Consider the following 114,636-nt stretch of genomic DNA (forward strand, 5'->3'; position numbering starts at 1 on the left):
TTTGCGTAAGGCATCTAATTCGGCTTGAGCCACTAATTCTGGTTTCCTTGATAGAGCGGTCCGCTCATAAAGCATGGAGTCAATTTTATTTCGCAAAGTTCGAACATTCCAACCTTCAATGCGACACATTTCAGCATAAAAATCGCGTTTAATCTCTTCCTTGATTGGAAGCAGAACAACAAAATGACTCCAACTCAATTGTCGTATCAACGATACGATAATCTGCTCATCAGGAAAAACCTCGGCAAACTGAATCATTCGGCGCAAATTCTTATCATTGAAAACCTTACCGTAATCTAACACCAATTGTCGCGACAGCGTCACGACAATTTCTTTTCCATATTCAGCACGCCCTTCTTTCAAAATTTCTGTATGAATGCGGTTGCCTATATGCCAATAAAGCAAGGTCAAGCCAGCATTAACTGTGGTAGCAATAGACTGGCGAGCTTTTTTCAATCATTTCTCGCAAATCTTCAATTAGGCCTTTATTCGATGGCTCTTTAATTTTTCGTCGTGGATCTCTTCGTTTTAAATTCATAAAAAATTTTTCTCTTATTTCTGATTCTTATTAAATTGCTTAGCAACTGTTTCGCTCAAATGGCGTGTCGTCTCCACATCTAAATGGGTGTAGCGCTCAAGCATTTGCAAGGTTTTATGGCCCAAGGCTGTTTTAAGTTGAAGGTTGCTAGCCCCAGAGCGTGCTGCAAGAGTAGCAAAGTGATGGCGAATGCTATGGAAAACAAATCCTTCAATGCCCGCTCGTTTAAGCGCTTCATTCCAAGCTTTGTTAATGTCGATTTTCCCAAAGGCTGTCTTGCTAGCAAAAATAAGTGACTTGGCAGGGTTTCGGTTTTGAAATAACTGCTGTAGCTCCTCAATGACAGCCTCTACAAGAGGGACGCTGCGTGGCGTGCCATTCTTCGTTTCTTTGAGATGAGCGAGCTTGTTGTCAAAATCAATTTGATTCCATGTTAGGCTTAGAATTTCGCCTTGTCTCATGCCAGTTGTAAATGCCAAAAGAACAATGCAATATAAATAGCCATTGCGACTTTGACGACAAGCCGTCATTAAGCGCTGCACTTCTTCTTGAGTTAAGACGCGATCTCTTCCCGGGTTTTCCTTAAGCTTAATGAGATTAAAACAAGGGTTATCATCCATCCAACGAAGCTGTCTACAAGCATAGCTCAAGACTGACGACAAGGTCGCCATGTAGCGATTGACGGTCGCAGAGGAGCGCTTTTCTCCTCTATTAGTCGGCGTCTCTATTAATAATAATCTTTCTTTGCCAAGTCGCTCGGGCGTCAGATGGACAAGAGCGTACTCGCCTAAGCGCTCGCGCCAATAGTTTAAATGGCGAAGGGAATCTTTGGCTGAGCGGTGATGCTCAAGAGCGCCGTTGTTGATGAAGTGATCGACAAGTTCGGAAAAAGTATGCTGATTCTTGTGCTTGCCGAAATTGAATTGTCCTTGCTTAATCTGTCTTTCCACATCGATTGCCCAGTCGTCAGCTTCTTGCTTACGGGCAAAATGATTGCAAACAGTCGGATAGCCTTTAACACGAATGACAGCGCGCCAGTGCGTCGTCCCGTCTTTATTTTTGCGTTTAAATATAGATGCCATGTGCTCAAACCTTTTAGTTGTTCAGGGTTCGAGCGGCTGGATGGTGTGCGTTAAGATTGTTTTTTACTGCACCGTCATTGCACCGCGATGACAAATTTTAACTTGAATACTGTTATTCATTCAAGCTAATTCGTGCTCATAAGTGCTTATAAAAGAGTGGGGCAAGTAGGATTTGAACCTACGACCAGCGGGTTATGAGTCCCTTCTCCTTCCACAAACCAGCATAAGCCAGAATTCATAGCAATAACCAAATCAGCGGTTTGTGACGCCGCTAATTGTGTTGATTTACGCTATTTTATTCCAGTCTTTTCCGGTCTAGTGCGTAAAATCTGCGTAATTAATTTACCCTTTATTATATAAGGCTATTTTTTATCCTTAATAACCATTTACTCTTTTAAATAAAATAATTCCTATTATCAAAGTCATAATCAACTAAATACCTATTTATCTAAAATACAATTAATGTATAAAATACTCCCGTTTACTGTAATTTTACACATGTAAACTAGGAGTTTCTGTATGAGCGGTTTCTTTAATTCTTGGTGGTTTCTTATTCTTATAGCGGTTGGTGTCTGGTTCTTTGGAGGATTTGAAAACGAAGAAGAAAAGGAAAATAAGATTTTAAAGCAAAGAATCCAGCAACTCGAATCAGATGTAGATTATCTTTTACATAAAGTAGAAAAGAAACGTTATTAAATAAGGACATCCAATTATGAACTCTAAAAAATTATTTATATTATTCTTATTAGCCATTGCCCCATCATTTTTATCTGCATCTACCTATTTAGGAAATTACAATACAAATAAATATGACTCGAATTCAATCCATAATCCTTATGGAACTCACGGAAGTAAATATAGCTCAGAAAGTATCAATAACAAATATGGCACATATGGAAGCCGCTATAGCAATTCTTCCGTAAGTAATCCTTATGCTACCGATGCTCCTAAGCTATATGATCAAAATGGCAATTATAGGGGTAAATTGAGCGCAAATAAATACGATCCTGATTCTGTATCAAACCCTTATGGAAGATACGGTAGCAAATACTCTTCAGATAGCATCAATAATCCTTACGGTGCTGGAAATCCCTATTCCTCTGATGTGATCAGCATATATGGCGATTAAAGGGTTAAGATGCAAAAGCTCATTGAGAAATTTAAGAAAATTTTGAATGCATTTTTTTGGTTACTGGGGGGTATTCTTGCCCTCAGGTTGATATGCTATGATTTAGATACTCCTGGTGGTGGTTATCTTCAATTCATATTTATCTCAATTTTCTCACTTCTATTATCTAGTTATAAAGATGCTGCTGAAATCCTACAGACCCCCTTAGCGTCTCTGACAATAGCTAAAATTTTAGCCTTAGTCTGGTATGCCTTGCTGTCTTGGTTCTTATTTAGCATTGCTAGCGGTATATGGTTTTTTATAAGCGAAAAGCTAGAAGAGCAGCAAAACAAGCGTGTCGAAAAAGAAAGAGAGATACAAAGAGAAGAAGCTAAGTACGCTGCTCAAGCTTGTGACGAATGCGCTACTTATGTTTCCGCCATGGAAAATTCTCAAAGCTTAGAGCATCTTAATTCTTTGTTTTACGAAGCAATAGGTAAATGGCCGAGATGGGAGAAGCAACTCTCTAGAGTCTATAAACGCAAGAAAGACAATCTAGAAAACACTCCCGTTTAAATAAATAAATGTAATTATGATAATTCAATAAACAAATCTAATTAATGAAATACTCCCGTTTACGAAAAAGGTTAAAAAGCTGATATGGGATTCATATTTGCAATCGTCCTATTTGTTTTTATAGTAGGTTTAATTGTTTCTAATGCCTCCATTCGCCACATATTTCTATCCGGACTGAAGTTTCTTTTTATTTCTATTCTAGTCATCTCCTTCATCATATTAATAATTTATAAAGTAGAAAATTCTCGAACTAAAAAATCAACATATACATCTACTACATCTACGTCTTCAAACTATGATTACTACAAGGCTCAAAAAGCGAAAAAGCTAGAAGCTGAAAAAGTAAAAAATGAGCTTTTTGCTCTTATTAAGACAATGTTTCATGATGACATATGCTATCAAGCTTGGAATAACCCTACTCCATTAATTGGCGAAATTTATAGGAAGTATCAAGAAGATTTAGAGTGGCAAGACATCTCTCCTATTGAGCTTCTAATTCTTATCGACAATAAATTTGCTGAAATTGGAGGAAATGAGGTTGTTATTTTTCATAAGGAAAGAGTTTGGGTTGGACTTAAAGAAGTTCCCTCCTGGAGTCCAATCGTACCAATCAAAAGAAATGACAGTGTTAGAAAAACCAATACCCTCTTATCACAATACTATTATGGGCCGCAAATTCAAAAAAGTGGATATAAGGTGAGCGGTTATTTGGCTGCTATACAGTTTCCGAGACATGGAACAGAAGAAGCCAGAAAGCGATTAGAATATAGAAGGCAACTTAATGAAGAAGAACAGAAGAAATATAATTCTTTAGCAAGCGCATATAAAAGTTATAAAGCTGAAGGGTTTTATAAAGACTAAAATCAATAAATTAAAAATTAAATCAGGTGATGATTATGTTATTTAAAAACGGTTTTGCTAGTGCCTTAATTTTAATTCCATCATTGTTGATGGCCGCAAAAGGGGAAGTAATTTTAGAGAAAGGCGACTATTATGTAATTGATACTGGAAGAGGTTGTTCTGTTGTAGAATGGTATGGAGGAAACAATCCATCTGAAGGTGATACTATTGTAGGTGATATTGAGTCTTATGGGTTTAAAGATGTTTATAATCTTTCTAGCAGAGATGAAAGTCGCTTTTATGTAGAGGATTATTTATTAAGCGAGGACGACGCTATTGAAAAAGTTTATGAATTAGGTGGTTAGGTTTAAAATACTCCCGTTTAATAAAAAGGATGTATAAATGAAAACAAAAGTATTTTCATTATTGGTTCTGTTTTTTGTATTCTCTTCCAATATTGTATTCAGTGAGCAAGATAGAACAGCTATAAATTCTTATACCGACTCATTAACTTTCTTAGCTAAACAGCGTTTAGCTACAGAGTTTACCTTAGATGCGGCTTTAGCTATTGACTACTGCAAAGAAGCTGACGAATTATTTGTTAAATCTCTTATGGCTTTTTTAGATTCTGAAAAGAGTGAGCAAGATTGCTTATTTGATTTTTATAAAGCACAAGAAAAACTTATAGATGCTAAGCAAATCGTAGAGAAATGGGAAAAGAAAAGCCAAATTTCTAAAATTACAGAAGAAATCAGCATTCTTAAACAAGGGATATCAGACATCACTTATGGATGCGAGGTTTGGACAAAAATTGTTGAGAATATTTGTAAAGGAAACACAGAAGAGGATGATGTAAGTTTCAAAGGTTCTCAAGCTTCAACAAAAGTTCAAGTTGGAAGAGAAAGGCTAATGAAGTTTTCTGTTAATTGGGCTTTTTCTATTTATTGTAGTAAAAGCAAGCCTCGTTCCAATTATATACAACTTACCAAAGCTCAATATGCGTCAATAAAAAGGCACATAAGTAACATTTTTACGAATGAGCTAAAAGCCTTTAAAGAGTCAAAAGATCGCAATGAACTTTCTACTTATGTTTGGTGTGCAAGGATGTTTGATTATGTTGTTACCGAGGAATTAGAAAGGGATATTGAAGAAGAAGATATTGAAAATACACGAGACATAGAAGAACCAGAAAGCAATGAAGTTATTGAACAAGATGGAGAGACTTGGATAATTTCCAAATTTAGGACCAAAAAAGGACATATAGTTTTCATTCGCACTCGCTTCCAAAAATCTGATCAGTCTTACGACAAGCAATCTATTTTTATCCCAGGTAAGTATGAATGCTATCAAGAAAGCCTTAAGCCTAAAATTGTCATACTTCCCGAAGGGGAAAAATTGTTCGCTTTCTCTTATGATGAATATGGAACTTTTCTTTGTATAATTAGTTTAGATGAAAAGAAAGTTCAGCATCAATGCAAATTACTAATATCCAAAGAATAATTGAATAGATTCAAAATTTAATAAGACAGAAACAAAACAAATAAAATACTTTCGTGACATATTAAGGATGTTTATGACAATAAAATGCTCTAATTTTTTATGCCTCTTTTTATCGATCTTTTTATTTTTTCAGTCATTTCCTTTACTAGCTGAAACTTGCCTCTATTCTACTAAGTACGATATTAGTTATAATCCTGATTATCAAGGGTATGTATCTAAAAATATATATGAACAAAAAGGAAAAATACTTTATATCGTTAATACCGTAGAAAGTGGACCGTATGTTGGTGTTCAACTGTTCTGTAATTACAGTGAACAGGGGTATGGTAACATAGCAAAATATCTTCCAGATTCATATATTGAGGCAAATGGAATAAAATATTCTGTTTACGACTATGTTGATTACTTGATATGCCACTGTATTGATGATGAAATTCTAATAGTTTTGTAATTTTAATTTTAGCTAATGGGTCTTCCAGTTTTCAATTCCTCTTTTCTCTTCGGAAATGAGGCTTCTCTTTCTTCTTCTAGCTTATTCACAGCCGTCGAGAAGGCTTCTTCTGCTAGGGAGGCTAGTGTAAGACCAGGCGTCCAATAGACAGCGTTTTTAACTCGCTCTATAACATCTTCAGAAATTTGAACGGTGATGCGCTGTTTTTTGGAAGATTTTTTCTTTTGATAAGTTGATGGTTTTTCTTCATCAAGGATTACTGCAGAACTCTCTTTGCTCTCTGTTTTTTGAAATAATTCATCAATGGAATTTGTCATAACCGTTTGTCCTTTTTCCATATTCGTTTCCTTTTTGGCTACAATATCTTAAATACCTACATTTTCTGTAAATAGGCTAAATAAATTGCTTTGATGAATTTTTCAAATATCAACGTTATGTAAAATTTGATGTTAATAATGATTATTAATAGGCTGCATCTGCAAAGACTGTTTCGCTAACATTTTTTCGATATGAATTAATTTTCTGCTTAATTTTAAAAGTATCTTCTTCTGAAAAATTTTGATTTAAATTGCTAAGAATTTTTTCAAGACTAGAGGGAGAAACAATATCATTTTCTTGCCATTCAGAATTAAATGTTTCTTGAATCTTTCTAGCATCAATATTAGTTTGATTGTCTGGAAAAGCCTTTTTTATTATATCTTCACATATTGCGATAGATTCGTCTATAAGTTCCCAACGTTTTCGTGGTGCCCAAACTCTTTGCCATTCTGAAGCTGATAAATTTAGGCTCGTTCCTCTTCGATTAATGGCATCGGTTGACTTGTTAATTTCTTTTTTAGTCCAACCTGCCCATCTATTTGAGGCTGCTATAATACGCGAATACATCTCTAAAGCATCTACAACTGTTTCACGAATATTGTTTTGGACTTGAATAATTTGCTTTTCCAAATTTTCAATTTCATTTTGTTTGCTTGCAATTTGTTCAAGAGTAGCTTCCATGCCTTTATGAGAAAGAGATAATTTAACTAATTTATCTCGTTGCAAAATTGCAACGCAAAAAAAAATAGTACCAAAAACTCCTACTATTTTCTCTCCTGAATTACTTATTTGAATCAAAAACGCAAATGAATCAAAAAAATATGGAAGAAGCAATGAGCTAATCATTCCTATTAAAAGAAGAATGATACCGAAATAGCAACTACAATCGATTAAATGGTTAGCAAGAAGCTTTATTTTGTTCATAGCATTCCTTCAATTCATCTCAACTGTTAAGGCTTAGAATTAACTGGAATCATTCTAAATAGAGAGAATTCTTATAGCAAGATTGATTATTTTAATCTGGCATTAAATCTTTGGGAGAGCACTGCAGAGCATGTGCTAAGGCTATGATATTTTCTAAGGCGATATTACGTTCGCCTCTTTCTACGCTTCCTACGTAGTTAGGGTGCAGGTTAGCTAATTCCGCTAGCCTTTCTTGAGATATGTCCAATTGATAGCGAAGCTGCCGAACCTTCGCTCCAAAATCCACCCTTATTTTTGTGCGTTTTCTGTTGTGTGCTTCCTTCATCCCTTTGCTCCAAAAGCAAAAGGCTAAAATTCTTAAGCACCAAAAAACCACACACTATGGGTGTTGAAATAAAACCCATAGTGTTTATAATTATCCTGTCGGAAAAATAAAAATAGGTTTATTATGAAAAAGATAATTTTATGTTTATTTTTAATTCTGCTTAGTGCAACTAATTATGCAGAACAAATTTATTTAGAAAATCAACCTATTAGAGAATGGGAAAATAAAAATTATTCTATTAAGTTAAAACAAGTATATTTAGACCCATGCGATACGCTTTGGGCTGGTGGGGAAAAGAGCATCACATTCGCTTATATTATTCAAATTAACTCTCCTTTATCAGAAAGAGAGGGATTAATTTTTTTGGAATTTCTAGACGAAGATGGATTTTCTTTAAATTCTAATATGATAAAAGTATGTACGGGTAATTTTACAGGCACAATAAAAGGAGATTTTGTAGTCCCTTTGAGAGAATTTGAAAAATACAAAAATTTTAAAAGCCTGGAACTTTCTTATACACCCGAAATTAGTTGGAAATAGATTCAATTAAACTTTGGAATAAGATAGGTAGAATTCATTCATAAAGGATATATTTGCTGCCAGTATGTATTCTTCAATTTTACTCTTTATCTTTTGATAAGTTGTATGGTGCATTCGCTTCGGTCTTACCAAATGAAAAAATTCATCTCCTTCCAGCTTTCGAGCAAGCTTTTGAGCCATAGCTAGTAACCGATCTGATTTGCGAGTATTTTGCGAGATATAAGCTAACCGAAGGCAATGGCGACATTGCAAAATTCCTTGGTCATTATAAAGCCTTTTAACTCTTTTCGAACAATTGGGATTAGGACAGATAAACCAATATCGATAATGACCATAATGGCATACTGTCTTGTCGATGCATATTTCGTAAGGCAAAAATAGCTTACCACTTAAGGAAGAAATTTGCATTCGATCATCACAGATATCAATTTTAACGTTTCTCCAATTGTAGCTTCCCCTATTACACTTAAAGCTATTTCGAAAAGATGAAGTATCAAGAAAAGCGAATTGCTCAACGCAATTTTTTGTAATATGCCCTTTTCTTCGCCAATAGTACCACCAAGAGTTTTTCATCTTTAGGCTTCCTTTTTATCGAAATCATTAGGAAAAGTGCCTTTTAAATATAGCTTAATTCCCTCCTCTACCCAATGGCGTAAGTTAATTTTAAAGCAAGCCAAAGCATCTCCTGGACTTTTTCCTTCCGGTGCTGGCCATGCTCTTAAATTAGAATAGGTATTGCGCCAAAAAGCATAGGCTTTTTTGCCTGCCTCGTCATAATCCATGCAGAATAAGAGTAGAGGAGAATTACATAGCTTATAATGAGTATTTAGATCAGGCTTTCGTCCAACTCCGCCCACTGCTAAACAACCACACAAATCGCCCGCAGCTTCCTGGGTCAGCATAGCATCTAATTCTGATTCCATAATGAAAATTGGTTTGTTATAGTCTTCTCCATAAAATGAAGGCGCATTCATGCTGCCTATCACTTCAACGTATTTAGGAAGGGGATCAGCTTGTTTCCAATCCGTTCTTCGAATTTTTAACTTAATTAATTTACCTTCCTGAAAGGTAGGTATTGTAATACCACTTGGCAGCCATAACTTATTTTTGCCTTTAGGTAATCCCCATTCTTCTAATTTTCTTTGAAAATTCTTTGGGTTAAAGCCTATTCTAAACTTTTCTAAAGATTCAGATGTAAATCCTCGCATCATTAGCAAATTAGCAATTTTAGCTGACTCCAAAAGCTGCTTTTGGCACCAATTATTAAAGTTTAATCCCTTTTCTTGCCACTCCGAGGAAGGAAGAGTTGCAATTAAAGGTGCCTTATAAGACTGATACTTTGGCTGTTCACCTTCCCTTAAGATTTGAGGCCGCACTCTAATCAGTTGGCAAGCTTCAAGATAGCTCATTCCTAAGAAATCTCGGCAAAATTGAATCTCATCTCCTCTTTTTCCGCATTGTCTACACCAATATTTTTTTTCTAAATGCCAAATAATAAAACGGTCCTTTCCGCCACAATGAGGACAGGAAGAATGATATTCTTTAGCTGATGCTCGTTTAGGAGTAAGACCGCATTTATTGATTAAATTAAGAATCATAATAATTTATTATTGCTAAAGTTGCTAATTTGCTAAAAACAATGTTTATTCGTCTTACAGTTAACATGTTACGTTTATACATACTTTTACTAAACTTAGCTAATTTTGCTAATAACTGCATATGATTTTAGCAATGATTTAGAAACTATTTAGCATTTATATAATTAATATAAATCGTTTATCCTAAAGACTATAAATACCAATTTAGCAATTTTAGCAGGTTTTTATTTTTTAAGTGAATATGCCTCTTTATAATTTTTTCCAGAAACCTCAACGTTACGGTGTATAATAACCTGGTTGTGCTCCAATAAAATCTTCATTATAGAACGGGCTTTTTTAGCTTCTCGGATTGCATTGGGACCATATTGATAGATAAATGGTAAAGGAACAATCTGGTCTGGATATTTGTCTTCCATCCATTGTAAAGTTTTCTCAGCTAAAAGCACGTCTGGATTTATAGTAGACAATTTTTGCAAATTAATTGATTCATTAAGAAAGTATTTACCAAGAGAAATAGCATGGTTTAAGCAATCTATATGGATTAATGCCGCCTCAATGTTTTCTATTAAAGTAATTACACAAGCTATTCTAAGAACATGCTCTGGAACCTTACTAGCAAAAGGTTTGATAGAGTGATAGATCCCATTAGAGTGCAGTTCTTTTTCTATTTCATTATAAAAATTTATCCAGGCTAGCTTGGCTTCTTGGTCTAATTTTATAACTTTTGGATTTAGCTCATTGGACACTTTGCTATTTTTATCCACCGGAATAGGTTGATCTAAAATGAATTGTATTCTTTCAAAATACTTACAAATATCGGGATTTAGAGAGGGGTTAATTTCCCGATAACTGCGAGATCCTGCTCTGGAAGAAGGATGAGCAATTAGGCACCTAGCAAGCAAACCTTGCGAACTTAAAATCTTGCTAGAATTAACCTGGTCAAATACAACAGGTTGGATCATTAAATGAAGAGAAAATCGACGACCATATAAAAATTTGCTTTCGTTAGTACGTATTCGACTAATCGGCTTGCCATCCCAAAGCCCAGATAATCCACAGCATGTATTTAGCATATTTTCAGAATTCATTCCCCATCCCCCAAACATGCTACCGCCCTCATCAGAAAATAATCCTATGCTAGGCTGGCCTTCATCCAATAGCCTAACTAATCCTTGATAGGTAGGTTCTTCCACTATCATAATTGGTTTTAAGGGTGGTGTAGGTTCTGCTTCTAATGTATTCAACTGAGACTCTCTTTCGGAAGGATTAGCTAAAATTTCTTTTCTTTTTAATGTCCATAAGTCTCGGTTATTTGTAAATTTTTGACATTGTTCTAGATAGGTTTTCATAAGCATTTTTTGCCAATCATAGATAGGCTTTAAAGCCACTTTATCAACAGCACTCTTTCTCTCACCTGAATCGGCAATAGAAATTAAAAAAAGTGATAAAGGAAATTGACGGCCATCAATTTCAACATCGGCATAAGTTTGAGTAGCTAATGCGGCCGCACCTAGTACGCTTAATCCGCAGATAGCATCCGGTGCTTGAATAATTTCATACAAGGCTTTTGCAGCCTTTCCTAGAATCTCACCCAAACTTTCAAATGGAAATGCTTCTTGCTTTATAGAATCTCGCTGCAAAGGAATCGGGCTATGGTTATTTGCTTGGGGAAAGTTACCATCTTGTAGGTTCTGATTCTGCAGCATTTGTTCCAATTGATTTGCCCTTTCTAAAGATTTCTCCTTAATACTCAATTGCGATATTTCGTTTGATTGGGAGCAAAAATCTATTTGCTCAATAGATGTCTGATTTGCTAGACTCATATTTGTACCTTTATTTGAGCCTGCTGGCAGGCAGGCTTATTCTACTTCTTGTTGTCTATTAGTTATCTTATTCATATTAATCATAGCTGGCTGTAGGTTGTTCTTTCTTGTATCCTATTGATACATTTAAAAAATTCCTGTTCATCAATAAGTACCCTCCTACCTACCCGTTTAATAGCTGATTGAAAACCATTAGTTGAAGCATTTAAGATTATGGCTCGAAGGGCACTCTCAGATGGCCAACTAAATTTGGAACAAAAATGTTTTACAGTTGAAAGTTTACTTTCTTCTACTGTCATAAAAGCCTCCATAAATTTGCTTGTTGTCGTTTGATCTCAATTATAAAAAAAAGACATATCTATTCCTGGTGATAATTGAGAATTTCATTTCGGATAGGCTTTTCTCTCGAAAAAAACTTTCTTAATAGCCTAAATTTACTTCAATTCGGATAGGCAAATATTTTTTAGTTCGGATGAACTTAGCAAGGCTATAGACTTGGAACTTTTAGGATGCCAAATAAGTTCTTCTCTGAGCTTTTTACAAGCTTCTCTTATTGGCTTCTTATCCCAACCAAAAGTGCTACTAATCAAATCTACGACATGTTGTGTCTTGATTTTAGGCCGATCTTTAAGTCCATAGCGGGTGAAAAGTTTTCTAATTACTTGAATAGCCTTATTCTGTGTTTCTTCAGAATAAACAGTTCTGCATTGAGGACCAGCCAAACCTGTTACACGAGAATGAAATAGCTTGAGAAAATGAATCAATCTCTCAATAAGCTTTAAGAGACTGCTACAATTCCATCCCTCTTGAGAAAGCGATTGTCTTAATGCAGGATAGTTTTCCTTGAATAAAGCATAGAGGTGGTTTCGGTAAGATTGGTCTAACTCATTTTGAGCATAAACAATTCTGTTTCCATCACCTAAATTTAGACTATTTGAATAAAGAGATTGCCAAAAAATTAATTGGTTTAAAATTTCATAATCATCAACATCCAATCTAATCTCCCATTTGTGCTCACTATCTGAATGAAATAATAACTTCCTGACATTTGTAGGTATTTTATCTACATTAAGAAAACTTAAGTCCAAGCTAAAGTCTGCTAAACTAAGTTCTGCTGAGGATACAACTACAGCTATTCTTTGAATTTTAAGCCATAGAGCATCGTATAAAGGTCTTCCATATTCAAATATTTTTCCCGCAAATAAATCCTGAAGTTCTTTTAACTCTTTTCGTATATCTAATTGGTTTTGAGGTATAATTTGATCAAGTTTGGAGATAACTTCTGCAAACCACTCATATGTTACAATTTTCTGTTTTTCAATTTGCTGATTCCTCTCTTCAATTTTCTTTCGACAAGAAAAATAAAATTCTTTTGAATAAGGATGTTTTTGCAATAGCAGTAGAAAATTGCTTAAATGCGTAGCAAAACCCTCATCATGGATAGATAATTTCATTAAAGCTTGTAGACACTCGGCTTTATCAAAGAATTCCTTTTCCTGTTTTTGTTTCTTATTCATTTTCTTTCTCCTTCAATATGGTGTGGTTATTCTTTTGTAATAGATTAGCAATGTGCTGCTGACTAAAATGAGCATAGCGACGTGTCATTTGAGGTGAACGGTGACCAAGGATTGCCATTAACTCCCCTTGTGTCGCTCCATTCATAGCTAAATAGGAAGCGGCCGTATGTCGAAGGTCATGAAAGCGAAAGCTTGATATGCCAGCTTCTTTTAAAGCGCGTGCAAAGGATTTTCTTATAGAAATAGGTTGATTGGATTGAATAATTTTAAAGCTTTGAAAAATAAAGCTGATAGGTTCAGAACCATAAGTGGGGCATTTCTTTAAAATTGAAATAATTTCTTCGGTTAATGGAATAAATCTCTTTTCTCCATTTTTGGTTTCATGAAGGGTTATCAATCTTTGCTCAAAATCAATATCTTTCCACTTCAAGTTAATAATTTCCCCATAACGCATGGCTGTCATTAAAGCTATAGCCACAATTGAATATAAATAAGGGTTTGAAGAAGCTTTACAAGCCTTTAGAAGGCTATCCTTTTCGTCTAAGCTTAAAAATCGATCTCTTCCACGAGATTCTTTTGGTTTTGTTATTTTCTCTACTGGATTCTCTAAAATCCATTCCCATTCTTTTACAGCGACTGACAAGGCTTTCGAAAAAGCAGCTATATATCGATTAACAGTGGATGGACTTCTTAGTTTGTTTTTAGAGGTTTTTTCTGAGAGAAGCTTATCTCTTACAGTAGCGATGTGAGATGGTGAAAGATTGGCAAGAAGGACATCTCCTAACTCTTCCTTCCATTTAGACAACAAGCCAACCTTTTTCACATAATATTTTGGATGCTTTGGAAGGCATTGAGCAATAAAACGATCTATTAATTCTTTAACCAAATATTTTCTTGATGCAGATTGGTTTTTAAAACGTCCATCACGAATAGCAGCCTCTGTGTCTTGAATCCACTTTTTGGCTTGCGTTCTTGTACGAAAAGATTCTCTTTGCGATGGAAATCCTTTTAGCCTTACCTCTGCATGATAGCTTTTCTCTCCATTCTTTTTTGTTAGTTCGCGAATTGTACCCATAGCAAATCTCCGTTAAAGAAAATATTTTAAAACCAAAGGGATTAAATGAGAACAAGGGATTACAATTCCGCTGCATTTTCTTTCTAACTGGTTGTTTTATAGTGGTATTCCATAACGATTCATCTGGAATTCCGCACTTTTTACGCACTTGAAGAAAAAATTGATTGATTTTGACTATGTAAAAAAATAAATGGGATTTTTGGAGGAAGGGAGAAAGGGGATTTTTAAATAAAAAGCAATTGCTGCCATTTATTCTGCTTGAGTGCGTAAAATTTGCGTAAAAAGAGGATCTTACACAATTTACGAAGCAAGCAAAGAACTGTCTAGAATAGGTTGTGAAAAGAGTGGGGCAAGTAGGATTTGAACCTACGACCAGCGGGTTATGAGTCCGCTGCTCTAACCACTGAGCTATTGCCCCATAAAAATTGGTACCCATTAGGATACCAATCCGTTGAACAAGAATCAAGTCTTTTTAACGCCTGACTTGATTTCCGCTTCGCTCCTCTTCATCCTGGCGCTTAAGCGTGTCCTGATAATAGCTCGCCAAATCTTTCTTCAGCTTGATCAAAGAGGGACGATGAATATACATCATGTGCCCCGCATCATAGTACTGCATGTCTATATGATCGAGCAAAGAGGGATCCAATCCCAAATGATTGAACGTATACTCCGTCGCAAAGAACGGCGTTGCCAAATCATAATACCCGTTTGCCACAAAAACAGTCATATACGGATTCTTGGTCATCACGCCGCGCAACGTATCGGCCACATTCAAATACTGATTGCTAATGCCATAGTCCCAAGGCTGGACGCTGGTCAAGATCTTATAATGGTTATCATTCTTCCACTTGAGCTCCGTATGGACATAATTGTTAAACGTGGCTGTAAAAGCGCCGAAAATAGCATCCGCACTGGGATCATACTCAAAGCGCTCGCCCACAGCATCGGCATCTATGCCCATAAAACGACTGTCAAAGCGGCCGATCGTCCGTTTGCGGTTGCGCAAGAGCTCCTTGGCATAGCGCAAGATGTCAATGCGCAGGTTGCTTTTCTCAATGTAGTCCGAAGAAAGGCCGGTAAAGCGAGCGAGCTTGCGCGTAACGTCTGCGCGCTGCTGGGGAGATAAGAGATCTCCCTTGAAAAGAGCCAGCACGTATTCATTGTTGACAAAGTCGCGCGCGGCCTGCAAGACCTCTGTCAAGCTGGCTTGCTGCAAGTCTTCAGGAAGCTTTTTATGGTACCAAGCAGCTGCCGTATAGCTGGGCAAAAAAAGCAAATAGGACAAATCATTACCAGCAGAAAAATCAATGGACTGGAAGTTAAGAACGGAAGAGACAAGAATCACACCATTGACATACATATAGTACTCATCGTGCAAATAACCGGCCAAGCCTGCCGCACGCGTTGTCCCATAGCTTTCGCCTGCAATAAATTTGGGCGACTCCCAGCGATTGAAGCGGGTGATGTACAGGCGGATAAATTCAGCGACAGACTTAATGTCTTCTTCCACCCCATGAAAGCGCTTCGCTTCTTCGGGAGGAATGGCCCGGCTAAAACCCGTTGAAACGGGATCGATGAAAACCAAATCGGTCTGATCCAAAATGGAAAATTCGTTATCGACCAAGTGATAAGGCGGCAAGGCATCCCCGTTTTCCGTCAAAAATACCCGCCGAGGCCCAAATACGCCTAAATGTAACCAAACCGATGAAGAACCGGGGCCTCCATTAAAGCAAAAGGTAATGGGCCTTTGGCGCATGTCCTCTGTCCCCTCCTTGGTATAGCTGATAAAGAACAGGCTCGCTTTGGACTTGCAATTGTCGTCCCTAAGGATCATATTACCCGCAACAGCTTTATAAGCAATCGGCTGCCCATTAATGGTGACTTCATGCCTTGTCTCGGAAAATTCTTCCTGGTCAATACAGGCTGTTTTATTGGCTTCTTGGTCATTGCCATTTTTTTTCGCTTCTTCTGCGGTTACGCTAAAAGGAAGAAAAACAAGACAACTCCAGAAAAATAGGCGGCATATTTTTTTGAGCATAATCATCCTTATCTATTTCTATAAACTTCGGTATTTGGGGCTATTGTACGGCTTTTTCTTTTTTATGCCATCTCATTTGCCTGCCGTTTCCCTCTTTCAAAAATTCCTATTGACTTAGCTTTTAATCATTTATATATTTTTCAGTTAAAAATGGTCGGCTTATGCTTACTTTAAATCCTATCGCGTTCTCGTCTTTCGTTAACTTTCCCGCTCTCTTTTACAAAGAATTGTCAAAAAGAGAAAAGCTTATTGCCGTCATTAGTGCGGTCGCTGCAGGCATTATTGCCTTATTTTCTTTTTATAAGCTTTATTCTCTATATAAGCATTATGTGCTTTGGCCACAGCGTATCCGAAAGCTGAACGAGGAAGGAATAGCAGAAAAAAGGGTGCGAGAAGCAGCCGGTCGCTACTTTCCCATTAAAGGCGTATTCGATTCTGATCCCTTAGAGCGCTCCCATGATCGTTTGGTTTGCATGTGGAATACCTTTCACAGCCGCTTAACACACAAAGAAGCCTGGAAAGATCCCGTTTTGATTACGCAATTCACTCATTTAATGGAACGCGCCGGCGATGAGATCGACTTAATTTTCCATCAACTGGATGAGCTGACAGAAAATGAGCCTGATAAACCGGCTAAAATGGCAAATATCTTGACTTTTCAAGCCTATGCCAGGACGGACTACAATTTTTGCTATAAGTATTTTCGCTGCAGCGTCACTCAACTCTACCATCTAGCTAGGGGCTATGTCTATTTCAATGGCAATTATTACCAAGGGACCCGCAATATAACTGATGCGGAAAAAGCGCCTTTCTATACGCCAGGAACGCCTCAGAATCGCTGGAGAGAAATTTACAATCGATTTTGTGAAAAGATTGATTTGTACCATATGCGGGGCACGCTGCAAGAGCAAGACGAACGCTTCCTCAACTGGGCCAACCCTGATTTGAGAATGGAAGATCCTTTTTCTCCCTTTCCGGATACGACACCTACTTGAGTATTCCGGTTAAAAGGCCTCCATTTTAGCCTGCAGATCGGTTAGGGAGATTCCAGTGAGGCAGAGGCGCTTATGACGGCTTGTTTCGCCTTGGATGAGTTCGACATGCGACTTGCCGATTCCAAGAAAGCCGGCAAACATGCGGATGAGCTCGGCGTTCGCCTCTCCCTTGTCCGGAACGGCAGCGAGGCGTATTTTCAACTCCTCGCCCTCCCATCCGACAATTTCTGAACGGGACGCTTTCGGAATGACTTTGACTTTTAAAATGATTCCCCGATTTGTCTGTTGAAACATTTTATCTCATCCGCTATGAAGGAATTAGATCTAAAAATAATACTCGCTTATGTCAGATAGAACCATTTTATTTATTTCTTCGCTTGTCATTGCGTTAGCGGCCGTCGCTAGCCTGATCCGCTTTTTTTGGAACATTCCGGTTGTTGTGGGCTGCTTGACTTTTCCCGGATGGACGGGCGCAATTGCCTTTTTGCTATTGGGACTCTTGTCCTCTTGGTCCTTTAGAGCTCTCTATTCTCTTTCTCCTTCATCACTCCCTCGAGATCTTTGAAGGACACAAGCACAGCGCCTGCCCGTTGCATGAGCTGCAAAGCCTGCTGGCTATCCTGTGGCTGAAGATTGACCCCACGGCAAGCGTCGGCGATCACATAAGGATTAAATCCCAGCTTGAGCGCATCCAGCACGGAATACTTGACACAGTAATCGGTCGCCAGGCCAGCGAAGTATAAATCCTTGATGCTTTGCTCCCTTAGATAAGTTTCCAATCCGGTGGATTTGAGGTGGCCATTATCAAAGAACGTGCTGTAGCTGTCTATTGAAGGGTCCGTGCCCTTATAAATGACCTTATTGATACAGGTAGTGTCCCAGCCAGGTGCAAACTCGGCTCCGCGCGTCCCCTGCACGCAATGCGTGGGCCACAAGATCTGATCGATTCCGGCCAGCTTCACATGCTCTCCCGTCCGCTTGCCGTGATTGGCGGCAAAGCTCCCATGATCGGACGGGTGCCAGTCTTTGGTCGCAATAATCAAATCAAACGGATAATGAACGAGCGCATTGATCAAGGGAATGATTTCATTGCCTTGCTTGACAGCCAAGTTGCCGCCAGGCAGAAAATCGTTTTGCACATCGACAATAAGAAGGGCTTTTTTCATAATGCTTCAAGGGGTTGGGGATGGAATGGGCGTGACTTCCCTTACTTGTTTAATCAAATGAATTTTTAAGTCATAAAGCGTTTTTTCCATGCCGACAAAATAGAGATGCGGATTGATAAAGCGCTTGATTCCCATGGGAAAACAGCTGAGCTCTTTTTTAGTCCGTTCCCGAATTTCCTTTAAAGTCGGCAGTTGATAAACCCGCTCCCCATTGCGAAAGATGGGCTCAAGCAAATCCTTGCTTTGCAGCCCTTTTCTAATCAATCGCTCTTTGGTGGGGTCAAGCGGATCGACAACGCGGCAGTCTCCCTTTATAGGAGTTTCGATATTGTAGATGACGTCAGCAACGTTTTCCTGGCTGGTATAAAAGCGCTTGACCTGCAAGATGCCGGGATTGGATACCTTCGTCATTTGCTCGGAGAGCTTCAGCTTATATTTCCATTCTTCTCCGGGATTGCGGATCGCAGACAATTTGTAGACGCCGTCCAAAGCCGGCTGATCTTTAGCCGTGATCAAATTCGTCCCTACTCCCCAGACATTGATCTGGGCTCCCTGGCGCTTCAGTTCGCTGATCAGCAATTCATCCAATTCATTGCTGGCCACAATGACAGCATCTGGAAAACCGGCCTGATTGAGAAGCTCGCGGCTTTTGATGCTGAGATCGGTCAAGTCGCCTGAATCCAAGCGAATGCCAAGCATTTTTTTGCCTTGCGCCTTCAGCCACTTCCCTACTTCAATGGCTTTTTTTACTCCAGCCAAGCTATCATAAGTATCGACCAAAAAGATACAATTGTTGGGCAAGGCTTCGGCATAGGCTTTAAAGGATTCCATTTCATCATCAAATACCATCACCCAGCTATGTGCATGCGTTCCCTTAACGGGAATGCCAAACAGCTTTCCGGCCAAGACATTGGACGTCGACTCGCAGCCACCAATATAAGCCGCCCGGCTAGCTGTCAAGGCCCCGTCAATCCCCTGCGCCCGCCTCACGCCAAATTCCATCACGGGCTCTCCCTTAGCCGCCAAGCAAATGCGGGCGGCTTTAGTCGCAATCAGGGTCGGAAAATTGATTAAGTTCAGAATCGGGCTTTCGAGAATCTGGCACTCAATCAACGGACCTTGCACGCGCACAAGCGGCTCATAAGGAAAAACAGCCGTTCCTTCGGGAACGGCATCAATACTGCCTGAAAATTTTAAGCACGACAGATAGTCCAAGAAATCTTCATGAAAATAAGGCTGTCCGTCCGGGCCTGAGACTTTGGCCAGATAATCCAAATCAGACGAATCGAAGTGAAAATTTTCCAAAAAATCGATCAGGCACTCCAGCCCGGCTGCAATCGTAAATCCGCCTTGAAAAGGCGTTTTACGGAAAAAAAGGTGAAAGACGGCCTCTTTCTTGTCCAAGCCTTGCTTCCAATAGCCATAAGACATGGTCAATTGATAAAGATCGGTCAATAGGGCGAGCGACTGATTATAAATATGCGGAATACGAGTTTGGGACATAAAGCTAGGTAAGTAAGGATTGAGAGGATTGCTTTAAAAGATAATTTTTACGCTGTTGAAGCTCTTCCAATTGCTTCTGCAAATGCTCAATTTCTTCTTCCTTTTGCTTAATTTTTTGAATTTCGCGGCTATAGGCTTCCCAGTCTGCAATCATCAACCCTTGCCCTTCGACCTCTTCTTGCATTTCTTGCAAATGGGCATCATGCAGGCGCTTCTTCAAACTCGCAATTTGTTCTTCAATGGAAGCCAATTCCATTTTAACCGGCTTTCCTTGGATTTCTTCACCTATCAGGCCATTTCCCAAGAGCGGAGCGGCGCAAGCGATGAGCATGTATATTTTTCGTTGCATAGAAAGTCTCCATTAATATCGTGCAAAGAATACTGAATTTAGAATTCGAAGTGAAGCAGTATAAAAGGCTGCCTTTCTTCTTTTTCATTTGTTTTCTTTAAAATGACTTTTTTTCCCTAAAAAAATTTCCTGTCTTTATAATCGGTTCAACTATTCGAGGATTATTATGCATCGACCTTCTTTGTATCTTCTCTTATTTATGGTCTGTTTATTTGGAGGGAATCCCTTCTTGACCGGAAATGAAACCCTTGTCTTGCGTGACAATTTGCAGCGAGCCGAGCCGGGCGATTACCTTGTCATTTCTTCGAATAAGACCGATACGCTGATGCATATCTACGCCAAACAAGACAACGTCATCACAATAGAAGAAATTGCCGTACCGGACGGGGAAAAACCAAATAAACTGTCTTGGAAAGACTGGGTGACGCAAAATGCTCCCGGAAATACTTCTTGGGTCATGTACGACATCGACCTCCGCACGGGGCAAATGATCAGCTATTACTCTTTCACCAAAAGAGGCTGGTATGAGATACCAGATGCCGACAACTTCTTGTCCAAGCTGCTCAATTTGCGCTTAACAAAAATTCCCTTGAAAGCCAGAAAAAAAGTCGGCCCCAAGCCTACTTCAGGGCCTGACTTCCGCCCGCTTTGGCAACCGCGCATGATCGTGGACGGAAAGACTCTTAAAGACGTCCAATTTGACGGCTGGACGACCAAATGGCCGCGGGACAGCAGCGATCTGTCCGGCAAAACCATCGAGGTTTATTTGCCCCAGGAAAGCCAGCGCTATCCCTCTTATTTCCCCTATTGGCTGCAAATTAACGGAGCGGTCGGCAAAGCCAAGATACGCGTCATCGATTCAGGCAACCATCTGCACTCTCCCAAGCCTCCTTTGTCTGAACTAAGCTCCTATTCATTCACTCCTTCAGATTAAATTAGGAATGGCAACAGCCTTATCTTCGAACCAACAGGAAGTTATTAACAATTTTTTAGCTTCCTTCTTTCCTTCTATTTTTAGAAGACAAGTCAGCTCCTCAAAATAAGGAAATCGACAAATCATTTATAATTAAAAACTTACGTTTACAACAAATCCACTTTAACCACCCTAAATTTTTCTTAAGAGCGTTTTTATTTCTCCAAACAACTTTTTATCAACAAGTTCTGCACAAACATTCCACAAAAAACGTGGTTAATTATTAGCCTTTTATCTATAAACGCGTACAAAAGGTGTAAAAAAAGAAATAATCCACTGCATACAATTTCAATGCTTTACCCATAAGCTATTTATTATAAATTAGATAAGTATTAAATGAGGAGGTTCTTTGAGAAGCTTTAGTAAAAAAAACCATGCTTCAAAGAAGGGGATATGAAGACTTATTCTATTCCAAAATTTTAGAATTAAATCCAGGCATCCCAGTCTTTTTTAACGTCATATAGATTATTTTGATCCCGCACGCGCAAAGCCGCATCGCGGACCGTGCGATCAATATGAGGCGTAGATAGAATCTTATGAGCCAAGTCAGGAGCCGGATAATAGGGAGAATAAGCTGCTGTGGCATCAAAGAATAACGCATTTACTCCCCATTCTTGATCGCGAACATATATCTTCTTAGCGTCTGCCTGATTATTGACCTCTGCAATCGCATCAAAGGTACTTGCAACTGTTTGATTGACTTTATCTGTGACAGCTCCATTCAAATTTCTTATCCACTTAAACAAACGGCCAAATACATTCCATTTGGAAATAGCCAATAAACGCCCTTTTGAATCTACATCAAAGTTAGCATGAGAATGACTATTCCATAATACATTGGCATTGTGATCTCTTATCTCTACACGCATCATTTTTCTCGATTTTAATTTATAATCACAATTAACAACTTAAAAAAATATACGCAATTACATGCTTACTTTTTAAAATTTAAAATCATTAAATCAGTAAAATTTATTTTGCTTAAAAGATATCAAATAAGGATATCAATTAAAAGTCATTTTAAAGTGAAAGCGAAGGAAAGGTTTAAAGATTTTTTTTCAGGAAAGAAGGATATTGTCATTTCTGCTCGAATGCGCTATTCTCATCTCTTTTCAATCAAAAATTAACCGCCACTTTTTTTATGCCAAACGACTCAACTAGCCTCTATTCCCTGCATAAGTCCCGTCAAATTATGAAGTCCAGCTATAAATGGTATCGCAAGAAAGCGCAGGACCTCCCGTCCGATCAGCGTTTTTTTTTAGAATCCCGCCTTGAGGCGCTCGATCAGGCATTGTTGAAGGACGACCGCAGCGAGTCTGATCGTTTGGCGCGCGAGCTGGAGGCGTTTTGCCAAGCTAATTTTAGAAAGAGTTTTTTGGAATATCTATGGGAAATCGGCCTAGCCATTATTGTCGCCTTATTGATTGCAACCGTTGTACGCCAGATGTGGTTCGAGCTTTATGAAATCCCAACCGGATCGATGAGGCCGACTTTCGAAGAACAAGATCACCTAACCGTGACAAAAACGGCTTTTGGCATTAATGTACCTTTGCAGACCGCTCATTTTTATTTTGATCCCAATCTCGTCCAACGAACAAGCGTCATTATCTGGTCAGGCGACGGCATTCCGCATTTGGACTCCGATTCGACTTTTATGGGCATTTTTCCCTATACTAAGCGTTACATCAAGAGCTGTATGGGTAAGCCAGGCGATGTCCTGTATTTTTATGGCGGGAAAATTTACGCCATTGACAAAGACGGCAACGACCTAACGGAGCTGCGCGACAGCCCCTATTTGAGCAAGCTCGAGCATATTCCCTTTACTCATTTCGAAGGACGACGCTCGTATGTGCAAGATCCGCAATCGAAATGGATTACACAGGCCGTTTTCAATCAATTCAACAAGTCGATTGGACGTTTGCGCTTTATGCCAGCTGCCTTGAAGGGAGAGATTTTTAATGGGGAAGAATGGATCAAGGATAAGCCGATGGCCCAGCGCTATCCGCACTCGACCATTCAAACGTACAGCGATTTTTGGGGCATGCGCAATATTGCCATTGCCCGCCTACTGACGAAAAAGCAAGTTGAGGCCCTTACGCCTTTCAAAACGGATGAAATGGAAGATGGGCTTTTATATTTGGAACTCCGCCATACTCCCAGCTTAAGCTTTCCCCAGCCGGTCATTTCGGAACAGTTTGGCCCCAGTATTATGGGCTATACGACAGTGATTCCTCTGCAGGAAAAGCATTTAAAAGCGCTCATGTCCCATCTTTATACATGCCGTTTCGTCGTTCAAAATGGGCAGGCCAGCCCTTATCGCGCAGGCTCTCAAAGAGGCCCGTCATCGACCAGTCCCCGCTTTCCAGGCGTGCCTGACGGTACCTATGAATTTTACTATGGCAAGGGCGTTAAAGTCGGCTGGGGCGGCATTACTACGGAGCTTCCTTCCGATCATCCGCTTTACAATCAAGCCCCAAGCCATATTCAAAAGCTATTCAATATAGGCATTGAAATGAGCACGCAAGTGGAGCCTAGCGCCCGAAACCAAATTTTCTATCCCAACCGTTATGCGTATTTCCGAGATGGGGCACTCTACGTAATGGGCGGCGCCATTATGGAAAAGGAAGATCCGCTTTTGCAAAGCTTTCACAAGCGCGAGCATCAAAGAGAGGAATCTTCCACCGAGCAAGCTCCTTATGTCGCTTTCAAGGATTATGGGCCTCCACTGGCATCAGATGGGAAAATAGACAAAGACTTTATTCGCACTTTTGGCTTTAAGATTCCTGAAGGCCAGTATTTGGCCCTTGGTGACAATCATGCCATGAGCCAAGACAGCCGCTCGTTTGGGCCCATCCCTCAGGCAAATCTGCAAGGCGCTCCTTCGCTGATTATTTGGCCTCCCGGCGATCGTTGGGGAATTCCCAACCAGAAGCCTTATCCCGTATTTACGCTTCCTCGTCTGATCATTTGGAGCATTGCGGCTTTGATCGGGCTTACGTGGTGGCTATTGTACCGCCGCAACAAGCGTCAGCCTATCTTTCACAAAGTAGCCTAATGGCTGCTTTGTGAAGTCCATGCCGGCTTTAAAGGAATTCAATAAAGAAGAGCGGTTAAAAAGAGAAGGCAGAGAAGAAAAAGCAAATTCAGGCCAAGCCTGGCGATTTTTTCTCTGCAATCTAACAATATAAAATTCACTAAAAGAATTTAAAGACTCTGCTTCTCTATGGAAGCTATTCTAAATTACTCAAGAGAGGCTATCCTTCACTCTTTTGGCTAGAGACTAGTCGTCCATGCCATTAATAGAGACAACATCTGCGGGACGTTTATAGCATTTTAGGCCATTCATCAGGCCCGGCGTAGACAAAAGCTCTAAAGTCACCATCAAATTTTGATATGTTTCTTCGGATAGCAAGATGGCTGTCCCCTCTTCGGAAGAGATGCGGAAATGGCTATTTTCTTCTTGAACAAGAGTAATAAGGTTAGTTAAATTCTGTGCCGCCTCTTCAGCCGTAAATGTTTTCATGTGTCCTCTTTAGTTAGCAGATGATAAGTCAAAGCTAGGGTGTTCAAATGGCTAATTGCCTAGCACATATGGATTTGAACACTTCCTAGTATTTAGGCTCGACTAATGGCAATAATGGTGGGCTCTCCGTTTAAATCCCACTCCGTTCCTTCGCATGGGCCAAACTGCACTTCAACAGCCAATACCTCATGACAGATATAGTCTTGAAAGTGGCGAAAGCAAGAGACCACGCGGTCTGTTGTCTGCATGTGGAGCTTAATTCTGTCCGTTACTGCTAAATCCGCTTCGCGGCGCATTGTATTGACTTTATTTACAATTTCCCTTGCCAATCCCTCCTGAAGCAATTGCTCATCCAGGTTGGTCTCCAAGGCTATTGTAATTAACCCCTCATTTGCAGCAATGATCCCCTCATGCACAACCCGTTCGACTTGGACGTCTTCTGAAGTCAGCATCACGGGCTTTCCTTCCAGGTGGACAACAACAGTATGATCGTTTAAAAGCAATTCTAGCTCTTTCTGATCGAATGATTCGATGGCCGTTTGAGCTAAACGCATCAATTTCCCCACCTTTTTGCCTAAAACGCGGAAGTTGGGCTTGGCTTTTAGGCTGACAAACTCCCCTTCATTCTCGCTAAAAAGGATCTTCTTTACGTTGAGCTCTTCTGCAATTAAATGCTGTTGATCTTTCAAGAAGGAAAGGACCCGCGGATCAGACGAAACCAAATAAGCAGAGGCCAGTGGCTGGCGTACTTTAAGCTTGTGCTCTTTGCGCAGCGCATGCCCTAAGCTGACCGTCACTTGGACAGCCGCCATCTCATCTTCCAGCCTCTTATGGCGCAAGTGCTCCTCATAGACCGGAAAGTCGCATAAGTGGACAGACTCCGGCATATCGGGAGAGCGCATGCTTTGGTAGATCGCCTCGCTGATAAAAGGCACGTAGGGAGCTGCTATTTTGGTCAATTCGATCAAAACATGATAAAGCGTCTCAAAAGCTTGTGCCCGGTCCGGCGTATCTTTTTCTTCCCAAAAACGGCGTCTGGAACGGCGGATATACCAATTTGTCAATTGATCGACAAACGCCACAAACGGCTCGACGGCTTGGGACAGGTCATAATTGTCCATTCCTTGCTCGACTTCGTGGACCAGCTTGTTCAATAGGGAAATAATCCATTGGTCGATAGCTTGCTCAGGTTTTAATTTGGCACCTGAAGGCTTCCATTTATAGATACGGGCATAGGTTGTAAAGAAGGAATAGGCATTCCATAGAGGCAAAAGGATTTGGCGCAAGACCAATTCCACTCCGCTCTTGGCGAAAGACAGATCATCTGCTTTAACAGCGGGGCTATGCAACATATATAAGCGGATTGCATCAGCACCATATTGATGAATAACCTCAATCGGGTCCGGATAGTTTTTCAAGCGCTTGGACATTTTGGCCCCGTTTTCCGCTAAAACCAGGCCATTCACGATGACGTTCTTAAAGGCCGGCTGGTCAAATAAAGCCGCTGCCAAGACCGTCAACGTATAGAACCATCCTCTTGTCTGATCCAGTCCTTCCGCTATAAAGTCTGCCGGGAAGTTCTCATCAAAAAGCTCTCTATTCTCAAAAGGATAATGATTTTGCGCATAAGGCATTGAGCCCGACTCAAACCAGCAGTCGAAAACCTCAGGAATGCGGCGGAAAACCTTGCCATTCTTTTCAAAAGTCAGGTTGTCTATGAAATGGCGGTGCAAATCTTGAATCTTTGTCTGGGTCAGCTCTTCCAATTCTGCAATGCTTCCCAGCACCATGATTTCTCCGTCATCGGCGCGCCAAAGAGGAATGGGCGTTCCCCAATAGCGGTTGCGGCTGATCGCCCAATCGCGCGCACCTTCCAACCATTTGCCAAAGCGCCCGTATTGAATATGTTCGGGAGTCCAGTGGATTTTATCATTAGCCGCTAAAAGCCGGTCCTTCAATTTTTCGACCGCGACAAACCACGTGCGGATTGTCTTGTAGATCAAAGGCGTATCGGAGCGCGGGCAGAAAGGATAGCGGTGATGGCATGTGCCTTGATGGAAAACTTTCCCCTCTTGCTTGAGGCGTCGCATAATGTCCTTGTCGGCATCTTTGACAAATAGGCCGCGATATTCGACGATTTCATCTGTAAATTGTCCGTTATTGTCAACAGGGCACACCGGCTCGATTCCCGACCGCTGACAGACATAGAAGTCTATTTCGCCAAATGCCGGGGCTGCCTGCACGATTCCCGTTCCTTCTTCAACCGAGATCGAATCTTCCAATAAAATGCGGAAATCACCCTCATTGGCTTTTTCAATAAAATAATCAAAGACAGGAATATAGCGCTTGCCTTCGAGCTCAAGCCCGGGAAAAGTACGCAGGATCGCATACTCGGCTGCATCTTTATAATAGGCGGAAAGCCGCTCGGATGCTAGGATATAATGCCTTTTCGACGCATGGTCCAGGATTTCCACATATTCGATCATGGGACCTACCATCAAGGCCAAATTCGACACAAGCGTCCAGGGAGTCGTCGTCCATGCCAGGAAATAGGTATTTGCATCATCCCTTGATTGAAAAGCGACAGTCAGAGAGGGATCATCCACGTCCTTATAATTTTCCGAAGCCTCAAAGTTAGAAAGAGGAGTTCCTAATTTGGCTGAAAAAGGCATGACCTTTAAACCTTCGTAGACTAAGCCTTTTTCATAAAGCTGCTTGAATACCCACCAAACGGACTCCATAAAGGGCACATCCATGGTCCGATAGGTATGCTTGAAGTCTACCCAGCGCCCCATGCGATTGACAGTCGATTTCCATTCTTCGGTATAACGCAGCACAATATTACGGCATTCTTCGTTAAAGCGGGCAATGCCGAATTTTTCAATCGAGGCCGCTCCTGATAAATTAAACGTCTTTTCAATCTCATTTTCAATTGGAAGTCCATGGCAGTCCCATCCAAAACGGCGGGGAGCATAGAATCCCTTCATTGTCTTATACCGCAAGACGACATCCTTAATTGTTCCGGCTAGAATATGTCCATAGTGCGGAAGGCCTGTCGCAAAAGGAGGCCCGTCATAAAAAGTAAATAAAGGGCAGTGTTTGCGGTTGGCCACCGATTTTTCAAATAATGCGCCCTCTTGCCAAAACTTTAAGATTCTTTTTTCTCTTTCGTCAAAAGACTCTTGCGGAACTTCATGAAACATATCAATCTCTTTATATTTAACCTTGCTCAGAGGATTTTCTTTTAAGCCTAACCCGTCTAGCCATTCAACCAGGCAAGGAGGTAAAATTATCTTTCCTCTTATTCTCAATTAATTATGTAAAAGAACAAGGAGAAGAATCTCTCATTACTTTCATTCTATGTAGGTATTTTTTTCCTAACGCGACATAGTTTACTTCTTTTGAGGCTTTATACACAAGCGAACTCAAAAATTGAGTGGATTATATCCATGCGAACTTAAAAATTGAAGTTTTGGTTGCCTTTATTTTTTTAGTTCTTGCCCTATCGATTCTTTTAATCCGGCTTTTTATTAAAGGCTTTTTTGCCTTTTCATAATAATTATTTCCACATTTTTCACTATTCATTTAGTTAAAGGCACTTAATTAATCCAATTTTGAATCCCATTTCGGTTAAAGAAGATATTTGTTCTTAGAAGGCCTATTAAAACTCATCATCTAAATTTGAGGTGTTTTCTCCCTATGAAGCTCGAATTTAGATTAGCAAGCCTTTTCTCATCTATGCCAGGCACATTTGAGTTTTAATCCAGACTTTCAAATCCTTCATTCTTTCAAATAGACATTTACAGATTTATTATTAAGCTTTAGCATAGTTAAACAATTGAGAATTTATGACTCATACCTCTATCAATGAGAGAAGAACTTAGCTAGCAGATTGAACGTGAGCCTAGACGGTTAAAGGTGCAGATTGTAATCGATTGATTAGCTTCTTGCCTGAAAATAACGATTGATCGCTAAGGTTTATATGAATCTATTTCGTGGGCAAAAACTCTTATTGGGAATAGGAGTATGATAACATATAGTTGATTTATGCTTCAAATTAATGCATGTCTAAGAAAAGCGCCTTATCAGGCTTCTAGTACAAGAGCGTCTATTTGTCCTTGTTGGCAAGGAAGGCGTATTGCTGTGCAATTATATAATCCAGATGGTGAGATCGAAACGGTTAGCGCCTACTCGTTTAATCCCTACAAACAGACGATTTGGCAATGGGTCTTTATATGGTTGAAAGAGCTTTTTTTCGGCAGAATGACCGTGTTGGTGAAAGTAGAGAATGAGCCAGATCTTCTTTACATGCGTGTAAATGAGATCAGCCGTGTCCTGCGACAGCCGTCTGACAAACTGCGGCAGCAAGGCAATAAAACCGACCTGACCGCTTATCTCATTCAACAGCAGAAGAATACTATCTTTAATAAATTAGAAGGAATTGCTAGGCACCAAGGTTTTTCAATAAGCGAAGAAGAAAGAGAAAAATTAAAGGCTGTTGCAGAGCATATTCCTTATGAGAATCTGGACAAGATTTTAGCATTTGAGGATTTTGATCAGGCTCGCTTGCTGGGAACATTTATTCAAATCGGCGATTATTTTCTTCACCCCTCTGCATCCATCAATAAACGACCAAATTTTGGTTATTCCTTTGTTATTAAGGGAGAGAATATTTTCATCTCTAAAGTTGACCATGCCGTTCGGAAAACAATCAATCTTTTCAATCTTAGCTTAGAAGAGCAAACCTTATCCAAAGAAGACCTGCAGCAGCATTTGGAGGAGCAGACAAATTCTCAAGCAAGCTCTACAATTGCCAATTATCCCATCCTAAATTTGGTCCAAAGCATTACCAATCCCTATTATTTGGAAAAAGAAGCTGTCTTTGAGCAGCTCAATCAGCTTGCTCAAGCCTGTCATTTGCAGCTAATGGAAAAAAAATATTTCAATGCTCTTACCCGCCGCGTCCATCCTGACAACTTGATGACCTTGCTCAACCAGCTGAAGAGCAGAGAAGAAAAACAAGTCCTTTTAAATACTTTTAGCGCAATTGGCCAGCAGCTTTATCACGATCCCTGGGTTTTTTCTCTCTTAAATCTTGCCTATATCAAAAAGAAGAAAGATCAGAATGGGAAGGCTCTCTCCCATACGTTTGCTATTAATAAAAACGAAGTGATTGTCGTCCAAAATAAGTTAGCGGAAGGCGGTTCCAAAACCGTCTCGTCCGCTATTCTACTCAATACGCTCCAGCCTATGGTTCGCATTAAATTTAAGAATAAAGATGTAGGCAATGAAAAACTTCGACAAGAAAATGAGCTTCTTCATACGCTCCGCAAAACAAACAATCCCTATCTTGTCGTCCCCTATCATTGCTGCATTATCAACCGCGTGATAACTGAGCAGCTTTGCAAAGAGCGCATGATTGTTTTTCAGAATAGATATGGAACAGGAAAGGATCTTTTCGAGGCTTCCGCAGGACATATTTTAAACGCCTTAAAAGAAATTGCGCTAGGGCTTAGCTGGCTGCATCAAGACGGCTATATTCATGGAGACATAAAACCCGAAAACCTTTTAATTGAAGGCGATATCAACGGCCAAGAGTTTGTACAAGGAAAATTATCCGATTTTGGCATGACGGTCAAAAAGGGAGAGCCGCTAATTGGAGGATCGCCTTTTCATTTTCCCGCAAAGGTTTTACAAGCCATATCTAATTCGCCTGCGAGATGTTTGGCAGAGGAAGACATGGATTGGTTTGCCTTTGGCATCACGACTTTGCAAATCCTATGCTGTGATCAGTTAGCCCTTCCTGCCAGCTTTGGCATGCAGACCCCTGCAGAAAATCAAGAGATTTTGACCGATATCGATACGCTTCTTCAGCAACAGCATGAGCCTGGATCGCAGGAATTGGCCATCAAGCAGGGCTTATTGCAAATTGTCAAACAGATTTTCGCTACCCAAACGTCCCTCTCTCAGCTTAAAATCGGTCAACAATTGCAGACCCTTCAAAACCAACATTTTCCCACTCAAGCTGCCTAAAAAGAAATCAAATTGGATTTCAATTTAAAATAAATGTCTTTTGACATATAATAGAGCTATAAATAATGGGGGTGTTACGGTTTCGACTAGGAAATGAAAAATTGATTGCATGCGGAGGATATCGGTTGGCCTCCTTAAAAAACCGGTAAACTATTAAATGCCGACAAAATTGTCGCACTCGATTTCAGCCCAGAGGCTGAACTCCGAGCTGCTGCTTAAGACCTAACAGTCTGAGTAGCACGATAGCCTGAAATTGGACCAGGGGTTTCAGAATCTATCGTCATCCACTTGGTGTGGAATTAGCCCCGCCGCTTCTAGGAGCTAATGCCGAGATTAAACGAAGCAAACTAATCTTATTGGCGCGTTCTGCATAGAGATTAGCCAATTTTCAGAACGATAAGCATGTAGTGGTCAATTCGTAATTTGCCAAGGACGAGAGTTCAATTCTCTCCACCTCCAATCAAACAAAAGGCTTCAGTTTAACGACTGAAGCCTTTTGTTTTTAGTGACATACAATACAAAATTCATACCGAAAAATTCGACTGCGTAAAGCTCAATTACGCAGTATTTACGCACTAGACCAAACGAAACTGCAGTAAAAGAATTGGAGACACAGTTGGCATGGAATCAATAAATCCAGTTTATCTGGATAACAGGGTCGTAAGGAAGTTAATAGAAAATCCTGAAATCCGCATCGAACTTTTCGATGATTTTTGCAGGCATATTGGACGACGTTATCAACCTGTCCATTCTTATTACTTATTTTTCGAATATATTGGATTTCATAAAACAAAATTAGAAATACCTAAAGATCTACAGGCACCCACGCTACCTTTTCTACAAAAGCTCAAAAAAGAAAATTTATCCAAAGACGAATTAGCTACTATAGATCAAGAACTTATCAAAGCCCACTCTAGCATTAAAGAACACGTTAACGCCAAACTTTACACGTTGATTACTCACTTTAAACATCTCATTAAGGTGAGAGAAGTTCGTTTAAAAATAATTAAAAAGAAGTTTAAAGCAGAGCAAGATGGCATCGAGCTTCATGAAATTCTGTTTGCGGATATAATAAATCTTTTCAGGAAAAGTTTGTCACAATTTGTAGAAAGAGCTTCTGAATATCTAGCATGGGATATTTTTTGTACATTAACCCCTCCCAGCGTATCTACACCACGCCTAAGGCAAAGACAACTAGCTCATTGGTTTAAAATACATCAAGACGGTATTACATTACCTTTTGGAAAGTTGGTAGATGATCATGCCGGATATTATAATATGAAATTTGATTCCAATTACAAGTCCTATGAAGACATGGTGGATTCTGAGGCATTGACCTATCTTGTCACTGGTCTTAAGGATGCCGATTGCCAGATCTTAGCAATAAAATATGTAACTTTTGACGCTTCAAGTGAGATCGGTGAAAGGATTCAACTTGGGCTAGGGACACTCCAAAATATTGAACAAACTTTGAATGTTTGTATACCGAAACAAACAGGCAAAGCCTATTTGCTGGATGAAATCACCCACAAAATTGTGAATATCCACGAATCTACTGAGAGAAAAAACATCATCTGTTTATAATGTACTGTGACACTTGTGATTTCCGTGATTCCCTGAGAAGGAGGCATCACAATTCAATGCATTGTCACATAGATGGAAGCATTGGTAAAGAGATGGTCTATTTAACCGCTAAGCGATATCAAATAAATTTCTCATGCGTTGGAAATCAATAGTATTCTCAGAGAATTTAATAAAATATTGTAATTGCCAGGCTTGCGTTTTCTTAGCTTGAGAATTATCAGCTCTATCCCAAGGGGGATAAATACGCATAGCTCTTTTGCCTTCCTTTCCATTGCAAGATACAATTCCTTTTTCGCAGAGCACAGTTTTTGGAAAAACAAATTGGCCAAAATGGTTTTCGGCACGCACGCTGACTACAAGAGAGTCAAAAGAATCAGTAAATTCATAGGGCAAAATTGGTCCTTCACCTAGACGTTTCCAAAAAGTGACAAATTGTCCAACTTTTGTTGGGGTGATCTTTCCTACGCGAAATTTGACAGAACGATTCTTTATGATAAATTCAGAAGCTCCGTAATCTTCACTCTCATCCTCTATCTTCAGATTCTGAAGGATAAGCCCAGATGGCTTATAGATAAGGTTTTCAGCTAATAGCAAATCTGGATGAACCCTCTTTGAAAGGACATTCTCCTTTAATTCAATGACCACGATGTTTTTCCTTTCGTTTTTCTTGTTTGAGGGAAAATTGCTCTTCTTTGTGAGCTTGTTTCTCAGCGCTGCTTATGCTTTTTTTCTCTTTCTTTTTCTTCTCAATCTCTTCTCGCATGTAGTCTTTTGCTAAAGTTGATGGCTTTGATGTTTCCCTCATTTTTTCCATTTCTCGACGGACTTCCCGCTGCACTCTTTTTGGATTCATCCGCTGAATTTGAATAGTGATTTCTTTAGCTTCTCCAAATTTTAGCTCTACATAGTGCTTTAGAACAAATTCATGAACTTCAGAATCAGAAGGTTCTGTACCAAAAATATGACGTGCAATTGTATATCCTTCTTTATCTGTACGCTCAAAAGTTCCCACGCAAAAGCGTTTTTCAAAGAAAATCGTTGCTTTAACTATAGCCATCTCTTTGCCTCATACTCTCGCCGTAGATTACCCATCCACAGCTACACTTTCTGGGTAATCCTATCTAAATTTCACAAAAACAACTATATTTTTGTGAATTTTATACATTTTCTATTGCGATTTTCACAAAAACATGATACTTTTTGTGAAAAGTGAGTAGGAACAATATGCGCGAAAGTATGGAAAGCAAAATAAAAAATAGGATTATCGAACACGGCAGCGGTTGGTGTTTTACCCCTATGCATTTTGCAGATTTAGGTAGCGATGCTTCTATTAGAAAAGCTCTCTCCCAACTTCAAAAACAAAGCTTTATTAGAAGGCTTGCGCAGGGTTTGTATGATTATCCCAAAAAGCACGATCTCCTGGGTATTATTCCTCCAGATGTCAACGAAGTAGCCAGAGCAATTGCGGAAAAAGATAGTGTACTAATCCAACCTGCAGGCGCTCATGCGGCAAATTTAGTAGGCTTTTCCACGCAAGTTCCAGGCCGAGTTATATTTCTTACCGAAGGGGCATCTAAGAAGGTGAAAGTTGGCAATCAAGAAATCATTTTCAAAAAAACCACAAGAAAAAACATGCTCTCTGCTGGAACTAAAGAAGGTCTCATAATACAGGCTTTAAAAAATCTGGGAAAAGATCATATCGACAAAAAAATGCATATGCAAATTGCAAAATTGCTCAAAGATTCGACTGAAGAAGAAATTAGAAAAAACATGAAGTTCGCTCCCGCCTGGATCAGAGTTCTTGTTTTTGAAGTGATAGGAATAAAACCATGAACGAGATTCATCTTTTACCTCAAAATGAACGAGAACTTTTTTTCAGAGCTGCCGTTGATATCAAGAGCATGCCTTTTGAAATTATTGAAAAAGACTATTGGGTCGTATGGGTTTTGAAAAGGCTGTTTTCGCTAGAAAAGATGAAGCCCTATCTCACCTTTAAAGGGGGCACCTCTCTTTCAAAAGTATATGGCTTGATTGATCGTTTTTCAGAAGATATTGATCTTTCAATCGAAAGAGAATTTTTTGGCTTTGGTGAACCTCATAATCTTGAAAATGCCTCTTCCAAGAAAAAACAAAACGCTATCATTGATAATCTTTCAAAAGCTTGCTCCAATTATGTACAAACTGAAATGTTAGCCAGCCTTAAAGAAACTTTTTCTGCAGAGCTCAAAACAACCGATGGGTGGCAAATTTTTTCTGACCCAGAAGATCCTGATGCCCAATCATTGTTATTTGAATATCCAAGTAACACCTCAAAAACAGGATATATTCGCCCTCTTGTAAAAATTGAAATTGGAGCAAGGTCTGAACACTGGCCTGTCAGCGAACACAAAATAGAGAGCTATGTTAAAGAAGTATTAAAAGAAAAAATTCATGAACCTGATACAGTTATTCGCGTACTGAATGCTGAACGAACTTTTTGGGAAAAAGCAACTATTCTTCATCAATACGCACACCTGCCTGAAGATAAAAAGCTTCCACCACGCATCTCTAGACATTTTTATGATTTTTTTCGATTAATAAACTCTTCAATAAAGAAAAAAGCCCTTGAAGAGGTAGCCTTACTTGAAAGAGTGGCCAATCATAAAAGTATTTATTTTGCCTCAGGCTGGGCAAGCTATGCCACCGCCAGAAAAGGAAGCTTAAAGCTCGTTCCCCCACCTCATGTTTTAAAGGAAGTTCAAAAAGATTACAGTCTAATGAAATCAATGTTTTTTAGAGAGATTCCTGCCTGGGAATTGATTTTAAAAACCGTTAGTGAATTTGAAAACGAGTTTAACAAAGAATAGCTTGTATAGGAAAACTAATGAAATTCCAAACACCTTTGCCATTAAAACCAGGCGATAAAGTCGCTATCGTATCTCCGTCTTCTGGAATGCCTTTTCTTTTTCCATGGGTATACAAACAAGGATTAAATCGAATTAAGAAAATTTTTAAGCTCATACCTGTAGAATTTCCTACTGCCTGCCAAAGTCCAGAATATCTCTCTTAAAATCCTGAAGCTCGCGCAAAAGACATTAACGAAGCTTTTTCAGACCCCTCTATTAAAGGCATCATTGCGACAATAGGTGGAATCGACCAAATCAGGATACTTCCTTACTTAGACAAAGAGCTTATTTCACGTAATCCCAAAATTTTTATGGGTTACAGCGACTGCACCAATCTATATCTGTTTTTATGGAATTTAGGAATTGTTTCTTATTACGGGGATGCCGTGATGACCCAATTTGCAATGGGCGGTGGGATGCAAGATTATACACTCTCCACCTCCAATCAAACAAAAGGCTTCAGTTTAACGACTAAAGCCTTTTGTTTTTAGTGATATACAACATCTGTTTCTATAAAAGACAAAACGATGTCCAATTAGTTTTTTTACTGTTGTCTAGCTGCTTTTCTTCACAATCTCCGATTTGAGCATCATCTGACCAAACCCTGGAACCTTCGCTTCAATGTTATGGCCGTTAACCTCATCCACCAAGCGAATATTTTTCACTTTTACTCCTACTTTTAAATCTGATGAGGATCCTTTAACCTTAATATCTTTGATAATGGTCACAGTATCGCCATCCTGAAGGGTATTCCCATATGCATCCTTCACAACGGACTGTTCCGTTTCGCTTTTCTTCTCAGTATAAACAGTCCACTCATTTCCACATTCTGGACAAACATAGTAGGCACCATTTTCATAAGTATATTCAGAACCACATTTTGTACATTTAGGTAAATCTGTCATTAATAAACTCCGCTTATTTATGCAAACCTCTATCATAAATCATAAAATGAACTGTCGTCCAATCAAAAGTTCTGAATGCGTCTCTCCACCTCCAATCAATTCGGGCTTCACTCTTAAAGTGAAGCCTTTTTACTTCCCGTTTCCTTCACCTTAAAATTCAACGAACGCTTCAAATACATAAAATCCAATTACGCCTGGCTATTCCTCTCTTACTTCCATAAAGAAAATTTTCTTGTCAGCTCCGACACTTTATCCCAACTGCCAAATAAAACAACGCCATAATAGATTAAAGCGGCTTCTTCTGTTTGCTTGGTTCGTTCGATTTGCTCTAAATAACTGCCTATAGTCATGGTATCGGTAAAATCAGCAAAACGTATTCCAGCCTGTAAAGCAGCCTCGCGGAGCGCTCTTATTTTATTCGAATTCGCTTTCAAAATCATGAAGGGCATCTCAGAGATATTTGGATGACTCCCTCCATCCGCATCCATATAATCGGTCAGGCGTAAAAGCTCTTTACCTATATCGGCCCCAAAACCGATACACATGTGAGCCAAGGCATTCATAATTACACCCGGCTCAATCTTTTCGTTCATAACCGCTACCAATTTATTTTCGAACATAACTTTTCTCTAAAATTTAATTAGATAACTGTAATGGCTTCCTTACTCATCAAGGAGTGATAAGAAGGCTGTTTTTGCTCAGTCATTAGACCAAGAAATATCCCAAATTCCAAAAACTCGCGGAAGATTAAGGTCTTCTGTATTCGGCTCCATTTTTTTAGCAATGGCGCAAAGACCCATCATAAAATTTTTCTGGGCTTCAGAAAAAGAAGAATCAAGATTTTCGCCGCGCGCAAAAGCCACCACTTTATTAAATAGCTGAGAATAATTAAATAAAGCCGCCGGATCCTCAAATTGAAACGCTCCCCGCTCCCCAGTCTCATAAGCCAAAGAGGTCATAGGAGAGGCAAAATTGACCAACTGGTTAGAAGCGCTAATATTCACCACCCCCTCTTCCGATTCAATTGTATTAAAGCGAATGATGTTGATTGCCGAGATCACTATATCGGTCTTACTTTTAATTGGAGCTAAAAGAATCAAGCTCCAATCTTCACACTCTAGCCTAATGGGACCATTCGATTCTAGAGGAGAATATACAATGGCAAAGATAGACCCATTAATATCGACTAGCTGTAATCGGCGATCTTCAGTGCTCGTCGGAAAACCAATTTTCAGCTTACTATTATTAAGCGGCAGGTCGTTATTTGGATCTTTCATTGTCTCCTCACAAAATTTTATGTATTTATGGGTAAGGATTTTATATTAAAATTTACTTTTAATACAAGAATTAGGAAGCAGACTTTTCTTTGAATTAGATGGGAAGTCTTTAAATATTGGAAATGTTAGAAGGAGTAAGGGCATTTATCCGAAGAGACATTCCAAACGCCTCTTCAGCGCCAATAGATCAAGATATGTTCTTTAAGAGAGCCTTAAAATCGCAGATGGCCAAGACTCGCATTTTTTTAAATAGGGGTTGTTATGGGGTTTAATACATCTCTAAGAAAAGCCTATAGCCCACATAGCGGTCATCATAAGAATCCCCATACACACCCGGATCAAGGGTTTCATCAAGCCTAAAACCGGCGCGTATATATAAACAATGGGCTGCCCAATTGATTTTACGTGTGATTAGCTTTAACTCTTTGGCTCCAGGAAAGATTTCATTAATATAGTCATTTTTAACAACTGCAGCAAAAAGAGTGGTTGCGACTCTTTGGTTGTGAAAACATGCCTCTAACGAACATTGGCTAAGGTAAATATCCCCTTTTTCAGAAAGGGGGCTATGAGATAGCCAGCCGATCAGATTTCCTTCCACGTCGGATAGATAGATCATCCGCTTCAATCCCTGTAAGCATTCGGCGTACTCTTCATCAAACGTGTGGCTCAGCCATGTTTCTAAAGACAGCCCTTCTTTTAAACGCAGCCACTCTTCAATCGTCTGCATTGAGCCGCTTTGTCGATGATACTCTTGATAAGTTGCTGAAAAAGCGTCCTGGAAAATTCGTTTGGCAAGATCCGCTGTTCGTTGCATTTCCTCTGTATCTGGGCGATAGACAAGACAAAGGCCGATAGGCGTTTCAATTTCTAAATAAAGGACCTGTGAGGAAACATCCCAACTAGACTTTATTTCCGCTTGTAGCGGCATGGCCATTAGTAAAGGAAGCAAAAGTAAGAAAAAAAGGCATTTGATCTTCATTAGGGACGCTCGAGTTTTCGATTTTACCGTTTGCAATTTTAAACCGTTCATTTTAACAGACCTTCTAAATTTTCCCAATTAAAAGTCCTGTCCTGTCCGCTTACCTCCCATGCGTTTTCCTTTATCTTTTCTTGGCAGAAGTTGACGTATAGGTGTATTAAAACCCATAAGGAACGAGAGAGAGAGGGACAATCTGAGTAAATATGGCTCTCTTACTCGAACTTTCTAAAGGAAAAGAACGCGAATCGAGGTCATTAGCGGTTTTAACCCCCTTTTAGAGGAATGGATAAGCCATTTTATTTCCTACCACGCCCTTACGCTCTCTCTGTTTTTTGCTGGCTTTATCGCCTTGAGAGAAGCCGGTTCCTCTTTACTTTGATGCGAAACAAGACGCTCAAACAAATGCGCCAATAAAAGCTCCCGCTGCTCATTGCCCTGAAAAAGGCTGGGAAGGATTTTTTCTAAATGGACATCGCTGGCATCCAAGAATAAGGGATCGTACTCGAAATGGACTCCGCTTAAAATCGCTGTTCCTTGTCCTATTCGGCATTGAATAATGGCAGGAAGGGTTTCTTCAAGGTCATAAAAAGCAAGGATTGAAACGTCTTTGTAAGCAGGAGCTTCAACAAAATAACAACCGCCATTATAAAAAATAGTGAAACGCTCCCCTTTTGGAAAAGCCTCTTCCACGGCCCACGTTACTTGGGCTGCCCGCGCTCCACTTTCTGAAAGGTAATCGTAGGGAGCAAGGACTGGACCTTTTGCACTGCCGGGAAAGAAAGCCAGTTCTCTGTCTCCTTGGACCTCAAGAGGCGTATCTTTGGCAAAATCTACAAATGCGCTTGCATAGTATCCGCCTGCACAAATTCCAAGGAAAGATCCGCCTTTTTCGACGTAATCTTTAATTTTCTGATTACCCGTCCCATTTAAAGCCTGCGTATAGGGAATGTCGGCCCCCCCAGGAATAATAAACAAAGCCGCCTTCTCTTCCCATTGATCCGAGATCACTTGCAGCGGGCTGATCTTTTCCACAGCGTAAGAACCCGAAAATTTTCTTCTGGCTGCCAGCTCTATTTGTTTAAGGCTGGCTTGCGACACTCCCGGGCCGTTGTAAATAAAGATGGTCTTTTGAGAAGAGACGTCCTTATCGCACTGTGAATAAAGAGCCAAGGAATGAAAGCAAAAATAAAAGAGAGAAAGGAGCTTATATTTTATTTTAAATAATTTATCTGACATTAATCATCTCCTTAATGGCCTGATGCATTTGTGTTTCTGGATGCCCTAAACGGCAAAATAGTCTGCAAGCGTAATGGCATTAGCTGCGCGTTTAACGCGATTAACAGAGCGGTTGGTCATGAAATTCATCCATTTTCCAGGCAAAATGCGCATGAACTGGTCATGCAACCAAACGACCCATTTGTTCTTGTTTTCTCCTGTCATATTCTTAGCAAATACTTGCCCTAATCGTTGGTTTTCTTCGACAAAGCGGCGCATGCGCTTTTCATATTGGCTGAATGCAGTCTCGTAATTGCCGGACGCTGCAGCAAGCTCTCCCGCCAGCACAAAAGCTCCGACCAAAGCTAGGCTAGTCCCCTGCCCTGATGCAGGCGAAGCACAATAGCCTGCGTCTCCAACTAAAGCAACGCGCCCCTTCGACCATTTATCCATTTTAATCTGAGTGACCGAATCGAAATAGAAATCGGGCGCATGCGCCATTGCTTCTAGCAACCTAGGCACTTCCCAGTCAAGCCCTGCATAGGCATCGGCAAGCAATCGCTGCTGTTGTTTAATATCTCGCGGATTAAAGTGCAAATGTTTCGAAACAAAAAGAAAAGCCGCCTTTGCATCGCTCTCGCCCCTCGCGCTATACAGGTTAACAAGCTTGTGATTGTCGGCATATTCGATTTCCCAGCGATCGAGATTTAAAAAATTGGGAACCGTAAAAATGGAAATGTACAGGCCGAGCTCTTGCATGAAATGCGGGTCTGCTCCAAACGTCAATTTTCGAACGGACGAGTGCAAGCCATCTGCTCCGATGACCAAATCAAAGATGCGATCAGGGCCTTTTTCGAACCGGCCAATGCCCTGTTCAAATTGCACTAATACGCCTTCTGATTCTTGTGCCATTGCCTTGATTGAATTGCCAAATACATATTCTATTTCTCCCGCTTGGGCCTTGAGCAGCCGGCAAAGATCGCCGCGCATAATCTCTAAATCCGCGCTTACGCGCAAACCAAAGGTGTCGCCGCTCATTTCTGCGACGGAATTGCCAAATCGGTCCACGATAGTGGCACCTTGGATATCCGTCCGCGCTTCCGAAATGGCAGCATAAAGATCCATGCGCTTGACCACCTCTAGAGCTGCTCCCCGAATATCGACCTTATAGCCGCCCGTGCGTAAAACCGGCGCCCGTTCAAGAACAGTGGGTGAAAATCCATAATGGCGCAGCCAATAGGCCAATGCCAGTCCTGCCACGCCTGCACCGGAAATTAAAATTTTTTTATTTCTCATCATTCAACTCGACCACTACTTCATTTATTAACCCAAGTTTGGACAACTCTTATTCAATCAATCTTATCCTAAAAGAACGGGCTTCGATCCCTATTGAAAAAAGACGGGGAAGTTTTTTTAATGAAAGGTTTTAAACTCTCTGGCTTTCAGGGAAATATTTCGTCAAATTGTTCAGCTTTAAAAAGACTTAAAAATAAGAAGTTACTTATTATTAAGCAATTAAAAGTTAATTTATTAAAATTAATTAAAAGAAAGAAGGAAGAAGGAAGAAGGAAAAAAATTGGCTGCAAAATGGATTTTATACAGCTAAGAAGATTCCTTAAACCTTATGAGAATAGTTTTAAAGGAACCTTCTTAGAGAGAATAATTAGACTAGCTTTAAAGAACTTCGGCAGCTAAAGCAGCCAATTCCGATCGTTCCGTTTTATCCAAGAAAATATGCCCATAAATTTTATGGTTGATGAATTTTCCTACTGTAAAGGTCAGTCCGTTTGAGTCCTTGTCGAGATAAGGATTATCGATTTGAGTCGGATCGCCGGCCAAGACTACTTTTGTCCCCTCGCCTGCCCTCGAAATAATGGTTTTTACTTCATGGGGAGTCAAGTTTTGGGCCTCATCGATGATTATATACATTTTAGGCAGCGAACGGCCGCGAATGTAAGTGACAGCTTCCATTTCAATTTTTTTGCTATCCATGACCCATTTCAATGTTTCGCTGGACTCTCCGCCGGTTGAAGCGCACAGGAATTCCAAGTTATCATAGATCGGCTGCATCCAATGAAAGAGCTTTTCCTCTTTGGTGCCCGGCAGATAGCCGATATCCCTTCCCAATGGAACAATTGGACGGCTGACCAGAATGCGCGAATAATTGCCTTCATCAAAAACTTTTCTCAGTCCGCATGCCAGAGCCAAGAGTGTTTTTCCCGTTCCCGCCGGTCCCATCAAAGTGACGAGTTTGATGTCATCCCGCAGCAGCAAATCCATCGCGCAGCGCTGCTCGACATTGCGTGGCTTGATCCCCCAAATATTAGTGGTTTTCAAAAGCGCTTCCACATTTTGATGGCTCGCATCGTACTTCCCAATCGCCGATGAATTTTCCGGCGAGGTCATGATGAAATATTCGTTGGGGTGGCTAGCGATATTTTCTAGCTTTATTTTGCCATCTTTATAAAAGAGATCGATCTCGGACTTGGGAAGCTCCAGCTTATGAATGCCTTTGTAAACAGCTTCATAGGAGTACTTGAGGTTTTCATAGTCCTCGGCTTCAATGCCAAGCGCTTCTGCCTTGATGCGGGCAGCGAAATCTTTTGAAACAAAGACAACTTTTTCTCCGGATTCTTGCAATAAATAAGCCGCTAAAACAATTCGGTTATCATTAACCGTCAATGTCAAGTTATACTTGCTCTCTCTGGCAAACTCCAATTGAATGCGGACAGTTGCCCCATTTTCTAACTTTACGCCGGAGTGCAAGTTTCCTTTCCCTACTTTTTTGAGCGAATCGAGCAGGCGAATGGTCTCTCGTGCGTTTTTCCCCAATTCATTAGGGAGACGCTTCATCTTATCCAACTCTTCCAAAACAGCAACAGGAATGACGACATGATTGCGTGAAAATTTCATAATCGATGCAGGGTCATGCAGCAACACATTGGTATCAATAACAAAAGTCTTATGCGACACGTCTTTCTCCTTCAATAACTTAAAAATGAGCATCATATGCAGCCTTTGGATCCCTGACAAGCAAAAAATTTATCCTCCTTTAATAGATTGAAATTAGGAACTTTACACATAGATTTTTTTTTAGCTTTTCCTCTCCTATCCCTGATGCTGCTTACTTTTGCCTTTTCTTGATCGAATTAAGCACTCTCAAACCCTGACTGCTAAATCAGTTGCCAAATAAAGGCTAAAGGCGTATAATAAGCTCGTATTAAATAGATGATGGTTTAAATAAAAAGATTTGGTGAAAGATCTATTATCTTTTATAATTCCATTCTGAGGAAATAGAGAAGCTAGATTGAGAAAAATCTAGTTAAAGGAGTGTCGTTATGCAAATAAAAATTAATGAAAAAATCCTCAGCATTCCGCCTTACATCTCGACGAGTTGGTCACGCATTGCTGCGCTTCATATGAAGGGTGGCATTTTAGCTATTACTTTAATAGACGGGGATACAATTAATATCCCGAAGCTATCAGATGAAACAATTGAGCAGATTTTTTCTTATCATGCAACTTACCTTGAGAAAGAGCAATTAGCATCTCAGGCAGGCTCTGCTTATACTTTAAAAGAAGAAAATTTAAAGGGAATGGTAGAACAATTTGGCGAGCCTTCATTTAAATTGGCATTTGGATCGCTTGATGGTTTGAATACAGCCATGCAGCATAATCCTGCGCAAGCCAATGCGCCGGACCTGCCTCCTGAAATTTTGCAAAAAATTGAAGCGATCTCAAAGGTCATTGCGCCTAGCGATGAGGCGTTGTTGCCCAAAGCGGAACCTTTTTGCAATTGCTTTCACTGTCAAGTGGCACGCGTGCTAAATCCCCCTCCAATTACAGCAACAGTTGAAGAACATCATGAAGAGGTCTCTGATTCGGACCTGCAATTTCAGCAATGGACGATTACGCAGACAGGGGATAAATTGTTCTCTGTGACCAATCGCTTAGATACCCATGAAAAATATAGCGTTTACTTGGGACATCCGGTCGGATGCACATGCGGGAAGCAAGGCTGCGAGCACATTTTAGCGGTGCTGAAAAGCTAAGGATCAAGCCCTTCTCTTTATTTGTTAAAAGCTAAGAACAAATGGCAAGGATTCTTGGCTTTTAACATTTTTTTATCTCTTTAATCCATTTTCCTCTTCGTTTCTTTAGCCTACGTTGATTTTCTATTAGTCAAAAAAGAACTTTTTAGTTAATCAATCTATTTCAATGATAGTCTCTTAATACTTTGCTTAAATGTCTTAAAACTTTAGAATCTCTTTTCAATATCGCTTTTAACCTGTTTATTCAAGAGGATCAAGATTATGAGAAACATTCCCCCCTCTTTGCTAACTATGTTATCGTTGCTGCTTCCTTGCTCTGCATTTTCTCTACCTAATGAAAACAAGGAAGAGACGACAACTGATCAACAACAAGCGGCTCCTGCGGATAAGCCCAAAGCAAAAGAAGCGTCTTCTAAAAAAACCGCGCTCTCTAAGTTCGAGCCCTTTACAGGCAAAATCACCAAAAACAAAGTCCGCATGCGCCTTCAGCCAGGATATGATGGGCAAGTCTTGCGCGAGTTTACTCGCAATGACCTGGTTATTGTTTTGGGGGAGACCGATGACTTTTATGCCATTCAGCCTCCGGCTGATATGCGGGCCTATGTATTCAGAACATATGTATTGGATAATGTTGTTGAAGGATCTCGCGTAAATGTCCGTTTAAAGCCCGATCTGGACGCTCCTGTAGTTGCTCAGTTAAATTCAGGAGACCGAGTAGAAGGCACTGTTAATCCGTCCAATAATAAATGGATGGAAATCAAATTGCCTGAAGCAACCCGTTTTTATATTGCCAAGGAATACATCGAGAAGGCAGGCGATGCGGGCATGATGGCCCGTCAAGAGAAGCGCCGCGAAGAGGTCTATCATTTGTTGAACACGACCGAGGCGATGAGTAAAAATGAAATGCAAAAGCCCTTCGATCAAATCAACATCGACGCCGTTAAGGCCAATTACCAACATATTATTTTAGACTATACGGATTTTCCAGAAGCCGGCGAAAAAGCCAAAGACTCGCTTGCCGCTTTGCAAGATGCCTATACAGCTAAAAAAGTCGCTTATTTAGAAGCGCAAGCCAAAAATTCATCGATCGTCCTGGAAGCGAAAACTAAACAACTGAATGACGAACTGCAAGCGCATAAGAATAAGCTCGCCACTTTAGAGCAGCGTCTGGAAAAAGAAAGGCAAATAGCAGCCACAGCCATTGCTGTCCCAGCGCCTGCCGCCATGGCTGCAGCAGCTCCTGTGCGTAAACCCACTCAGCTTCCCATCAATATGTCCATCTGGCTACCAATTGAGGAAAATTTGTTTGCCAATTGGACGCAGCAAACGCATAATTCCAATCCCAATGCTTTCTATGAAGAGCAACGTCAAAATTCATTTGTGCTCAGAGGAATCATCGATCCTTATAACCGTCCTGTTAAGAACAAACCGGGCGATTACATGCTGATCAATTCTGCCAGCAAGTTGCCTATTGCTTTTCTTTATAGTACGCAAGTCAATTTACAGGATTTTATTGGACATGAAGTGACGATCCGCGTGGCTCCTCGTTCCAATAATAATTATGCTTTTCCTGCTTATTTTGTCTTATCAATCGAGTAGGCAATGGAACTGCGTGAATGGGCCCAGTCTATTTTAGCTGCCGATACCTTGGCCGGCAAACTGGCTTGTCCTGCCGTTTTAACGGATGATGAGCCAGGTCCGGCCCTTATTTGGGAAGAGCCTGTCCGTCCGCCTGGCATGGCTTTCACCCGGCGGACTAGAGAAGAAAAACTTCCTCCCTTTCAAGAACATGGCGATCCCGATAAGCGGGCAATTTGCCTACACCGTTTTGCCGGCCATGAACTATTAGCCGTCGAGATCATGGCCTTTACCTTGCTAGCCTTTCCTGATGCTCCAAAAAGGTTTCGCAAGGGGTTGGCCAATACGTTGAAGGAAGAGCAAGGACATGTCCGCTTATATATGGAGCGCATGAGCCAGCTAGGCATTCAATTTGGCGATCTTCCCCTTTACCGCCATTTTTGGAAGCATACCCCGCATATTCACTCGCCACTCCACTACATCAGCATGATGAGCTTGACCTTTGAGATGGCCAATTTGGATTTCGCTCCCATGTATGGAAAATCCTTCCTGCATTTTGGCGATCAAAATTCTGCTGAGCTGATGGCGACTATTTTAAAAGATGAAATTGCGCATGTCAGCTTTGGCTGGCACTGGCTTCGCAAGCTAAAAGAGAAAGAAGCCAGCGAATGGGATTCTTGGGAAAAAACACTGGCTTCTACGCTTTTAACGCCTAAAAGAGCGAAAGGATTCTGTCTACATGAAGAACCACGCTATCAGGCAGGCATTCCCTCCGACTGGATTGAAAAACTCAAGTCTTATAAATGATTGGAAGAGATGGGAGACACCGCTTCTTCCTTTTCTTCATTTTTTATTTTCTCCTCTTTCTGTTCAGTGATATCTTGTAGTTCGAATTCTATTCCCCCTACACGAGCAGCAATCAAATTGTAAACCCAGCAACCGACCACATATCCGATATAGAGGACAATCCAATAAATGAAGGGCATGAGGACGAGAACGATGAGCCCAGCCAGCAACTCTCCTTGGAATAAATGAGAAACAGCCCAAGGGATAACAAAGAAAACAGTGAAAACAGCGGCATACATGACGGCAAGCACTTTACTTGTCTGATGCACAGAAAGGTGAACGATCTGTTTTTTCATGAAATTCCTCCTTATAGATAGGAGATCGATTCAAATATGCTTAAAGTGTGCCAAGTCAGGTATTTTTTGACTCATAGATGAAAAGAAGGGACTCGCCCTGGCAAAGATTTCTCTTCAATTCCAGAAAAAGGAATAGAAACAAGCCGATATTTGTCCAGGCCAGCCTATCGCAGGCTGGCCATGGCTAGAGAATTAAACCTCTTGAAGAGCGTCTTGATAGGCTTTTTGGAAAAGGTTCTGTGAACTGAACAATTGATTGCCTGTTCCGATATTGACGGTTAATTGGCTCATCAATTTGCCCTGATGAAGGCTTCCACCCAAGCTACCTATGGCATTATAAAGATGCTGAATACGCGCTTTAGATTCCTCGGAAAAGGACTGCTCGGAAGTGTAGTCACTATTTAAAAGCTTTTTGATCAAATAATCCTTTTCTTCGCTACTTAAAGCCCTCAATTCGCGCTGAGCTTCTTCCAGCTTTTGCCTGCGCTCATTGTAAGAACGTAAATCATTGCTACCAAATGTATTGGGACATGTCAAGTCTGATTCAAGCTCTTTTAACTGCGCATAATGGGCAATCGGCAGATAGACTTCCGGATAAAATCCCTCTAAAGCCTCTTTTCCAGCTTGCTCATTTTCTCCTAAGCAGCTAACAAGTTCAGGAGTTTGATAAATTTCTTTTACCCCATTCTTTACAAACGTTTGAAGCTGATTGCGATATTCATCGTCGCTGGCCTGATTAGTACTGATAACAAATTCAGTATTCGCAGTAGCCACCGGATCAGCTGGACGCAGCATCTGCTGATGAGTAAAGAAATCGGTAACCATACGACTGATTTGCTGACGATAGTCCGCTTCGGCGAGCCTTGAAAAAGTGAAGGAGCGGATCAATTCTCCATATTCCGGATGAGCATTCAAAAAGCTCTGGAGGACTGACGATTCGACCAAATACTGACGGTGATGATTAAAGTCGCGATCAATGCCCGTGATAATTTCTCTCAAGGTAGAAGGAATTTGCTGAGCCAACAAATAGCCCGTGCGCAATAAAGAAGGAGGAAGTGGATTCTCCTCTCCATTTAGCCCTCTATTGACGGGATTTCTTCCGGCCATCTGATCAAAAATATAACCTCCAACCAGTTGTGTAGAAAGCCCGCATAACAAATAGTTGGCTTGGTTAAGAATGGCCGTATGCGTATGATATTCGGGAAAACGCAATTTCCCCAAAAATATTAATTGAAGAAGCAAATTGCCCAAGCTATTGAACGTATAAGCAATTGATTTAAGCGTATATCTTTGCAAAGTCTCTGATCGGGCGCCGGTCAATAAATGCAGCCCAATTCCTATTGTTGCGGCGCTCAATCCAACTGCAGTTTCCGCAAGGGCTATCGGCATATTTAAACAATAGCCTGCCACAGCCACTGCTTTAGAAATTCCTCTCAACGCTGATCCATGCCATTGAGTGGGCGAAGCATTTTGATGAAGCTGAATAGCAATGTAACGAAATCCCGAAAAGACATATGTGCTGACAGGAGTCAAATGCGTATAATCAGGCTGCTGAGCAAGCTGATTAAAAAAATTTGTTGGCTGCATGCAATTCTCCTTATAGAAGAGATTATTGAAAATTAAAACAACAAAATAAAATTAAACAAAAAATATTAATTGATTATTAATTAATTGTAAAACTTTAGGAGATGTTCTCATTAGATTTAATCATTTAACACTCAATATTTAAGAGACTGCCCTAACACCTATAGGAACCTATAGTTAAGATTATTTTTCCCGATTAAGGGAGTTCTATTGGGCCATGCCGCCTATTGCATGTGAATTGAAAAGGCAGGATTTCTTTTTCCTCTTCGCTCCGGCATTCGCCGCCTCGTCAAGGAATACAGTCAATCGGCTAGCTTCCATTGAATTTCACGACTAGACGAGTTCTTATTTCTTTAAAATGGCTTAGAAGATAAACTTTATTTTTTATTTTTCATTATTATTATGCCTTTCTCACGTATTCATTGTTTATCTCTATATGGCTTAGAGGCCATTCCCGTCGAAGTGGAAGTCGATATTTCAAAAGCCGAAAAGCTGACGCTCGTGATTGTGGGATTGCCCGATACGGCAGTCCGGGAATCCAAAGACCGTGTGCTGACCGCCATTAAAAATTCCGGCTTTGAGCTTGGCGCTCTTCACTGCACGGTCAATCTAGCACCAGGAGATTTGAAGAAAGAAGGTGCTTTGTACGATCTTCCGATTGCCATCGGCTTATTGGGATCTTTAGGGCTTCTACAGGATCAAGGGCGCTATAATGATTATTTGATAGTCGGAGAGATGGGCCTTAGCGGCCAACTTCGCCCCATTACAGGCGCCTTAGCGATTGCTCTTTTAGCCCGGGAATTAGGTAAAAAGGGCTTATTGCTACCGGCTAACAATGCTCCCGAGGCAGCTATTGTAGACAACCTTCAAGTAATTGGCGTCCAAAGTCTTAAAGAAGCTGTTCACGTTTTACAAAATCCCTCTTCTATTAAGCCTTTTTCTAAGCAAGCGATCGATGCGCTCCAACTGAATCCGCCTTCCATAGATTTTTGCGATATTAAAGGCCAGGCTCATGTCAAGAGAGCCCTTGAAATCGCCGCCGCGGGCGCGCATAATGCCGTCCTATCGGGCCCTCCCGGTTGCGGAAAGACCCTGATGGCCAAAGCCATGGTGGGCATTATGCCTGCTTTGACTTGGGAAGAGGCCTTAGAGGTCACCCGCATCCACTCCATTGCCGGCCTGTTGGAGGATGGGCGTACGCTGATCACTCAGCGCCCCTTTCGATCCCCTCACCATACCATCAGCTATGCCGGATTAATTGGAGGGGGTACCAATCCCAAGCCAGGAGAGGTTTCGCTTGCGCACCAGGGCATTTTATTTTTAGACGAACTCCCCGAATTTTCCCGCTCTGTCTTGGAAGTTCTAAGGCAGCCCTTGGAAGACAGGAAAGTCACGATCAGCCGAGCCGGCGGAAAGTTTACCTTTCCCACTCAATTTATGTGCATTGCAGCCATGAATCCGTGTCCTTGCGGCTATCTGGGCCATCCCGAAAAAGTGTGTAAAGATACGGCTGCTCAAATTGACCGCTATCTGGCCAAAATCTCCGGACCTCTTTGGGACCGTTTGGATATGCATATCGCAGTCCCTCCTTTGCGCTATCAAGATTTTTTTAAACAGCCTGAAGAAGAGCCTTCGGCTCTCATTCGCGAACGCGTGCTTGCCGCCAGAGAAAGACAAGCCAAGCGCTTGGGGAAAAATCGGACGAATGCCCAGTTGACCGTTCAGGAAATCAAGCGACATTGTTCGCTCGATCAAAATGGGTTAACTATTTTGCAGACAGCTATAGAAAGGATGAGCCTATCAGCAAGAGCCTGCGATAGGCTGCTGCGCATTGCACGCACAATTGCCGACTTATCAGGCGCCTCCGACATTCACAGCGAGCATTTGCTGGAAGCCATCGGCTTTCGCAGCCCTGCGGGAATGAAGCTATAGTAGCCTCTAAGAAGTTATAAGAGTTGCATTATATTTGGAAAAATCCGCCCATTTGCATAGCATTTCCAAGCCCATTAAAGCAGAAAAAGCAATTAGGCCGATCTGCCCGATCAAATTCCATCGATAGAGCAGGACAAGCGTAGCCACATTGACGGTTAGATTGGTTATGGCATAAATTCTCGCGCTCTTTTTTCCTCCATCGCCTACGAAAGCATTAGCGATGTTAAAAAAAATGGGATCGGCCAATTCGCGTATAGAAAAAGCCGATGCGGCTAAGCCGATAGGGACTTTAAATAGCACGCCATATAAACACCCCCCGACAAAACCTACTATAGGACGAAAGGGAAGCTCCCACAATGAGGGGCCGGAAAAAGAGGTCATAACAAATAGCCTTTAAGATTCAAACAATTAATAAACTATCTTAAACAAGAAATAAAAGAAGATGATAAAATTTCGAGTTAATGTCAATTAAAATACAAAAATGATATTTTAATAAAATTATTGAGAAGGAAGGTCTTGTTTAATCATCCGCGTTGTCGTATCGATGGTTTCTAAAAAAGGAATTTCGGCTTCATAAGAGGCGCCCATGTCTTTAAATTTGCGGGCGGTTGTCAAAACTCGATTTTCGAATGATCCGACTGCTTTATTATAGGCCTCGACTGCGCGATCCAGCCCTTTGCGGATGTCATCAAAATGCTCGACTAAGATGCGGACGCGATCATGCAAAGTTCTTCCGAGTTCGCTAATTTTTTGCGCATTCTCTGCAAGAAGTTCTTGTCGCCATCCATAGGCAACAGCCCGTAGAAGGGCGATCAAAGTCGTCGGAGTCGCTAAAATGACTTTTTGTTCTACTCCCCATTCAATCAATTCGGGATCTTGCTCTAGGGCTGCACTAAAAAATGTTTCGCCAGGAAGGAATAATACGACAAATTCCGGGGCGGCCTGAAATTGATCCCAATAAGCTTTTGTGGACAATTGTGTAATATGGCTGCGGATCTGGCGCGCATGATCTTTGAGCTTGGTTATCTTTTCCTTATCTTCCGTGCATTCTAAAGCCTCTAAATACGCTTGTAAAGGCGCTTTAGAGTCGACGACAATTTGCTTGGAATTAGGCAGTTTGATGACCAAATCGGGGCGGAACCGACGTTCTTCGAGGGTGACGGATTCTTGCTGGACGAAATCGCAATGCTCAACCATGCCAGCCATTTCCACTACGCGCTTGAGTTGAATCTCTCCCCAGCGACCGCGGACGTAGGGAGCGCGTAGGGCTTTGACCAAGTTGGATGTTTCGGATTGGAGCTGCGTCTGCGTTTTGGCCAGATGTTGAACTTGTTCGCTTAGGCTTGTGTAAGCGATCAACCGGGCTTTCTCCAGCTCAGACATTTTTTGATCGACTGTTTGCAAGCAGGTTTGGATAGGCTTAATTAAATCGTCTATTGCTTTTTGGCGCAGCTGAAGGTCGCATTTGGCTCCTTCTTGCAGATTACTGAATTTAGCGGTAGCCAACTCCAAAAAAGACTGCATATTACTTTGCAAAGCATCGATCGAAAGCGCTTTAAAAGAATCCGTTAATTTCTCTTGGGCTTGCTGCAAAAATGACAATTTGTCTTGTTCGCGCTGGACTTGTTCTCGTAAACAGACTTCCTTCTCAGCAAGCTGGCTCTTAAGCTGCGTGTTTTCTTCGATTAATTTATCGCACGCTTCCCTTGCCGTCTTTAAATTTTCTTCCGTTTCTTTTAAGCGAGTGTTTTTTTCTTCTGCGACCGCCCGCTTTTCACATTCGCGCATCCATTCGGCCTGAATAGCCATTTTTTCCGCTTCAGCCGCTTGCTTTTCTTTTTGAAGGCGGCGGCTATGGAACGCCAGGAGCAGCGAGCCTACTCCCATTCCCGCGAGTACCATTGATGATAAGCATAACCAGATCGCATCCATAGAAGGCCATTTTATTCATTTTTGGACGGTATCATGAGGGAATGCCCTCAATTATGAAAAGAAAAAAATGTCATGCCATTCATTTGCATAAATTCAAGCCGGTCATTAAACTAGATACATATTGTTAAATCCATTGGTATTTATGTCTGATTATCAAGTTATTGCACGCAAATTTCGTCCGCAAAATTTCCAAGAAGTCATTGGACAAGAAGCGATCGTAACAACCCTGAAAAATGCCATTAAGTTTAATCGGCTTGCCCAAGCCTATCTTTTCTGCGGATCGCGCGGAACGGGAAAGACGACCTTGGCGCGCATTTTCGCCAAAGCGCTCAATTGCCAGCAACTGACGGCAGATTTTGAACCCTGCAATCAATGCTCTTCTTGTCGGGAAATTACGGCCTGCTCGTCATTGGACGTATTGGAAATCGACGGGGCATCCCATCGCGGAATTGAAGATATCAGACAGATCAATGAGACCGTCGGCTATGCCGCCGCTTCGGGCCATTATAAAATTTATATTATCGACGAAGTGCACATGCTCACCAAAGAGGCTTTCAACGCCCTACTGAAAACACTGGAAGAGCCGCCGCCTAAGGTCAAATTTTTCTTTGCCACTACTGAGCCGCATAAAGTGTTGCCGACCATTTTGTCCAGATGCCAGCGCTTTAATTTAAACCGCATTCCCCTTCACCAAATTGTCACTAAGCTGCGCTTGATTGCCCATCGACTGGGAGTCGAAGCAGAAGAAGAGGCTCTGCAGCTGCTTGCCCAACGCGCCGAAGGAGGGCTGCGCGATGCAGAATCCTTATTCGATCAAATTTTGGCTTTTGAAGAAGGCAAAGTGACAGTAGATTCGGTCAATTCCATTTTAGGCCTAATGCCGCGCCAAGCCTACTTTGAACTGGACCAAGCCGGCAAAGACGGCCATTTCGCCAAAGCTTTTGAAATTGCGCATTGCATTTTCTCGGAAGGCAAAGACCTCATGCATTTTGTGGATGGATTGATCGAGCACTTCCGCCATATTCTTCTCATCAAGCTTTCCGGTAAAGACTCTTCTCTTCTTACCCTATCCCAAAGAGAAAGAGAGCAATACGAGGCATCTGCCCAGCTTTATTCGCAAGAGCAATGCTTGGATATGATAGATTTTCTGCTTGAATCGCAAAATCAAATCCGCTTCTCTTCTTCCGGAAAAATTGCCTTAGAGGCCATTTTACTCCACATCATGCGCAGCCATTTCCGCTTGCCCATCGAAGTTCTCGTCCGCCGTTTAAGCGAGCTGGAGCAAGCCATTAACGAACAAGCCGACCCCTCTTCTCCTGCCCCAGCCCCCTCCGCTTCTTTTCAGCCGGCCTCTAAGCCGCCTGTTCAGGCCATACCGCCAACACCGGCTCCAATAGCAGCTGCCAGGCCGGCCAATCCGCCTATACCCTCCCCTCTTCCAAAAGAGCCGTTGCCTGAGACCAAAGCAGAGAATCCATCCCCCTCTATTCCACCAAAAGCCCCTCCCCCTGTCGCTTCTGCGAAAGCTCAACCGGCTCCTGCTCCAATTGTCAAGGTCCCCTCTCTACCCCCGCCTCCTGCTCCTTCTTTATTTGACTTTGTCAGCGAAGATCCTACGCCCACTCCGGCCGATTTAGGCTTTGCGCCTCCAAAAGCACCAACACCTAAGCCGCCCGCGGCAAAAGCGGCTGCGCCAGCTTCCGTTAACCAACCAGCTATTTCAAATGAGGAAAAGGATAAGAAGCGCCCCTCCCATCAATACGATACGCTCTTTCATTTTGCAGCGGTCGAACTCGAAGGCAAGTTACAGCGAAACGTATAAAAATCTTTAAAAGGAAGGGGGAATATCGGCAGGCTTCTTTGGCATTCCAAACTTAGGTTGATACTCATAGGACTTGCCTTGATACTCCTGTGCCTTTTTCAGATGGCCTTTAAAAATAGCGACATAGTTCGCCTGCAAAGCTTTTAGCTCCTGAATTTTTTGCATCAAAGAAATATACGTCTGATCCGCTTGAGCTTTAAAATAGAGTTCTTGCACTTTTATCAGCTCTTCTTCTAATACCACCAAGTTCTGTTCAATCAGATTTAAAGCAGAAACCTTTTTAGAAATTAATTTGATATTCACAGGATAAAAGGTATAAAAAGGGATTGCATGATAGGCATCCATTTTTACAAACGAAGTGACAATCCCCTCCATTTGGCCTAATGCTTCATTTGAATCATAGCTTTGCAGCTGTTTGCTATAATACTGAATTTGCTGTGTATAGACGTTTGTGAAAGAATTTATCCCTACATTCATAATTTTCTCGAGTAATCTAAAGGAATGATGTAGTAAAAATAATTTTAATTAAATAATCAAGAATAGGATGCCAAATTGACGTTGAAGAGGGAAATAGGAAGGAAAAACGAGAGCCCTATGCTGGCTACTTATTAAAAAAGCTTTTATCTTCCCCTATTAACAAGAGCTTCATATTCTTCTGCATTTTGTAGATAAATAGCGTAATTGTGCGCATGCTGGCCATATTTCGTTATGACTTGCTGAACTTTCACCACTAAATTAAGATAATTTATCTGTCCTTCTATTGTGCGATAAAAAAGATCTTGAAGTGTTCTCACATGTCCTTCTAATGCATTTATATTTTTCCCCACCTCTTTTAATGCCTGCATTTTTGCTCTCATTAAAGCGGCATCTGCAAAATAGGGCTTAAATAAAGGCAATGACATATTTGAAATAATTTGACGCGATGTTTCGATCATAACAACCGGCCCGAGATTGCCCACCTGATCAAAGACTTCCAATTTTTTCAAGTAAGCATTCACATAATCAGTGGTTGTCGTTATCTGTGAATTCATTAAGCTTGAATTAAAGCTCATATTCTTCCTTTCATTAAACGATCTATAAATTAATTTATTTTAATTAAAACAATAAAACCAAAATAAAAAAATAAGACAAATTTATTTATCTAGCAAATTTATTAATTCTATTTTTAACCAATGTTTGATAATTCAGCGCATCTGCCAAATACGCATCATAATTAGCCTCATGTTCGAGGTATTTCTGCCTGATTTGTTGGATTTTCTCTTCTAAATGAAGATAAGTTTGCTCGGAGCCTGTTTGATCAAATAGCGTCTTAAGATTTTTTAGATTGCCCTGTAATCTAGTTATATTCTTTCCTAAGGCTTTCAGTTCCTGTTTTTTCTTTGCGATTAATGCCGAATCGGTAAAATAGGGCTTCAATAGAGGAATTGTCATAAAAGATCCATCACCATTCCAAATCGTTTGATTGGAGATGGCAACCAAGGCAACTGGTCCTAATTTTTCCACTTGATCAAATAGGTCTAATTTTTGGGAATATAAATATACATGCCCATTCATCGTACTAGTATATAAATAGATTTCCTGATTTAAATTTGTATTCAAACTCACACACTTCCTTATTAACTAAAAATTAAATTTATTACACATTCATAAACTTAACACTCATTAATAAACAAATGAATTTAATGCAGTTATTTTTATTTAGCAAATTTATTATCGTTTAACTGACATATTTTTAAAGATCAAAAGGAGAAAATCAACAAGCAAAAAATCCTATAAAAATAGTTCTTAGAGGGCGTAGTAGACCGCTAATAATCTAGATGAGAATGAATTCGCTGAATTCTCTTATAAGCTTGACAGCCAGTCAGCTTTGTCCGCATAATAGTTTTAGCTATCTCGCGAGCCGTTTATCCTATTCAAATTTCAAACGACTGGATTTGAACATCGATTTAAATCCAATCGCTTGGAATTTAAATATAGACTAGACAAATAAGGAGAATTCATGGGATCTGGTTATTCGAAAAAAAAGAAAGAAGCAAAGCTCATTCAGCAGCAAATCAATCTCGTCCAAACACAATTGGAGAAAATTGAAGTGACAGGCGCTGCAGGAAGCGGGTTGGTGACAATTACGTTGACGGGCGATGGCGAAATGAAGCAGGTTAAAATTAAACCCGAATGCGTGGACGTGGAAGATTTGGAAGGATTAGAAATATTAATAAGGGCTGCCCACGCAGATGCGCACAAAAAGCTGCGAGAGCAAACTCCTCCCCTGCCAGGCCTGCCCGGACTCTTTGCTTAAAAAAGTCTGTCAAACACGCCTTTTTGATTATTTAATGGAGTTGCAATCTGCTTAATCAGCCTATGACCGAAGAGCCCAAAATGCGGAAAACAACTCCCATTAAATAATCCTCCTTTAAACACCCCTTTTATGGCCAAATTTGACCGGGCATTTTTCTATTTCATAGCAGTTCCGCTGATAAATCTATTTGCTATTCTAGCGCTCAAAAAGTTAATGTAATAAGTATCCTTTATTATTCATCAAATAAGATTAGCCTTAAATTAAAAGAATTGTTCTTTATTAAATTAATTTAAATTGCTCATTGTCTATAGTCAAGATTATGATAGGCTTTTCTATATCCTAAGGACATAAATATGAATAATGGAGTGAACGCTCCCCCTTCTGTTGCGGCTACTTATGAAAATATCAGTAGGAGATCTGAAAGCGAACTGCAGGAATTTGATGAAATGCCACAGCCCACCAAATTGGTCTTGGACACGATGAAAACGTGCGTTATAGACATGCCTTCCGGGAGAAAAGAGGAGCAGGTGCCTCATTATAGCTTTTATCCTAGCAGCTCCAAGACGGTGGTGGAGAAAATTAATAACCTGGACGTGCTTAAGGAGAGCTTGGCTTTATTAACCTGAGTTTGGAGTTTTTTTCCCTAGAAGGAATACTCGCAATAGGCCATTAGCAGTTTTAAGAAGTCCTCTAACAGACATTATAGAATAGGTCATGCGGAACATTCTTTTGATATTCTTGGACAATCAGTTCCAAGACCTCTTGCGATGTTTTTAATTCCAAGGCTTTCTCTGCCAGATGGACCGCCTCTACAATGCTTGTGCTGCGAATGGCATTTTTGATTAACGGCAAGTAGCGCGGCGCCACTGAAAGTTCTTGCACGCCCAAGCCAAGCAGAAGAGGGATAAAGCGTGGATCGGAGGCAATTTCTCCGCAAACAGAAACCGGAATCCTTGCCTTGTTGGCCTCTGTCGTAATCAACTTGATCAGCCGCACGATGCTGGGGTCCGTCGGCTCATAATATTCGCTAAGTAGCTGATCGCTGCGATCAATGGCCAAAGAATATTGGACAAGATCGTTTGTTCCAATCGATAGAAAATCGCATTCTTTGGCAAAGTGATCGGCAATAAGGGCTGCAGAGGGAACTTCGACCATGCATCCAATACGGACCGGATGAAAAAGCTGCAGCTCTTCCCGCACTTCTTGCAGCATTCTTTTTATTTCCCTAAGCTCCGATAACGTCGCGACCATGGGAAACAAAATGCTGACATTTCCATATATGCTAGCTCGCAGGATTGCGCGGAGCTGAGACTTAAAAAGGGCTTGTTCTTGCAATAAAAACCGCGTAGCCCGGCATCCGCCAAAGAGATTTTTCCCTGAAAAAGAATAATGCAGCGAGGATTTATCTCCGCCTAAATCAAAAGTGCGGATGACGACAGGCATTCCCTTCATTTTTTTGACAATATGGGAATAGACCTTGAATTGGTCTTCTTCAGATGGAACTTCATTTTTTAGCAAAAAGATGTATTCAGACCGGAAAAGCCCAATCCCCTGGCCGCCCAATTCCTGGACAATATCGAGCTCTTGCGTCATTTCCAGGTTTGCCAATAAACGCACTGAATACCCATCGAATGTTTGCGAAGGCCATTTTGTCACTTTCTCAAAGTCTTTAAATTGACCGTGCATTTTTCTTTTAAGCTGCTCGTACTGGCGAATGGTCCCTTCCGTCGGATTGAGCGTAATGGTTCCCGTGCGGCCATCAACAATGATGATATTGTCGACATTTTGCTTAATGCTATCTAAATTGACGTTGGTAATATAAGGAACACCTTTAGCTTTTGCGACAATGGCTGCATGCGAAGTGGATCCGCCACTAGATGTAATAAATGCCCCAATAGAGAAGATTTTTGCGCTGGCCACATCGGAAGCGGTCAGCTCTTGCGCGCAAACAATGGAATTGGGAGGAATATCTTGCAAGGACAAGTTGCCGCTTTCATGCAGGTAGCTAAAAATACGCCTAGAGACATCCTGAAGGTCCTTAAACCGTTCGGCAAAGAATGGATCGTCTAAAGACTGGAATCTTTCCTGATATTTTAGGAGGGCTTGTTGAAAGATAAATTCGACATTTTTATTGGACTGCCGAATATTATTTTCTATTTCCTTTGTCAACAAAGGATCTTGAAGCATCTCTAACTGAGCTTCTAAAATGAGGATGCCTTCCAAAACCGCTTCGGATTCCAGCTGCTTTTGCAGGCGTTTGAGATCTTGCTTGCTTCGAGATAAAGCCATTCTATACCGCTCGATCTCCCGTTCGGTATGGGAGGGAGGAATGGGCATTTCCGCTATGACAAGTTCATCCCTTTTGAAGAAATAAGGCCGGCCAATTGCAATTCCGCGGCAGATGGGATATCCCTTGAGGACAATTTCTTCCATTTCAATTTGCATTGCTACTCTCCAAATTGGTTTTGGAAGGCCTCAAGGAGCTTTTCCATCGTCGCATTCGCATCTTCCCCGTCAACAACTATTGTAATCTTGGAATTTCTCCTAGCCGCCAACATTAAAATGCTCAGAATGCTTTTTGCATTCACCGTTTCCTGTCTATGCGTAAAATAGACATCGCTCTTACAATTCTGAAGCAGCTTCACAATTGTTGTAGCCGGCCTTGTATGGAGCCCCATTCGATTTCTGACTTGGACTTTACAAATGAGCTTTACCATCAAATTCCTTCGTTTATTTTTAAATTTTATCCAAAAGCCGTCTTTCTTTTAACTTTAGATGTCGTCAATTCCAAGACTTTGGCACTGAATTCTTGCGCGGAATTATAGCCCATATCTTTCAAGCGATGATTAAGAGCAATCGTTTCAAGCAGTAAAACGACATCCCTACCCGGTTTGACAGGCAAGACCAAATAAGGGAGCTTAACATCCAAAATGGTTGTACACTTTTCTTCCAATCCGATGCGATCATAAAAATGATCGTCCTGCCAAACCTCCAAGCGCACAACAATGTCGATGCTTTTTTGGTTGCGGACGCAAACAGCCCCATACAAGTTCGCGACATTGATTATTCCAATCCCTCGAATTTCCATATGGTGACGCGTAAGAGCAGCCCCTGAGCCCTCAAGATAAGCACCTTCTTTTTTCTTTACTTTTACAATATCATCGGAAATTAAGCGGTGGCCCCTTTCAATCAACCCTAAGGCTGCTTCGCTTTTTCCCACGGCAGAATCACCTTGGATGAGTACGCCTACTCCAAATACTTCCACCAGCGTTCCATGACAACTGACACTGGGAGCAAATTCTTCTGTCAACAAGAGGGTAAGCTTGCTAAGGAGATTCATAGTAGAAAAATTGGTCCGAAAGAGCGGAACGCTTAGCTTTTCGCAAATGGCGCGCAGCTCTTTGGGAGGACGATAGCCCCGTGCAATGATAGCGGCAGGCGTCCGATTGGTTAAAATAGCTTGCAGCCGTTCAATGCGCACCTGCGGATCTAAATCGCGCAAGTATTCAATTTCGACTTTTCCAAAAATGAGAATGCGCTTATCTGCATGATTTTTTAAATAACCGGAAAGGCTCAAGCCCGGCCTTTGAACTTCGGGAACTTTAATCCGCCTATTCATACCAGCTTTCCCAGCGGTTAATTCTAAGCTGAGGCGCTTGGCATGGCGTTCATATAAGTCTTTGACGAGGTACATGATTTATTTGATCGATTAGTCGATTTTTTCCAGGTAAAACATTAGCCAATCTGTAAAATTTTCAAAAGCCATCGTTTCTACGCAATCCGCTGTTTGCATACAATCGGAAATTGTCTTCGTTTCTCCCGAATAATAGACATTTCCCATTTCCTGGCCAGGATACCACTCTCCCCAAAAGCATTGAAAAAACGACATTCCAAATGAACAATAAAAGGGGATGAGCGATTTGGGATTAACAGTCCCTCCTTTAGAGGTCGTAATCGGATAATCTTTTTCTAATACCTTTTGAAAATTCATATAGCTCTCTTCCATCTCGGCCGATTTTGTAATGCCCGTATCGGTCAGCTTCGCAAACCCATTATGAATTTGAAGAAAGGCTAAATAATCAGGTGGAAGAATATAGTCTGGAAAAACTTTTTGCAAGGCAATAATTTCTTGCTCGGTCGCCGGCGCATTGCCATGAAAAAATCCGCTATTATCAGCTAAGCTATAAACTAAGCTGACTTCAAAGGGATCTTCATATTTAGGTTGGAAAAGAAAGATTCCAATATCATCTAAAGAAGAAAAAAATTTATTTAAAAATTCGTTTAAATTTGGATGATAAGGAAGTTTCGCCAACCAAAACTCGCGCGTAAATTCAATGCGGTCTTGAAGCGGCAATTGGGCCAGTTCATACCATCCCCGACAAAGCTTAGGAGCAAGCGCTAAAGCTTCTTCCCAATCAATCATGGGATCCTCTTGCAGCATAATCACTTTATGAAAATGAGCATGGGGGGCTTCCTCAGAATAAGAACTATAATATTCTAGGGCATGTTGGTCCATATTAACTGATATCCTTTGATTGACCAGGAAGTGATAAGATAGAATTTTTTCAACCTGTCCACTTCAATTTGAATCAGTTGACAACCCTTCCTGTTTTATAATAATTATTATCAAATCGGCGATTTTCCTTCAGACAAAAAAAAGCTCTCCTTACTATTTATAATTTTTAAAATCCAGCGCGTATGTTTATTTTCACCTTAATTATTCATTTTTGGCGCTGCCATCCGGCTTTATTATATGGAATATCTTTGCTGCTAGGAATTTACAGCAGCCTTTACAGCCTTCCTCATTCTCTTCTTCCGCTAATGGCCTTATGGCTTCCCTTCTTGGTCGCAGTCTATCGGCAAGGCATGTCTTATTTAAAGCCCTTGCTCCTCAGCTTGGCTGTTTTTTTCTCTTCTTGGGCCTATATGTCCGTCCACTATCAATTTCCAGAACTGCCAGAGGAAGGCGTAGGGGGCTTAGCGCATATTTCCATTGATTCCCTGACCCGTCACACCTCTCCCTTTGGAACCAGGTGGATTTATGCTTGCCATTTGCAGCATTTCTTTGCCGATTCCCCTATTTCCCAGCCCCTGGTTGCCAAACAAGTCAAGTGTCTAATCGCTTTACCGCAAAAAGAAGAGATTGAACGTCCGCCGGCCGACCGCGACTATGTTTTAAGAGGAAAGCTGCTTCAGACCGAACAGGGGTCTTATTTCTTAAAAATGCCTCTTTCCTCTTCTTGGCTTGGCGTAGAAGGTTCAGCAAGCTGGGCTGAACGGCGTTACCATTGGAAATCAAAAGCCAAAGAATGGATCCAACATCAGTTTGCCGATGCGATAGCTGGAAAATTTTTAGCTGCCTTAGCGACAGGAGAGCTGGATGAACAATGGATACGCCGGGAATTCGGTCGCTTTGGACTACAGCATATCTTAGCCATTTCCGGCTTTCACTTCGCCATTTTGGCAGGCCTTTTCAGCTTTTTGATCCAATGGATTCTTCCTAGGCGGATAAGCGCCTTTGTGCTGCTGATCGGCATGGCCGCTTATTGTTTATTTTTGGGCATCAACGCTTCGGTTCTGCGCGCTTGGATCATGAGCTCACTAGCCATTGCCGGCTATTTGATAGAAAAGCAAGGAAATGCCCTTAATGCATTGGGAATTGCCTTGATGGCCGTCCTGTTCATCGATCCCCTCTTAAGCCAGACCATCGGTTTTCAATTCAGCTTTTTGACAACCGCCGCCATTTTGCTCGCTTATCATCCCGCCCACATCCTTTTACAAGAGATCATACGCAAAAGGCCGCTAAGCGAAGCAATAGAAATGAATGGATGGAATCAGCATGCCTATTGCCTACTGGCTTTTTTCAGGCAAGGACTCGCGCTTACCTTTGCGGTGAATCTTTTCGCCCTGCCACTCACTCTCTATTATTTTCATCAATTCCCTTTGATGGGACTTTTTTACAATTTATTCTTTCCTTTGCTGATTACCGGATCGTTAAGCTTGTTATTAGCGGGCCTCTTATTTTCCTGGCTCCCGTTTGTAGGAAATGGGCTGCAAGCGTTAAATAATGCGTATACAAAGACGATTTTGCAATTGACGTATCATTTGCCTCAAGAGATGGACAGCTATTTGATCATGGAAACTTTTCCAACCGCATGGCTGGCATTCTATTTAAGTGTGATGGGATTAGCTTGCATTGCCTGGAAAAGCTACCAGGAAAACGAAGAGGAGAAAAAGGATTTTGCCTTTATTTAAAGCAGGCCGAATTCCGGCCCGCTTTTTTTAAAAAAGGGATTAGAAACCGATTGCAGGCCCGCCTGTGCTTTCAATCCATTCAAGCATCTTCTTGGCCCGCTCTTCCGCAGCTGAGGATTGTCCTTCATAACCCAGCCATTTCTTCCATAAAGCCGGCTTAGCATGAAGCGCCTGTACGCCTTGAGTCGCTAAATAGTAATGGTTGCCCTCTTTATCAGTCAGAAGATAAAGCGCTCCGACAAGTTCTTCTGGCACTTTTCCTTGCAGTTGGACATCTTGCAAAGATTGACCGAATTCAGCCTGGGCTGTTTTATAAATGCCAACTTGATTGGCTTTATCGCTGCTGCTTTCAGCCCCGGAAACAAATTTTTCAAATTCTTCTTTTGAATAGGCAGGAACAACTAAGCAGCCATGCTTCATCATGACGCGGACGGTCTCTTCTCTCTTATCCAAGGTATATTGGCGGGCAGGCTCGAACGCTTCGCTTGAAAGCCCTTTTGTTTCGCCGGATTTACGCAAAGGCGTGCAAGGAAGAGGCGTTAGAAAAACCGCTTTTGCCGCTTTAAGCTCGCCGGATTGCAATTGCTTTGCGATCACTTCTTCAATGGCCCCTTGAACGGAAACGCAAACAGCGCGGCAATTGGTATCCGTTCCTTCCATCTCAGCCAGTCCTTTTTTTTCCATCGCATCAATAAAGTCATGCATATTTGCAAAATACTCGGACGCAACCGTCTTGAGCCTTTCGTCTGCATTGATTTCTAAATGAAGGCCCTTGCTGAAATTGGCAACAAAGGCTTGCTGATTAAAAAAATCTGCAGAAGAAGAATCAATTTTTGCTGGATTAGCCAGAGGACCTGACGTAATATTGGTCAGAAACATACACAATCCTGGTTTAAATAATGGATAATGAAAATCTTGTAAGGGAGACGCATAAGGGACAGCTGTAGATAAGGCCAGGTAGGCAAATAAAGGAAGCATAAAAGTTTTCAATTAAATACTTTAGAAATGCTTTCAGCATAAGGTTTGATTCCTTTTTGGTAAAGGCTTCTCTTTGAAATCAAGCAATGGCAGTCCTTTATTTATCGGAAAAATCAAGTCCTTTTCCGATAAAAAAGGACATTTGAGAATAAAAAATGACTTTCTTTTATTTTCAGTTGACGAAAAAGGCCTATTTAGTCTAAAAATGACGTATCTTATCCGATGGCGATCGTAGCTCAGTTGGTTAGAGCGTTGGATTGTGGATCCAAATGTCGCGGGTTCGAGCCCCGTCGATCGCCCATTTCTCTCTTGCGTTTCTCTTTTATTCCTTGTTTAAAAAGCCCTGACATGGCACTCTGGTGCTCTACTTGAACTTCACTCATCTTGGACAGCTATGACGACATGGGAAGCCATTCTTTTAGGGATCATTCAAGGCCTTACCGAATTTTTGCCAATCAGTTCCTCCGGCCATCTGGAGCTAGGCCAGTACTTTTTGGGATTTCAAGACTTGCAAAACTATATTTTCTTTAACTTAGTTTGCCATCTGGGAACGCTTGTTGCGATTGTTTACATGTTCTTTCCTCAATTGAAGCAAAGCCTGACCCAGCAAACGCGCTTTTTGCAAATCTTTTTAGGGACCCTTCCCCTCTTTCCCCTTGTTCTGATCCTAAAACCGCTAAAAGCTGTGTTTGATCAGCCGCAATATCTCGGCATTTGCTTTCTGCTTTCTTCCGCCTTGTTATTTGCCTCCAGTTTTTCTTTACGCTTAACATTGAGCAGCGATTTTTCCAAGCGCCGCTGGTCTGATCCGCTGGCGATCGGACTTTTTCAGGCCGTCGCCGTTCTTCCCGGTGTATCGAGAAGCGGGGCAACGATCTCGGCCGCTAGATTATTGGGTTGGACAAAAGAGGAAGCTATTCAATTTTCTTTTTTATTAGCCATCCCGGCAATTCTGGGAGGGACTGTTTTAGAGCTCTGGCAGATCTGGAAAGCCCCGGCCTCGGATGCGGCTATCAGCTTCGGACAGTTCTTTGCCGGCTTTAGCACGTCATTCATTGTCGGCTGCGCGGCTTTATGGCTGCTGCAACGCATGATGGCGCAAGACAAATTGATTTATTTTGCCTGGTATTGCCTGGGCCTGGGCCTTTTCACTAGTTTTTATTTTAATGTGTTAAATTAATATATGGCGCGAAAAACTAAAGTTGCAAAAAAAGATACAAAAGAGACTCGCCAGCCCATTCCCTGGACGACTACAGAAACGCGTGGGTTCCTTATCCTTTCCTTCGCCGTTATTCTGCTTCTAAGCCTAATGAGCTTTGCCATTGCTCCCGACTCTAAAAATTTGCTTGGACTCATGGGGCACACCCTGGGATGGGCCTTCCATGCTTTTTTTGGCCTATCCAGCTATTTGATCGTGCTTTATATCGGTTGGATCGGATGGCGCTTGCTGTTCAGCAAACCCCTGCATTTTTTATGGCTTAAAAATATTTATGTCGGCGTCTGCATTCTTTCTACCTGCATGCTCCTCAGCGTGATCGAAAGCGACTCTCCCAGCATCGCACAGGCATTAGGCGACACGTTCTATCCGGGCCTTTGGCTAAAAAAGCAGCGCTACCATCTAGGCGGAGCCTTTTTCTTTTACCTCTATCATGATCTGCCGGCTTTCAACTTCAATCATATCTTCAATACTGTGGGCGTCGCCTTAATTTTTTCAAGCACGTTGATTGCTAGCCTGCTGTTTCTATTCAAAATTCGCCTTCTCCACGTCTGCCAATGCTTAATTGAGTTTGTGAAGAAGGAGATAGCCGCCAAGCGCGCCCGTGCGGCCGAAGCGGCTGCACTGCGCGAGGCTGCCGCCAAAGAAGAGAAGAAGGAAAATAAAGAAGACAAAAAGACGGCTAAAGAGGAGGATAAGAAGGCCGCTTCTTCCTCGACCGCTGCTTCCGAGGAGCCGGATAGTGATTTTTTGCGCTTTGTCAAATTGCGCATCCCTACGACTACCCTTCAAGAAGGAGCCTCGAAAGCAGGCCCGCTCTCCCCTGTTCCCCCTGATCTTTTGGCCATTCAGCCGGAGAAAAACCTAAAAGTCCGCCCTTCCGTCTCCCGCAAAGAGCAGTTTGATGACATTGTCGATCCTGACTTATTCGAAGAAACGCTCCCTCCACAGCGCCCCAAGAAACGCGATCCTCTTTTGGAGGCCATTGAGGAACCAGAAGGACGTGAAGCATTCAAAAAAGCGGATCCCTCAAAGGACAACAGTCCGGATGGCAAAGCACGCCGTAGAGAGGCAGCTTTGGCAGCCCAAAGCGTTTATAATGGAGACTTTACCAATTATAACCTCCCCGCTCCTAATCTCTTGAGCAATCCCAAGAAAGTCGACCAGTCTACTCTAAAGAGGGATTTAAAGCGCCAGGCCGAAGTATTGGAGGAAACCCTTCTTAGCTTTGGCATCGAAGCGAAAGTCGGTCAGATCAACTGCGGGCCGACGATTACTTCTTTTGAAGTGCATCCAGCGATCGGCGTCAAAGTGCAAAAAATCAAGACGCTTGACAATGACATTGCCTTAAACATGGAAGCCAAGTCCATCCGGATTATTGCCCCTATTCCCGGAAAGGCTGCGGTGGGAATTGAAGTCCCCAATCCTCAACCTCAAGAAGTTGGCTTTAAAGATATGCTGATGGCCTATCAACAAGGCTCTCAGAAATTCCATATCCCTATTCTTTTGGGCAAAGCGGTTAATGGCGATTACGTCATGAGCGATTTGGCCAAGATGCCCCATTGCATCATTGCAGGGGCAACAGGTTCAGGTAAATCCGTCTGCATCAATACAATTGTGATGTCGATTGTCCTGAATGCTAAGCCCGATCAAATTAAAATGATCATGGTCGACCCCAAGAAGGTGGAATTGACTCCTTATACCCGCCTTCCCCACATGCTGGCTCCCGTCATTACAGAGCCTCAAGGGGCAGCTGCAGCGCTCAGCTGGTTGGTCAAAGAAATGGAGAGCCGTTATGAAATTCTCAAGCTGGTCGGGGTGCGCAATATTGACACTTTCAATAAGCGTACGGTGAATGCTGAATTTGAAGCAACTTTGGGAAAGGAGATCCCTTCCAGCATGCCTTACATCGTAGGCATTATTGACGAGCTGGCGGACCTGATGATGGTGGCCAGCCAAGATATCGAAACACCGATCGCCCGCATTGCGCAAATGGCGCGCGCTGTCGGCATCCACCTGATCTTGGCAACACAAAGACCCTCTAGAGAAGTCATTACGGGATTGATTAAGGCGAATTTCCCGACACGCATTTCATTTAAAGTTGCCAGCCGTGTGAACAGTCAAATTGTTTTGGATGAAACCGGAGCGGAGTCTTTGCTGGGCAATGGCGACATGTTGTTCCTGCCTCCCGGCTCTTCACATTTAGTGCGCGCACAGGGAGCCTTTGTCCGCGATGAAGACATTCAGGCAGTGGTCGATCACATCTGCCAGCAGTCCCCTCCCAATTATGTCATTCAATCATTCGATAACTTTAATGGCCTTGACGGACTGCCTGGCTTGGGAGATGAAGAAATTGAATTGGACAGCCTGTACGATCAAGCGAAAGATATTGTCTTGAGCACGGGAAATGCGTCGACAACGTTTCTTCAGCGCAAACTCAAAATTGGCTATGCGCGGGCAGCCAGCCTGATGGATCAGCTTGAAATGCAAGGAATTGTCGGACCAGCCGAAGGAAGCAAGCCACGCAAAGTATTTGCAGGCAAAGCCAACAGTGCAGCCGAGAACGATCTGTCTGACGAAGAGGCCTTATTGGAATAGGCGGAAAGAGCCTTTGATAAATTTTCTCTATTCAGGCTTTAAATGTTGGTTATCGGATCAATCAGTCAATTAAAGATTTGCTCAGCAGCTCCGCTGCTGGCATATGAACCCGGAGGGAATATGCAACCGGAGAAGCGAATGCAAGAACAAGCCGGGCGCCTTAAATTCATGGGATGGATTTTTATTGGATTGGCGCTTTTTTGCAGCACATGTGCTTATTTCATTCCCACCAATGAAGCCATTTTTTTGTTGTCTTCCAGAAATAAAGAAGGCGTCTACGTTCTTTCAGGGTTCTTTTTTTTCCTGGGACTCTATTGCTTGGGAGCTATTTGGAGAAGGCGGCACTTTTTTTAAAATAGAAGGATGGTGGTTGAAATCGATCCACCCTTCCACTTCTTCTTCACGCAAGCGGCTGAGTTCAAATTGAATGAGACCGTGGCTTGCATTGAGATTCTGAATGAATTCTTGGTTAAGGAACTGGAATCGCTGCAACTGGTCATGAAAATGATGATGAGTAGCGGCATCCATGAGATTGGGGTAGTTTTCTTGAATCAACGTATCTACTTTTTCCAGTTCCTTTAAAAGGTCTTGCTGATGGGCCTGCAAAGGAGCGAGTTCCTCCTCTGAAATCACCTGTCTTGAAACATCTCTTAATTTAGTCGCCGTCTGAATAAGCTCTTCGAAGAGCTGTTTCATTTGATTAATGTACTGCGCGAGACGTTCCATGCTTGGTTGATCCTTTTTCTGCAGGTCAATAAAAAATTTTTATTTATCAAATTCATTCTGAGAAATATTGAGTTTCTGGTCAATCTTTTGCTGATTTCCCTTTATGCGAAAGGAAAAAGGCAAGCATGGCTTTTCTTTAGATAAACTTTTACGCTTTCTCCGGAAAAGTCGAATGGATGCGCTGCATAATCGAATGAATGGCCAAGAGACGGAAATCCTCTCCTTTGTTTAATCTTTTATGCGTTTTCTCCCATTTACTCGAGTAGGCAAAATACGTCTGCTTCAAAGCGTTCAAGGGATAATCCTTTACGCTATTTTCAAAATGCGGAAAGCTTAGCCAAACACGTCCTTTTCCCACTTTTACCTCAACGGCCGCTATTGACTTCTCCTGCGCCAGTCCTTGATAACTTGCCAAGACTTCATAAGGATAAACAGGATTTTTATCGGGCTCAAAATATCCGCCGCCAGCTAAGACCACATAACCGGTGTTCTTCTCATTTTCCAAATCTTTCATTTGAACTTTGACTGCTTCAACAATTGGATGAGAAAAAGGCGAATCGATTAATGGCCCGATTCCTTTGCCAGAAAAAAAATTAAAGCCTCTTTCATGGTTTGCGCAATAGGTGCTCGATGTATACTCGCTTCTTTGACACAAGCAATAAGCTCCTGCACAAGCAGCGAATACCTTGCCTCCATTTTCGACAAACTGGCGGGTTTTTTCCACAATGCCTGATGTGTTTACCCATGTCCAATCACTGCATTTGCCCCCCGGCAGCACAAATAAAGAATTAGAGGCGTTCCATTGATCGGGAACAACGCCTGCATTATCAATCAAATTTAATGCGCTAGCGGGAAAATGCACCTGCAGAAGCTTTTCCAAGTTCTCTACTCCCGTTCGATCCACTCCTTGATAGGATTCTCCCTCTCCTTTAAAAAGATAAATGGAAGAAAGCCCTAAGTTCATATCCGAAACCATTATTAAGCACCCCTATTAAATATATTTCTTATTTTTTTAAGACAGTAAACACATAATTCGAGACAATAAGCACATAATAAAGCGGCTATCATTTTGAGACAGCCCCCTAACCAAAAAGGCTGTACCCCTTTGGCAAAGGCTTGATCAAAACCAACGAAGTACCCAAGCCAGGTAGCTCCTAAAATTAAAATACAGGCAAAACCTGCCGTTAAACTTATTATTTTCCACCCTATCTTGGATGGTTTCTTATAGGCTAAAAGAGATCCCGACACGTAAGCGGCGCAGACGAATCCCAATAAATATCCTCCGCTAGCATGTAGATACCACACCGCATCAGCCTTTCCTCCCGATAAGACGGGAAATCCCAAAGTAGCAAGCATAAGATAAAGCAAGACAGAACAGACCGCCTGTTTCAAGGGCTGCAGCAGGATAAGGAGGAAGATGGCGAATACTTGCAAGGTAACGGGAATAGGCGTGTGGGGAAGCTCAATAGAAAGGGGTGAAATTGCCGCTAAAAATAAGGATCCAGCCAAAATTGAAAGGCCGGCTTTAATATAGCCCCTCCCTTTAGCTTGCGCGTGCTTTAGCGTAAGGGAAGCATTTATTAAATCTTTCATAGTTAATTATTCTATTCATTTAGTTGATTATTAGATCGATAAATATAGGAGTTTTAATTTAAAATGACAAGTCTAGTTTAAAAAGTTAATTCAATCAAATTGACAAATTTTTATTTTACAAAGCAATCGTCCGGACTATTGTCTTCTTTTAAAATGACAAATGAGCGAATTTTAAGTTATGGAAAAAGCATAATTTTTGAGTTTACATGGGCATAAAATAGCCAATATGATAAAACCTAAGCTCTTTATTATATTAATTGCCGGCAGATGAACCGATCAGCTCCTCTAATGGCGATTCGGCTTTTGTAAGGCCCATTTAGAAATATTTCATCGCTTAAAATAGGCTAAGACACATGAAAGGCTTTTGCCCCTTAGCATCGGGCTCTAAAGGAAATTGCATTTATTTGGGGACAGCTCAGACCAAAGTCTTAATTGATGCTGGCATCAGCGCTAAGGCCATTCAAGCGCGCTTGGCTGAAATTAATGTGGATTTGACGGAAATAGATGCGATTTTAATTACCCATGAACACACAGATCATATTCAAGGACTTAAAATACTGGCCTATAAAATGGGCATTCCTCTATTTGCCAACCATGAGACAGCAAAGGGAATTGTCGATGCCTTTCATGACTGTCCTAAATTTAAAATTTTTTCAACAGGCGAGCCTTTTGAATTTGGCGACCTGGAGATTCATCCTTTCAGCATTCAGCATGACACGCTTGATCCGGTTGCCTTTACGATTCGCACGAGTGATTTGAAGCTGGGATTTTGCACAGACTTGGGATTTGCCACTTCGCTTGTGCAAGCGCATTTGAGAGAGTGCGATTACCTTTATGTAGAGGCCAATCACCAGCCTTCAATGGTTTATGCCTCGCCGCGCCCTATGGTTTATAAGCAGCGCGTGCTGAGTCGCAGCGGCCACTTATCCAATGAAGCGTGCGGCAATCTGCTCGCGCAAGTGTACCATCCCAAGCTCAAGCACGTCCATTTAGCCCATTTGTCTAGCGAATGCAATAGTCCTGAGACAGCTTTAACGGTCATTGGAAATATTTTAAAGGAGCATGGCATCCAATTAGACATGTGCGTGGCACCGCAAGAAAAAATCAGCAAGGCCATTTATTTCTAAAGTCGGACGTGTCGTCCATTGGACTTAGGCATTTCTTGCTAAGAATTGAATGACACGCTTAGAAAACACTCCATTCGCTTCTTCAAGCTTTAACATATACTCTAACAGGGAACCCGGCAAAGAATCACATTGCCTTCTCATTAAAGCACCCCTAGCGCTTTGGTAAAAAGCCCCCCTCCTCCACTCTTTGCATAAAGCCTTTCTTGAGGAGTCTTGCAAGTGGACATCATTATAAAGACCTTCTGCCCATACAACTTGCAATCTGTACTTGCTCTCTTTTAAGGAAAACGAGCTGCTTAATTTTTAACAACCTGAATTTGGAGTTTTTTTGTCTTTTGGACTGACGGGAAAGCTCTTGCCATTTGTTCCTTTCCGCAGCTTTGACGCAGTCGAAAGAGCAAAAAAACTCCAAACTTAAGGTAATATAAAATTAAAACTTACAACAAACTTAAGAGGAGAATAAAAATGAAAATAAAAAACAAAAGGCCTTTTTTTCTGAAATAAATAGGCCTTTTGCTAGGAAAGAAAGATTTTATAAAGGCAGCGAAGCCTTGATTTAATGAGAAAAAAAATCCTTGATTTTATCTAAAAATCCCTTGCGCTTGGGCAGATTGTTCGGTCCTTCCAAATTGCTGAACTCTTGCAGAAGCTCTTTTTGCTTGTCGCTTAAACGCGTCGGCGTCTCAACAAAGATGCGGACAAGCAAGTCGCCTTTGCCATGACCATGAACATTGGGGAAGCCTTCGCCTTTTACGCGGAAAATTTTCCCATTTTGAGTTCCTTCGGGAATCGTAATGCGACAGGTGTGGCCCATGGGTGAAGGGACCTCTTTTTTGCAGCCAAGCGCAGCTTCCGCAAAGCTAATAGGCAAATCAATGATGACGTCATTGCCTTCGCGTTCAAAAATCTCATGAGGCTCGACGTTGATAAAAACGTATAAATCTCCTGGAGGTCCTCCGCCTTGGCCCGCATCACCGTAACCGCTCATTTTCAAGCGCATGCCGCTGTCAACGCCCGCAGGGATATGCACTTTAATGTGCTGCTTCTCTTTGACGACGCCTTCTCCATGACAGTTCTTACAAGGATCTGTGACAATTTTCCCCTCTCCCTGACATTTGGGGCAGGTCATTGTCATGCTGAAAAAGCCGCGCTGTTCAAACACTTGGCCTCGTCCACCGCATTGATTGCATGTTTTGACGCCTTGGGCCGAATTTGCCCCCTTGCCATTACATGTGGTGCAGGTTACATAGTTGGAAATGACCAATTCCTTATCCACGCCTTTGGCCGCTTCTTCAAACGATATCGTAATATTGACGCGTTTGCTCGCTCCTTGACGCGCTCCTCTTCCGCCTTCTCGTCCGCTAAACTCGCCTCCGCCTCCTCCACCGAAGAAGTCGAAAATGCTCTCGCCTCCTCCGCCCATGCCGAAAGCTCCCATAAATGTGCGCAAAGCCTCATCCATGGAGGAGTATCCTTGGAATCCAGGTCCACCCGCTCCTTGCAGCCCTTCTTTACCGTAACGATCATAGGCTTGTCTTTTCTTTTCATCGCTCAAGACTTCATAAGCTTCTGAAATTTCTTTGAATCGCTGTTCCGCTTTTGCATCGCCAGGATTTTTATCGGGATGATATTGGACGGCTTTTTTCCGATAAGCTTTCTTGATTTCCTCTGCAGTTGCATTACGAGAAACTTCTAAAATGTCGTAATAGTCAGCCATAACGATCAACTACTTTATCGTGAGAATTAAAATTATTTGAACTTCCGCTACAGTTTAGCATAGAAGTAATTTTTAAGACAAGAATTTAGCACTTTAAACAACTAAGCGCTAAAAAGAAAAGTATTTTTGGTCTCCTTATTAACTCATCAAATGAGCTTAATAAAGAACAAGGGGGGAGGATAAATGTCCTTTCCCCTTAAAGACGTAGATGAACAAACTAACGCTGCTTCTTATATTTCAAAGCTGCTTTAGATTTAGCGCGTTTTTTAATTGAAGGTTTAGAATAAAAACGATGTGCTTTTACAGATTTCATGACTCCTTCTTTATCAAGACGCTTTTTTAAAGCACGGAGTGCTTTATCAATAGAATCGCCTATGCGAACTTTTACAAGTGACATTGAAATGAATCCTAATTTCTAAATGTTAAATTGTATTGATTAACAACTCATTAGAGCATATTTAATCAAGCAATATTTCTTGTCTTATACAGATAGGAATAATGCTACCTGAAAGAGGGGATATTAATCAAATAAAAAGAACACTTCTACTATTCTTAAATCCCAAAATAGATGGATAACTGCATAAATTTGCCAATTGGCTTGAAGTTATTTGCCGACAACGCAAGCACGCGCGCTTTATTCCTCTGAGAAGTGGCATAAGCCGTCGTCTAATGACCTAGATTCGCTTTCTTCCTCATCGGAAAAAAAAAGAACACGTTATGATGGGATTTAATACACCCTCTAAGAGACTGCCGTAAACATTAAGACTTATCCGCTTGCCGTTTCTTCTCGCGTTCGGCCTCTGTCTCTCTTAGATAAAGCAGATCGATCGGCTGTCCGGGCTCTTTCCATAGTCCCCTCTGATAAGCAGCTTCCACGCTGAAAGCCAGCGCCTCGACAGAAGGGGGTCTTTCTTCCCACTGCCAGGGGTTATTTGGATAAAGAGCGTCCAGCTTGGCTTTAAGCGTTTGATAAGATGGGCTGACCAAATGTGAGACTTCGTCCGTTAGAATATTTTTGATATCTTCTAGTGGGGAGAGTATGGGTTCGCTGAGGTAGCGAACGCCTTCATCCGATCGATAGCCCTTTCGCACATAGGCCCCGCCAATTTTAGCATCAATAATGGCAGCAAAGGCGATATTATTCTCTGTGGGGACAAATCCGTCCAAGCTACATACGCCGATTAGAGGAAGATTCCAACTGAAGGACAAGGCTTGAGCAACAGATACTCCCATACGGATTCCCGTATAAGATCCCGGTCCGATTCCGACTCCAATACAAGTCAGCTCCGTAGGAGAGACATCCAAATCTTCCATAGCGGCAGCCAGTTCGGGCATCAGAAACTTAGATTGCGCAGACCCAAAAGGAAGCTCTTGGGCAAAGACCACTTCCAATTGATTTAAGCAAGCAATCACGCCTCTTTCCGTGCTTGTTTCTATGAGTAAGATATACATAAACTAATATAGCTCTATTTTACTGGGGACAATAATTTTTTCTAACGTACGGACAAAGAAATTATCGGTCATTCCGGCGATGTAATCGATCACCATTTGAACCGAACTTGTCTGCGATAAATATTTTTCATTTCGCTTATGCAAGTAATTTTTCCATAAATAACTTTGTTCTTTGCCAGCTTCCAAATCTTCTAACAGCCATTCAAATAAAATCCGATAGCTATGCTTAATTTTTGAAGATTCTACTTTAAGCTTTGGGTGAACATAGATTTGCTTAAAGTTGAAGCGCCGTAGCGTTCGCAAAGCCTCATACGATTTCTCTGAAATGGCAATATAGTCTTTATTATAGCTATGTTGGATAATATCCGCGGCCAATACTCCGAGGATCTCGCGGTTGGTTGTCCCTAAAAACGTTTGCGGAATATCTTCCCGTTTGAGAATGCCTAAGTTAATGGCATCTTCAATATCGCGCCCAATATAGCTCATCGTGTCGCATAATTTGACCAAACAGCCTTCTAACGTGCCGGGCATAATATTATTGTCCGGATGGCTTTTCTTTTGCTTTTTTTCTCTAAAGTGATCGTCCCACGTCTTGCCAAAGGAAGGGGCTAAAACAGGTCCGCCCATTCCTCCGTCATGACAGAGGAATCCGTCATAGACTGCCAGCCCTAAATTAAGCGGTTCGATTTCGGTAAATAACCGACAGGATTGCAGAGGATGGCAAAAAGGGCCATTATCGTGTTCAATAGATAAGGCCGATAAATACCCCTCTCCTTCATGTCCAAAGGGAGCATGCCCGACATCGTGTCCCAAAGAGATAGCTTCCACCAAATCCAAATTTAGCCGCAGAATTTCCGCGATCCCGCGCGCAAAGCTGCTTACGAGCTGAACATGCAAGCTGCGATGAGTAATATGGTCATTTTCTACTAAATAGACGACTTGCGTTTTATCAACATAGCGAGAATAAGCCTTTGAGTGAAGAATGCGGTCTACGTCTCTTTTATAAGGCATGCGGTGATCGTCTTCTGCTCCTTCAAAGCGCGTGTGATTTTTTGAAAAAGCTGCCTGAGGAAAAAGCAAATCCTGCTCTTTTTGTTCGGCAACTTGACGATAATAAGCCAAGGTATCGATTGCTTGATGCTTGGATGCATCAATTTGAGCTTGAGACATAATAAATTCCTTTTTTCCTAATTAAAGCCTTTAAAGAGCACACTCGCATTAAATAGACCGATTATAAAAAGACGTAAGAAAGTTTCTTAAAACTGCTACTGCCCTATTCGATTTCTTTTCATCCTGTCCCAATAGGTTTATTATGAGTTTTAATGCCCCTCTAAAGAGAAAGCCCTTTCCCTTGCTTACCAAAATCAGGCTAATAAAAAGAGTATAACAATTAATCGCTAATTTTTCTATTTTCTTATTATGCCTAAAGAAAAGACTGAATTTTGAGAGCCTCTTTGGAGAATATTTATAAAAGAGTCCTAAAAGAACTCGACGCGAATCTAGGTCATTAACCCCCATCACCACTCTATTTGAGATTATTTTCTTTAGAAGGGAGAGGATCTAAAGGCTTAGCCATTTCAGGCATTTAAGAACTCTCTCAAGAAAAGAATTGAACTTCGCTTCATAAAACACTTCGATTGAATAATTTCCCTTAAATGGGTAAACTAATTGCACTGGCAAAATTCTCCAAAAGTTGCAACAGAAGATACTCTATCCATTGGACAGCTAAAAAGGAGAATAGTAAGAGCGCTGGATAACTTTCTCTTTTAGCAGTCAATCCATGAACATTTCCGCCTCTTATGCGATTGCCTTAACACTCATTAACATCAATTATTAGGATGCTCAATGTTGAATCAAGAACATGATGATAGCTCTTTAGAAATGGAACTTGAAAATGCCGTGATGAACTCTCTTGAAGAGAGTCAACACGCCAAAAAGATCACGCAGCTTCCAGAGCAAATTCATATTTTCCCCCTGATTCGCCGTCCTTTTTTTCCTGGCATGGCAGCTCCACTTTTGATTGAGCCAGGGCCTTTTTATGAAGTATTAAAGGTAGTTGCTAAATCCGAGGCGAAATGTGTAGGTCTCTTGCTGACCCGCTCTGAGAACATGGACATTTACAAGGTAGGATTTTCAGATCTTTATGAGGTCGGTGTATTAGCTAGAGTGTTGCGCATTATTCCTATGGAACAAGGCGGAGCTCAAGTCATTTTAAATATGGAAAGGCGCCTCAAAGTGATCGAGCCGGTGGCCGACTCCAAGACTTTAAAGGCGAAGGTCGCTTATTATGAAGACGATCCTTCCTTAACGACCGAGTTGAAAGCTTATGCGATCAGCATTATCTCAACGATTAAAGAACTGCTCAAGCTCAATCCTTTATTTAAAGAAGAACTTCAAATCTTTTTAGGCCATTCGGACTTTACCGAACCTGGCAAGTTAGCCGATTTCGCGGTGGCCTTAACGACTGCGTCTAGAGAAGAGCTGCAAGATGTGCTGGAAACTTTTGACATTCAGCGACGGATTGACAAGGCCCTCATTCTTCTAAAAAAAGAATTAGACATTAGCATCTTACAGAACAACATCAATCAAAAAATTGAAGCGACCATCAATAAGAGCCAAAAAGACTTCTTTTTAAGAGAGCAGCTAAAGACTATTAAAAAGGAATTAGGCATTGAGCGTGACGACAAATCTTTAGACCGCGAAAAATTCGAAGCCCGCATTAAAGAGCGCGTCATTCCACCTGATGTCTTAAAAGTCATCAATGAAGAGCTGGAGAAATTAAGCGTACTAGAAATGCAATCTGCTGAATATAGCGTCTCCCGAGGCTATTTAGATTGGCTGACTATTATTCCTTGGGGAATTTATAGCCAGGAGCATCATGATTTGGAAGAGGCCGAGAAGACTTTAGCCGAAGACCATTATGGACTTGAGGACATCAAACAGCGCATTTTAGAATTCATCGGCGTTGGCAAATTGGCAAAGGGAGTACGGGGAAGCATCATTTGCTTAGTCGGTCCGCCAGGAGTGGGCAAGACAAGCATTGGAAAGAGCATTGCGCGAGCGTTGAATCGCAAGTTCTATCGCTTTTCTGTAGGAGGCATGCGCGATGAAGCGGAAATTAAAGGGCACCGCCGCACTTATATCGGAGCGATGCCCGGAAAAATGATTCAAGCCTTGAAGTATTGCCAGACAATGAATCCTGTCATTATGCTAGATGAAGTGGACAAGATGGGCAGAAGCTTCCATGGAGATCCCGCTTCGGCTTTGCTGGAGGTTTTGGATCCCGAACAAAATGCGGAATTCTTAGACCATTATTTAGATGTCCGTTGCAACCTATCCGATGTCTTGTTCATTGTGACAGCCAATGTCTTGGATACGATTCCCGAACCGCTCAAAGACCGTATGGATATCCTGCGCCTATCGGGGTATATCATTCAAGAAAAGATTGAGATCGCCAAAAAATATTTGATCCCCCGCAACCGTAAAGAAATGGGCTTAAAAGCAGCGGAAGTATCTTTTACAACTGAAGCCCTAAGGACAATGATCAATGGCTACGCACGTGAATCCGGTGTAAGGAATCTTGAAAATTTGATCAAAAAGATTTTACGCAAAATTGCCGTCAGAATTGTTCGCGAGCAGCAAGAGTTTGAAAAAACGCAGGCCAAGAAAAAGCGAGGGGCCAAGAGCAAGACTCCATTGAAGCTGCCTCCGGTCAAACACTCCATTACGCCGCTGAACTTAAAAGACTATCTTGGCAAACCTGTCTTCACAAGCGATCGCTTCTATGAAAGAACGCCTGTGGGCGTCTGCATGGGCCTTGCCTGGACAGCCATGGGAGGGGCGACACTTTACATCGAATCGATTAAAGTAGCAGCCGAAAAAACAGGAATGAAGCTGACGGGCCAAGCAGGCGAAGTCATGAAAGAATCCGCCGAAATCGCTTGGAGCTATCTGCATAGCGCCATTCACAAATATGCCCCCGGCTATACTTTCTTTGAAAAGTCCCAGGTACACATTCATATTCCAGAAGGAGCCACTCCCAAAGATGGCCCTTCAGCCGGTATTACAATGGTGACTTCCTTGTTATCGCTCTTATTGGATACCCCCGTGTTGGACAATTTAGGCATGACAGGAGAATTGACTTTGACGGGACGTATTTTGCCTATTGGTGGAGTAAAGGAGAAAATGGTGGCTGCGCGCCGCTCGGGCTTAAAAGTACTCATTTTCCCCAAAGACAATCTGCGCGATTATGAGGAATTGCCCGAGTACATTCGAAAAGGGCTCGTGATGCACTTTGTCGAGCATTATGATGAAGTCTTTAAAATCGCATTCCCAACAAAAATGCAAGTAAAACTCTAATTCAAAGCGTTAAAGTAAAGAGAAGGTCTGTGCTTTCTCTTTGCTTTCGTTTAAAGATAAGGCCTTATTTTGCTATAACTATAAAGGATGAAGAAAGACGCCTATTTGACCCATCCCATTAAATTGGCATGCTGAATTGGCTTTTCCCTAGGCTTGCTCGGTCAGTTAAAAACTCAGATTCAATGCTCAGGTTAACAGCCTGGATTCCAAATTATTGTCTTTCTAGAGGAAAAGAACTTGAATTTAGGCCATCGGCAATTTCAAAATAGCCTTTAAAGATTCCTTAAATTTATTATTCATGCCACAATACAGAATAAAAAGAGAAATGAACGATGCCCACTGAAGCTTCCCTTATTCCTTGGTCTATTGCCTGCAAAGAAAAAGTCATTGTGCCGGAGCAACTAGCCGACTTCATTCACGGCTTGCGCCGACAAGGCAAGCGGCTGGTCACTTTGAATGGCTCGTTTGATTTGCTCCATGCCGGTCATTTGCAAATCATTTTTGAAGCTTCGCAACTGGGAGATGTATTAATTGTCGCCCTTAATACCGATCAATCTATTAAGCAATATAAAAGCCCTAAACGCCCGCTTATTCCCCTGGAGTACCGCATGCAAATGATGGCTGCACTAGGTTTTGTAGATTATGTGACTTGGTTTGATGAAACAGATCCGTGCCGCCTCTTGTCTATCATTAAACCCGACATTCACGTCAATGGATCAGAATATGGGGAAAATTGCATTGAAGCAGACACTGTCAAGGCCGGTGGGGGAAGAATTCACATTGTTCCTCTTATACCCGGCCTATCCACCTCTTCTATTATCCGAAAAATACAAGAGGAGTCTTCCGCATGCGCTTGATTGGAACGCTAAACGATGAACAAAAAGGATTGGCCTTTTCTTCTTTTCTCAATCAAAAAGGCATTTCCCATCAATTGGAGCTGCATCCCAATACCGATTGGGGAAGCCATGAATATGGCACTAGCCAATGCAGAATATGGATTCGGGATGAAGATCAAGTAGAAGAAGCTTTAAAATGGTATGAGCTTTTTTTGGAAAATCCTCAAGATCCAGCTTTTCAACACACCATTTCCCAGCCTTTAGCTCCATTTTTTATCCCTGCTGCCGCTTCCCAAACCGCCAATTTTGAAAAGGCACCGCCGGCTTCCCCGCCTATTCCTCAAACAGCCGGAACAGAAACAAGATGGGAGAAACAGTCCATGGGATGGATAACAAGGGGCTTTTTAATTCTTTGCTGCTTGCTTTTTTTAGCCACCCAGCTCATCAAGCCTTCCTTTCGCATGCCATCCGATATGCCTGCTTTGACCCTTTTTGCCTCCCCGGTTGAGAAAACCTTAATGTATGATTATCCTCATTTCTATGAATTGATCGACCGATTTATTCAGCTGTATGGCTTTGAAGGATTGGAAAACCCGCAAGAGGTTCCCAAAGAAGGACGTTTGCTTTTGAACAAAATCAAAGAAACTCCATTTTGGCAAGGTTTTTACAATATTGCTCTTACAAAAGGCTTTTCTTCCCTCTTGCCTGAGTTCTTGCAAGCTCCTTTATTTGAAAAAATCCATCAGGGGCAAATATGGCGCGTATTCACGCCTGTTCTTTTGCATGGCGATATCTTTCACTTGCTTTTCAACATGTTATGGCTGATTGTGCTAGGTAAGCAGATCGAGCAGCGCCTCCGGCCCTTTTCTTATTTATGTTTTATTCTCATTTTAGGCATTTTTTCGAATACAGCCCAATATTTAATGGGTGGAGCAAATTTTATCGGCTTTTCAGGCATTTTATGTGGAATGTTGACCTTTATTTGGATGAGGCAGCGATATGCTCCTTGGGAAGGGTATCAACTTGACCGCTTAACCATTCTCTTTATGCTGATCTTCATTGTTGGAATGGCTTTTATTCAATTGCTCTCCTTCTTCTTGGAAAAGTCTTTGCAATTAGCAATCGCTCCCAATATCGCCAATATGGCGCATCTAACAGGAGCAGCCATCGGAATAGTGTTTGGAAGGCTAAACGTCTTTAGTTGGAGGCATTCTTAGTATGTCCGTAAGGGATTTGACAATTTTAGGCTGTTCAAGTCAACAGCCGACGCGCTTTCGCAACCATGGGGCCTATTTATTGCGCTGGAATGACGAGGGCCTGCTATTTGACCCTGGCGAAGGCACGCAGCGCCAATTTATTTATGCCAATGTTGCCCCTACAGTCGTCAATCGCATTTTTATTTCTCATTTCCATGGAGACCACTGCTTGGGGCTGGGATCCATCCTCATGCGATTGAATCTGGATAAAGTCACCCATCCCATTCACTGCTATTATCCTGCTAGCGGAAAAAAATATTTTGATCGCTTGCGCTACGGCACTATCTATCATGAAAGAATCAATGTCGTCGAGCATCCTGTTTCACAAGCCGGCCTAGTCGAAGATGACGGCCATTTCCGTATTGAGGCTGCCTTCTTAGAGCATGGAGTGGAAAATATCGGCTGGAGAGTGACGGAACCCGACACGCGAAAATTCGACATCGATAAGCTTAATCAGCATAAGGTCAGAGGCCCTCTTGTCAAGGAATTGCAAGAAAAAGGCCGCCTTATCATTGATGGAAAAGAAGTCACCCTTGACGAGGTCAGCTGGATCAGAAAAGGAGACAGCTTCGCCATTGTCATCGACACGCTTCCTTGCCAAAGCGCCATTGACATTGCCCACGGAGCCAACATTCTGCTTTGCGAAAGCACTTATTTGGAAGAGCATAAAGATTTAGCCATGATGCATCATCATATGACGGCTAAACAGGCCGCTACGATTGCCAAGCAAGCGCAGGCCAAGCAGCTCATTTTGACGCATTTTTCGGCCCGCTATCAAAACTTGAAATTGTTTGAAACCGAAGCCAGGTCTATTTTTCCCAATACTTTTATTGCAGACGATCTCATTACCTTTCCTTTTCCCAAAGTGAATGTTAAACCTTGAGGTGCCTTGTGTTTATTGCCGCTTGCTACCGCTTTTTAGAGCACTTGAAAGTCATTAAAAATGCATCCGAGCATACAGTCCGCAACTATGCCATCGATTTAAATTGCTTTAAATCTTATTTAGAAAAGGAGTGGCTTGCTCATGCCAAGCCTGATCAATTGCCTGAAAAAATCGCTTTTAATGACGCTTACGATAAGCGGTCGGTATTATTTGACAACCAATTGGCCTTAAATAAAATAGATAGGAAAACCATTCGCGGCTTTCTAGCCTGGCTGAGCTTAAATAAGCAAAATAAGCGGACAGTAGCCAGAAGGCTCTCTTCCCTTCGCAGTTTTTTCAAGTATGTCCAATCACAAAAAATGATCGACAATAATCCTACAGATGAACTGGACAGCCCTAAATTAGATAAAAAACTCCCTACCTCCTTATCTTACGAGCAAGTCAGCCACCTCTTTGATCAACCGGACACCTCTACTTATTTGGGATTCCGCGATAGAACGATCATGGAGCTTTTTTACAGCTCTGGCTTGCGCGTCAGTGAGCTTGTCGCCCTTAACCGCCAAGACTTTGATTACGAGAATTTGACTATTAAATTAAAGGGAAAAGGGAAAAAAGAACGCATTGTCCCCATTACGAAAAATGCCGCCGAGTGGATTAAGGCTTATTTAGAGCATCCGGAACGCCATAGAGACTCTGAAATTCATTACGCGCAAATCGATCCAAAAGCCATTTTCCTCAATAAGCTGGGAACGCGATTGACTACACGCTCGGTTGATCGCAAGTTTGACCTCTACTTAACCCGCAGCGGCCTAGCTGGCAAAGTCACGCCACATACGATCCGCCATACCATAGCCACCCATTGGCTAGAAAACGGCATGGACTTAAAAACCATTCAAATTCTCCTTGGCCATAGTTCTTTAGCCACCACAACTATTTACACGCAAGTTTCTACAAAGCTAAAGAAAAAAGTCTATGATGAAGCCCATCCTCGAGCTTAAGCAAAATTTTAACCTCCTTAAAATTTCGCTTAAGTCTAGAGACCATCGTCGATTCATAGATCACGTTCTTGTCTCCTAGGGAAAAATACTCCTGACTATAGACAATGCGCAATTCGACGGCAGGCTATCTCCTGCTTATTTCGGCAACTTTTCTTATTTATTTATTATTAATTTAAAATTTATCATTTTTTAATAAACCCTCTCTACAACTCCTCATTTTAAACAAAACAGAGAGAGAAAACTTGGCGATAAAAAGTTGCATTTAAATTAAAGTCAACTTATCCTTCACCTCCTTATTCAATAAATTAATAAACAATTAAAAGAATTATCATGACAGATATTTATAATCTTCAGTTGAAAACCATTTCGTATGGACTTGATAATGGAAATAATCTCGTTTATGAAGAGGAAAGCGGCAGCTTTTTCACGGTTGGATTACCTACTAATAGTGGAATTTATCAAAATGATCCAACCCTTATTCGCGAGAAAATAAAAAGATTTATCACAACCAATAAAAATTTTTTACAGCCGGAACTTTTAGCACAAGTAAAAGTTAAGTTAGATAATAAAATTCAAAAAATTGAATCTAAATCAATCAGTCTTCTCGATTTTATCAAGTATATTTTTAATTTTCTTAATTTTTCACGTCTTCCAGAAGATCAATTAAATAATAGAGCTTTTTTACGCGATCTCAAATGCTTGGTTGAAGAAGCGATCGAACATTTACGCGTCATGCATACGGGAAGAACGCCTGTTCCAGTTTCTAATCCTTCCCTTTCCTCTCCATTATTAGGACAGGATGACCAAGCGGGACAGTTGCCAATTACTCCAATTCCTTCTTTTGTCCCTCCTCCTCCTGTATTAAATTCAACAACTCCTACGCTCCCCTTGAATCCTCCTCCTATTCTACCGCCTCTCAATCCCCTTATTCCCAAGCCTCCTTTGACCTCCCCAGTAAATCAGTCTGGCTCAACAAACCAGTCAGAAATGCCGACAAGCGTTCCGCCACCGCCGCCTCATAAATTTGGCATTCCTCTTCCTCCCTCCCTCACTCCAACTGATCATGCCCTTAAATTTCCAAATGAACCGGAGCCTTTGAAGTTTGGATTAACCGATTATACTAAAAAACCCATAGAAGAAATTGAACAGCAGATCTTAGCGATTGATGCGTATATTGAACAAATGGGAAAAGCCATCGCGCCCTTTGAAAAACAGGTCAATCTAGCAGAAGAACTTAAAAGAGGATTAGAAGAAGATTTAATTCCAGATTTTCTAAGCAAAGAAAAAGAGGTTAAACGATTAAAGCAAAACTTAGCTCTTTTGCAGCAAGCAGATGAGACCTCCCCTATTCTTCTTTATTATCTTGAAAATGATAGTAAAGCATTAGCCATTCCTTATTTTGCAGACGCGCGCTATGATGACATACAAAAAAGAGCGGTTGAGCTTCAACAAGAAATGGAATTAAGAAAACAAGAATTAAATGAGTTAATTTCGAAACTTGAGGGAAGGCTGGATTTAGATCCTGCCCAGCAAGAATTGCTTACAAAATATACCCAAGAGAAAGAAAAGCTTGAGAATACAGCCGCCTTTAGATTAGACCTAGATAACTTAAAAGTTTCCAAGGCCATTCCGAATCTCCAAGCGCAGATTTTCCTATCTGAGAAAGAGAGTGAAGAGTGGAAGATTAAAGTCGAGCAGCATCAGAGAAAATTAGACGCAGTTAGTAAAGGGAAAATTCAGGGCATTGAATTCTCTCAAATCCAACCCATGCTTGTTCGCAGAAAAAAATTAATTGATGATTGGGCAAGGGTAAGGAAGTCGCGTAGGCAGTTCATAGACAATAAGAACAAAGGCAAATCTGTTCTTCCGCCCAAGCCTAAGGCCGAAAATGTCAGCCATCCGATTAATCAAGAATATCCTGAGCTAGACCTGCTCAATGACTTGAAAAAGAATGGAATGTTATATTCTCAGTTCCAACGCAAACCAGAGCTTACCCATCCTAGGCTTCATCCAAAAGATCCTATTGCACAAACTAAATAATCAGGTTGAATCCTGATTGATATTGATCACGAACCGACAGGTGAGCTTCTGCCCAAATCAGTAGCGATAGATCAAGCGGATTGAGAAGAAGATTTTTCAATCCGCCTGATAATTAGCCATTCGAAGGCAGTTTCTTAGAGGGTGCATGAAAACTTTTAAATCAAAAAGGATATTAAAATGCGTATAGTAGGATTTAATCCCCAGATTAGCGTTGAAACTTTTCAAACCTTTGTGCAATCCCAGGCATGTGAAGAAGAAGTTAAACAGGTGGCTTTTGCAGCTTTGGCTAAAAATAAATTAGAAGACTTGACGAAAGGCCTTAGCTTGGAATTGACAACCAAGATACAAAACTATGCAAATGAGCGCGCCCAGCACATCACGGCATGCATACGCCAGCTAAACCAGCTAGGAGATTGTAGGGATGATCTTTTGTCTCTTTCCGCAGATTACAGAGAATCTAAAAAGGCACTGGAAAAAGCTCAAGAGGCGTTCTTCGCATTCCATACTTTAGACAGCCATGCTACCGAACAAATTGAGAAAGATCTTGAATCAAAAAATGAAAAAATAGCGGCTAAAATTAAGAAATTCGAAAAAGCCTACAATAATTGCGTTGCGCAAAGCCCAATTGCCTCTGTTATACAGGCATCCGACGAACTGGATAGCCTCCTAAAACAAGACTCAAGCGATTTCCAAGCTGAAGGCTTAAATGAAGAGGAGCAAAAAATTATAAGCGCTCGAGAAAAAGCAAAGGAACAAGCCATTGCTCATCTTAACCTAACACTGACTGCTTTTTTTGTGGAAGGCTTACCCTTTTCCAACTTAAAAGATATAAATACATATTTTAATTCTACCCAACGCTTTTTAGAGATCTTTAACGAACAAGTTCTCATTGCAGAAAAAAAAGCCAAGGAACTCCTTCTTAAGAAGGAGGTTGAAAAGCAAGATAAAACCGAGGCTAACAGAAGCATTCTTTTAGAAAAATTAGGATCGTATCACTCTTTTTATGAACGTCTTCTTCTTGACGATCGTTACCAAGGCTATTGCCTTAAAAAGAAAGAGGCTTATAGTCAATTGACTCAACTGAGCGGTTTTTGTCTCTTATCTGAACTCATCCAACATCCCAAAACAACAACCGAAACGAAAAACAAGCTCTATCGTACAATCCAAGTGATCAACAATTAACATTTATTAGAAAGGTATGTTAAGACCGCTAATGATTCGAATTCTTTTCTCCTAGAGAGAAAATAATCTCAACTATAGGTCATTAGCGGCTTTAAAATAGCTTCTTAGAGCTTAATCAGTTACAGATATCGTAAGGATATAAATTTTTATGGCAAATTCCTCTTGCACGTTGGATTTTGCAAGAGATGAATGGATATACGGAGAAGTCAAAGCTGAAAATTCCTCTCTTAAGAAAGAGAGAGACGAGCTTAAAGCTGTGATTGAGCAGTTAGCGGATTGCAGATCTTAAATCCTCAACTAAAGCAACATTCAAACAATCGTTTCACCCCTTCCTCATCAGACCAAAAGTCAACTATTCCTGCAGCGCCAAATGACAAATCATTTGGCGGAAAAAGCATTAACGCTTGTGATTGCCAGGAAGCTTTGTTTTGGAAGCCGTTCAGCATATAGCAAATCCTCGAGAATAGCCATGCCAAGTTGCACAGAAACTCTTCAAGGCAAAAACACCTATTTTAAATTTTCTACGACATCTTGCAAGCCTATCGCTTAGAAAATCCACCTCCCCTATTTGTGGCTAGATAACTGGTTTAGAGTGACAATACCTATGATTGATTAATTTAGGATGAGCGAAAATCTCTAAAAGCATTAGCTTTTATTTGTTATATAAAATATAATTATATTGATAAAATTTTACAGTAATAAAATCTATGAAAATAAAATTCATAACAAATACTCTTCCTAATAATTATTCAATCCCTATTCCTATGTCTGGTTTAGAGGAAACTAAAACAAAGAATGGAAGAACATATGCATTATTAGGGCGATCAGAAAAGACCTATCTTTTTGGTCAAAGAGCTTGGCATGGAATTCGTGCCTTGGCTAAAACAGTGTTGACTTTAGGTATAGGATTGCTATTTGAGACAACTCAATCAGATTGGAAAGTTTTCTGGACAGGTAAAAAAGTTGCCATTATCTACAAGAGAATTTTCTTACCTTTTATCTCTCCCTTATCTACACAAGCTCCTCTGAATCCAACCGATCAAGTGTTAAAAAAAGGAGGGATTCAAAATGGGGGAAATAGTTGTTATATGTCCGGAGCTCTGCAATGGTTTAATGCCATTTTTTCCCCTGATATTTTCCAATTTAAAGAAATAAAAAGAAAAGACACTGAGAGTGAGGAAGTATTTGAGTTAAAAAAACAAGCTATCCCACTGGCTTTAAATATTTTAGAAAAGATTAATCAGGGATTGACTATTAGCGGAGAGGAAGTTAATTCTTTGCGAAGAGTTTTAATAAAAAAAATCAATTTACAAACTGGCAGTCAACTAAATCAAAAAGCAGCAGGTTATCCTCGTTTGATATATGGCTATTTATGTGATATTTTCGATATCCCTCCTTTTTACTATGAAAGGAAAAGAGGAAGTAGAACGCTGAAGATAACAGAAAATTTAATTCCAATTAATGCCAGAGCGGATTCAAAAAATGAAAATCACGGACCTATCTTTCCTCTAGAGCATCTGGGCAATGATCACTATCGAGATACACGAGATATAAAAAGGATTGGCTCTGAAGAAAGACCCGAAAAACTTATTTACGAACTATTCAGAGAAGAAAATTTTATTGATAAAGAAGTTAGATTGCCATTGACTATCGAGCTAACAGACAATCCCAATCCCTCCCTTATAGAATCGCCTTATCACCTTCAAGGGTGTTTATTAAATACTGGCCATGTCTATGTTTATCTTAAAGAAAAGACAGAGCAGGGTTGGCAATGGGTTAAATATGATGATGAGAAAGTGAGTTATAATATCCCTGAAGAACAAGTGTTGAAAGAAGCAAGCCTATATAGCGAATCATTGATTTATTCTAAAAGTTAGCGCACTTAGAGAGCGTATTAACCCCCTCATAATCGATAGTTGAGACTATTTTCTTCCTAGGGAAAAGAATTCGAATCTAAGTCATTACTTGGTTTTCATCCACTCTTTCGGAGCCTGTCCATGGTCGAACTATTTAATAACAATAAAAAAACTAATGATAAAAATGATTTCTTGTGATAAAATTTGTTTTCTAATTACGAGTTAATTTATATGTTTTTTTATAAGCTTAATTTGGTTGCTTCTGTCTCTCCTCTTTTATCTTTCATGATGCCCATGTGTGGGCAAATCTAATCTTTCCTCCCTCTTTTTTTTATTTTTAGCTTAGTTAACAAATTCACTCATTATTACAGCCTTAATTGATGGAATAGGTTTTATGAAAGATTGTCTTATAGAGATTAAATCCCTCTCGAAATTTTTTGGTTCCTCTCAGCGTGCGCCCGCTTTAAAACATATCAATCTTAGCATTCCGCGCGGATGCATTTATGGCATTATCGGCATGAGCGGGGCCGGCAAATCCACTTTGCTGCGCTGTTTGACAGGATTGGAAACTCCATCGGAGGGATCGATTTGGCTAGAAGGAGAAAATCTGACGCAAAAAAGTGGGACTGAACTATGTCAAATCCGACAGCGCATGGGGATGGTTTTCCAGCATTTTCAACTTTTCTCCTCGCGGACGGTTGGGGAAAACATTGCTTATCCTTTAGAGATCCAAGGCATGCCAATGGCCCAACAGCAAAAGCGCGTGGATGAACTATTAGGCTTAATTGGATTGGAGTCTAAGAAGCACATGTATCCCAGTCAGCTGAGCGGTGGAGAGAAGCAACGGGTGGGAATTGCCCGCGCATTGGCCAATCATCCCCGGCTGCTTTTATGCGATGAGCCCACATCGGCTCTTGATCCCAAGACTACCCGCTCTATTCTGCAATTTTTGGCAAATCTGAATCAGGAATTGGGATTGACCATCGTCATTATTACACATCAATTGGAGACTGTTAAGCAGATCTGCCAGCGAGTAGCCGTTCTTTCTCAAGGAGAAATCGTCGAAGAAGGCGAAGTACAGGAAGTCTTTACCCGCCCCAAGCATCCCCTTACTCGAAATCTGCTGCACTTAGGCATCGATCAAATTCCAGAGGATTTATTGGCTCGACGCGATGCCACAAAGCAGCTCGTCCGTTTAGGATTTGAAGGTCATCAAGCAAAAGAACCTGTCCTCTCTCACATGATCAAGAGATATGCCATTGAGGCCAATATTCTTTCCGGAGGGCTGGACTACTTGCAAAATACCATTGTCGGCAATCTCTTCGTCGAACTCTCCGGCTCGGCAGAGGCCATTGAAGACGCCTTAGCCTTCCTTCGCAATCAACATGTCATTTGTGAGGTGATTCCATGAACGTCGATCAATTAACGCTCGCTTTAAATTTGATTCCACTTGAGCTTTGGAATACCCTCTACATGGTGTTTTGCGCGTCTGTTCTAGCAACGCTTTTTGGCCTGCCGCTTGGCATTATCTTGACCATAACGGACAAGGGGCATTTAAAAGAGAACCGCTGGCTTCACGAAGGACTGGGAACCATTGTCAATGTGGGCCGCTCATTTCCCTTTGCCATCCTGATGGTCGCTTTAATTCCTTTCACACGTTGGATTATTGGAACTAGCCTAGGTACAACGGCATCCGTTATTCCCCTCTCAATTGCCGCTATTCCCTTTTTAGCCAGGTTAGTCGAAGCGTCTCTAAAAGAGGTGGACAAGGGCATGATTGAGGCTGCCGTCGTCATGGGATCTACCCCTTGGCAGATCATTACAAAAGTGCTTCTGCCCGAAGCCTTGCCGTCTTTGCTTCTAGGATTGACTACAACAGTGATCAATTTAATCGGCTATAGCGCCATGGCGGGTACGATGGGGGGCGGAGGCCTTGGCAAGATTGCGATCCAATATGGATACCAACGCTTTAATACATTCCTAATGGTCGTAACAGTTATTTTGCTGATTTTGATCGTACAAGCCATTCAAGGCGCGGGCCATTTTATTGTAAAAAAAATAAATATCAAACGAGGAAAAGGTCTGAGCAAATGAAGATAAAATTTCATACTGTCATTGTTCTTATTTTAGGCTCGCTCGGCTTATTGACAAGCTGCAGTTCGTCTCAAGCTCCCACTTTGAAGGTCGCTGCGACCTCTGTTCCCCATACAGAAATTTTAGAGATTGTGGAACCCGATTTAAAAAAGCAGCAAATTCAGTTGGAAATCGTGACGGTTGAAGATTTCAATACGCCTAACCGGGCGCTTCAAGATAAAGAAGTCGACGCCAACTTTTTTCAGCACCAGCCTTTTTTAGACGCCCAAAAAACGGATTTCGGCTATCAATTAGAAAGCCTGGCAGCCATACACTTAGAACCAATGGGGTTATATTCTAAAAAGATTAAAAGCTTAAATGAATTGAAAAACGGCGCGACAATCGCCATTCCAAGCGATCCGACGAATCAGGCTCGCGCCTTGGCCTTATGCCAGCAAACCGGCTTAATTCGTCTTAAGCGGCAGGATGCCAAAGCAACCGTTTTAGATATTGCAGAAAATCCCAAGCAAATTAAGTTTATTGAAATCGACTCCCCGCTCCTTAGCCGTGCTTTGGAAGACGTGGATGCAGCGGCCATTTCCACGAACTTTGCCTTGCAAGCCGGACTCTCCCCTCAAAAGGATATCTTAGCCATCGAAGATGCTCAGTCTCTATTTGTCAATGTGCTGGTCATCCGCAGCGGAGACGAACAACGCGCCGACTTACAAGCGCTAAAAGCCGCTTTGACATCCGATAAAGTGAAGGACTTTATCAACAGCCGTTACGAGGGAGCCATCCTTCCCGCTTTTTAACGGCACTGGATAAAGAATTAAGCCAAACATGCGATCCCCTTGAACCATTCTATGGCTCAAGGGGTCTTAAAACGGCCACGAAAGGGGAAGCGGCGAATGAATTGCGTTATGTTTTCTTTAATCCTGCTGGACAAATGTGAAAGCCAGGCCTGAAGGGAGCGTCATGATTACTTTGCCTTGCTTATTTTCAATGTGAACGGAAATAACCGATTTTCCTTGAAAATAAGCAAACAAGTCTTTTTCTTCGGCCAAAGAATCGGGAATGACCAAGTCATAGGAACTGCTGCCTATTCCAAAAAAATTCTTCAATGTCTTTTTGGTATAAAGATCCAAGGAGTATGGTTTTCCCTGAATAGTCAACTGCAACTTGGCATGTAAAGAGCGTTGGCCAAATGAGCTTAACTTGGCTGAGATTTCCTCGGGTTCTTCTTTGGAAAAAGAAGAAGGGAAATCAAGCGCCACCGCTTCATAATCATGTACAGTGGTCTCAAAGGGACTTTCCGTGTGCCTTGTTAAAGGAAACGCCTCTTCAAGCGAATAGGGCTCTCCTTCTTCAGGTTTAAAATGCCACTCTTCTTCATCAATATTTTTGAAATAGCATCCCCTTTGTCCTTGACGAACCCCGTATAGGCGCAATTGACGAGCTAGATTGCCCTCTCCTGTCTGCAAAATGGAGATGCGCTTGGTGATAAAGTCACCGGTTTGCAAAGCAAGCGGATGCTCTTGCCATGAAGGAAACGGAAGCGCCCACGCTTTTTCATCTGGAGGATGATCGGAATAGGTATACTGATGCGTACGCTCAAAAAGCGGATTCCACCCGATGATATCCAAATCAACTAGGTAGGTGATAACTTTCGCCACTTCTTCCTTAGCCTGTTTTTTCTTTTGATAGCCGATTACCATTAAAGTCGAGGCGCTGGCATCTATCTCTTCCGCCTCAAAAGTGGAGTCTGCAGTTTCCGGCAAAGGGATGCTCATTTTGGCCATTTGGGGAGACCAAGGATCATGCTTAAAAATATCCCGTTTATTTCGATCCAGGGCAAATAAAGTCGTTGTTCCTCCCTCGATCTGATGAGAGCGGTTTAAGCGGTCTTGTATGGTATTTTGATAGAGGCCACGGTGCGAAATGGACCACGCAATCGTATCAGATGGAATGCGGAGACGCTTACCCGTCAATAAATTAACAAAGAAATAGAGGCGAAAATAGGGTAAGGAAAACCAATTTTCTTTCCAATTATAGTGTTCTGCTTTATCGACTGCGATATAGGCATCCGGCTCTAAATCGATCAATTCCTGCTCGATTTTTTGTCGAAGAGCGGAAGGAATTTCAAGGAGGCGGAATTCACGTAAAACTTTTTTGTAATGCACATCCCCATTTTGGTCGATGGCAACGAGATTGGCTCCATCACTGTCAATTTCTTGCGGAATTAAATTTGGATAACCATCAAAGAAGATAGGCTTCCATTTCCCCTGGCAATCCTGGCGGAAGCGATACCAAATGATGCCGTCTTCAAGCGCAAAGTCATAGACATGATTAAATGTGCGCGTTTTGGTCTTTTCATCAATGCACGCGGACGAAGGCTGTTGGGCGCAGGCGGCTTGTTTAAAAAATTGATCTGCTAAGTCTAAGCGTTTGGACTCATCAATCGCCCATTTCAAAGGGATCAGCCCTGCAACAGAGCAAGACAGTCCCGCGATCTGCAAGACCTTTAAAGCCGAAACGGCGATCTTTTCGACTCCTTGCCGGTCGGCCTTTAGCCATTTTACATATCTAGTGAGCCACGCTTCCTTTTTCGGATTCACAATCAATTTAGTCGGCCTAAGCTTATCGAAAGACTCAATAGCAAGAGAATCAGAGGATTGCAAATCTAAATAGCTTGTCATCTTCCCTCCTTGCAGGACGCTTGAAAACGTTTGAATACACCCTCTAAGAGGGGGTATTCAAAATCGTTATTGCATTAATTGGCATCCTATCAATCCCTTTATTTTTTCCCAAATTTTATATATGGAGTTATTTTCTAAAGAAAAGGGACTTTTGCTTGTTTTCAGTCGTTAATTTTGTTATTTTATTAGCACTGATTCTGTTAAATTTAGCTTATTATCTTTAAACCCTAAGCTTTTATTGGCTCATTATGATCACTCTTTCTAAAATATCTAAAAGTTTTGGCAGCCGCGTTCTTTTCGATGATGTCACGATTACCTTTAATGCCGGCAACCGCTATGGTTTGACAGGACCCAATGGTGCAGGGAAAACGACTCTGCTTAAGATCATTATGGGAATGGAAGAACCGACTTCGGGAACGGTGACCTTGCCCGACCGCGTCGGCATTTTACGCCAAAATATTGAGGCTTTTAGAAATGAAAAAGTCGTCGACGTCGTCATTATGGGAAATAAGCGCTTATGGGATGCGTTAAAAGAGCGCGATGCCCTTTATGAAGTGGAAATGTCCGATGATGTCGGCATGCGCTTAGGGGAATTAGAAGGAATCATTGCAGAAGAAGACGGCTATTCGGCCGATTCAAATGCAGAAGTGCTGCTGTCTGGAATGGGCATTACGCAAGAGTATTTCCAAGAACAAATGCACGCCATCCCAACAGACATGCAGTTCCGCGTTCTTCTCTGCCAAGCTCTTTTTGGCGAGCCTCAGGCGCTGCTTCTCGATGAGCCGACCAACCACTTGGATCTCGAATCAATCGGCTGGCTTGAGACTTTCCTGCATAACTACAAAGGAACGCTCGTTGTCATCAGCCACGACCGCCACTTCTTGAATGCTGTTACGACGCATATTGCCGATATCGACTATGAAACCATTATTATTTATCCCGGCAATTACGATGATATGGTCGTCGCTAAAACATCCGTCCGCGAACGCGCCGAAGCAGATGCAAAATCTAAAGAAAAGAAAATTTCCCAACTGCGTGAATTTGTTGCCCGCTTTGGGGCCGGTACGCGCGCCAGCCAAGTCCAGTCACGCTTAAGGGAGATCGATCGCCTGCAGCCGCAAGAACTTAAAAAATCCAATATCCAACGCCCTTATATCCGTTTTATCCCCAGCGAAAAAGCTCCTGGCAAAATTCTTCTTAAGGTAGAAGAAGTCAGCAAAGGGTATGATGGCTTAGAAGTCATTAAACATTTTTCAATGGAGTTAGATCGGGGAGATAAGATCGGCGTAATCGGGAACAATGGACGGGGAAAAACGACTCTATTAAAAATGCTCGCTCAAGTTTTGGCTCCCGATGCAGGTCAAGTTGAAATCGGCCATCAGGTTCTCATCAGTTATTTTCCGCAAAACCACTCGGATATCGTCGATAAGTCAGGCGATAAAACCGCTTTCGATTGGCTGAAAGAGCGCCGTCCCGGCATTTATGATCAAGATATTCGCAGTGTAATGGGCAAAATGCTTTTCGGCGGCGATGACGCCTTCAAACCTGTCGCTACGCTTTCGGGTGGGGAAACAGCGCGTTTGATTTTAGCCGGTATTTTACTGTCCGAGCACAATTTAATTATTTTGGACGAGCCTAATAACCACTTAGACCTTGAAGCCGTTTCTGCGCTAGGATGGGGTTTATCAGAATATAAGGGAACCGTGGTTGTCGCCAGCCATGACCGCGATTTAATTTCGACAGTCGCCAACAAGATTATTGCCTTTGAGGCCGATGGCATCCATCTATTCGAAGGAAATTTAGACGAGTATTTGGTTCACAAAAACGAAGCAAAAAAATAGCGGCATGTATGATTTCACGAAAAGGAAATTTCTAGCTTTATCGTCTGAAAGCCAACATAAGAAATGCGCAGAGCTTTTGCGCCGCTTGTATGAGAAGGGCTGCGGGGCGGATTTAGAGGAATGGGCCGTTTACAAAGAGCTGCTTCATTGGACGGGACAGCCCGCTCTCCCCTCTTTCAGCCCGCAGGCCATTGCCGATCGCTATCACTGGCACAATAAGTGCGCCGGCATCAGCAAAAAAGAGCATCATCTTTTGCCGAGCATACGAACCGGTGACCGCTCCCATTCTCCTGAACCTTGGCCGATTGCTGTCTATTTAGACCGCTTGCGCTCTGCACATAATGTCGGCAGCATTTTACGCACGGTAGAAGCATTGGGACTGGGCACGGTTTATTTCTCACCGGATACCCCTTTCGTTGATCATAAGCAAGTGCAAGACGCTTCCATGGGTGCCTATCAATGGGTATCTTGCCAGCGCGACGCCGACCTGTCGATGCCGCAGCGCCCTTTGATTGCCCTTGAAACAAGCGAGGAAGCCATCGCGCTGTATGACTTTATTTTTCCCTCTTCTTTTACCTTGATTGTCGGTAATGAGGAGTATGGATGCTCGGAAGAATCGCTGCGCCAAGCGGATTATTTAGTAGAAATTCCCCTTAGAGGAAGAAAGAACTCCCTGAATGTCGCCAATGCATTCGCCATGGCCGGCGGAGAAATTCAAAGGCAAAGAAGATTAACTGTTGCGGAGGAGAATAAATGACAAAAAAAACGAAAGCAAAACAGCAAAAGCCAGCAAACAAAAAACTTTCCCCTGCCGTCACCCATTTTCCTTCTCCTATCCGCAAGCCTACAATTGCTTTATCAAATGAAGAGAAGATTGAAATCATCGCCAGCCGCTTCAAAGATATTTTAGAAGTGTTGGGATTAGACTTAGAAGACGAATCGATTGCGCGCACGCCCTATCGGGTCGCCAAAATGTATATTGAGGAAGTTTTCTCCGGATTAGACGAAAAGAATTTCCCTTCGATCAGCTTCTTTCAGGATGAATTCCATCACGAACATGCAGCGAATATTGTTTTTGTCAAAGTCGGCTTTACTAGTTTTTGCGAACATCATTTTGTCCCCATGGAAGGTTATGCCTATGTCTCCTATGTCCCCGGCAATAAGCTCATTGGTCTATCCAAAATTCCGCGGATTGTCCGCTTTTTCGCCAAGCGCCCCCAATTACAGGAGCGTTTGACCGCTCAGATTGCCGATTCGCTCTCTCTATTATTGGACACAGATGATGTAGCCGTCTCCATCACAGCCCGCCATCACTGCGTGCTGGCCCGCGGCATTCAAGATGAATCCAGCCATACAATTACCAATGTCTTAAGAGGACAATTCAACACCAATCCGGACTTAAGGCGCGAATTTTTTGAAGGGATCAATCGGCGAGATCTTTCTTGATATAGGCGGATCTCTTCCTACCGTACTTTTAATCAAATTTTACGCAAATCCGACCTTCTTCGGCATATAGACGCCCCGCCAAGGAACATGCCAGTTCGCTTCCTTCTTCCTTCCAGAAAAGAGAAGTGAAGGAAAGGCTTTGCTCTTGATCTAACAAATCCCGCAAGGCGATTGCCCGCCCATCGATTTGAAACAAGGCATCTTCTTTCAATTTAAATATCCGCTCGCCCGATTTGTGCTCAAAAAGGAATGGAATGGCATCAAAATTGAGCTTCCACTGCTGATCTTGGCTAGTTGTACAAGATGTTTCCCCTAAAGCGATTTTCAGGTAATCAAAATGATACATTTTTTGATAGCTCCCTCCCCCGCTTGTACGCTGCTTGGGCAAACTGACTGATACTGCAATTCCTTCTTGCTGATGAAAAGCTTGTCTGACTTCTTCAAATTCCCTTTTCTCTTTTTCAAGCTTTTCGTGGATGCCGGATCGAATATCCTCCCATTCTTCCTCTTCATGCAAGCGGGATAAACGCGCGTAGACTTCTAAGGAAGAAAGCGGCAATGCCTGCGCTAATAAATCTTGAAGGGAAGCTTTCCCTTGCTGGACAGCCATTTTCCAATCCTGGACATGGCAAAAGTCAAGGGCCATTCCCAAAACAGCTCCAACAAAATAATGCCTTCCCTTAATAGCATCCTGCGAAATGGCTGTCAGTCCTGTTGTCTTTCCCTCACGCATGCGAAGCACATACTCTTCAGCTTGAAAAGAAGGAAGAAAAGGAAAGACTTGAAAGGCTTTGAGGCTGACATAGTCGGCCAATCCTTCCATGTGCTGCTGATGAGATTCCCAGGCTCTGGAAGCTGGCGCTAGCAAAGCTTGCCTGGTCGCATTGACAGCTAAATAATCTTTCAGCGCCTCCTCTTTCCTACTCGGCTCCATTTCCATTAAGAACCGGACAAGTACGCGATGCTCAATTTCCATTAGAACCAAATTATCTTCATTGCGATGATCTTGATACGCTTCTTTTATTCCTTTGATGTCGGCAAAATATTGAAATTGGTGAAGATGAAAGCGTTCATGAATAAACGTTAAAAGCGATAGGTCCGCTCTTTTTCCCTCATCTTCCATTTTAAAAACAAACGCGCGCTGCCCTTCAATGGAAAAAGCCGGATGCAGCATTAAATGAGATAAAGATGAAGGATAATGAGAACAGAATAAGACCGGATAACGCTGAATGACCTGTAAAGACCACAGCTCGCGTGCCCCCTTAAATTGAAACGCATACACATGATCATTTTTAAAATGCACAATCGTGGGCAAATGGCTCAACTGAAAACCTGGCCAGACACGCTCTCTTTCCGATGTATGAAAGGCCCGAAAAGTTAGCGCCAATATTTCTACTTGCTTTTTTTCTGTTAAGGCAACCGACACAGAGGCGGTTTGCTCTGACAAGCCTAACAACTGAAAATTAAATAAAATTAAAAAAGTAGTAATTAAATAATAAAATAAATTCATGAAATAAAAAACTAAAAACAGATTTTAATAATAGATTTTTATTATCTGATAAAACAAGAAAAAACTCCACAAATTTTATAAAAATTAAAATTTAATATCCGATCTAGCTTAAACATTAAACTGAAAATCAAAAAAGATTAAAAATTTATATCTCTTAAGTCAAACTTCAATTAACATGAAATGATTCATTGACAGTTTCATGCTTAATAATATTTTTAATAGGTGAATGACATGTATCTTAGCTCGCTTTCCACGTCTTGTTCTGCTTTTCCTCTCTATTTTCCGACAATTCAACAGGGCATAAAAAGGGTTTGGCGTGACATAGGAGAGATTATTCAACGTATTTTTGAATGCCTCTCTCAAGCGTTTAAAAAAATAACTAGTCAGATGAGTGCGTATTGGCGATGGACCGTTTCTTCATTCGCTTCGCCCCCTCAATTGGATTTATCAAGGCCTAGAGCTATTGTTCCCCCTTCTCCTTATCGGTCATTTCTCACTCCTCTGACTAAACCGATTGATACTTTGCGGGCAGAGGCTAGAAGACAAGTCGATCAAGACTATGCTTGTCGGTATGTAGAATTTACTCCTCAAGTTGCACAAGCAGTCATTGACTTGCTAGATGAAGCGATTTTAGATCCTTTTTTCCGCCAAAATCCGGCGCTTTATATGCAAAGATGGAAAGATAGAAGAGGCTGGACAGAAGAATTCCGCTTAGTAGAGGATTCTGCTTTTGAAATTTTGACAAGGTTGACTAGAGAACCTTAAGAGAGGACGCTAGCTCGAAAAATCATTTATCTAGACGGGAACGCCTTGCATCAGCAAGGCTGTGTAGAAAAAAAGTCTGGGAAGACGTTAAGCCGGATTCTGTCAACTAACAATTTGTTAGCGAGTAATCATTCATCTAGGGATGCCGTCGCCGACATCCTCAAGCAACTCTTAAGAGCTCTGCGGAGAACAGAATATGCTCTAATCGGTCTTGCTTCGGATAGGGTTTGCCACCGTTTGGGTTTCCCCAAATCAGGCGAAGCTCCTAAAGCTTGCATTTCACCCTGTCTATCAAGCAGGCGCTCAATAGCGGATTATTTTCTGTTGCACTTTCCGTAGCCTTGCGGCCCCCAGTCTTTCACTGGTATCCTCTCCTACGAAGTCCAGACTTTCCTCTCTCCTTCGAATGAAGGACAGCGATTACTTGTCTTCCCAGACAAACTCAAAACTTTGATTCTTTATTATACCTGAAATCCCGTCTCTTGGTCAAAGCAATTGAACCGACAGTCCAGGCGACAGACAAGAGGGCATAATAAAAATGGCACTTGGCAATAGATCTTGGTAATCGTGCCAAAGTGCCATTTTAACATATTTTAGGCAGGCTGGACAAAAGCCCAAGCCATCTATTAGATTGCCTTAGTTGAGCGGCGGCGACGCTGCTTGGTTGCCACAACTGTATCTTCTAAAGCCTTGCTTTCTTGCCAATAGTGGATGCGCGAACAATGTTCACAAAAGACGAGACGCTCGCCTTTGCGCACCAAATTCTCGTGTTGGGCGGTCAGCATAATATGGCAACCGCTGCAGCAACGGTTTTCTAGAGGAACGACAACGCGGTCTTTTTTATTGCGCAAGAGTCTCTCATAAACTTTGAACACTTCCGGATCAGCTTGTTCGACAAGCTCATCTCTTTGCGCTTTAAGGACACGGCCTTCTTCATTAATTTGATGAATGCTGTCGTGAATTTCAGTTTCTAGTACCTTTGAACTATCAATTGTAGAGAGCAAGCTCTCATTAAGACTCTTAAGGACATCTTCTTCTGCTGCTAGCTTGTCATAAAAGTCGCTTAAACGCTGCTCTTTTGCCAAGCGCTCGCGGTCTGCGGAAGAAAGCTCATGTGTAATGGCATTGTATTCCTCTACCTTTTTGATCGCATTTTGCTGCGATTCGAGCTTCTTAATCTTGGCTAAAATTTCATTATGTTCGCCTTCTACTAAGCGAATATTTTTTTTCATCTCTAGAATTTCAGCTTCCTTATCCGCTATGCGATCGCGAAGAGACGTTTTATTGGCATTCAATTGATCCAATTCTTTCTGCCTTTGTCTTTTTAAAAGCATCAATTGAATCATTTTCATATCTAACTCTTGGATCTCTAAAATCACTTTAAGAGCATTCAGCATAGTTTTTCCTTAAGGTAAAGGGTGAGGATTTCTCATCTCTTATGTTTAATTTATTCCTTCGCATAAATAAGGCCGTTCTTAACTAAGCAAAGGGATAGATTAACAATGTTAAAAGATGACAAAGCTATTTCATCATAACGATTTAGAAAAAAAAAAGAAAGCCGTGAATTACGTCTTTTTAAGTAGCATAAATAAAATACCCTTTTAAGAGATAATATTCAATCAAAATATTGTTAGAAACAGGCTGCTCTATAAATTTTTTTTGATCGTTTTCCCTTATTGAAAATAGCTTTTGAAGCCCGTCCCCTATAAAAATTTTATTGACATAGATTTCAACAGCTGTCAATAAAAATAACTAGTCATTCATCTCTCTCTATCTTTAACTTGTCAACCATGAGGTATGTTATGTTAACCAAGAAAGAATCCCCCAAAAATGAAAAACCAACAAAAAACTCCAAGACTGCTCCAGCATTGGAGTCCAATGAGCAATATGCTCCGGCTAAAGCCCCCACTCAACAGCCTGCTAAAGTTTATTCTTCCAGCAAAAACACAGATTCATTAGATCATTACCCTCCCGCTTTTGACAGAAAGACTCAGCAAAAAACCCGCTTAACGATCAAATACGATGTGGGCTATAACAATCAACTTTATATTAGAGGAAAAGGCGCCAATTTAAATTGGGAAAAAGGCCAGCCCCTGAAGAATGTCAAAGCAGATGAATGGACATGGGAAACCGATCAGCATTTTTCTCAATGCGAATTTAAAATTCTCATCAATGACCGCACATATGAACAAGGCGACAATCACTTAATTAACTGCGGCGCTTCCATGACCTATACTCCTCATTTCTAATTTAATGGTTCAGGGAATCGAAAGATTCCCTTTTATTAAATACTTTTTACCTTTCCGACAATTTTCTAGGCTAAAAGGCTACCTTTCCCTACACTCTTTACTTAAACAGTTAACCGCCTTATTTAAATTTACGCGCTTTGAATACCTGTAAGAAATCAAAGTAATAGAAACATCTTATGACAACAATTTCAACACTTTCTATCGTCCAGCATTCCTCTATGTGCTCTTGTCTTGCTGCCTCGCAAGTAGGAGAAAATGCGCCATCTCTCATCGACCGCATCTACAGCTTATTTGACACTTGTGCCGGCTATTATAAACAAGCCGTGCAGCACGCCAGTCAATATTTATTTAGAAAAGGCTGGGTGATTTCTCATTATATGGTGGCGTCGCTTTTTGGAGAGCCCGGCGCGTCTATCTCGTCCGCTGTCAGACGCTTATTCGGCTGGAAATCGTCCTGGGAAGAAAAAGGATTTTATGATGCGGGCGATGCAAAGAGCTTAGACAAGCTATCCGCCGCTTTAGAAAACGACGCACAAGAAAACGATGCCGGTTATTGCCCCCCTGTTCCCGTTTTGTTATTCCATGGCGTTCATTCCTCCCCTGACATCTGGGCCCCTTGGCTTTCCGAATTGCAAGAAGCGGAGAAAAGAAAAGACATCGGTCATGTCATTACCCTTCAACTGCCCAATGAAATGCAAGCGCGCATGGAGGTCGTACGCCGCGTCCTTGCAGATATCGCGAACCGCTACCAGGCAGCTTTTCCCTCCATGCAACCGCAAGTGGATTTGATCGGCCACTCAAAAGGAGGGTATGCTGCGCATTTAGCCGCTTTTGCATCGGATGAAATCTATGTCAATGGCATCGAGCGCCGCTGGCATCGAATAGACGAGCACAATCCGCTTGTGCGCAAAGTCATTTCTATTGCCGCACCGACATGGCTTTGCTGCGAAGGACAAGTGGAAACGGAGAATCGAGATATTTATCCTTTAAGAGGCTTTACGCCAGATCAGTTGGAGACCATCCATCATTGCCATGACAACATCGTTGACTTTGTTGCCATAGAAGACGCCATTTCCGTGACAGATTCCCCTCTTCCACCCGCTCAAGTCTATCGCATCAAACATGGGCATTTGGGAATTATCTGCCCGGTAGTCTGCCAATTGGCCCTCTCTATTTTGAAGGGAGCCTAAGAATTTGCCTTCAAATTCATAATAATTTATATTTTAGATTATGAGTTTTAGACCAGCCTCTAAAGACGATCCTTTATAATATTTGGCAGCTTTTCCCTGGGATTTTTTTAGACCTAACAGACGAGGCACCCTTCTCTTTATCCTTTAAATCAATGCTTTTTCTCATTTCTACTAATAATCTATGCTGAAATCTTAAGGATTCTGTGCCACAAATAAAAATAGGTTGCGCTTCTAAAGGTTCACGAAGATCTTGGAGATCATCTTCTTTTATTAGCAGCGAGGTATGAAATCCCATAATCTCATTTTGTAAAGCCTCAATTTTCGCAATAAGAATGGATTCTTGATACAACGCTATATAAAGCTGCTTACCGGCTAGCGGGCTCTTTTCCTCGCATTCCTCGGGAAAATCTCTTTTTGCCAGGACATGATATGGGCTTGTATAGTCATTCGAATCCAGCAATTGCTTTGTCGCCTTGTCCACTCTCTCTAAAACGGCTAAGTCTTTGCCCTCACAATGGGGAGCCATGCTTTCAATAAAAATTTCCGGCGGAAGATCTCTAAAGAAATGAAAACTCGTATCCATAAAACCTTTAAAAACTTTTAATTTTAAAAAAACAGTAAACAAAATAACAAAATTAAAATTATTAAAAAATAATTATTTAATTTTTATATTAATCATTAAATAATATTTACGATCGACTAACAGTGAATTTTTACTTGTATAACTTGCATAAAACACGCGTGTCAGCCACAATTATCCTTCGCCGCGAGTAAGGAGGTTTTATTATGTCTCGTTTAAGAAAATATCTATCAGCTCATTCCCCCGATCAACAGCATACAGCAGCCATTGCCTATTTAGCCGCTCTTGACCATATCGAGACCGTTAATCCCTCTGTGACTGCCAGCATTATCCAAGAGCTCAAGGATGAGCGCTCGCATCTAAAATTGATTGCGTCGGAAAACTTTTCTTCCTTGGCCGTTCAGCTTGCCATGGGCAATTTGCTGACGGATAAATATGCGGAAGGCTATGCCCACCACCGCTTTTATGCCGGCTGCGACAATGTCGATAAGTTGGAAGAAGAGGCGCAAAACGAGTTGATCCGCTTATACCGCTGCGACCATGCCTATGTTCAGCCGCATTCGGGAGCGGACGCCAATTTAGTTGCCCTTTGGGCCATTCTGCTCTATAAGATTCAAAATCCGGAAATGGAAAAATTGGGCAAAAAGACCTTGGATGAATTGACGGCGGAAGAATATGAAAACATCCGCCAACTTATGGTCAATCAAAAGTTGATGGGCATGTCGCTCAATTCGGGCGGCCACTTGACGCATGGTTACCGCCATAATATTTCTTCCAAAATGCTTCGCTCCGTCCTTTACGATGTCGATCCTCAAACGGAGCTATTGGACTATGGCGTCTTAGCTCGGCAAGTCCAGCAAGAAAAACCCACGATTTTGATGGCAGGCTATTCGGCTCATCCCCGCCGCCTCAACTTCGCCAAAATGCGCGAAATCGCCGACAGCGTCGGAGCTGTTCTAATGGTAGATATGGCCCACTTTGCCGGTTTGGTCGCCGGCCAAGTCTTTACCGGCGAATTTGATCCTATTCCTTATGCCCACGTGGTGACTTCGACGACCCATAAGACCTTGCGCGGCCCGCGCGGCGGCTTTGTCTTGTGCCAAAAAGAATTCAGCGAAGTGGTCAATAAAGGCTGCCCAGTCGTATTAGGAGGCCCCTTGCCGCATGTCATCGCCGCTAAGGCCGTCGCCTTCAAAGAAGCCAATATGCCCGCCTTTAAATCCTATGCACAAAAAATTGTAGAGAATGCCCAATATTTAGCCGGTTGTTTTTTAAAGAAAGGGGCCCGCCTCGTGACGGGAGGAACGGAAAACCACTTGATGATCGTCGATGTCTCAAAGTTCGGCTTAACAGGAAGACAAGCCGAATCGCTGCTGCGCGAGGCAAAAATCACCGTCAATCGCAATGCGATCCCTTTCGACAGCCAAGGGCCTTGGTACACATCGGGCATTCGCCTAGGGACGCCGGCCTTGACAACGCTTGGGATGGGTAAAGAAGAGATGGAAGAAATCGCGGACATTATCTTTTCCGTGCTTTCCCATGCCAAACCCGCACTGGTCCAAAAAACGGGACAGCCTAGCAAAGCCAACGCAATTGCCGAACCGCAAGTGTTAGAAAGCGCCCGCAGCCGAGTCGCTCATCTGTTAGCGCGTTTTCCTCTCTATCCGGAAATCGAAATTTAAGGCTTGAAAAAGGAAAATAAAAGGCATAAAATGAGCCCAATATGCCGAAGTGAATTCAAAAATTGATTTTTCAATAGCGCCCAAGTCCTCGTTGTCCAAAAGTCAATTTTTGAATTCACTTCGGTATATAAATAATTAGATAGAGTTTTAACGGGAGACTCCCATGGCAAAGAATGACAAAGATAGAAAAGAATCTATTCCTTCAAAAGTAGCAGATAGAATTGAGCACAGCCTTCTAGAAGCCCGCCGCATTTTTATCTCAGATGCAGTCGATAGCGATTCAGCAAGCGATATCATTCGCAAGCTATGGTATTTAGAATTGACAGATCCTGGAAAGCCTATTCTATTTGTCATCAATAGTCCAGGCGGAGCTGTCGATTCTGGCTTTGCCATTTGGGATCAAGTGAAAATGATCTCGTCGCCCGTCACTACATTAGTGACCGGGCTCGCCGCTTCAATGGGATCCATTCTCAGCTTATGCGCTGCTCCAGGCCGCCGCTTTGCGACGCCTCATTCGCGCATCATGATTCACCAGCCCCTTTTGTCAGGGGTTATTAAAGGCCAAGCGACAGATCTAGAGATCCAAGCCAAGGAAATGCTGAAAACGCGCAATGGGCTCATTGAAATTTATGTGCAAGCGACCGGCAAAGATTTTGCCACCATCGAAAAGGCGATCGATCGCGATACATGGATGACGGCTGAAGAAGCCTTGGAGTTCGGCCTATTAGACCGCGTCGTCAATTCTTTCCAAGATCTCGAAGCTTAAACGCTTTATGCGATGGGCATTTGCCAAATACACGGGATGCGGCAACGATTTCATCTTATTTGATAATCGCCAAGGCCGCTTCCCTTTATCCACTCCCGGTTTGATCCAACGCCTATGCCATCGGCAGTGGGGAATTGGAGCGGACGGTGTGATTTTGCTGGAATCTTCTTCCCTTGCGCATGCCCGCATGCGCATTTTCAATGCAGATGGAAGCGAAGCCGAAATGTGCGGCAATGGAGTCCGCTGCCTAGTTCACTGGATGGGGTCTTTGGGCTTTTCCTCCCCCTCTTATACAATAGAAACCATGCTGCGCACCTTGAAGGCCTGGCGCATGGGAGACCAAGTCCGCATTGAAATGGGTTCTCCTTCGCGTTTGCAATGGCATGTTCCTTTGCGTTTTGAATCCGCCTGCCTATTCGTTCATCACTTGGATACAGGCGTGCCACATGCCGTGCTCTTTGTAGAAGATGTCGATGCCGTCGAATTAAACCGTTTAGGCCCCTTTATCCGCCACCACTCTCTTTGGCATCCGCATGGAGCAAATGTCTCCATTGGACAGCAGATTGATCACACTTTATTTAAAGTCCGCACATTCGAGCGGGGTGTAGAAGGAGAGACACTGGCTTGCGGGACAGGGGCGACTGCTGTTGCGCTGGCTGCCGCCTATTTGCATCATTTAGTGGGACCGCTGAGTATGCAGACGCGCTCTGGCGACTGCTTGCAGATTAGCTTTAAGTTAGCGGGCCAACGCTTTAAGGATGTGACCATGACCGGACCGGCTATCTGCACGTTTGAGGGAGAGATTGATTTGCCTGAAAATGATGAACAAACGGCATGCTTTTCGGTTGCCTCTAACTCTATCGATTCGATACAATTATAGCTCGCTTTGCCGGTGAGATGAATATTCACCGCTGTTTTTAAAATATTTTCTGTTAAGGTAAGGTTGTTATTTTCATTTATGAAAGGCAGACAACTTTCTCAACCCTATTAAGGACAAAACATCAACATGTGTGCAAGCAAAAATAAACAAGAAGCCCAGAATCCCCTTATTCTTCGTTGCCATCGCTTGATGGAAGCATTTGCCAAGTCCGATGATGAAAGGGATTTTTATATTGACCGCCTAGAAGGCTTTTTAATCTATGTTGATTTAGATAAACCTGAGGCTGAATTGCAAGCTCTTGAAGAAGAGCTTACGCAAAATGCCGATCGCTATTGCCTTATTCCCAAGCTCTCTTTTTACGAGACAAAGAAAATTATGGAAGGCTTTGTCAATGAAAAGGTCTACGATATAGATACAAAAGAAAAGTTGCTGGATATCATTCAATCAAAAGAAGCGCGGGAGAACTTTTTAGAATTTATCTATGACCATCATGCCGAGCAGGAAAAATGGCAGCAATACTATCAAGAACGTTCGCGCATACGCATTATTGAATGGCTGCGTCTGAATCACTTTCATTTTGTTTTTGAAGAGGATTTGGATTTTCCTCGTCAATTAACAGAAAAGCTTAAGCATGCTTTATTCCAGCCGAAGGTTGGCAAAGATATCATGACTGCCCGCAAAGCGTTATTTGCTAAAGCGAAGACGTATTATTCCAATGAGGCTTTGAATCCTCGCCCCAAGCGCGGCCGCCCGCCCAAGCAAGCTGCCAAGCCCGACATTGAGCCTCAAGTGACGATCGATATTTATACGACTGTTCCCCCTCCTGTTCGACCCTTTCTCTTTACTCCTGAGCTCAGCTCTTCCTCTTCTTTCTCTATTTTCTCCTCTAAGTTTGATTCGGAAGAGGATTTGTTATCAAACCGACGCCAGCATATCAACGATGCAGATGCCTCTTTGAGCCAAAAATTGGCTTCTTTGCGCTCGCTTTCAAACCGATGGGTAGAAAAATCCCCTCCTCCTTCTACAGAAAAAAATCCTTATGCCATAGATAGCAGCTTTGATGACGACGAAGATGATGAGGATGATGAGGATGAAGAGTTCAGAGAAAAGCCCAAATCAAAACAGAAGGCCTCTTCGAAGACGACCCGCGCTTCAAAAGCTAAAGCGCCGGCTAAAAAGACTTCGGCGAGTAAGACTGCTAAGCCTGAAAAGCCGAAAGCTAAGCGCATCATGCCAAAGGAGAGCAAAAAAAATTCTTCCTCAAGCACTAAACCTTTGAAAAAACTTTTACCAAAGAAAAAATAATTATCTGTTGGTAGAAAAAATCCTTTCTTCATATAGCGCAGATAAATCTGCGCTATATGGCTCAATTCAAGCACAGAATAAACTGCCGCTTGCCAATTAATATTTCAGTGGAGACAGACATGTTTAATAAGGCGCAAATCCCTACTAATCAAAATCGCTTTTCTTTTTATTTCAGTTCGTTGCTCTTGTTTAATCTTATCTTCTCCCCTTTTTCACTATTTGCTTTTGCCAAACAAGCTTCCATCCAACAAATCGCAACCATTGGCGCACCAACCACCGGTCCTGCGTTAACTGGCATGGTAGGAGCGTCAAAACAAAAACGCTGCAAGCTCCCCTCCCGTTCATCCAAGATAGCGGGCCTGATAGAAACAAAAAAACCTTCCGTGCAGCCCGGAGTCCCCTCCTCGTTTCAGCATGGAACGGCTTCTTTGACTTTCAATTTTACGCATTCCGACAACCATCGTTCCGTAAAAGGGCTTGTTTTCACTCCCGTTATCGTTAAACCAGACGGCACAACGGTCCAAGGAATATCGATGGGACCTGGCGACTCTCCCCAAGCGCTGATTATTCCAGCCCCTGCCCAAATCGGCATTTACAGTCTCTTTCTCCTCGCCGATTCTATCCCAGACCAAAATAGCGGTCATGCAATTGTCGAGGCCTCAGCGAGCACCCATCCTGATAATCAAACAGCGTATACTCTGCTTCCTTTTTCCTCCTCTATTGCTGCAGGAGACCAATTTAGCGCGGATTATGTGTATTCTCCTAATTTAGCGCCTTGATAATCTGATAGACAGGCTAGCCGTTGTCTGATCAATGCCTAGCCTTTAATCCGAGGCATTCCCCCTTCTAAAGATCAATTAGGCCAGTGCAGTTGCCTCATGGGAGGCAGAAGCTGGCGGATTCAGCCACGAAACTAAGCGCCGCGGCATAGCAGCACAGGCTCCAAGCGCATTGCCAACACATCCTGCCATATACTCTCCGATATTAGTTGTCCCTAACACATAGATTGCCGCCAAATTAAGGATCGAAATACCTATACAAAGCCGTCTAAGGGACGTTGGACCAGAGCGAATGTAGATAGAAATAATATTATGGAAACCATGACCGAGAATGGAAAACGAAACAGTTTTATATTTATCGCTTAAGTAGCCATACGCCAATCCGCTTGTATAGCAAAAAGCCATTTGTATAAGCTTATAAGTTACATTAGAGCGAAGATTGATCAAGTGAGTGAACGTAAAAATAACGGCTGACAAGCGTACACGGACAGTGCGCTGTATACGCAATTCATCCTCGGTCGGCTCCCTTCGTACAACAAATTTATGCCAGCCTGTTTGGCACAATGCAATTCCCCCTTGTATAACCCCTCTAAAGAAAATTTCTTCAAAAATTGGCCCTGAGACAGCAAGGAACAAGCTCAACCTAAGATCAACCCCATTATCCTTATTGAACAGACGTTTGACCATCATATCTAAGAATGCGACGCTTGCCACAATCTTGACTGCTTCCGCAACAATCCGGTAGATCTGCCGGCTAAGGGGATGACTGATCACCGGATAAACATAACGAGCTGTAAAAGATAATTGTTCCGCTTGCGGCATCGATTGGGGATTCACATTCACAATTATTACCCTAAGGTTAACTAAAACAAAAAAAACAGGATAAATACTAACGAACAAAAAACTTGATTTCAATAAATTAAAATTTAAAAATTAAATCCAAGCAAAATTTAATATTTAATAAATTGAGCCTATCCGTCTCTTTAGAGCTTGCCTTCAAATTTCTTTCACTTAGTGTATATTAAAACTCAAAGAAGCAACCTTAGGAATCTTTTAGGTGTAGTCTGCAAGTTATCCAATCTCTTAAGAAAAGCTTGATCCACAAACAAGCTTTCTATACTTTACTGATCAATTTTATACATAAGTGTACGCAACACCAACTCTGCTTATGTATAAACCGAAGCCTATAAATGTCTCTTTATAACAAAACGTTAAAGATAAGCAGGTGGATATGCGATTAAAGGATCAAATACGAATTGCTCTTTCTGCGCTTTTTATAGCCATGGCCCTTCCCCTTCACACATTGCTCGCGGACGACGAAGATTTAATAACTACGGTAGGAAGGCAAAGAATTGATAAAATCATTGAACCCTATCTCATTCCAAAAGACAGTCTCTTAGCTGAATACTTAAAAGCACTTTTTAACAATCCTAGCATGCTTAATTCGGTTGAGCATCTTAAAAAGGCAGGCTTTACGGTCAAAAATGGAAACCATAAAAATGGGCGCCATAGATTAATGGTTGCCTCCCATCCTCTGCTGCCTTATCTCATGTTCAAAAAATTCCCAAACGGACAACCACAAAAGCAACAGCTCGATAATTTTCTCAAACGCATTCACGGAGCTGAAATCTTGCGCCGGGCTATTGCCAAACATAATTGCAAGCATCTTGTTGTTCCACAAAAATGGCTCTATAAGCTCCCTCAGGCATTTGCCGACTCTAATGGCCCTTCTTACCTGTTAGTTGTCGAAAATATGGATATCTATGACGACTGGAAAGATCCGAACGGGGTTGCAAGAAGCTTATATTACAATATGGACATTGAGACGTTAACGGAGTTCTGCATCGTCTTGCATGAAGTAGGAGGATGCGATGCCTATCCAAGGAATCAGCCCTTCACTCGCTCTGGCAAGATTGCTTTTGTAGATACAGAGCATGTAGGCCATATGAAAGGCCACTTCCTTAAACACATTGTTCCCGAGCTCAATCCCGATCTACAAGCTTACGCAATTGCCTTGTGGAATAAGCTCGAACAGGAAAAACATGGAAGGTATGAGCTTTCGCTTCTTGCGCATTAATGCTTATTAACGTGAGTTTGGAGTTTTTTTGCCCTTTCGACTGCGTCAAAGCCGCGGAGATGAAAAAAAATAGCAAAAGCCTTCACATCAGTCCAAAGGGCACAAAAATTCCAAACTCACGTTATTAGACGTTTATTTTTTATTTTGGTCATTGACAAAATTTAAACTAAAGAATAGAATGGATGCTACTTAAAAAGTTTAATCTTGCCCTACTTATGAAAAATCATTTTTTCTCTTTACAGTCTAAAAAATCTTCTGTTTTAGCTGTTTACTTTTCCCTTATTTTCCTTCTTATTGGCGTGTAAGCCAATTTTCCTTATTTTCTTTAGCTTTAAATTTTCCTTTATATTTTGATAGATTAAAAATTATGTGTAATTCAACTTTAGATCCCATGCCCCGTCCGGATTCTCCGCTGTCGGCATCTTTTTCATCCCCTTCTTGGCGTTCTTCCTCTTCACTCGTCGTAGTGTTTTTCTCTTTCATTCTTCTTTTTATTCTCCTCGTTATTCTCCTTATTTGCCTTTAATTGACTTTAAAAGGCCGGCATCCAATTTTTGTTGATTGGCGCTAGAATTGCGCGTTTTGATGCCATTCGATTTTTCTTTCAATTCATTTCCTTACCTAATTGAGGATATGGGTTGAAAACAATATCGAATCGGTCGATATTGTGATTAAAATAATTAATACAGGATAAAACTATGTCTATACCATCTGTTGGATCTTCCTCGGGAAGCCCTACGCCGCCTGCACCGCAGCAGCCGGCCAAACAATCTTTTTTTCATTTTTTCGTCCAAAAGTGGGCAGAAAGTCCTTACCAAAATATTTTAACGGGACTATTGGCCGGCACGGGTGAGGTCATTGCCGATCATCCTTTAGCCATGATAAAGAATGACATGATCCAGGGAACGTTTAGTTGGAAAAAATTAAGCTTTAAGACTCTCTATGCAGGCGCGGGAGCAAATATCATGGGGATGGGAACGAATACAGCTGTCGCCATGTATGCCTTGGGATATTTTCGCAATTTTTTCTCTAAAGAAGACGGCCAGTCAACCGCTTGGGAAAACTTATGCGCGTCTATCGGTGCTGGAGCGGTGGCTTCTCCCACCACAAATTTCTTCGAGCTCATGATCATCAGGTATAATAACAAAGTCAAGCAGCACACCCATCTCTTAGAGAAGTATAAAGGCAACAAGCGAATAATGGAGCGCCTGCAACGTTTTAAGCCCTCTTACTCAAGCACATTCATCGAATTGTGGAAAAGCTATCACTGTAAAATGTTCACGATTGGCCTTCCCTATATGGTCTTACGTGAAATCGGATTTACAGCAGCTTATGGGGCTGGAGGACGCTATATGAAAGACAGGCTTAAAGAAGCCGGTGTATCCAAAGATTGGGCTGCGACTATTGGCGGAGGCATCTTGGCAGGCTTTAGCGGTGCCGTTATCACCCAGCCTTTCGATAATTGGACGACGAGGCGCAAAGTGGGAATGCCGTTGACTTTCTCTGAAGCCTTTCAAGGACTTACAGCGCGAAGTGCACGTGTTGCCTCTGCCATCACAATTTTTTGCCTGTTTGATCAATGGGCTGAAGAATTAAGCAAGAAGGTCTCGTCCACTAATAAAGAGACTGAATAAACACCAGGGCAAGCTTGCTTGCCCTGCTCTTCCTAAAAATTTATTCATTGCAATTATTAAGAGGTTTTTATGCAAACTAACCAACAGACTCAGCAAGGCCTCTCCTTTTGGCCTTTGCTTCAAAAGCTGCACAAAGGAACATTCGTGGATTTAACGCATGCCTTTGATCCGCATATCCCCCATTTTGAGACGGCCGTTCCAATGGAAGTAGAAGATGTCTCTACGCATAAAGACAAAGGCATTTGGGTGCAGCGCTTTCACTTTGAAGGGCAATGGGGAACGCACGTGGATGCTCCCGCCCATTTTTGCGAGGGCCTGCGTACAGTTGCACAAATTCCTCTACAAGAGATGATTCTGCCTTTGGTCGTTGTCGACATCCATGATAAAGTGGCCGGAAATCCAGACTATATCTTGCTCGTCGATGATTTGCTTACGTGGGAAAATCAATACGGTAGAATTCCAAAAGGCGCTTTTGTCGCTTTGCGCACGGACTGGAGCAAGCATTGGCCTGATGATGCAGCCATGCATAACCGCGATGAAAAAGGCGTATCGCGTACGCCGGGATGGGGCTTGGATGCCCTGGCCTATTTGTACGAAGATTGCGAAGTAACGGCAACGGGGCATGAGACCATCGATCCGGATCCGGGCTTTCGCGCCAAGGAGACCAATTGGGCTTGCGAACGCTATATCTTAAATCTCAATCACTACCAGATCGAGCTTTTGACTAATTTAGACCGCTGCCCTCCAACGGGAGCGATCGTCATCTGCACATTCCCGAAACCGTCCCGTGCTTCCGGATTTCCCGCGCGCGTCATTGCCATCTGCCCTTAAAAGTTTCAATGAATACAGGCAACGCGGATAGGCCACGTCCCTAAATTCATAATTTAGGGACACCCTTTAAGATTTTTTTAAAATTCATAATAGCCACTCCACATACTGCTGAAAATAATGGGCGACCATTTTCGCGTTTTCAATCCATGGAAAATGCCCAGCTTCATTAACCTCCACCACCCAAATGGAGGGAAGCTGAAAGCGGGCGCTTTCTTTGAAGAGATAAGAAGGCATGACAAAGTCTTTCTCTGCGCAGATAACCAGGGTCTTTAGGGAATGAGGAACCCACTTCGCTTCATAAGCTTTAAAAAAAGCCTCTCCTGCTTGGTAAGCCCGATGATTGAGAGGAACATCCTCAATCATGTTAAGCCCTGTTTTCCACGCTTGATGCGTAAACCAATAGGGAATGGCGTCCTTACAATGCATTTTCATTGTCTCTTCACTTGGATTGGCTATATAGCGTCGATAGCTGTCTGCCATATCAGGCAATCCATTTTCTAATCCGCTTTTCCAAGACGCTTCAAGATGGCAGCCGGGAGATGTGTTCAGCAAAATCAATCCCTTTAAATGCTTTTCCAGTTCCGGAAGGGACAGAATAAGCATGCCTCCAAAGGAATGCCCCACTAAGATCACGTTTTCTAGACACTTGACTGCTTCCAGAAGCGCTTCTCCCCATTTTTCAACAAGCGAGCCCCCCATGTCGCGCCGATTAGAACCGCTGCCCGGTAAATCCATATGCCAAATACTCCCCGGAACATTGAGCGCATATGTTAATCCGGAAAAATACTCAGAGCCAATCCCTGGACCGCCTGGTAAAAAAAGCCATTGATAAGGCTTGCCGGCTTGAGATTTAATTAACTGTAGCCGCATCCCAGACTCTGTCCATAAATAATTTTTTGACATCATACGCTTGCTATCCTTCCTCCATTCCTTATCCGTGTGGAGTATATCCCTAATGTAAACTTAGCGTTTTATCTTTAAATGGTCATCTTCAAAAAGCCCTGCCTTGAATACTACACATGTAGTAAAGAAGGTTAATAGAAGAAAAGCTCAATGAAAATGGCAAATGCCTGTTTGGGAGACGAAAGGGAGACGAAAGGGAGATAAGAGCAGCGAAGCATGAAAAGCGATAACTTATTGCTAATGGCGGAACCTCTTCCATTCAGCAACAAGAGGTTCCGCAAAACAAGGCATTCTAAGCCCTGTTACTTATGATGTCCTCCATGGTGTCCGCCATGATGCCCATGGTGACCATGGTGACCGTGATGGTGTCCATGATGACCATGATGATGATGATCGTGATGGTGGTCATGGTGGTCATGGTGATCGTGATGCCCGTGCCAGCCATGGTGGCCATGCCAATCGTGATGGCCGTTCCATCCATGCCAATGATGGCCGGACCATCCTCCGTTATAATAACTTCCGGAAGGGGCTGTGTAATAGGTTGAAGTCGTGCTATAAGGCAGGACATTCCCCGTCTCATATTCATTTTCATAATATGTAGCCTTATAAGGCAAAGGGTGATGCATCACCGTTCCTTCTTCGAGCAAATTATAAACCTGGTTGATATCTCCTTTTGGCTGCGGATTGACAACGGTTGTACTAGGCGCAACGACTACTGAAGGCGGCTGATTAACTACCTGGTGAGAACCTGAAAAGGCTGCTCCGGAATTCGACTGAAAATGGCTTTCATTTTGCACTATTTGCTGCTTCTCGGAAAAAGGGATTTGAGGCTGGTCAGCCTGAAGTTTGGACATGGCTAGCGGGAAAGCCATCAGAGAGACAACAAAAAGAGAGCCCATTAGCCAACGATTAACCTGTCTCATACAACCTCCTCTCATTTAACTTTACTTCTCACTCCGCAGGGATAGATCTAAATTTGACAACCACTGTGTGTGAATTGAGAATTGAAATTGACACGATCAACAAAGCTAAATAAAGCAAGTTTTATGCCATCCTTCCTTGAATATGGACAATTATCCATTCGACTTTTATCCATTTTCAATTTTAATAATTTAATTAACTAAACAGTTTAACAAATAAATTAAAATTGATTTGAAACTAGTTTATTATTTTGATAATATTAAGCATTTAAACAATCTACTTTTTTTATCATGCAATTTAATTCATTTGAGGCGTATCAATCCAAGTATGAAACGGGTTTTTTAGTAGGGAAATGGAATGAAGGATTGAGTCAAGTCCGCAAACAATTTAACAGGACTATTTCGGTTATTGACGAGATCTATCAAGGGCCGGATATGGTCTTGAAAACAACTCAGCTTGGCATTTCAATTTTTTCCAACTTCCCATCCGTGAGTGTTTACTTGGAAGTTCCCAAGCAATTTTGCAAGGATGCAAGAAATTTAAGCAACTTTGTCAAAGGATTGAAATCTTTGAATGGTCTGTTGAATATTCAACTTCATTGGAATTCCCTTATTAGAACGGCTGCGGGCATTACGCTTTTCATTTTAAGCTCTATTTCTCTAATTGAGAGAGCTCAACTCTTCAATGTCTCTACAATCAGAATTAGGTTAGCAGCGATTCCTATACTTGGCATTTTGCCTTATGGCGGCTTATTATCCCTTTCCTTGATTGGACTGATAGGCATGACCGCACTTAATTCATTCGAAAAAAGCAAAAAGCTGAATGAGCAAACGGAACACCTTAAAGAAGGAAAGCTTGCTTTTTGGTCTCAGCCTTTAACTTTAGCGAAAATTCAAGAACGGCAAGCAAAATACCAAGCAAGAGTCCTTCGTTTAAAAGAAGAGGTGTCGCATTATAATCAATTAATTCAAGAGGGGCGGCTAACCGAAGAAACATATAGGCAGTCTATCAATCAAGCATCTAAAAGAAGAGCCTGCCAAAAAGCGCTCAAAGAGCTCCGGTCCCTTCTGGAGGACAAACAAGCCACTTTGGACGAATATGCAAATAAACAGTCTCAATGGACTAGCTTAGAAGAGAAAGGGACGGAGATTAAACAGCCGGCATTGGAAAAATTCCGGCAAGCGAAAGCGTATAAATGGCAGATTAAACTTGATAAGCTACAGCAGGAAAAAACAGTTAATCGGATTTCGATGGGCGGCAATGCAGCCACCCTCTTCAGGCAAATTTTTACGGTTGGAACAGTCTGCCTTGGCTATGGGCCCACCGCCCTTCCGGCGCCACTCCTCTTAGGTTTGGAAATGATTGGAATAGGATGCGGCCTGACTAATTTCTTTATGAGAAGATCGATTCGAAAAATGACAATTTCCCCTGTTGATTTGGCCCATTATGATGTTTTTT

The 114,636-nt window shown here is 41.9% G+C and carries 109 protein-coding genes, 2 tRNA genes, 2 other RNA genes and 1 pseudogene (2 of these 114 running past the window's edge); 58 read left to right on the forward strand and 56 right to left on the reverse strand.

Translation table 11 applies throughout. The features are described 5' to 3' along the window. A protein-coding gene (locus BN3769_RS01135) for a PDDEXK nuclease domain-containing protein (RefSeq protein ID WP_228840585.1) crosses the window boundary here: on the reverse strand, positions 1-456 show its 5' portion. 534 nt of this gene lie to the left of the window's left edge; only the first 456 of its 990 coding nucleotides appear in the window; it begins with the start codon at positions 454-456; the stop codon falls past the left edge of the window. Between the two features lie 96 nt (positions 457-552). Next, entirely contained in the window at positions 553-1,620 is a 1,068-nt protein-coding gene (locus tag BN3769_RS01140) for a tyrosine-type recombinase/integrase (protein ID WP_068466708.1), read from the reverse strand. A gap of 519 nt (positions 1,621-2,139) precedes the next feature. On the opposite strand from BN3769_RS01140, the gene BN3769_RS14605 reads away from it, so the two are divergent. The 6 genes from BN3769_RS14605 (at position 2,140) to BN3769_RS01165 (ending at position 5,644) form a co-directional block, all read left to right on the forward strand. Beyond that, complete coding sequence (locus BN3769_RS14605) at positions 2,140-2,316, forward strand: hypothetical protein (RefSeq protein WP_154017769.1); 177 nt, start codon at positions 2,140-2,142, stop codon at positions 2,314-2,316. Between the two features lie 16 nt (positions 2,317-2,332). Then, positions 2,333-2,749, forward strand: a complete 417-nt coding sequence (locus tag BN3769_RS01145) for a hypothetical protein (protein WP_068466711.1) — start codon at positions 2,333-2,335, stop codon at positions 2,747-2,749. A 9-nt stretch (positions 2,750-2,758) separates the two neighbouring features. Beyond that, positions 2,759-3,304, forward strand: a complete 546-nt coding sequence (locus BN3769_RS01150) for a hypothetical protein (protein WP_068466715.1) — start codon at positions 2,759-2,761, stop codon at positions 3,302-3,304. Between the two features lie 84 nt (positions 3,305-3,388). Then, positions 3,389-4,165 carry a hypothetical protein gene (locus BN3769_RS01155; RefSeq protein WP_068466718.1) on the forward strand — a complete coding sequence of 259 codons (777 nt, stop codon included), beginning with the start codon at positions 3,389-3,391 and terminating at the stop codon, positions 4,163-4,165. Between the two features lie 35 nt (positions 4,166-4,200). Then, positions 4,201-4,509, forward strand: coding sequence for a hypothetical protein (locus BN3769_RS01160; RefSeq protein ID WP_068466721.1), 309 nt, complete (start codon positions 4,201-4,203; stop codon positions 4,507-4,509). 37 nt (positions 4,510-4,546) lie between these two features. Next, positions 4,547-5,644, forward strand: coding sequence for a hypothetical protein (locus tag BN3769_RS01165; protein WP_068466724.1), 1,098 nt, complete (start codon positions 4,547-4,549; stop codon positions 5,642-5,644). Between the two features lie 459 nt (positions 5,645-6,103). Here the strand turns inward: BN3769_RS01165 and BN3769_RS01175 are convergent, their stop codons facing one another. The 3 genes from BN3769_RS01175 to BN3769_RS01185 form a co-directional block, all read right to left on the reverse strand. After that, on the reverse strand, positions 6,104-6,433 hold the full coding sequence (locus BN3769_RS01175; protein WP_068466728.1) for a hypothetical protein: 330 nt from the start codon (positions 6,431-6,433) through the stop codon (positions 6,104-6,106). Between the two features lie 124 nt (positions 6,434-6,557). After that, complete coding sequence (locus tag BN3769_RS01180; protein WP_068466729.1) at positions 6,558-7,337, reverse strand: hypothetical protein; 780 nt, start codon at positions 7,335-7,337, stop codon at positions 6,558-6,560. Positions 7,338-7,428: 91 nt separating this feature from the next. Then, positions 7,429-7,662 carry a helix-turn-helix domain-containing protein gene (locus tag BN3769_RS01185; protein ID WP_068466732.1) on the reverse strand — a complete coding sequence of 78 codons (234 nt, stop codon included), beginning with the start codon at positions 7,660-7,662 and terminating at the stop codon, positions 7,429-7,431. Positions 7,663-7,785: 123 nt separating this feature from the next. Between BN3769_RS01185 and BN3769_RS01190 the strand changes: the two genes are divergently transcribed. Then, positions 7,786-8,202, forward strand: coding sequence for a hypothetical protein (locus tag BN3769_RS01190; RefSeq protein ID WP_068466735.1), 417 nt, complete (start codon positions 7,786-7,788; stop codon positions 8,200-8,202). A gap of 575 nt (positions 8,203-8,777) precedes the next feature. Here the strand turns inward: BN3769_RS01190 and BN3769_RS01200 are convergent. From BN3769_RS01200 to BN3769_RS01230, 7 genes are all read right to left on the reverse strand, one after another. Next, positions 8,778-9,800 carry a CHC2 zinc finger domain-containing protein gene (locus tag BN3769_RS01200; RefSeq protein ID WP_068466739.1) on the reverse strand — a complete coding sequence of 341 codons (1,023 nt, stop codon included), beginning with the start codon at positions 9,798-9,800 and terminating at the stop codon, positions 8,778-8,780. A gap of 224 nt (positions 9,801-10,024) precedes the next feature. Continuing rightward, entirely contained in the window at positions 10,025-11,623 is a 1,599-nt protein-coding gene (locus BN3769_RS01205; RefSeq protein WP_068466741.1) for a YfjI family protein, read from the reverse strand. Positions 11,624-11,703: 80 nt separating this feature from the next. Then, positions 11,704-11,922, reverse strand: a complete 219-nt coding sequence (locus BN3769_RS01210) for a DNA-binding protein (protein WP_154017770.1) — start codon at positions 11,920-11,922, stop codon at positions 11,704-11,706. A 135-nt stretch (positions 11,923-12,057) separates the two neighbouring features. Continuing rightward, positions 12,058-13,140 carry a hypothetical protein gene (locus BN3769_RS01215; RefSeq protein WP_068466744.1) on the reverse strand — a complete coding sequence of 361 codons (1,083 nt, stop codon included), beginning with the start codon at positions 13,138-13,140 and terminating at the stop codon, positions 12,058-12,060. Continuing rightward, positions 13,133-14,215: a tyrosine-type recombinase/integrase gene (locus BN3769_RS01220; protein ID WP_068466746.1), complete on the reverse strand. Its 1,083-nt coding sequence runs from the start codon at positions 14,213-14,215 to the stop codon at positions 13,133-13,135. The genes BN3769_RS01215 and BN3769_RS01220 overlap by 8 nt, the downstream gene beginning before the upstream one ends. A gap of 345 nt (positions 14,216-14,560) precedes the next feature. Next, a tRNA-Ile gene (locus BN3769_RS01225) sits at positions 14,561-14,633 on the reverse strand. A 54-nt stretch (positions 14,634-14,687) separates the two neighbouring features. Next, on the reverse strand, positions 14,688-16,253 hold the full coding sequence (locus tag BN3769_RS01230) for a S10 family peptidase (protein ID WP_079989361.1): 1,566 nt from the start codon (positions 16,251-16,253) through the stop codon (positions 14,688-14,690). Between the two features lie 161 nt (positions 16,254-16,414). Between BN3769_RS01230 and BN3769_RS01235 the strand changes: the two genes are divergently transcribed. Further along, a complete protein-coding gene (locus BN3769_RS01235; protein ID WP_068466748.1) occupies positions 16,415-17,248 on the forward strand; it encodes a hypothetical protein in 834 nt (277 codons plus the stop codon). 9 nt (positions 17,249-17,257) lie between these two features. On the opposite strand, the gene BN3769_RS01240 is transcribed toward BN3769_RS01235, so the two are convergent. Further along, positions 17,258-17,542 (reverse strand): DUF167 domain-containing protein, encoded by a 285-nt coding sequence (locus tag BN3769_RS01240; RefSeq protein WP_068466750.1) that lies wholly within the window; start codon positions 17,540-17,542, stop codon positions 17,258-17,260. Between the two features lie 49 nt (positions 17,543-17,591). Here BN3769_RS01240 and BN3769_RS01245 point away from each other — a divergent pair, with 49 nt between their 5' ends. Continuing rightward, on the forward strand, positions 17,592-17,813 hold the full coding sequence (locus tag BN3769_RS01245) for a hypothetical protein (protein ID WP_068466752.1): 222 nt from the start codon (positions 17,592-17,594) through the stop codon (positions 17,811-17,813). Here BN3769_RS01245 and pncA read toward each other — a convergent pair. Genes pncA through BN3769_RS01260 form a run of 3 tightly spaced genes read right to left on the reverse strand, consistent with a single transcriptional unit; the run spans position 17,764 to position 20,266 of the window. Then, positions 17,764-18,414 carry a bifunctional nicotinamidase/pyrazinamidase gene (gene pncA / locus BN3769_RS01250; RefSeq protein WP_068466754.1) on the reverse strand — a complete coding sequence of 217 codons (651 nt, stop codon included), beginning with the start codon at positions 18,412-18,414 and terminating at the stop codon, positions 17,764-17,766. The two genes, BN3769_RS01245 and pncA, sit on opposite strands and share 50 nt — an antisense overlap. 6 nt (positions 18,415-18,420) lie before the next feature. Further along, complete coding sequence (locus BN3769_RS01255) at positions 18,421-19,917, reverse strand: nicotinate phosphoribosyltransferase (RefSeq protein ID WP_068466756.1); 1,497 nt, start codon at positions 19,915-19,917, stop codon at positions 18,421-18,423. Between the two features lie 4 nt (positions 19,918-19,921). Further along, on the reverse strand, positions 19,922-20,266 hold the full coding sequence (locus BN3769_RS01260) for a hypothetical protein (protein ID WP_068466758.1): 345 nt from the start codon (positions 20,264-20,266) through the stop codon (positions 19,922-19,924). Positions 20,267-20,432: 166 nt separating this feature from the next. On the opposite strand from BN3769_RS01260, the gene BN3769_RS01265 reads away from it, so the two are divergent. Beyond that, entirely contained in the window at positions 20,433-21,200 is a 768-nt protein-coding gene (locus BN3769_RS01265) for a hypothetical protein (protein WP_195155526.1), read from the forward strand. 464 nt (positions 21,201-21,664) lie between these two features. On the opposite strand, the gene BN3769_RS01270 is transcribed toward BN3769_RS01265, so the two are convergent. Beyond that, on the reverse strand, positions 21,665-22,111 hold the full coding sequence (locus BN3769_RS01270; protein WP_068466762.1) for a hypothetical protein: 447 nt from the start codon (positions 22,109-22,111) through the stop codon (positions 21,665-21,667). A 269-nt stretch (positions 22,112-22,380) separates the two neighbouring features. On the opposite strand from BN3769_RS01270, the gene lepB reads away from it, so the two are divergent. Next, entirely contained in the window at positions 22,381-24,294 is a 1,914-nt protein-coding gene (gene lepB / locus BN3769_RS01275) for a signal peptidase I (RefSeq protein WP_228840586.1), read from the forward strand. Between the two features lie 225 nt (positions 24,295-24,519). Here lepB and BN3769_RS01280 read toward each other — a convergent pair whose 3' ends face one another. Together BN3769_RS01280 and ileS are read right to left on the reverse strand one after the other, a co-directional pair. Continuing rightward, positions 24,520-24,762, reverse strand: coding sequence for a type II toxin-antitoxin system Phd/YefM family antitoxin (locus tag BN3769_RS01280; RefSeq protein ID WP_068466767.1), 243 nt, complete (start codon positions 24,760-24,762; stop codon positions 24,520-24,522). A gap of 92 nt (positions 24,763-24,854) precedes the next feature. Continuing rightward, the gene (gene ileS, locus BN3769_RS01285; protein WP_068466769.1) at positions 24,855-27,965 is read right to left on the reverse strand and encodes an isoleucine--tRNA ligase; all 3,111 of its coding nucleotides are present in this window, start codon (positions 27,963-27,965) and stop codon (positions 24,855-24,857) included. A gap of 844 nt (positions 27,966-28,809) precedes the next feature. Between ileS and BN3769_RS01290 the strand changes: the two genes are divergently transcribed. The 3 genes from BN3769_RS01290 (at position 28,810) to BN3769_RS01300 (ending at position 32,379) form a co-directional block, all read left to right on the forward strand. Next, positions 28,810-30,795: a protein kinase domain-containing protein gene (locus BN3769_RS01290; RefSeq protein ID WP_068466771.1), complete on the forward strand. Its 1,986-nt coding sequence runs from the start codon at positions 28,810-28,812 to the stop codon at positions 30,793-30,795. Between the two features lie 67 nt (positions 30,796-30,862). Next, positions 30,863-31,255: a transfer-messenger RNA gene (ssrA, locus tag BN3769_RS01295) on the forward strand. 161 nt (positions 31,256-31,416) lie between these two features. Continuing rightward, positions 31,417-32,379 (forward strand): hypothetical protein, encoded by a 963-nt coding sequence (locus BN3769_RS01300; protein WP_068466773.1) that lies wholly within the window; start codon positions 31,417-31,419, stop codon positions 32,377-32,379. Positions 32,380-32,487: 108 nt separating this feature from the next. On the opposite strand, the gene BN3769_RS01305 is transcribed toward BN3769_RS01300, so the two are convergent. Together BN3769_RS01305 and BN3769_RS01310 are read right to left on the reverse strand one after the other, a co-directional pair. After that, positions 32,488-33,024, reverse strand: coding sequence for a MepB family protein (locus BN3769_RS01305; protein ID WP_228840587.1), 537 nt, complete (start codon positions 33,022-33,024; stop codon positions 32,488-32,490). Further along, positions 33,014-33,436 (reverse strand): YjdF family protein, encoded by a 423-nt coding sequence (locus BN3769_RS01310; protein ID WP_068466775.1) that lies wholly within the window; start codon positions 33,434-33,436, stop codon positions 33,014-33,016. Before BN3769_RS01310 ends, BN3769_RS01305 begins: the two co-directional genes overlap by 11 nt. A gap of 167 nt (positions 33,437-33,603) precedes the next feature. Here BN3769_RS01310 and BN3769_RS01315 point away from each other — a divergent pair, with 167 nt between their 5' ends. The 4 genes and pseudogenes from BN3769_RS01315 to BN3769_RS15205 all read left to right on the forward strand — a co-directional run. Next, entirely contained in the window at positions 33,604-34,212 is a 609-nt protein-coding gene (locus tag BN3769_RS01315) for a DUF6088 family protein (protein WP_068466778.1), read from the forward strand. Then, positions 34,209-35,225: a nucleotidyl transferase AbiEii/AbiGii toxin family protein gene (locus BN3769_RS01320; RefSeq protein WP_068466780.1), complete on the forward strand. Its 1,017-nt coding sequence runs from the start codon at positions 34,209-34,211 to the stop codon at positions 35,223-35,225. The genes BN3769_RS01315 and BN3769_RS01320 overlap by 4 nt, the downstream gene beginning before the upstream one ends. A gap of 17 nt (positions 35,226-35,242) precedes the next feature. Next, on the forward strand, positions 35,243-35,428 hold the full coding sequence (locus BN3769_RS14610) for a hypothetical protein (protein WP_154017771.1): 186 nt from the start codon (positions 35,243-35,245) through the stop codon (positions 35,426-35,428). A 15-nt stretch (positions 35,429-35,443) separates the two neighbouring features. Beyond that, a pseudogene (locus BN3769_RS15205) lies at positions 35,444-35,755 on the forward strand (LD-carboxypeptidase); the annotation flags it as partial. Positions 35,756-35,818: 63 nt separating this feature from the next. Here BN3769_RS15205 and BN3769_RS01330 read toward each other — a convergent pair. The 6 genes from BN3769_RS01330 to BN3769_RS01355 all read right to left on the reverse strand — a co-directional run bounded on the left by BN3769_RS01330 (position 35,819) and on the right by BN3769_RS01355 (position 40,939). Next, positions 35,819-36,169 carry a zinc ribbon domain-containing protein YjdM gene (locus tag BN3769_RS01330; protein ID WP_068466783.1) on the reverse strand — a complete coding sequence of 117 codons (351 nt, stop codon included), beginning with the start codon at positions 36,167-36,169 and terminating at the stop codon, positions 35,819-35,821. 209 nt (positions 36,170-36,378) lie between these two features. After that, on the reverse strand, positions 36,379-36,789 hold the full coding sequence (locus tag BN3769_RS01335; protein ID WP_068466785.1) for a DUF2000 domain-containing protein: 411 nt from the start codon (positions 36,787-36,789) through the stop codon (positions 36,379-36,381). A gap of 78 nt (positions 36,790-36,867) precedes the next feature. After that, the gene (locus BN3769_RS01340; RefSeq protein ID WP_068466787.1) at positions 36,868-37,446 is read right to left on the reverse strand and encodes a hypothetical protein; all 579 of its coding nucleotides are present in this window, start codon (positions 37,444-37,446) and stop codon (positions 36,868-36,870) included. A 268-nt stretch (positions 37,447-37,714) separates the two neighbouring features. After that, complete coding sequence (locus BN3769_RS01345; RefSeq protein WP_068466789.1) at positions 37,715-38,476, reverse strand: N-acetyltransferase; 762 nt, start codon at positions 38,474-38,476, stop codon at positions 37,715-37,717. A gap of 252 nt (positions 38,477-38,728) precedes the next feature. Then, on the reverse strand, positions 38,729-39,661 hold the full coding sequence (locus tag BN3769_RS01350; RefSeq protein ID WP_068466791.1) for a BPL-N domain-containing protein: 933 nt from the start codon (positions 39,659-39,661) through the stop codon (positions 38,729-38,731). Between the two features lie 45 nt (positions 39,662-39,706). Continuing rightward, positions 39,707-40,939, reverse strand: a complete 1,233-nt coding sequence (locus BN3769_RS01355; RefSeq protein ID WP_228840589.1) for an FAD-dependent monooxygenase — start codon at positions 40,937-40,939, stop codon at positions 39,707-39,709. A 117-nt stretch (positions 40,940-41,056) separates the two neighbouring features. Between BN3769_RS01355 and BN3769_RS01360 the strand changes: the two genes are divergently transcribed. Further along, complete coding sequence (locus BN3769_RS01360; protein WP_068466795.1) at positions 41,057-41,335, forward strand: hypothetical protein; 279 nt, start codon at positions 41,057-41,059, stop codon at positions 41,333-41,335. Here the strand turns inward: BN3769_RS01360 and BN3769_RS01365 are convergent. Beyond that, positions 41,315-42,613 (reverse strand): PhoH family protein, encoded by a 1,299-nt coding sequence (locus BN3769_RS01365; RefSeq protein WP_154017772.1) that lies wholly within the window; start codon positions 42,611-42,613, stop codon positions 41,315-41,317. The genes BN3769_RS01360 and BN3769_RS01365 overlap by 21 nt on opposite strands. 365 nt (positions 42,614-42,978) lie before the next feature. On the opposite strand from BN3769_RS01365, the gene BN3769_RS01370 reads away from it, so the two are divergent. The 3 genes from BN3769_RS01370 (at position 42,979) to BN3769_RS01380 (ending at position 46,077) form a co-directional block, all read left to right on the forward strand. Continuing rightward, positions 42,979-43,692: a hypothetical protein gene (locus BN3769_RS01370; protein WP_228840590.1), complete on the forward strand. Its 714-nt coding sequence runs from the start codon at positions 42,979-42,981 to the stop codon at positions 43,690-43,692. 261 nt (positions 43,693-43,953) lie between these two features. Then, positions 43,954-45,291 carry an SH3 domain-containing protein gene (locus BN3769_RS01375; protein ID WP_068466797.1) on the forward strand — a complete coding sequence of 446 codons (1,338 nt, stop codon included), beginning with the start codon at positions 43,954-43,956 and terminating at the stop codon, positions 45,289-45,291. A 3-nt stretch (positions 45,292-45,294) separates the two neighbouring features. Continuing rightward, positions 45,295-46,077, forward strand: coding sequence for a DUF455 family protein (locus BN3769_RS01380; RefSeq protein WP_079989363.1), 783 nt, complete (start codon positions 45,295-45,297; stop codon positions 46,075-46,077). On the opposite strand, the gene BN3769_RS01385 is transcribed toward BN3769_RS01380, so the two are convergent. Both BN3769_RS01385 and BN3769_RS01390 read right to left on the reverse strand, forming a co-directional pair. Further along, the gene (locus BN3769_RS01385) at positions 46,068-46,412 is read right to left on the reverse strand and encodes a hypothetical protein (RefSeq protein WP_068466800.1); all 345 of its coding nucleotides are present in this window, start codon (positions 46,410-46,412) and stop codon (positions 46,068-46,070) included. The genes BN3769_RS01380 and BN3769_RS01385 overlap by 10 nt on opposite strands. A 192-nt stretch (positions 46,413-46,604) precedes the next feature. Next, positions 46,605-47,999, reverse strand: a complete 1,395-nt coding sequence (locus tag BN3769_RS01390) for a hypothetical protein (RefSeq protein WP_068466802.1) — start codon at positions 47,997-47,999, stop codon at positions 46,605-46,607. Positions 48,000-48,398: 399 nt separating this feature from the next. Between BN3769_RS01390 and BN3769_RS01395 the strand changes: the two genes are divergently transcribed. Continuing rightward, complete coding sequence (locus BN3769_RS01395; protein WP_068466804.1) at positions 48,399-49,928, forward strand: YifB family Mg chelatase-like AAA ATPase; 1,530 nt, start codon at positions 48,399-48,401, stop codon at positions 49,926-49,928. 6 nt (positions 49,929-49,934) lie between these two features. Here the strand turns inward: BN3769_RS01395 and BN3769_RS01400 are convergent, their stop codons facing one another. Together BN3769_RS01400 and BN3769_RS01405 are read right to left on the reverse strand one after the other, a co-directional pair. Further along, the gene (locus tag BN3769_RS01400; RefSeq protein WP_068466805.1) at positions 49,935-50,309 is read right to left on the reverse strand and encodes a hypothetical protein; all 375 of its coding nucleotides are present in this window, start codon (positions 50,307-50,309) and stop codon (positions 49,935-49,937) included. A gap of 117 nt (positions 50,310-50,426) precedes the next feature. Beyond that, positions 50,427-51,860 carry a DNA recombination protein RmuC gene (locus tag BN3769_RS01405; protein ID WP_068466808.1) on the reverse strand — a complete coding sequence of 478 codons (1,434 nt, stop codon included), beginning with the start codon at positions 51,858-51,860 and terminating at the stop codon, positions 50,427-50,429. Positions 51,861-52,002: 142 nt separating this feature from the next. Here BN3769_RS01405 and dnaX point away from each other — a divergent pair, with 142 nt between their 5' ends. Further along, positions 52,003-53,682, forward strand: a complete 1,680-nt coding sequence (gene dnaX / locus BN3769_RS01410; RefSeq protein WP_068466810.1) for a DNA polymerase III subunit gamma/tau — start codon at positions 52,003-52,005, stop codon at positions 53,680-53,682. Between the two features lie 6 nt (positions 53,683-53,688). Here dnaX and BN3769_RS01415 read toward each other — a convergent pair whose 3' ends face one another. The 3 genes from BN3769_RS01415 to BN3769_RS01425 all read right to left on the reverse strand — a co-directional run bounded on the left by BN3769_RS01415 (position 53,689) and on the right by BN3769_RS01425 (position 55,287). After that, entirely contained in the window at positions 53,689-54,159 is a 471-nt protein-coding gene (locus tag BN3769_RS01415) for a hypothetical protein (protein WP_068466812.1), read from the reverse strand. 143 nt (positions 54,160-54,302) lie between these two features. Beyond that, positions 54,303-54,734: a hypothetical protein gene (locus BN3769_RS01420; protein ID WP_068466814.1), complete on the reverse strand. Its 432-nt coding sequence runs from the start codon at positions 54,732-54,734 to the stop codon at positions 54,303-54,305. An 85-nt stretch (positions 54,735-54,819) separates the two neighbouring features. Next, positions 54,820-55,287, reverse strand: a complete 468-nt coding sequence (locus BN3769_RS01425) for a hypothetical protein (RefSeq protein ID WP_068466816.1) — start codon at positions 55,285-55,287, stop codon at positions 54,820-54,822. 394 nt (positions 55,288-55,681) lie between these two features. Between BN3769_RS01425 and BN3769_RS01430 the strand changes: the two genes are divergently transcribed. Next, entirely contained in the window at positions 55,682-55,978 is a 297-nt protein-coding gene (locus BN3769_RS01430) for a YbaB/EbfC family nucleoid-associated protein (protein ID WP_068466818.1), read from the forward strand. 353 nt (positions 55,979-56,331) lie between these two features. Next, positions 56,332-56,604 carry a hypothetical protein gene (locus BN3769_RS01435; RefSeq protein WP_068466820.1) on the forward strand — a complete coding sequence of 91 codons (273 nt, stop codon included), beginning with the start codon at positions 56,332-56,334 and terminating at the stop codon, positions 56,602-56,604. Positions 56,605-56,668: 64 nt separating this feature from the next. Here the strand turns inward: BN3769_RS01435 and ptsP are convergent, their stop codons facing one another. From ptsP to BN3769_RS01455, 4 genes are read right to left on the reverse strand one after another with little or no spacing between them, the layout of a single operon-like run. Next, positions 56,669-58,423 (reverse strand): phosphoenolpyruvate--protein phosphotransferase, encoded by a 1,755-nt coding sequence (gene ptsP / locus BN3769_RS01440; RefSeq protein WP_068466823.1) that lies wholly within the window; start codon positions 58,421-58,423, stop codon positions 56,669-56,671. A gap of 2 nt (positions 58,424-58,425) precedes the next feature. Continuing rightward, positions 58,426-58,695 (reverse strand): HPr family phosphocarrier protein, encoded by a 270-nt coding sequence (locus BN3769_RS01445; protein ID WP_068466824.1) that lies wholly within the window; start codon positions 58,693-58,695, stop codon positions 58,426-58,428. 26 nt (positions 58,696-58,721) lie between these two features. Then, on the reverse strand, positions 58,722-59,672 hold the full coding sequence (gene hprK / locus BN3769_RS01450; RefSeq protein ID WP_068466826.1) for an HPr(Ser) kinase/phosphatase: 951 nt from the start codon (positions 59,670-59,672) through the stop codon (positions 58,722-58,724). A gap of 15 nt (positions 59,673-59,687) precedes the next feature. Next, positions 59,688-60,494 (reverse strand): SMI1/KNR4 family protein, encoded by an 807-nt coding sequence (locus tag BN3769_RS01455; protein WP_068466828.1) that lies wholly within the window; start codon positions 60,492-60,494, stop codon positions 59,688-59,690. A gap of 182 nt (positions 60,495-60,676) precedes the next feature. On the opposite strand from BN3769_RS01455, the gene BN3769_RS01460 reads away from it, so the two are divergent. Next, a complete protein-coding gene (locus BN3769_RS01460; protein ID WP_068466829.1) occupies positions 60,677-62,233 on the forward strand; it encodes a ComEC/Rec2 family competence protein in 1,557 nt (518 codons plus the stop codon). Positions 62,234-62,272: 39 nt separating this feature from the next. On the opposite strand, the gene BN3769_RS01465 is transcribed toward BN3769_RS01460, so the two are convergent. Continuing rightward, the gene (locus BN3769_RS01465; protein ID WP_068466831.1) at positions 62,273-63,211 is read right to left on the reverse strand and encodes a hypothetical protein; all 939 of its coding nucleotides are present in this window, start codon (positions 63,209-63,211) and stop codon (positions 62,273-62,275) included. A 225-nt stretch (positions 63,212-63,436) separates the two neighbouring features. Between BN3769_RS01465 and BN3769_RS01470 the strand changes: the two genes are divergently transcribed. The 3 genes from BN3769_RS01470 (at position 63,437) to BN3769_RS01480 (ending at position 67,025) form a co-directional block, all read left to right on the forward strand. Continuing rightward, a tRNA-His gene (locus BN3769_RS01470) sits at positions 63,437-63,510 on the forward strand. A 95-nt stretch (positions 63,511-63,605) separates the two neighbouring features. Next, positions 63,606-64,391 (forward strand): undecaprenyl-diphosphate phosphatase, encoded by a 786-nt coding sequence (locus tag BN3769_RS01475; RefSeq protein WP_068466833.1) that lies wholly within the window; start codon positions 63,606-63,608, stop codon positions 64,389-64,391. Positions 64,392-64,394: 3 nt separating this feature from the next. Beyond that, complete coding sequence (locus BN3769_RS01480) at positions 64,395-67,025, forward strand: FtsK/SpoIIIE family DNA translocase (RefSeq protein ID WP_068466835.1); 2,631 nt, start codon at positions 64,395-64,397, stop codon at positions 67,023-67,025. A 285-nt stretch (positions 67,026-67,310) separates the two neighbouring features. Here BN3769_RS01480 and BN3769_RS01485 read toward each other — a convergent pair whose 3' ends face one another. The 3 genes from BN3769_RS01485 to BN3769_RS01495 all read right to left on the reverse strand — a co-directional run bounded on the left by BN3769_RS01485 (position 67,311) and on the right by BN3769_RS01495 (position 69,344). Then, positions 67,311-67,751, reverse strand: coding sequence for a hypothetical protein (locus tag BN3769_RS01485; RefSeq protein ID WP_154017773.1), 441 nt, complete (start codon positions 67,749-67,751; stop codon positions 67,311-67,313). A 148-nt stretch (positions 67,752-67,899) separates the two neighbouring features. Further along, the gene (locus BN3769_RS01490) at positions 67,900-68,727 is read right to left on the reverse strand and encodes a BPL-N domain-containing protein (RefSeq protein ID WP_068466839.1); all 828 of its coding nucleotides are present in this window, start codon (positions 68,725-68,727) and stop codon (positions 67,900-67,902) included. 2 nt (positions 68,728-68,729) lie between these two features. After that, positions 68,730-69,344 carry a biotin transporter BioY gene (locus tag BN3769_RS01495; RefSeq protein WP_068466841.1) on the reverse strand — a complete coding sequence of 205 codons (615 nt, stop codon included), beginning with the start codon at positions 69,342-69,344 and terminating at the stop codon, positions 68,730-68,732. 353 nt (positions 69,345-69,697) lie between these two features. Here BN3769_RS01495 and BN3769_RS01500 point away from each other — a divergent pair, with 353 nt between their 5' ends. Continuing rightward, the gene (locus BN3769_RS01500; protein ID WP_068466843.1) at positions 69,698-70,471 is read left to right on the forward strand and encodes an MBL fold metallo-hydrolase; all 774 of its coding nucleotides are present in this window, start codon (positions 69,698-69,700) and stop codon (positions 70,469-70,471) included. A gap of 556 nt (positions 70,472-71,027) precedes the next feature. Here BN3769_RS01500 and dnaJ read toward each other — a convergent pair. The 4 genes from dnaJ to BN3769_RS01525 form a co-directional block, all read right to left on the reverse strand. Beyond that, positions 71,028-72,188: a molecular chaperone DnaJ gene (gene dnaJ / locus BN3769_RS01510; RefSeq protein WP_068466846.1), complete on the reverse strand. Its 1,161-nt coding sequence runs from the start codon at positions 72,186-72,188 to the stop codon at positions 71,028-71,030. Between the two features lie 217 nt (positions 72,189-72,405). Further along, complete coding sequence (rpsU, locus tag BN3769_RS01515; protein WP_011175017.1) at positions 72,406-72,585, reverse strand: 30S ribosomal protein S21; 180 nt, start codon at positions 72,583-72,585, stop codon at positions 72,406-72,408. Positions 72,586-72,947: 362 nt separating this feature from the next. Continuing rightward, positions 72,948-73,640, reverse strand: coding sequence for a tRNA (adenosine(37)-N6)-threonylcarbamoyltransferase complex dimerization subunit type 1 TsaB (tsaB, locus tag BN3769_RS01520; RefSeq protein ID WP_068466848.1), 693 nt, complete (start codon positions 73,638-73,640; stop codon positions 72,948-72,950). 3 nt (positions 73,641-73,643) lie between these two features. Further along, positions 73,644-74,810, reverse strand: coding sequence for a deoxyguanosinetriphosphate triphosphohydrolase family protein (locus BN3769_RS01525; RefSeq protein WP_068466851.1), 1,167 nt, complete (start codon positions 74,808-74,810; stop codon positions 73,644-73,646). A 675-nt stretch (positions 74,811-75,485) separates the two neighbouring features. On the opposite strand from BN3769_RS01525, the gene lon reads away from it, so the two are divergent. The 12 genes from lon (at position 75,486) to BN3769_RS01585 (ending at position 89,935) form a co-directional block, all read left to right on the forward strand. After that, positions 75,486-77,999, forward strand: a complete 2,514-nt coding sequence (gene lon / locus BN3769_RS01535) for an endopeptidase La (protein WP_068466855.1) — start codon at positions 75,486-75,488, stop codon at positions 77,997-77,999. A 332-nt stretch (positions 78,000-78,331) separates the two neighbouring features. Further along, the gene (locus BN3769_RS01540) at positions 78,332-78,856 is read left to right on the forward strand and encodes an adenylyltransferase/cytidyltransferase family protein (RefSeq protein WP_068466857.1); all 525 of its coding nucleotides are present in this window, start codon (positions 78,332-78,334) and stop codon (positions 78,854-78,856) included. Then, positions 78,847-80,052 (forward strand): rhomboid family intramembrane serine protease, encoded by a 1,206-nt coding sequence (locus tag BN3769_RS01545; protein WP_068466859.1) that lies wholly within the window; start codon positions 78,847-78,849, stop codon positions 80,050-80,052. The genes BN3769_RS01540 and BN3769_RS01545 overlap by 10 nt, the downstream gene beginning before the upstream one ends. A gap of 1 nt (position 80,053) precedes the next feature. Beyond that, a complete protein-coding gene (locus BN3769_RS01550; RefSeq protein WP_068466862.1) occupies positions 80,054-80,974 on the forward strand; it encodes a ribonuclease Z in 921 nt (306 codons plus the stop codon). An 8-nt stretch (positions 80,975-80,982) separates the two neighbouring features. Further along, positions 80,983-81,972, forward strand: a complete 990-nt coding sequence (locus BN3769_RS01555; RefSeq protein ID WP_068466864.1) for a tyrosine recombinase XerC — start codon at positions 80,983-80,985, stop codon at positions 81,970-81,972. Positions 81,973-82,302: 330 nt separating this feature from the next. Next, complete coding sequence (locus tag BN3769_RS01560) at positions 82,303-84,012, forward strand: coiled-coil domain-containing protein (RefSeq protein WP_068466866.1); 1,710 nt, start codon at positions 82,303-82,305, stop codon at positions 84,010-84,012. A 177-nt stretch (positions 84,013-84,189) separates the two neighbouring features. Next, positions 84,190-85,194, forward strand: coding sequence for a hypothetical protein (locus BN3769_RS01565; RefSeq protein WP_068466868.1), 1,005 nt, complete (start codon positions 84,190-84,192; stop codon positions 85,192-85,194). Positions 85,195-85,342: 148 nt separating this feature from the next. Continuing rightward, entirely contained in the window at positions 85,343-85,483 is a 141-nt protein-coding gene (locus BN3769_RS14615; RefSeq protein ID WP_154017774.1) for a hypothetical protein, read from the forward strand. Between the two features lie 418 nt (positions 85,484-85,901). Beyond that, entirely contained in the window at positions 85,902-87,071 is a 1,170-nt protein-coding gene (locus BN3769_RS01570; protein ID WP_068466870.1) for a ubiquitin carboxyl-terminal hydrolase, read from the forward strand. Positions 87,072-87,444: 373 nt separating this feature from the next. Further along, a complete protein-coding gene (locus tag BN3769_RS01575) occupies positions 87,445-88,461 on the forward strand; it encodes a methionine ABC transporter ATP-binding protein (protein ID WP_068466872.1) in 1,017 nt (338 codons plus the stop codon). Next, a complete protein-coding gene (locus BN3769_RS01580; RefSeq protein ID WP_068466874.1) occupies positions 88,458-89,144 on the forward strand; it encodes a methionine ABC transporter permease in 687 nt (228 codons plus the stop codon). The genes BN3769_RS01575 and BN3769_RS01580 overlap by 4 nt, the downstream gene beginning before the upstream one ends. Continuing rightward, complete coding sequence (locus tag BN3769_RS01585; protein WP_068466876.1) at positions 89,141-89,935, forward strand: MetQ/NlpA family ABC transporter substrate-binding protein; 795 nt, start codon at positions 89,141-89,143, stop codon at positions 89,933-89,935. Before BN3769_RS01580 ends, BN3769_RS01585 begins: the two co-directional genes overlap by 4 nt. A 117-nt stretch (positions 89,936-90,052) precedes the next feature. Here BN3769_RS01585 and BN3769_RS01590 read toward each other — a convergent pair whose 3' ends face one another. Then, positions 90,053-91,819 carry a hypothetical protein gene (locus BN3769_RS01590; protein WP_068466878.1) on the reverse strand — a complete coding sequence of 589 codons (1,767 nt, stop codon included), beginning with the start codon at positions 91,817-91,819 and terminating at the stop codon, positions 90,053-90,055. Between the two features lie 248 nt (positions 91,820-92,067). Between BN3769_RS01590 and abc-f the strand changes: the two genes are divergently transcribed. From abc-f to folE, 3 genes are read left to right on the forward strand one after another with little or no spacing between them, the layout of a single operon-like run. After that, positions 92,068-93,660, forward strand: coding sequence for a ribosomal protection-like ABC-F family protein (abc-f, locus tag BN3769_RS01595; RefSeq protein ID WP_079989364.1), 1,593 nt, complete (start codon positions 92,068-92,070; stop codon positions 93,658-93,660). Between the two features lie 4 nt (positions 93,661-93,664). Continuing rightward, positions 93,665-94,417, forward strand: a complete 753-nt coding sequence (locus tag BN3769_RS01600) for a TrmH family RNA methyltransferase (RefSeq protein WP_068466881.1) — start codon at positions 93,665-93,667, stop codon at positions 94,415-94,417. Then, positions 94,414-95,106 carry a GTP cyclohydrolase I FolE gene (gene folE, locus BN3769_RS01605; protein ID WP_068466882.1) on the forward strand — a complete coding sequence of 231 codons (693 nt, stop codon included), beginning with the start codon at positions 94,414-94,416 and terminating at the stop codon, positions 95,104-95,106. Before BN3769_RS01600 ends, folE begins: the two co-directional genes overlap by 4 nt. 28 nt (positions 95,107-95,134) lie before the next feature. On the opposite strand, the gene BN3769_RS01610 is transcribed toward folE, so the two are convergent. After that, positions 95,135-96,553 carry a hypothetical protein gene (locus BN3769_RS01610; RefSeq protein ID WP_154017775.1) on the reverse strand — a complete coding sequence of 473 codons (1,419 nt, stop codon included), beginning with the start codon at positions 96,551-96,553 and terminating at the stop codon, positions 95,135-95,137. Positions 96,554-96,847: 294 nt separating this feature from the next. Between BN3769_RS01610 and BN3769_RS01615 the strand changes: the two genes are divergently transcribed. Continuing rightward, positions 96,848-97,381: a hypothetical protein gene (locus tag BN3769_RS01615; protein WP_068466886.1), complete on the forward strand. Its 534-nt coding sequence runs from the start codon at positions 96,848-96,850 to the stop codon at positions 97,379-97,381. Positions 97,382-97,453: 72 nt separating this feature from the next. On the opposite strand, the gene rnpB is transcribed toward BN3769_RS01615, so the two are convergent. Both rnpB and cdsZ read right to left on the reverse strand, forming a co-directional pair. Next, positions 97,454-97,817, reverse strand: an RNA gene (rnpB, locus tag BN3769_RS01620) — RNase P RNA component class A. Positions 97,818-98,007: 190 nt separating this feature from the next. Next, positions 98,008-98,778 (reverse strand): zinc ribbon domain regulatory protein CdsZ, encoded by a 771-nt coding sequence (cdsZ, locus tag BN3769_RS01625; protein WP_068466888.1) that lies wholly within the window; start codon positions 98,776-98,778, stop codon positions 98,008-98,010. Between the two features lie 405 nt (positions 98,779-99,183). On the opposite strand from cdsZ, the gene BN3769_RS01630 reads away from it, so the two are divergent. Further along, positions 99,184-99,630 (forward strand): hypothetical protein, encoded by a 447-nt coding sequence (locus BN3769_RS01630; protein ID WP_068466889.1) that lies wholly within the window; start codon positions 99,184-99,186, stop codon positions 99,628-99,630. Between the two features lie 176 nt (positions 99,631-99,806). Then, entirely contained in the window at positions 99,807-100,820 is a 1,014-nt protein-coding gene (locus BN3769_RS01635) for an esterase/lipase family protein (RefSeq protein ID WP_068466891.1), read from the forward strand. Between the two features lie 73 nt (positions 100,821-100,893). Here the strand turns inward: BN3769_RS01635 and BN3769_RS01640 are convergent, their stop codons facing one another. Continuing rightward, positions 100,894-101,403 carry a hypothetical protein gene (locus BN3769_RS01640; protein WP_068466893.1) on the reverse strand — a complete coding sequence of 170 codons (510 nt, stop codon included), beginning with the start codon at positions 101,401-101,403 and terminating at the stop codon, positions 100,894-100,896. A 203-nt stretch (positions 101,404-101,606) separates the two neighbouring features. Here BN3769_RS01640 and BN3769_RS01645 point away from each other — a divergent pair, with 203 nt between their 5' ends. From BN3769_RS01645 to BN3769_RS01665, 5 genes are all read left to right on the forward strand, one after another. Further along, entirely contained in the window at positions 101,607-103,082 is a 1,476-nt protein-coding gene (locus tag BN3769_RS01645; RefSeq protein ID WP_068466895.1) for a glycine hydroxymethyltransferase, read from the forward strand. A 163-nt stretch (positions 103,083-103,245) separates the two neighbouring features. Continuing rightward, on the forward strand, positions 103,246-103,848 hold the full coding sequence (locus tag BN3769_RS01650; protein ID WP_068466898.1) for an ATP-dependent Clp protease proteolytic subunit: 603 nt from the start codon (positions 103,246-103,248) through the stop codon (positions 103,846-103,848). A 7-nt stretch (positions 103,849-103,855) separates the two neighbouring features. Beyond that, positions 103,856-104,728 carry a diaminopimelate epimerase gene (gene dapF / locus BN3769_RS01655; RefSeq protein ID WP_079989365.1) on the forward strand — a complete coding sequence of 291 codons (873 nt, stop codon included), beginning with the start codon at positions 103,856-103,858 and terminating at the stop codon, positions 104,726-104,728. 126 nt (positions 104,729-104,854) lie between these two features. Further along, positions 104,855-106,033, forward strand: coding sequence for a UPF0158 family protein (locus tag BN3769_RS01660; RefSeq protein ID WP_068466900.1), 1,179 nt, complete (start codon positions 104,855-104,857; stop codon positions 106,031-106,033). A 119-nt stretch (positions 106,034-106,152) separates the two neighbouring features. Continuing rightward, positions 106,153-106,812, forward strand: a complete 660-nt coding sequence (locus tag BN3769_RS01665) for a hypothetical protein (RefSeq protein ID WP_068466902.1) — start codon at positions 106,153-106,155, stop codon at positions 106,810-106,812. Between the two features lie 78 nt (positions 106,813-106,890). On the opposite strand, the gene BN3769_RS01670 is transcribed toward BN3769_RS01665, so the two are convergent. Next, positions 106,891-107,655, reverse strand: a complete 765-nt coding sequence (locus BN3769_RS01670; RefSeq protein ID WP_068466904.1) for a CPBP family intramembrane glutamic endopeptidase — start codon at positions 107,653-107,655, stop codon at positions 106,891-106,893. 388 nt (positions 107,656-108,043) lie between these two features. Here BN3769_RS01670 and BN3769_RS01675 point away from each other — a divergent pair, with 388 nt between their 5' ends. After that, complete coding sequence (locus BN3769_RS01675) at positions 108,044-108,889, forward strand: hypothetical protein (protein ID WP_068466905.1); 846 nt, start codon at positions 108,044-108,046, stop codon at positions 108,887-108,889. Between the two features lie 291 nt (positions 108,890-109,180). On the opposite strand, the gene BN3769_RS01680 is transcribed toward BN3769_RS01675, so the two are convergent. Continuing rightward, positions 109,181-109,372, reverse strand: coding sequence for a hypothetical protein (locus tag BN3769_RS01680; RefSeq protein ID WP_068466907.1), 192 nt, complete (start codon positions 109,370-109,372; stop codon positions 109,181-109,183). Positions 109,373-109,587: 215 nt separating this feature from the next. Here BN3769_RS01680 and BN3769_RS01685 point away from each other — a divergent pair, with 215 nt between their 5' ends. Further along, positions 109,588-110,523 carry a hypothetical protein gene (locus tag BN3769_RS01685; RefSeq protein ID WP_068466909.1) on the forward strand — a complete coding sequence of 312 codons (936 nt, stop codon included), beginning with the start codon at positions 109,588-109,590 and terminating at the stop codon, positions 110,521-110,523. 69 nt (positions 110,524-110,592) lie between these two features. Next, positions 110,593-111,354, forward strand: a complete 762-nt coding sequence (locus BN3769_RS01690; RefSeq protein ID WP_068466911.1) for a cyclase family protein — start codon at positions 110,593-110,595, stop codon at positions 111,352-111,354. An 84-nt stretch (positions 111,355-111,438) separates the two neighbouring features. Here the strand turns inward: BN3769_RS01690 and BN3769_RS01695 are convergent, their stop codons facing one another. Continuing rightward, a complete protein-coding gene (locus BN3769_RS01695) occupies positions 111,439-112,260 on the reverse strand; it encodes an alpha/beta fold hydrolase (RefSeq protein WP_068466913.1) in 822 nt (273 codons plus the stop codon). Positions 112,261-112,559: 299 nt separating this feature from the next. Beyond that, positions 112,560-113,180, reverse strand: coding sequence for a hypothetical protein (locus tag BN3769_RS01700; protein ID WP_068466915.1), 621 nt, complete (start codon positions 113,178-113,180; stop codon positions 112,560-112,562). A gap of 288 nt (positions 113,181-113,468) precedes the next feature. On the opposite strand from BN3769_RS01700, the gene BN3769_RS01705 reads away from it, so the two are divergent. Further along, positions 113,469-114,636, forward strand: partial view of a hypothetical protein gene (locus BN3769_RS01705; RefSeq protein WP_068466917.1) — the 5' portion only. It continues 2 nt past the right edge of the window; the window shows 1,168 of its 1,170 coding nt (coding positions 1-1,168); the start codon lies at positions 113,469-113,471; its stop codon straddles the right edge of the window (only 1 of its three bases is visible, at position 114,636).

Source organism: Candidatus Protochlamydia phocaeensis, from assembly GCF_001545115.1.
Lineage (GTDB): Bacteria > Chlamydiota > Chlamydiia > Chlamydiales > Parachlamydiaceae > Protochlamydia_A > Protochlamydia_A phocaeensis.

Excerpts from the sequence above, each read along its gene's own strand:
- BN3769_RS01140 (WP_068466708.1), bottom strand. The coding sequence starts at position 1,620 with ATGGCATCTATATTTAAACGCAAAAATAAAGACGGGACGACGCACTGG.
- BN3769_RS14605 (WP_154017769.1), top strand. The coding sequence starts at position 2,140 with ATGAGCGGTTTCTTTAATTCTTGGTGGTTTCTTATTCTTATAGCGGTT.
- BN3769_RS01145 (WP_068466711.1), top strand. The coding sequence starts at position 2,333 with ATGAACTCTAAAAAATTATTTATATTATTCTTATTAGCCATTGCCCCA.
- BN3769_RS01150 (WP_068466715.1), top strand. The coding sequence starts at position 2,759 with ATGCAAAAGCTCATTGAGAAATTTAAGAAAATTTTGAATGCATTTTTT.
- BN3769_RS01155 (WP_068466718.1), top strand. The coding sequence starts at position 3,389 with ATGGGATTCATATTTGCAATCGTCCTATTTGTTTTTATAGTAGGTTTA.
- BN3769_RS01160 (WP_068466721.1), top strand. The coding sequence starts at position 4,201 with ATGTTATTTAAAAACGGTTTTGCTAGTGCCTTAATTTTAATTCCATCA.
- BN3769_RS01165 (WP_068466724.1), top strand. The coding sequence starts at position 4,547 with ATGAAAACAAAAGTATTTTCATTATTGGTTCTGTTTTTTGTATTCTCT.
- BN3769_RS01175 (WP_068466728.1), bottom strand. The coding sequence starts at position 6,433 with ATGGAAAAAGGACAAACGGTTATGACAAATTCCATTGATGAATTATTT.
- BN3769_RS01180 (WP_068466729.1), bottom strand. The coding sequence starts at position 7,337 with ATGAACAAAATAAAGCTTCTTGCTAACCATTTAATCGATTGTAGTTGC.
- BN3769_RS01185 (WP_068466732.1), bottom strand. The coding sequence starts at position 7,662 with ATGAAGGAAGCACACAACAGAAAACGCACAAAAATAAGGGTGGATTTT.
- BN3769_RS01190 (WP_068466735.1), top strand. The coding sequence starts at position 7,786 with ATGAAAAAGATAATTTTATGTTTATTTTTAATTCTGCTTAGTGCAACT.
- BN3769_RS01200 (WP_068466739.1), bottom strand. The coding sequence starts at position 9,800 with ATGATTCTTAATTTAATCAATAAATGCGGTCTTACTCCTAAACGAGCA.
- BN3769_RS01205 (WP_068466741.1), bottom strand. The coding sequence starts at position 11,623 with ATGAGTCTAGCAAATCAGACATCTATTGAGCAAATAGATTTTTGCTCC.
- BN3769_RS01210 (WP_154017770.1), bottom strand. The coding sequence starts at position 11,922 with ATGACAGTAGAAGAAAGTAAACTTTCAACTGTAAAACATTTTTGTTCC.
- BN3769_RS01215 (WP_068466744.1), bottom strand. The coding sequence starts at position 13,140 with ATGAATAAGAAACAAAAACAGGAAAAGGAATTCTTTGATAAAGCCGAG.
- BN3769_RS01220 (WP_068466746.1), bottom strand. The coding sequence starts at position 14,215 with ATGGGTACAATTCGCGAACTAACAAAAAAGAATGGAGAGAAAAGCTAT.
- BN3769_RS01230 (WP_079989361.1), bottom strand. The coding sequence starts at position 16,253 with ATGCTCAAAAAAATATGCCGCCTATTTTTCTGGAGTTGTCTTGTTTTT.
- BN3769_RS01235 (WP_068466748.1), top strand. The coding sequence starts at position 16,415 with ATGCTTACTTTAAATCCTATCGCGTTCTCGTCTTTCGTTAACTTTCCC.
- BN3769_RS01240 (WP_068466750.1), bottom strand. The coding sequence starts at position 17,542 with ATGTTTCAACAGACAAATCGGGGAATCATTTTAAAAGTCAAAGTCATT.
- BN3769_RS01245 (WP_068466752.1), top strand. The coding sequence starts at position 17,592 with ATGTCAGATAGAACCATTTTATTTATTTCTTCGCTTGTCATTGCGTTA.
- pncA (WP_068466754.1), bottom strand. The coding sequence starts at position 18,414 with ATGAAAAAAGCCCTTCTTATTGTCGATGTGCAAAACGATTTTCTGCCT.
- BN3769_RS01255 (WP_068466756.1), bottom strand. The coding sequence starts at position 19,917 with ATGTCCCAAACTCGTATTCCGCATATTTATAATCAGTCGCTCGCCCTA.
- BN3769_RS01260 (WP_068466758.1), bottom strand. The coding sequence starts at position 20,266 with ATGCAACGAAAAATATACATGCTCATCGCTTGCGCCGCTCCGCTCTTG.
- BN3769_RS01265 (WP_195155526.1), top strand. The coding sequence starts at position 20,433 with ATGCATCGACCTTCTTTGTATCTTCTCTTATTTATGGTCTGTTTATTT.
- BN3769_RS01270 (WP_068466762.1), bottom strand. The coding sequence starts at position 22,111 with ATGATGCGTGTAGAGATAAGAGATCACAATGCCAATGTATTATGGAAT.
- lepB (WP_228840586.1), top strand. The coding sequence starts at position 22,381 with ATGCCAAACGACTCAACTAGCCTCTATTCCCTGCATAAGTCCCGTCAA.
- BN3769_RS01280 (WP_068466767.1), bottom strand. The coding sequence starts at position 24,762 with ATGAAAACATTTACGGCTGAAGAGGCGGCACAGAATTTAACTAACCTT.
- ileS (WP_068466769.1), bottom strand. The coding sequence starts at position 27,965 with ATGTTTCATGAAGTTCCGCAAGAGTCTTTTGACGAAAGAGAAAAAAGA.
- BN3769_RS01290 (WP_068466771.1), top strand. The coding sequence starts at position 28,810 with ATGCTTCAAATTAATGCATGTCTAAGAAAAGCGCCTTATCAGGCTTCT.
- BN3769_RS01300 (WP_068466773.1), top strand. The coding sequence starts at position 31,417 with ATGGAATCAATAAATCCAGTTTATCTGGATAACAGGGTCGTAAGGAAG.
- BN3769_RS01310 (WP_068466775.1), bottom strand. The coding sequence starts at position 33,436 with ATGGCTATAGTTAAAGCAACGATTTTCTTTGAAAAACGCTTTTGCGTG.
- BN3769_RS01315 (WP_068466778.1), top strand. The coding sequence starts at position 33,604 with ATGCGCGAAAGTATGGAAAGCAAAATAAAAAATAGGATTATCGAACAC.
- BN3769_RS01320 (WP_068466780.1), top strand. The coding sequence starts at position 34,209 with ATGAACGAGATTCATCTTTTACCTCAAAATGAACGAGAACTTTTTTTC.
- BN3769_RS14610 (WP_154017771.1), top strand. The coding sequence starts at position 35,243 with ATGAAATTCCAAACACCTTTGCCATTAAAACCAGGCGATAAAGTCGCT.
- BN3769_RS01330 (WP_068466783.1), bottom strand. The coding sequence starts at position 36,169 with ATGACAGATTTACCTAAATGTACAAAATGTGGTTCTGAATATACTTAT.
- BN3769_RS01335 (WP_068466785.1), bottom strand. The coding sequence starts at position 36,789 with ATGTTCGAAAATAAATTGGTAGCGGTTATGAACGAAAAGATTGAGCCG.
- BN3769_RS01340 (WP_068466787.1), bottom strand. The coding sequence starts at position 37,446 with ATGAAAGATCCAAATAACGACCTGCCGCTTAATAATAGTAAGCTGAAA.
- BN3769_RS01345 (WP_068466789.1), bottom strand. The coding sequence starts at position 38,476 with ATGAACGGTTTAAAATTGCAAACGGTAAAATCGAAAACTCGAGCGTCC.
- BN3769_RS01350 (WP_068466791.1), bottom strand. The coding sequence starts at position 39,661 with ATGTCAGATAAATTATTTAAAATAAAATATAAGCTCCTTTCTCTCTTT.
- BN3769_RS01355 (WP_228840589.1), bottom strand. The coding sequence starts at position 40,939 with ATGATGAGAAATAAAAAAATTTTAATTTCCGGTGCAGGCGTGGCAGGA.
- BN3769_RS01360 (WP_068466795.1), top strand. The coding sequence starts at position 41,057 with ATGAAAGGTTTTAAACTCTCTGGCTTTCAGGGAAATATTTCGTCAAAT.
- BN3769_RS01370 (WP_228840590.1), top strand. The coding sequence starts at position 42,979 with ATGCAAATAAAAATTAATGAAAAAATCCTCAGCATTCCGCCTTACATC.
- BN3769_RS01375 (WP_068466797.1), top strand. The coding sequence starts at position 43,954 with ATGAGAAACATTCCCCCCTCTTTGCTAACTATGTTATCGTTGCTGCTT.
- BN3769_RS01380 (WP_079989363.1), top strand. The coding sequence starts at position 45,295 with ATGGAACTGCGTGAATGGGCCCAGTCTATTTTAGCTGCCGATACCTTG.
- BN3769_RS01385 (WP_068466800.1), bottom strand. The coding sequence starts at position 46,412 with ATGAAAAAACAGATCGTTCACCTTTCTGTGCATCAGACAAGTAAAGTG.
- BN3769_RS01390 (WP_068466802.1), bottom strand. The coding sequence starts at position 47,999 with ATGCAGCCAACAAATTTTTTTAATCAGCTTGCTCAGCAGCCTGATTAT.
- BN3769_RS01395 (WP_068466804.1), top strand. The coding sequence starts at position 48,399 with ATGCCTTTCTCACGTATTCATTGTTTATCTCTATATGGCTTAGAGGCC.
- BN3769_RS01400 (WP_068466805.1), bottom strand. The coding sequence starts at position 50,309 with ATGACCTCTTTTTCCGGCCCCTCATTGTGGGAGCTTCCCTTTCGTCCT.
- BN3769_RS01405 (WP_068466808.1), bottom strand. The coding sequence starts at position 51,860 with ATGGATGCGATCTGGTTATGCTTATCATCAATGGTACTCGCGGGAATG.
- dnaX (WP_068466810.1), top strand. The coding sequence starts at position 52,003 with ATGTCTGATTATCAAGTTATTGCACGCAAATTTCGTCCGCAAAATTTC.
- BN3769_RS01415 (WP_068466812.1), bottom strand. The coding sequence starts at position 54,159 with ATGAATGTAGGGATAAATTCTTTCACAAACGTCTATACACAGCAAATT.
- BN3769_RS01420 (WP_068466814.1), bottom strand. The coding sequence starts at position 54,734 with ATGAGCTTTAATTCAAGCTTAATGAATTCACAGATAACGACAACCACT.
- BN3769_RS01430 (WP_068466818.1), top strand. The coding sequence starts at position 55,682 with ATGGGATCTGGTTATTCGAAAAAAAAGAAAGAAGCAAAGCTCATTCAG.
- BN3769_RS01435 (WP_068466820.1), top strand. The coding sequence starts at position 56,332 with ATGAATAATGGAGTGAACGCTCCCCCTTCTGTTGCGGCTACTTATGAA.
- ptsP (WP_068466823.1), bottom strand. The coding sequence starts at position 58,423 with ATGCAAATTGAAATGGAAGAAATTGTCCTCAAGGGATATCCCATCTGC.
- BN3769_RS01445 (WP_068466824.1), bottom strand. The coding sequence starts at position 58,695 with ATGGTAAAGCTCATTTGTAAAGTCCAAGTCAGAAATCGAATGGGGCTC.
- hprK (WP_068466826.1), bottom strand. The coding sequence starts at position 59,672 with ATGTACCTCGTCAAAGACTTATATGAACGCCATGCCAAGCGCCTCAGC.
- BN3769_RS01455 (WP_068466828.1), bottom strand. The coding sequence starts at position 60,494 with ATGGACCAACATGCCCTAGAATATTATAGTTCTTATTCTGAGGAAGCC.
- BN3769_RS01460 (WP_068466829.1), top strand. The coding sequence starts at position 60,677 with ATGTTTATTTTCACCTTAATTATTCATTTTTGGCGCTGCCATCCGGCT.
- BN3769_RS01465 (WP_068466831.1), bottom strand. The coding sequence starts at position 63,211 with ATGCTTCCTTTATTTGCCTACCTGGCCTTATCTACAGCTGTCCCTTAT.
- BN3769_RS01475 (WP_068466833.1), top strand. The coding sequence starts at position 63,606 with ATGACGACATGGGAAGCCATTCTTTTAGGGATCATTCAAGGCCTTACC.
- BN3769_RS01480 (WP_068466835.1), top strand. The coding sequence starts at position 64,395 with ATGGCGCGAAAAACTAAAGTTGCAAAAAAAGATACAAAAGAGACTCGC.
- BN3769_RS01485 (WP_154017773.1), bottom strand. The coding sequence starts at position 67,751 with ATGGAACGTCTCGCGCAGTACATTAATCAAATGAAACAGCTCTTCGAA.
- BN3769_RS01490 (WP_068466839.1), bottom strand. The coding sequence starts at position 68,727 with ATGGTTTCGGATATGAACTTAGGGCTTTCTTCCATTTATCTTTTTAAA.
- BN3769_RS01495 (WP_068466841.1), bottom strand. The coding sequence starts at position 69,344 with ATGAAAGATTTAATAAATGCTTCCCTTACGCTAAAGCACGCGCAAGCT.
- BN3769_RS01500 (WP_068466843.1), top strand. The coding sequence starts at position 69,698 with ATGAAAGGCTTTTGCCCCTTAGCATCGGGCTCTAAAGGAAATTGCATT.
- dnaJ (WP_068466846.1), bottom strand. The coding sequence starts at position 72,188 with ATGGCTGACTATTACGACATTTTAGAAGTTTCTCGTAATGCAACTGCA.
- rpsU (WP_011175017.1), bottom strand. The coding sequence starts at position 72,585 with ATGTCACTTGTAAAAGTTCGCATAGGCGATTCTATTGATAAAGCACTC.
- tsaB (WP_068466848.1), bottom strand. The coding sequence starts at position 73,640 with ATGTATATCTTACTCATAGAAACAAGCACGGAAAGAGGCGTGATTGCT.
- BN3769_RS01525 (WP_068466851.1), bottom strand. The coding sequence starts at position 74,810 with ATGTCTCAAGCTCAAATTGATGCATCCAAGCATCAAGCAATCGATACC.
- lon (WP_068466855.1), top strand. The coding sequence starts at position 75,486 with ATGTTGAATCAAGAACATGATGATAGCTCTTTAGAAATGGAACTTGAA.
- BN3769_RS01540 (WP_068466857.1), top strand. The coding sequence starts at position 78,332 with ATGCCCACTGAAGCTTCCCTTATTCCTTGGTCTATTGCCTGCAAAGAA.
- BN3769_RS01545 (WP_068466859.1), top strand. The coding sequence starts at position 78,847 with ATGCGCTTGATTGGAACGCTAAACGATGAACAAAAAGGATTGGCCTTT.
- BN3769_RS01550 (WP_068466862.1), top strand. The coding sequence starts at position 80,054 with ATGTCCGTAAGGGATTTGACAATTTTAGGCTGTTCAAGTCAACAGCCG.
- BN3769_RS01560 (WP_068466866.1), top strand. The coding sequence starts at position 82,303 with ATGACAGATATTTATAATCTTCAGTTGAAAACCATTTCGTATGGACTT.
- BN3769_RS01565 (WP_068466868.1), top strand. The coding sequence starts at position 84,190 with ATGCGTATAGTAGGATTTAATCCCCAGATTAGCGTTGAAACTTTTCAA.
- BN3769_RS14615 (WP_154017774.1), top strand. The coding sequence starts at position 85,343 with ATGGCAAATTCCTCTTGCACGTTGGATTTTGCAAGAGATGAATGGATA.
- BN3769_RS01570 (WP_068466870.1), top strand. The coding sequence starts at position 85,902 with ATGAAAATAAAATTCATAACAAATACTCTTCCTAATAATTATTCAATC.
- BN3769_RS01575 (WP_068466872.1), top strand. The coding sequence starts at position 87,445 with ATGAAAGATTGTCTTATAGAGATTAAATCCCTCTCGAAATTTTTTGGT.
- BN3769_RS01580 (WP_068466874.1), top strand. The coding sequence starts at position 88,458 with ATGAACGTCGATCAATTAACGCTCGCTTTAAATTTGATTCCACTTGAG.
- BN3769_RS01585 (WP_068466876.1), top strand. The coding sequence starts at position 89,141 with ATGAAGATAAAATTTCATACTGTCATTGTTCTTATTTTAGGCTCGCTC.
- BN3769_RS01590 (WP_068466878.1), bottom strand. The coding sequence starts at position 91,819 with ATGACAAGCTATTTAGATTTGCAATCCTCTGATTCTCTTGCTATTGAG.
- abc-f (WP_079989364.1), top strand. The coding sequence starts at position 92,068 with ATGATCACTCTTTCTAAAATATCTAAAAGTTTTGGCAGCCGCGTTCTT.
- BN3769_RS01600 (WP_068466881.1), top strand. The coding sequence starts at position 93,665 with ATGTATGATTTCACGAAAAGGAAATTTCTAGCTTTATCGTCTGAAAGC.
- folE (WP_068466882.1), top strand. The coding sequence starts at position 94,414 with ATGACAAAAAAAACGAAAGCAAAACAGCAAAAGCCAGCAAACAAAAAA.
- BN3769_RS01615 (WP_068466886.1), top strand. The coding sequence starts at position 96,848 with ATGTATCTTAGCTCGCTTTCCACGTCTTGTTCTGCTTTTCCTCTCTAT.
- cdsZ (WP_068466888.1), bottom strand. The coding sequence starts at position 98,778 with ATGCTGAATGCTCTTAAAGTGATTTTAGAGATCCAAGAGTTAGATATG.
- BN3769_RS01630 (WP_068466889.1), top strand. The coding sequence starts at position 99,184 with ATGTTAACCAAGAAAGAATCCCCCAAAAATGAAAAACCAACAAAAAAC.
- BN3769_RS01635 (WP_068466891.1), top strand. The coding sequence starts at position 99,807 with ATGACAACAATTTCAACACTTTCTATCGTCCAGCATTCCTCTATGTGC.
- BN3769_RS01640 (WP_068466893.1), bottom strand. The coding sequence starts at position 101,403 with ATGGATACGAGTTTTCATTTCTTTAGAGATCTTCCGCCGGAAATTTTT.
- BN3769_RS01645 (WP_068466895.1), top strand. The coding sequence starts at position 101,607 with ATGTCTCGTTTAAGAAAATATCTATCAGCTCATTCCCCCGATCAACAG.
- BN3769_RS01650 (WP_068466898.1), top strand. The coding sequence starts at position 103,246 with ATGGCAAAGAATGACAAAGATAGAAAAGAATCTATTCCTTCAAAAGTA.
- dapF (WP_079989365.1), top strand. The coding sequence starts at position 103,856 with ATGCGATGGGCATTTGCCAAATACACGGGATGCGGCAACGATTTCATC.
- BN3769_RS01660 (WP_068466900.1), top strand. The coding sequence starts at position 104,855 with ATGTGTGCAAGCAAAAATAAACAAGAAGCCCAGAATCCCCTTATTCTT.
- BN3769_RS01665 (WP_068466902.1), top strand. The coding sequence starts at position 106,153 with ATGTTTAATAAGGCGCAAATCCCTACTAATCAAAATCGCTTTTCTTTT.
- BN3769_RS01675 (WP_068466905.1), top strand. The coding sequence starts at position 108,044 with ATGCGATTAAAGGATCAAATACGAATTGCTCTTTCTGCGCTTTTTATA.
- BN3769_RS01680 (WP_068466907.1), bottom strand. The coding sequence starts at position 109,372 with ATGAAAGAGAAAAACACTACGACGAGTGAAGAGGAAGAACGCCAAGAA.
- BN3769_RS01685 (WP_068466909.1), top strand. The coding sequence starts at position 109,588 with ATGTCTATACCATCTGTTGGATCTTCCTCGGGAAGCCCTACGCCGCCT.
- BN3769_RS01690 (WP_068466911.1), top strand. The coding sequence starts at position 110,593 with ATGCAAACTAACCAACAGACTCAGCAAGGCCTCTCCTTTTGGCCTTTG.
- BN3769_RS01695 (WP_068466913.1), bottom strand. The coding sequence starts at position 112,260 with ATGATGTCAAAAAATTATTTATGGACAGAGTCTGGGATGCGGCTACAG.
- BN3769_RS01700 (WP_068466915.1), bottom strand. The coding sequence starts at position 113,180 with ATGAGACAGGTTAATCGTTGGCTAATGGGCTCTCTTTTTGTTGTCTCT.